Consider the following 115343-nt stretch of genomic DNA (forward strand, 5'->3'; position numbering starts at 1 on the left):
ACTCCAAGAAATCTGGGGCCACCTGTGCTGCCACTACGCTATTCGAACATTGATGGTCGACGCCGCGCGAGCAGGCGGACAGGACCCCGACCGCGCCTCATTCGTCGCGGCACTGCGGATAGCGCGAAGATCGCTCTCGCACAGCTCTTTTTCCCCCTCACAACCATAGAGCGCTCACCCGATTGTGGGACCACGCCGTCCAAAAACTGCGACGCCGATTCAACCCTGCGCGTCGTCTACGGGCCAACCCACGCGTCGTGAAACGCAAAATCTTCAAGTGGGCAGCCAAACGAGCCCACCACCAACACCATCCACAACCCACCACACCACCCGAATGCACAATCATTCAACACTAACTGAACGGTATTGGTCCTAAGCCAGAGCCACCACCCTGATCGCCTGACCAACCGACCGAATCCGGCACCCACCGGCGCCACTCGGTCATGCCCCAAACACATGATCGTTCAATTCGCATGCGGGGATTGTCTTAATTGTCGTAAGTGGCGGCGCACGATCTCCTTGGCCGTGCTGGCTGGAATGCCCGACGGGTGGAGCGTTCCTCGCAAAGCCAGACCGTCGATCAGCGCCGCTAACCTTTCGGCCTCGAGCGCCGCAACGTCCGGCGGACGCACTTGCAAAGAAGCAATAACGAGCTCGGCCAACGCCCGCGAACCCGAGAAAAGCCGGTCCGCTGACTCACGAAGCACGGGATTGGTCCTACCCGCGGTTACGATCTCCAACCACACAGCAACCTCTCGAAAGGTGTTCGCATGCAGAGGAAGTAGTTCGCACAGCATTTCCGTGGCGATCTCGAGTCGGTCTCCTGCGTCGTCTAGACGGTCTCGATGAGCCTGAAGCCGCTTGGTGATCCGCGCAATCACTTCGTCGGCCGCGCCGCGCATCAGATCATCATGAGTCGAGAAGTAATGTCGCACCGATCCGATAGCCAAATCGGCGGCGTCGGCCACGGCACGCAGTGTCGCCTGTTCTATTCCAAATTCGAGAACGACGTCAAAGACGGCCTCGAATATCCGTTGTCGTCTCGCGGCGGGATCTACAACTCTGGGCATACGCCTTTATAGCAGAGCCGTGCTACATTGCGTTGTAGCATAACTCTGCTACTAAAGGAGCTTCACTATGGCAACCGTCTTCATGTTGCTGCTCGTCCGGTTCGCGATTATCGCAGCGGTCGTTGCAGTCATCGCTATTTCGCTGTTTGCAGTTGCGCTGCACCTCAAACGAAGAGGGAAATGGGAAAGTGCGCGCAATCAAATCGGACCGACAGTCACGCGTGTGGCCGATCTGTACGCCCGACGATCGCCACCCAACGGACGAGGCTCGTGGAAAACCCGCGCCCTCACTTCGGCCGCGCGGCGCCTGAACGACGAGGGGGAGCAGAAATGAATCTCGTCGAGTCCGACGGTAACGAAGTGGTACATCATCTCTTGATGGATCTGATGTGGAAAGTCGGTATCGTTGCCATCCTGGTTACGATCAGTGTGTTGGTAGCGATAGTCATATGGAAGCGCGCGCATTAGTTTTGGTTATCAACGCCGCGGCCAGTAATCGACCGTGCTCAGCGCAGCGCGGCCAGACTCGCGACAGGCTTCTTGGCGTCGCTACCGAGGGCTTGGGCCACCGCTGGTCCGACGCCCAGAAGGTCACGCCTCTGCACTCACGCCGCCGCCCAAAATGCGCGTCGCGAGTCAGTTCCGAGCCGTCGCCTTCTTGGTCGACGCAGATGCCCAGCGAGCTCTTGGTTCCGCCCTCGCCGCTGCCGGACATCTCGATCGGCTTGGGTTCGTCGAACTTGAGCAACGTCCATTTGATGGTGTTCTCGAAGCCCTCTATTTTGACCAGGGGCTCAACATTTGTGCCTTTGGAGAGCTGCTTCGGAGGCAGTTCGCACCAGCCACCGTGGATGGTCATCCACTAGTCGAACCGATTGAGCGCGGAAACCTTGTCTTACGCGCTCTGCGGACTCTCGGGTATCTGTACCGAGACCCTGTCGGTGGTGTGTGGCGTACACGCTATTTTCGATCTATCGGTGCACTGCAACATATTTCACTTGACGCGTCAGAACTTGTGACGTACTCTCGAACAAACGTTCTAGAGATGCCTTGGGGGCGACAATCTATGGCGACGAGTCGAAGAAGCGCATTCGCGGTGTATGCAGGTCCGCAGAAGAAGCCTGTGATCGATCGGTCGCTGCTGTGCGAACTATCCGACGTCTCGGTTCTCGAAAATCAAGCCAGCGCACGTAAAGTTACAGTGGCAGCGGCTATCTGGGATTCGTGCATTCATCAGAACGTTCAGGTTGGTGATCACATCATGGATGCAGGCAACTATGCGGCGTCGGAAATAGCGAAAATTCTGGGGTGTTCGAAGACGGTCGCCGATACGTTCGCCGAAGTCGGTATGGACCTGCGTCTCCGGTTACCCGCTGTGCGAGCGGCATTCGACGCGGGCGAGCTGGATCTGGCTCGCGTCCGGGCTATCTGCCGAACGACGGGTTCGTACTCGTTGGGCGCTGCGGAACGCGTGGAGTCAGAGGTACTCGAAGCGGCTCGGCGCCTCTCGCCTGGTCCGCTAGCTACCGAAATTGCTGGAATCTTGCAGCGTGAAGCACCGGACGAGTCGGCCGAGATTCGTAAGGATTTAGAGTCACTGACCCGAGTTCGATACCGCGACAAAGACATGATCGCGACGATCGAGGCAGATCTGGAAGCGGGCGATGCCGCAGCATGCTGGCAGCTGATCAATGAGATGGCAGCGACGCTGTGTTCGAGGGATCCGAGGACTCGCGGACAACGGCTCGCTGCGGCGTACACGGCGATCATGCACCGCGAATCGTATGTTCGATGCACCTGCGAAGTCGACGATGACCACCCATGCACGGCGAACAGGGAGCTACCTGATCGCCGTGCACCCTTGACCAACGTGACGATCGACTTGGCATCCTTGGCAGGGCTCGCGGATCTGCCGGCATTTCTGGCCGGGCATGGTCTGATCGATGCCGACTATGCGCGTGAACTTGTCGCGAACGGTGATTGGCAGCTTGTCCTGACCGAAGCAGTGAACCTCGCGGAGAAGCTCGGTGTGGTTGGCGGTGAAGAGAATGCGGAGTCGGCAGGTTCGGGAACTGATTCTCCGGACAACACGGCAACATCGGCTGCGGCTGCGGCTGCGCCGGGTAGTCGAAATGGTGGGCACCTGACGTTCAATCCGCTTGGACGAGGCAGGCGTCGGCGGGGTTCTACGTTGCCGACACCACCCGTAGCGAAGCTGGCCGTGCGTCCAGGCGGTAGACCGACCTCTGAATATCATGGGTCGTACACATTGATCGCTGCGCTCGAAGCTGCGATCACCGCTAATCCCGCGCTGGCGGCAGCCCTGTACGCCGACGGTCATGGCGGATTCGTCGAACCACCCGACGGCGCTCTTGGGTACAGGCCGAGCGCGAAACTCGCAGACTGTGTGCGGCTCCGAGATCGAACGTGCCGCCACCCAGGATGCGATGTACCGGCGGCGAACTGCGAACTCGATCACGTCGTGCCGTACCTCCACAACGATCCGATGCGCGGAGGCTGGACGATCTCCAGCAACCTTCACTGCCTGTGCCGCTACCACCACATGTTGAAAACTATGGGCGTGTGGATACCGACCATGCTGGCTGGCGCGGTCGACTACTGGGTGTCCAGTTCGGGGACAACGGCGATCACCCTGCCGGGCAGCACCGTCGGGACCACCGACTTTTCCGGTGACGGGTTGCTTCCGCATATTCCACGAAGGCGTCGGGCAACGTGCGCCGACGAGCCGGGAGGACAGGGCGAACCCACAAAGCGAGCCGATGCAGTTACGGCTGATTTGTCGGCTTGTGTTGCGCCCACCGATGTTGCGCCCACCGATGTTGCTGCGCAGGTTGCACCGAGTTCGGCGAAGACGGTAGCCGATAGCAGCGGGCCGGAGAAGCCGCTGTCAGAAGCTTCGAGCGAGGGAGCGCCGTTCTGATGGCGCCCTGCTACTCAGCGCTTGCCGAGCAGTGCCTCGTGCTGCTCGGTGGTCGAGGTTCGGATGGCATCGACCACTCGGGCAACCTCGGGTCGGCGAAGGGTCTCGGCCCGCGAGACCAACCAATAGTCCAAGCGGATGGAGACAGCGCTGGGCAGAAGGCGAACCAAATCGGCGTGACGATCGGCCATGAAGCAGGGGAGCAACCCGATTCCGGCGGCAGCCCTGGTGGCCTCGACGTGTACGAATACGTTGGTCGACGTCACGGATTCACGCATCGACGGGGCAAATCCGGGTGCGATGTCGAGATCGTCCACCTGCAACATCGAGTCGATGAAATAGACAAGGGGATGGGCTTGAAGGTCCTCGATCGAGGCAGGCACTCCGTTGTCACGGAGGTAGTCTTTCGAGGCATACAGTCCCAGGTGATAGTCGCTGAGCTTGAATGCTTCCGCACGATGCACCTGCGGTTCGCCGACGACGATCTCGACGTCCATCCCCGATCGCTGCTGCGACGCGCGTCGCGTCGTCGCGACGATTTCCACCGAAATGCCGGGGTGGCGGCGTCTGACCTGCGCAACCGCGGGAGCGACGACGTACGCGCTGAAGCCGTCGGTTGCGGACACCCGCACAACGCCCTCGGCTTCGTCGTCGGTGCCCATCAGGGAGCGGACGGCAGTTTCGATGTTCTCAGCGGCAGCCAACGCATCCTTGCCGCGGGCAGTCAGTTCCCATCCATTTCCGGATTTGGCCAGCACTCGACCACCGAGGCTTGCCTCTAGTGCGGCGATACGCCTGGAAATGGTGGTGTGGTTGATGCCCAGGTCGTCGGCGGCGGTGTTGTACCTACCGGTCCGACCCACGGCGAGGAGAATCAACAGGTCGTCGGCGCTGGGAAGCCGACCATGATCGGGAGGACCGTGTGGCACATCTGCATTCTTGCAGATGGTGGCTGCGTACTTGGGTATTGCGGGCACCCGTATCTGCATCAATACTCAGCGATACGAGGTAGGTGTGGGAGCCGTCACAATGTGAATCCCGCACGTTCCGAATCACAGAGGAGTGCACATGAGTGTGGACGAACGCACACAGCCAGACCCGGACGCGACCCCGACCGGCCTCAAAAAGGTCGTCGCCGCGTCGATGGCGGGCACCATCGTCGAGTGGTACGAGTTCTTCCTCTACGGAACTGCCGCGACCCTGGTGTTCTCCAAGATCTTCTTCGCCGCAGGCACCAGTGAACTCGATGCCATTCTGGCCGCGTTCGTCACCTACGCAGTCGGCTTCGTCGCACGTCCGCTCGGCGGCATCGTCTTCGGTCACTACGGGGACAAGTACGGCCGTAAGAAATTGCTGCAGTTCAGCCTCGTACTCGTCGGTGGCGCGACCTTCCTCATGGGCTGCCTGCCGACCTTCAACCAAGTCGGCTACTGGGCCCCGGCCATGCTCGTCGCACTGAGGTTCATTCAGGGCTTCGCGGTCGGTGGCGAGTGGGGCGGCGCGGTTCTCCTTGTTGCAGAACACAGTCCGAACAAGAGCCGCGGCTTCTGGGCGAGCTGGCCGCAAGCCGGCGTGCCCGCCGGTAACCTACTCGCGACGGTCGTATTGCTGGTCCTGACCACCGTGCTCTCCGATGATGCATTCCTGAGTTGGGGCTGGCGCGTTGCCTTCTGGCTATCGGCGGTCATCGTCTTCGTCGGTTACTACATTCGCACCAAGGTCACCGATGCCCCGATCTTCGTCGAGGCGCAGAAGCAGGCCGAGGTCATCAAGGCAGCGTCGTACGGCGTCTTCGAGGTCATCAAGCGTTACCCGCGTGGCGTTTCACGGCCATGGGTCTTCGTTTCGGCGAAAACGTCATGTACTACCTCGTCGTCACCTTCACGATCACGTACCTCAAGGTCGAGGTCGGCACCGATACCAAAACTATCCTGTGGTGGATGCTCGCCGCACACGCAGTGCATTTCTGCACGATCCCGTTGGTGGGCAAGCTGGCCGACCGCATCGGCCGTCGTCCGGTCTACTTCATCGGAGCCGTCACCGCGGGCAGTTGGGGATTCTTCGCCTTCCCGATGTTCAACAGCGGCCACAATGCCGTGATCATGCTCGCGATCATCATCGGACTCGTGTTCCACGCCTTCATGTACGCAACGCAGCCCGCGATCATGGCAGAGATGTTCCCGACGCGTATGCGCTACTCCGGTGTGTCCCTCGGCTACCAGGTCACCTCGATTGTCGCAGGCTCGCTTGCTCCGATCATTGCGGTCGCGTTGCTCGACAAGTTCGGGTCCTCGGTACCGATTGCCTGGTATCTCGCGGGCTCGTGCCTCGTCACGTTGATCGCGGTCATCGCAGCACGTGAGACGAAGGGGCTTGCGCTGGAATCGATCGACATCGCCGACGCCAAGAATCTGGCCACCGAGGCAGAGCTCGCCAAGGTGGGCTTGAAGTGACCGACCTGTCCGGACGTTCCGCTCTCGTCACCGGTGGGGCGTCCGGGATCGGGGCTGCATGCGCCCGCGAATTGGCTTTGCGCGGAGCAAAGGTCACCATCGCTGACGTCGACGAGGTTGCAGCGAAGGAGCTGGCGTCGGACCTTCGCGGTGAAGTCTGGGCGGTGGACCTGCTCGACACTGCTGCGCTGGACGATCTGACACTGGACATCGATATTCTCGTCAACAATGCGGGTATCCAGACCGTCGCTCCGATAGTCGATTTCGACCCGGCCGCATTCAGGCGAATTCAGACTCTGATGGTCGAGGCGCCATTCTTGCTGATTCGGGCCGCGTTGCCAGGTATGTACACCCGCAAGTTCGGCCGGATCGTCAACGTCTCCTCGGTGCACGGTCTGCGGGCTTCGGAGTACAAGGTCGCATACGTCACCGCCAAGCACGCTTTGGAGGGGTTGTCGAAGGTGACGGCACTCGAAGGTGGGGCGCACGGTGTCACCAGCAACTGCGTGAACCCCGGATACGTGCGAACACCATTGGTGGAGAAACAGATAACCGATCAGGCGCTGGCGCACGGCATTCCTGAAGACGAAGTTCTGGAAAAAGTCATGCTGACCGAGAGCGCAATCAAACGACTCGTCGAACCGGCGGAAGTGGGTTCGCTGGTGGGATGGTTGACGTCGTCGGATGCGGGGATGGTGACCGGAGCTTCGTACACGATGGATGGCGGCTGGTCGGCCCGCTGACGGCCCTGGCATGAATGGACCATCGCAACCGTCCAGCCGTTGCGGTGGTCCATTCATGTTGTCAGCGAGGCGAATTCACATCCGACGGCCGAGCTGGGCCAAAACCTTCGTCTGGCGATCCGCGGACTCCGGCACCTCGACGGCCGGGCCGCAGACCCCGTCCATCCGAATGTTGTCACCCATCTGCTCGATAAAGCCGACGACGAAGTCCAAATCCTGGTCGGCGATGGTGTCGTCGACTCCCACCGGATGCGCAATGTCCCACGCATGGACGATCAGATCCAAGCTGTAGAACGAACCCATCGACGACGCCAGGTCCGTCCGTCCGAAGTGCCCGTCGTACTCGAGATTCGCACGGGCCGGATCGTCGAGAATGTCCTGCATGCCATCGCGGGTGTGTGCCCAGGCGGCGACGGGATCGTCGTCGACGGAAGGACCGTCGGCAATCGACAGTCCGACGGGGGAGAGCGAGCCCTTCTCGGTGTCGATCAGATGTCTCACGACATCGCGGACAGTCCACCCCTCGCACGTCGAAGGCTGATCCCATGTGTTCGACGGCACTGCCTCGATTCGCTTGGTCAGCACAGCAGCGAGTCGTCGATAGCGGTCTGCGGTCGATTCCGGAGTTGTCATGAGGTCGATTCTGCGGCATTCGGTGCACCCAACGATTGAATATTTCGGACATTCCGGCGAATTCTTGGACGAGTCGATGATGCGAAATCGGAACCTAACCCCCCTTGCCTGTCCTGAACGTCCAATGCAGGATGGCAGCAAGCTCGCCAGCCGACCCCGGAGGTCTTCGCAATGAAACTCGCTCGCCGACTGGCAGTGTGCGGGGCCATCGTGGTCGTTGCGGCGTTGGCTCCGGCCGCTGTTGCATCCGCGGAAGTGGTTGTTCCGTTCCAGATCAACCCGGCACCTTTCGGGAATCCGAACGGCAGCTTCGACTCCCCACGGGTCAGTTGCGTCGCCGTGGTCGGTGAGCAGCCAGGGGGGGCCAGGATAACGGGAGGCGACCCGACAAGGCCGGGCTGCTACGCGGTGTCCGACGTGCGCTGGCTGAATCTTTCGACCGGAGCGACGGGCTCAGCCCGGATGTCCGACGGTGTGGGCGGATCACCGGCCGAGGCGATCGTGCTGTCCGGCGCCGGACAGGTTGCGGTCGTCGCACTGCCTGTTTCCGGAACAACCGTTCCCGGCGTCGCTACCTTCTTCGTCCCGTAGCTGTGCAGCATGATCACTGTCTCGTGTACCTGAAAGCCCTGGTCTCGTATGGAAGTTCGACCGTCTCCTCTCCTCGGAGCCCGAGGTCGTCGAACAGCGCTTCCAGTCGGGAGTCGACCTCGGCCCGAGCCTCGGGCGTCGCGATGATGTAGTAACTGCGCGATCGGACCGATGCAGCAAGGCTGGCGCGTGTCACGCTTGAGCTCCACTGCCAAACCTTCCGCGCTGGATCTCCGAACGGCTTTGCAACCGGTGGCGGACCCGCCGTGAACATCTCGGTGGTTCCGCCGTCGGGAACAATCGAATTGAGCTGCCTCACCCAGGGGACGGAGTCGTCGCGCACATTCCAGATCAAGCCGAGAACGCCACCTGGGCGCAGCACACGCCCGATCTCTGTCGACCCTTCGCCCGGATCCACCCAATGCCATGCCTGACCGAGCACCACAGCGTCGACAGTGCCGTCGTCGAGAGGGAGCGACTCGGCTGTTCCCACGTAAGTCGGGATCCCGGGTACCGCTGTGCGCAGAGTGCCGAGCATTGCCGAATCTGGATCTAGGGCAACCACATCGCAACCGGCAGCAACCAAGCCTCGAGTGAGTTTGCCTGTGCCTGCACCGACATCGGCTACGCGGGGAGTCTTACTGAGAGACGACGCCACCAGCCATCGCACGGCTGCCTCGGGATACTCTGGACGGCCGGCCTCGTACACTTCGGCTGCAGTTCCGAACGACGTCGAACCGCTGTCTCTCGAATCGCTGTCTCTAGGGCTGTTGTCTCTGGAAGCACTAACCCTGGAAGCGGAACCCCTGCCGCGGCTGACCATTTCCGCAGGCTACTCCGGGCACCGTCTGTTGTCAGTGTCTCGATGCACGGCTACGGCGTTCGTCGTCCAGGCTGTCAAATTATTGTCCATCACGTCCGAGTTGGCCAACGCGGTCGGACTTGCGTTTCATGGGGTACGTGCGACTGCGCAACTGGTGAATCAGGGAGTGTCGAACGAGTTTCTGCCCGCTCTGCTTGCCTGCGCTCTGCTGATGACCGTTGCGACAGTCCCTCTTTCGATCACACGGCACCACGCGGTCCTGTCTCGATCTGATCCCGGCCGACGAACTGGCGCGGACCCGCTTGTGCGTCGCGGACAGCGTCGTCATCAGTAGAGACGCTGCATGGATGCGGCAAGCAGTCCCAGGCTTTCGCCTCGCGTGGCCTCTTAGCGGCGGTATTCGTCGGCAGCACCATGGTGGTTACGTTCACATTCGTGCAGAACTGGCACGACGGCGCACTATCGACCTGGAATTTGGACCTTGCGACCGAACTATTTCGCCGATGCCGATGCCGGTGGCGACCTGGAGGTGGAACCGAGAGTGGCCTGCACACGGTGTACGTCAGGTCCTCGGATCCGGCGGTGACGGTGATCGGGGAGGGTGTGAGTACCTGAACCTGTGCGCACGAAAAAGCCCTGTGCGCACGAAAAAGCCCCTGTGAACGAGTCACAGGGGCTTTCCCTTGGCGGAGGATAGGGGATTTGAACCCCTGAGGGCGTTAACCCAACCCGCGTTCCAGGCGAGCGCCATAGGCCACTAGGCGAATCCTCCGTGGGGAATCATACCGGGTAACCCCCTCCATCTCCCAAATCGGGCTACTCGAAGGGCCGTGATGCGTCGCGATGATGGGGACGGCTACACTCTTCAATGGATCCCGCGCGGCGCGCATCCTGTGAACTCCCCCAGGGCCGGAAGGCAGCAAGGGTCAACGGGCTCTGCCGGGTGCGCGGGGTCCCCTTTACTTTCAGGGACCTGACAGAAGCCCGACACCGAGAGGCCGCTCCACATGTCTACGCAAACCCAATTGGGGTTGATGAACCATGAGGAGCTCGCCTCCGAGCACGAGCGTCAGTCCGCAAATTACCTGCAGCTGAAGGCGGCAGACCTCGCGCTCGATCTCACCCGCGGAAAGCCGTCGCCCGAGCAGCTCGACCTCGCTGCCGGCCTGTTGACGCTCCCCGGGGAAGATTACCGCGATGGCAGCGGAACCGACTGCCGTAACTACGGTGGCCTTGCGGGCCTGCCCGAGTTGCGTGCGATCTTCGGTGAACTTCTGAACATCCCGGCCTCGAACCTGCTCGCTGGTAACAATGCGAGCCTCGAGATCATGCACGACCTCATCGTCTGGGCACTGTTCCACGGCCTGCCTGATTCTCCGCGGCCATGGTCGGCCGAGCCGACCATCCGATTTCTTTGCCCCGCTCCCGGCTACGACCGCCATTTTGCGATCACCGAGAGCTTCGGAATCGATATGATCCCGATCCCGATGCTGCCCGACGGCCCCGATATCAACGCGATCACCACACTCGTTGCGTCGGACCCGCAGATCAAGGGCATCTGGACAGTGCCGAACTACGCCAACCCAACTGGCGCGGTGTACTCGGAGGAGATTGTCCGCACGCTGGCGACCATGCCGACGGCCGCGCCCGATTTCCGAGTTTTCTGGGACAACGCGTACGCCGTTCACCCGATCGTCGAGGAATTCGCTCCGTCTCACGACATCCTGGGCTGGGCCGCCGAGGCGGGCAATGCCAACCGTCCGTTCGTGTTCGCGTCGACATCGAAGATCACCTTTGCAGGCGCAGGCGTGAGCTTCTTCGGAGCCTCGGATGCGAACATCGAGTGGTACCAACAGCACCTCGGCAAGAAAAGCATCGGACCCGACAAGCTCAACCAGCTACGTCACCTTCGCTTCTTCGGCGACGCCGACGGTGTCCGGGCCCACATGGCCAAGCATCGCGAGATCCTGGCACCGAAGTTCGCGCGAGTTCAGCAGATCCTCGACGACCGCCTCGGTGCGTCGAAAGTCGCGTCCTGGACCGAACCGAAGGGCGGATACTTCATCTCGCTCGATGTTCTCGAGGGAACTGCGGCTCGGTCGATCGCCCTGGCGAAGGACGCCGGAATCGCACTGACCGGCGCCGGCTCGTCGTTCCCGTACAAGAACGATCCGGACGACAAGAACATCCGCCTCGCTCCGAGCTTCCCGTCACTGAGCGAGCTCGAAAAGTCGATGGACGGCGTCGCGACCTGCGTGCTGCTGGCCGCGACAGAAAAGCTTCTAAGCTAACCAACACCAGACATACAGAAAGAGCGCGACTCCATACCGAAGTATGGAGTCGCGCTCTTCTGCATTCGAAGCCTAGTGCCCTACGACTATCGCGCCTTCCGGAGCGGCAGGCAGCAGGCCCGGCTTGACGATGACCGCCGAGACGACTGCGCCGAGCAGGAAGATGCCCGTCGCCCACCAGAAGGTCGTGGTGTAACTGGCGATCTCAGCGTTGGCCTGCAGTGCGAGCGCGCTCGATGCCGTAGCCATGTTGTCGGTGACGTAGGACGTCGCCGCGCTCGCTGCGACGGTGCTGAGCAGAGCAGTTCCGATCGAACCGCCGACCTGCTGCATCGTGTTGACGGTGGCCGAGGCAACACCCGAGTCGTCTGGGCTCACGCCCGAGATTGCACCCTGCATGGCCGGGGCCATGGTCGCGCCGAGTCCGAGGCCCATGATGACCAGGCCGGGGAGGATGTGAGTCGCGTAGGAGCTGTCGACGGCGATCTGCGTGAGCAAGCCCATTCCCAAGGCTGCCGCCAGAAGACCGACGGTCATCAGGACCCGCGGACCGAAGCGGGGCAGCACGACCGCTGTCGACAATGTTGCGGTGACGATCAACGCGCCGATCATCGGCATGAACGCGAAGCCGGTGCTGATCGGCGTGAATCCCAACGTGTTCTGCAGGTAGTACGTCAGGAACAGGAACACCGCGAACATGCCTGCGCCCGAAATGAAGACCGCGAGGAACGATCCGGCTCGCGTGCGATCGAGAATGATCCGCAACGGGAGCAGTGGGTGTTCGACCCGCTGCTGGATGCTGAAGAAGACTCCCAGAAGTACGACGCCTGCAGCCAGGAACGCGATGGTGACGGAGTCTCCCCAGCCGTCGGATTCTGCGTGGGCGAAGCCGTAGACGATGGAGAACAGTGCTGCCGAGACCGTCAACGTTCCGGGGATGTCCAAGCGCGGGCGAACGTCCGCCTTGTGCTTTGCCAGCAAGATGAACCCGGCGACGAATGCGAGGGCTGCAAAGAACAGGTTGACGTAGAGGCTCCAGCGCCAGTTGGCCCATTCGGTGAGCACTCCACCGAGTAGGAGGCCGAGAGCGCCGCCGCCGCCTGCAATGGCGCCGAAGATGCCGAATGCCTTGGCGCGTTCCTTGGGATCGGTGAACGTGGTCGCTAACAGCGACAGGGCAGCGGGAGCAAGCAGCGCCCCGAACACGCCTTGCCCTGCACGTGCAGCGACCAGCATGCCGAAGTTGATTGCAGCGCCGCCGACCGCGGACATCACGGCGAATCCGACGAGTCCGATGAGGAAGGTTTTGCGACGTCCGAAGAGGTCGCTCAATCGACCGCCGAGGAGCAGGAGGCTGCCGAATGCGAGTGCGTAGGCGGTGACGACCCACGAGCGGTTGCTGTTGTCGAAGCCCAGGTCGAGCTGAGCGGCGGGCAGGGCGATGTTCACGACGGTGGCATCGAGCACCACCATGAGCTGGGCGAGGCCCAGCGTGGCAAGAATCAGCCAACGATTCCGATGTGACTTGGCTTCGGTGGTCTCCTCCGTTGCCAGTGCTGACGACGAAACGTCGTCCGGTGACAATGCGGTCATGGTGTTCCCTCTGGTCGGATCTTCGGTGTGGTCGGCAAAAGCGGTGTGGTCGGATATGCGGTTGGTCGGCTATACGGAGGTGTATCCTCCGGTTATAGGACTAAGATAGCAGATAACCGGAGGTATTGCCTCCGCTTAGCGGGTGAAACGGACATCGAATGAGTGTGAGAGCCGACACAGAGCGCACAAAGCCTTTGCGTGCCGACGCTGAACGGAACCGCCGACGCATCATCGACGCGGCCCGCGAATTGTTTGCGTCGCGGGGGATCGACATCACGCTCGACGACGTGGCAGCACACGCGAAAGTCGGTGTCGGAACCGTCTACCGGCGGTTTTCCTGCAAGGAAGAGCTTATCGACGGTGTCTTCGAGCAACGTCTAGAGGACGTGCTGTTCAATGCCAAAGCCGCCCTGGAGTTCGACGACGCCTGGGACGGCCTCGTAACGTTCCTCGAGCAGATGTGTGCGGGTATCTCGGCCGACAGGGGCCTCGGCGAGGTGGTCCTCGGATCCGACGAGGGCTGCAACGGCATCGCAACGATGCGAGAGCGAATCGACCCCTACATCGAGAAGATCGTCGTGCGCGCCCGTGAATCGGGGCAGTTGCGACCGGACGTCGAAGTCAACGACTTCTTTCCTCTCATCGGAATGGTCGGGGCGGCCGCCGAATTCTCGTGCGCTGTGGACTCCTCCAATTGGAAGCGTTACTTCACGGTCGTAATCGACGGCCTGCGGGCTCGGCCCGGTACGCCGAGCGATTTGCCGGGCCGAGCCTTCACGACGGACGAGATCGTCGCGGCGAAGGCTGCAATGCATCGGCGCCGCCGCTGAATTGTTCCTCACCACGAATTTCGCGTAACTCGCCCTGGTGCAATTCCACTTCGCTTGTGACAGGTCACTGCTCTGCGCGCGGAGCTTTGGCGGGCTTCCGAATTGTGTCATCCATCACGTATGGTCCGTTGTGCGATTGCTACTGCTCGGTAGGTGAGCGGGGCTGCTGGGACTTACGGGGGGTTACTTTATGCGAGTGTCACGGGTGTTCGGTACGGCTGTCGGCGCCGCTCTGCTGGCTACAACGGTGGTGATGCCGCTGTCGTTCGCTCAGTTGGCGTCAGCGCAGCCGCAGTCCGGATCGTCGACCGGTTCGACGGGAGAATCAGACTTTTATCTGCCACCGAACCCGCTTCCTGCCGGAACGCCGGGCGACGTGATTCGCACCGAACCGTCGTCGCTGGCGCTGTCGGTTCCGGGAATCGGTGGAACACTGCCGGGCAACGCGACGCGAATCATGTACCGCAGCACCGATTCCAACGATCAGCCGAACGCCGTCACCGGGACCTACATCGACCCTGCGGCCGAGTGGACCGGACCTGGCCCGCGACCACTCGTCGTTGTGGCGCCGGGTACGCAGGGCCAGGGTGATCAGTGTGCGCCGTCGCGGATGCTCAACCGCCTGATCACGTACACGCCTCCGCTGGGCGTGATGGTCGAATACGAAGTGCTGGCTGCGTACTCGCTGCTCTCCCAGGGGTACGGCGTCGTCATCACCGACTTCGAAGGCCTCGGCACCCCCGGAGCGCACACCTACGTCAACCGCGCATCGGAAGCGCATGCGGTTCTCGACGCCGCGCGAGCTGCGCAGCGCCTGCAAGGCACGAAGATCACCGCTGACGGACCCGTCGGAACCTACGGATACTCGCAAGGGGGCGGCGCCGCCGCGGCTGCCGCGGAACTGGCGGGAGACTATGCACCCGACCTCGACCTCGTCGGCTCCTACGCCGGCGCTCCTCCAGCCGATCTGAAGCAGACACTCGAGCAGGTCGACGGCTCGATCCTCACCGGCGTCATCGGCTACACCCTCAACGGGCTGCTCAACTCCGACCCCGACCTACAGCAGATCATCGACGAGAACATCAACGACGCGGGCAAAGCGATGCTTAATCAGGTCGCCGATCAGTGTGTCGGAGAAACAATTCTGACTGTGGGGCTGCATCGCACCACCGAATACACCAAGACGGGCGAGCCGATGTCGGTGGTTCTCGACCGTCTACCCGTGGCCCAGCGAATCCTCGCCAAGAACAAGATTGGTGAACGAACTCCGGATGCACCGGTGCTGATTCAGTCCGGAACCTCCGACGACATCGTCCCGCATGGTCAGGCTGTGCAGCTGGCCGGTGAATGGTGCGCCAAGGGCGCGACCGTTCAACTGAGCACAGCCGAGGTCCCGGCCATCATCCCCGGATCCGGTGCGGGTCACGTAATTCCTGACCTCCTCGGTCTCGGTGAAGCTCAGAACTGGATGAAGGATCGGTTCTACGGAGTACCTGCCCCGTCCAACTGCTGACAGTGCACCCGTACGCGACACCCCGCACCAACATCACGTTGTGTGGGGTGTCGCTGTATGTGGGGTGTAGTAGGTGTCGCTGTGGTGGCGAGCACAATCGTGGTCGTAGTGTAGGAAGATCGACTTCGGGTACACCGCAAGCTGATGCAATGCACGAAATGAATGGCGGTCATGGGGAAATTGACGATGTATCACGAGGCGGCTCACCGCGGTGCGTGAAAATTACAACGAGCAGTTGGACGCGGCACGCTCCGATTTGGCCGAAATGTGCAAGCTCGCCGAAACCGCAATGGAATCGGCCACCCGAGCTCTGCTGACGGCCGACCTCGCTCTTGCGGAGGAGACGATCAGCAGCCGCGAGCGGATCGACACCCTTGCCGCGAACTGGGAACACAAAGCATTCTCGGTCCTGGCGCTGCAGTCGCCTGTTGCACTCGACCTGCGGATCATGGTCAGCGGAATTCACATCGTTGCGGACCTCCAACGTATGGGAAGCCTGGCCATCCACATCGCCGAACTCGTGCGAAGGCGCCACCCAGCGCATGTGCTCCCGACCGAAGTCGAGTCCACGTTCGCCGAGATGGGACGCGTCGCCGTCGGGCAGGCAGAAGCGACCAGGGACGTTCTTCTGACCAGAAACGCCGAGCGCGCAGCCGAGCTGAAGACGGCAGACGCCGCGATGGACGACCTGCATCGCAGCTTGTTCACTCTGACGGCATCGCCCGATTGGCCACACGGAGTGCCTGCCGCCGTGGACATCACTTTGCTGGGCCGCTTCTACGAGCGATACTCCGACCACACCGTCGAGGTCGCCAAGCGCGTTATCTTCCTCGTCACCGGCGAATTCAGGCCCGAAGAAGCTTGATCTGCACAACTCGCTCACTGGTGGCAGGATCACCACAATGAAACGCGACGTCTCGGCCTACCTCGACGTGGATGTCACCGAGGCCAGCACACTGGAGTTCCAGATCGCCGTCGCGCCCCATCCGGGCGCCGACGTCTGGGAGGCGCTGTCCTTCACTCTCAATGGACAGCCGGTCGAGGCTCGAGAGATCAGCGGCGCGCACGGAACACGTATTCACAAACTGCACTCGGGTGTCGGCAAGCTCGAGGTGTCCTACTCCGCAACGATCTACGGCAACACTGAACCGGCACCGATCTCCGATTACGACCTCTCGCTTTACCTCCGGCCCAGTCGGTACGCAGAAGCGGACAAGTTCTTCGGCTTCGCGGCAACGGAATTCGGTTCGTACGAAGCCTCGGAGAAGCTCCTCGCCGAAGTATCATCCTGGGTCGGAGCGCGGTTGAGTTACGTTCCCGGCAGCAGCGACCCGATCGATGGTGCCGTCGATACTCTGCTCGCGGGTGCGGGCGTGTGCCGCGACTACACCCACCTCGTCGTCGCTCTGCTGCGCGCAGTCAATGTGCCCGCGCGGCTCGTCGCGGTGTACGCACCCGGCTGCGATCCGATGGACTTCCACGCCGTGGCCGAAGCATTCGTCGACGGCCAATGGCGAGTTGTCGACGCCACATGCCTCGCGCCTCGGTCGACACTCGTTCGGATTGCAACCGGTAGGGACGCTGCCGACACAGCGTTCCTCGACAACCACGGCGGATCGATCACGTTGAACAACACGATCGTCGGAGCCGTCGTCGACGGGCCGTTGCCGTTCGACGACATCACGCAACTGGTGTCGATTACCTAGACGCTGCTGGTCGTGCCGCCAAGGATGGCATGATCGAGGTCATGTCTCCCACACTGCACTTGACCGGTGACGCCGACGCCGACGCGCTGCTGGCCGAAGATCCGTTCGCGTTGCTCATCGGGATGCTGCTCGATCAACAGGTCCCCATGGAATCCGCCTTCGCAGGCCCGAAGAAGCTTGTCGACCGGCTCGGTGATCTGAAGGTCGACACCATCGCACAGGCCGACCCGGACGAGTTCGCCGCAGTGTGCGCCACTACGCCTGCTGTGCACCGGTTTCCAGGGTCGATGGCGGGGCGTATTCAAGGTCTCGCGGAGTTCATCGTCGAGAATTACGACGGTAGGCCCGACGAGATCTGGCGTCGCGAAGACCCGAACGGGGCCGAGGTGCTGAAGCGGCTCAAAGCTCTTCCCGGTTACGGAGACCAGAAGGCGCGGATTTTCCTTGCTCTGCTCGGTAAGCAGATGGGTGTGACCCCAGACGGTTGGCGTAAGGCCGCGGGCGCGTATGGAGACGAGGGCTCGCGCCGATCGATCGCCGACGTGGTCGACGGTAAGTCTCTGTTGGAAGTCAGGGAGTTCAAGAAGGCCGCGAAGGCAGCCGCCAAGAACAAGTGACGCAAGCATCTGCCACGGGCCATCGGTGCCGGTGTCGGTGCACGCCGGTACCCTTCCAGGCGTGGCTCTCTACCGAAAATACCGTCCCGCGACGTTCGCTGAGGTTGTCGGGCAGGAGCATGTCACCGAACCGTTGAGTGTTGCGCTCAACTCCAATCGGATCAACCACGCATATCTCTTCTCCGGCCCACGTGGCTGCGGTAAAACGTCGTCGGCGCGCATCCTCGCGCGATCACTGAACTGCGCCAAGGGACCGACGTCCACGCCGTGCGGCGTCTGCAACTCCTGTGTGGCGCTCGCCCCCGGCGGCCCGGGCAACCTCGACGTCGTCGAGATGGATGCGGCAAGCCACGGTGGCGTCGACGACGCCCGCGATCTCCGTGACAAAGCCGTGTACGCACCGGCCGAGTCGCGCTACGTCATTTTCATCATCGACGAGGCTCACATGGTCACGACCGCAGGCTTCAATGCCCTGTTGAAGGTCGTCGAAGAGCCGCCGGAGCATCTGGTCTTCATCTTCGCGACGACCGAGCCCGAGAAGGTATTGCCGACCATCCGGTCCAGGACGCACCACTATCCTTTCCGCCTGTTGCCGCCGTCGACCATGCGCGGTCTGCTCGAGAAAATCACTGCGCAAGAGTCGGTTTCGGTCGAGGATCCGGTGTACCCGCTGGTGATTCGTGCCGGCGGTGGATCGCCTCGTGACTCGCTCAGTGTGCTCGATCAGCTTCTGTCCGGCGCAGGGCCGGAGGGTGTCACCTACCCGCGTGCGCTCTCGCTGCTCGGCGTCACCGATGTAGCGCTTATCGACGAAGCGGTTGATGCGTTGGCCGCAGGCGACGGTGGTTCGTTGTTCGGCACCGTAGACAAAGTGGTCGACGCAGGCCACGATCCCAGGCGCTTCGCCACCGACCTACTCGAGCGTCTCCGCGATCTGATCCTCATGAGGGCCGTGCCGGACGCAGGGGAGCGCGGGCTGGTAGACGTTCCTGGCGATGTCCTCGAACGATTGCGCGAAGAATCGGAACGAATCGGGTCGGCCACCCTGGCCCGCTACGCGGAGATAATCCATGCCGGACTCGGTGAGATGCGCGGCGCGACAGCGCCGCGCCTGCTCCTCGAGGTCATGTGTGCGCGCATGCTGCTTCCTTCTGCGTCAGATGCGGAATCTGCAGTGCTGCAACGCCTCGAACGTCTCGAACGTCGCCTGGACGTGACGCTTCCCGCGGGTGAACAAGCGTCCGTCGACCAGGCTCCGCCGCAGCGTCGCCCCGAGGCTTCACCGGCATCCCCGTCGGTTCCGGTCGATGACACCCCGCCGAAATTTGTCAGGCCCTCGCGGCGAAGTGCGGAGGTGGGGGCGCCTGCGCCTGCCGCAACCCCTGATGCCGCGCCCACTGTGGAGCAATCGGTGGCGGAACAGCCGGTCGCGACAGTGCCCACCCCGGAGCCCGCTCTTGTCCCGACGCCGGAACCAGAGCCGAGCCCGACGCCCGAGCCGCTGCCGGAACCCGAGCCGACGCCGGAGCCCGACCCAACGCCGGAACCTGACCCGACGCCGGAGCCCGAGCCGACCCCGGAGCCCGAGCCCGAGCCGACCCCGACGCCCGAGCCGACCCCGACGCCCGAGCCGGTATTGGACATGCAGCCGGAGCCCGAGGTTGCGGTCGACTCCGCGCCCGAGCCAATGGTATTTCCAGAGCCAGAGCCAGAGCCTGTACCCGTCGCAGCGTCCACTGAGCCCGATGTCGCTGCGGTACGCGCTGTCTGGTCCGAGGTCCGCACGAAGGTTCGTGAACGCAGCCGCACCGTCGAGGTCATGCTCTCCGGCGCATCGGTACGGACGGTCGAGCAAGGCACGATCACCCTGGGACACGACTCGGCCCCGCTCGCCAAGAGGCTGGGGGAGCCGCGGAACGCGGACGTCATCCGCGATGCGTTACGCGACGTCTTCGGTGTGGATTGGGCGGTCACCTGTGTTGTCGGCGCCGCTGCACCTGCCGGAGAAGCAGCAGTGTCGAAGGGCGCCCCCGAAGCCCCCAAAGTTCCGCAGGCCAAGTTCTCGCGGCCGAGTCAGAGCAACAAGCCTGCTCGCACCACCGATGACGCGTTCGGGTCGGCGGGTGACGGATCTAGTTACGACGACATCCCACCGCCGGAGGCCCCCGACTACCCGGACGACCCCGAACCGGCAGGTCCCCCACCACCGGAGACGGCAGAGGACGAGGAAGAGTTGTTGAAGGCTGCAACCGAGCCTGCTGATCCGTCGATCAGGCGCGACCCGGAAACCGTGGCAATGGAGTTGCTCACGACTCAGCTTGGTGCTACCCCGCTCAAGGAGTAACGGCGAAAAAGAACCGGGCACTCCATCTGCGGACCTTGTGCCACGGTTCAGGTCAGTAGGAGGGGAATCGAAGTCCGCTCAGAAAAGGGTCAGCTACGCCTGCTCGATGTCCTGAGGGTCGGCGAAGACCAGACGACCGTCATCCAGTGCTACGGCGTAGCGGCGCGACACGGCCCACGTCCGATCAACGGACCCGACCTGGTCTCCGAAGTCTTCTTTGATCACTCCGGACTCTTTGGGCCACTGCTCGCGCGCGAGCTCGGCGTTGGAGCTGAAACGCACTTTGACGTGCGACCCGACCGCGAACGGCTGCTGGGTATCCATGGACATCATCTCCTGCGTGCTCGATACCCCCCTTGACGATCCTAGTTCTACCCCAAGACGATCCGTACCAAACGAACAGACCGGTCACGGACGACGCTCGTTTGAGTCCTTCACTCTTTGATGCAACACGTTCTAGTGTGGACTCAGCCGAGGTGTATTCCTCGAGTCCTGCGGTGCCCGTGAGCGGTGCCGCCGCCGAAATGAAGTAGCTGGAAGGAACTGCACGCTGTGACTACAGAGGCGTTCATTTACGAAGCCATCAGGACCCCGCGCGGCAAGGGGAAGAATGGTTCACTGCACTCCGTCAAGCCGATCTCGCTGGTCACCGGACTGATCGACGAGCTTCGTCGCCGGTTCCCCGACCTCGACGAGGACCGTATATCCGATCTGATCCTCGGTGTCGTGTCGCCGGTGGGCGATCAAGGCGCCGACATCGCGCGCACCGCGGTCCTCGCCGCGAAGATGCCCGACACCGTCGGTGGATTCCAGTTGAACCGCTTCTGCGCCTCCGGCCTCGAAGCCGTCAACCTGGCTGCCCAGAAGGTTCGCTCCGGTTGGGACGAGCTCGTCATCGCTGGCGGCGTCGAGTCCATGTCTCGCGTCCCGATGGGCAGCGACGGCGGAGCCTGGGCGATGGACCCGGCCACCAACTACGACACCTACTTCGCTCCGCAGGGTATCGGTGCCGACCTGATCGCAACGATCGAGGGATTCACCCGCGAGGACGTCGATGCGTACGCAGTGCAGTCGCAGGAGCGCGCCGCTGCGGCGTGGTCCGGCGGATACTTCGCCAAGTCTGTCGTACCGGTCACCGATCAGAACGGCCTGTTGATCCTCGATCAGGACGAGCACATGCGTCCAGGCTCCACGGTCGAATCGCTCGGCAAGCTCAACCCGGCGTTCACCGGGATTGCCGCGATGGGCGGGTTCGACGACGTCGCGCTGCAGAAGTACCACTGGATCGAGAAGATCGATCACGTCCACACCGGCGGTAACAGCTCCGGCATCGTCGACGGCGCGGCACTCGTCCTCGTCGGCAGCGAGCAGGCGGGCAAGGACCTCAACCTGATTCCCCGTGCACGCGTCGTCGCGACCGCCACGTCCGGCGCCGACACCACGATCATGCTCACCGGACCGACGCCCGCGGCGAAGAAGGTGCTGGCGACAGCAGGATTGACCGTCGACGACATCGATCTGTTCGAGCTGAACGAAGCGTTCGCGTCCGTCGTACTGCGCTTCCAGAAGGATTTGCAGATCCCGAACGAGAAGCTCAACGTCAACGGCGGCGCCATCGCGATGGGCCACCCCCTCGGCGCCACCGGCGCCATGATCACCGGAACGGTGCTCGACGAGCTCGAGCGCCGCGGCGGCCGATACGCACTGATCACCCTGTGCATCGGCGGCGGTATGGGCGTTGCCACCATCATCGAGCGAGTCTGAGGCGAAGACATGACAAACACTGACAGCAAGAACATGATCGCCTGGGAAATCGACGGAGACGGCATCGTCGTCCTCACGATGGACGACCCCAACCAGGGCGCCAACACGATGAACCAGCTTTACAAGGACTCGATGGGCGCGACGGTCGACCGCCTCGAAGCGGAGCTCGACTCGATCACCGGCGTCGTCATCACGTCCGCGAAAAAGACCTTCTTCGCGGGCGGTGACCTCAACAGCCTCATTTCGGCTCAGCCCGAAGACGCGCAGCGCGTATTCGACGAGGTTCAGGCAGTGAAGGCGCAGCTGCGTCGTCTGGAGAAGCTCGGCAAGCCCGTCGTCTCCGCGATCAACGGTGCTGCCCTCGGCGGCGGACTCGAGATCACGCTGGCGACGCACCACCGCATCGCAGCGAACGTCTCCGGAGTGCAACTCGGCCTCCCCGAGGTCTCACTCGGCCTGCTGCCCGGCGGCGGTGGCGTCACCCGCATCACCCGTCTGCTCGGTATTCAGGTCGGCTTCATGACCGTCCTCGCTCAAGGCACGCGTTTCCGTCCGGAGAAGGCACTCGAGATCGGTCTCGTACACGAACTCGTCGACAGCATCGACGCACTCGTTCCCGCTGCGAAGGCTTGGATCAAGGCCAATCCTGACGGCGGCGTCGCTCCGTGGGACGTCAAGGGTTACAAGATCCCCGGCGGCACACCGTCGAACCCGAAGCTCGCAGCAATACTGCCCGCGTTCCCGTCGAACCTGCGCAAGCAGATCAAGGGCGCACCGATGCCTGCACCGCGCGCGATCCTCGCCGCGGCAGTCGAAGGTGCCCAGGTGGACTTCGACAACGCGTCGACGATCGAGTCGCGGTACTTCACCGAGCTCGTCACCGGCCAGGTCTCGAAGAACATGATCCAGGCGTTCTTCTTCGACCTGCAGGCGATCAATTCGGGCAAGTCGCGCCCGGACGGCATCGAGAAGACGACCTTTACGAAGGTCGCCGTTCTCGGAGCCGGAATGATGGGCGCAGGCATCGCGTATGTGTGTGCCAAGGCCGGCATCGAGGTTGTGCTCAAGGATGTCGCCATCGAGTCTGCCCAGAAGGGCAAGGCGTACTCCGAGGCCATCGAGGCCAAGGCACTCTCGCGCGGCAAGACCACGCAGGAGAAGTCCGATGCTCTGCTCGGTCGCATCCACCCGACTGCCGATCCGAAGGACGTCGAAGGTGCCGACCTCGTCATCGAGGCAGTCTTCGAGTCCGAGGAACTGAAGCAGAAGGTGTTCCAGGAGATCGAGGATCTCGTCGACCCGACCTCGCTCCTCGGCTCGAACACCTCGACCCTGCCGATCACGAGTCTCGCGAAGGGCGTGAAGCGTCAGGAAGACTTCATCGGAATCCACTTCTTCTCGCCCGTCGACAAGATGCCGCTCGTGGAGATCATTCGCGGCGACAACACCTCCGACGCTGCTCTGGCCAAGGCGTTCGACTTGGTGCAGATCATCAAGAAAACCCCGATCGTCGTCAACGACAGCCGCGGATTCTTCACCTCCCGCGTCATCGGCACCTTCATCAACGAGGCCATCGCGATGCTCGGTGAGGGCGTCGAGCCGTCGACCATCGAGCAGGCGGGCCTCCAGGCCGGCTACCCGGCAGCGCCGCTGCAGCTCTCGGACGAGCTGACGCTCAACCTGATGCAGAAGATCCGCAAGGAGACCTACGACGCTATCAAGGCGGCCGGCGGAACTCCTCCCGAAGATCCGGCCGGCGAGGTCATCGACAAGATGGTCGACGAGTTCGAGCGTCCGTCGAAGGCCAAGGGTGCGGGCTTCTACGAGTACGCCGACGGCAAGCGCGCCGGCCTGTGGCCGGGACTGCGTGACGCGTTCAAGTCGGGCTCGGCGGACATTCCGTTCGAGGATCTCATCGAGCGCATGCTGTTCATCGAGGCCATCGAGACGCAGAAGTGCTTCGACGAGGGTGTTCTGAACACCACCGCCGATGCGAACATCGGATCGATCTTCGGTATCGGTTACCCGGCCTGGACCGGCGGCGTGCACCAGTACGTTGTCGGCTACGAGGGCGGCCAGGCTGGCTTCGTCAAGCGTGCGGACGAGCTTGCGGCGAAGTACGGCGAGCGTTTCAAGGCGCCTTCGTCGCTACGCTCTTAGAGCGCTTGTGAGTGGAAATACGTCGCGGGGGACGTATTTCCACTCACATGTGGCGGTACGCCACCAACCTTTCGGCGCCATCGGTGAACTGTGCGCGCATCAACACGCAGGCCGCGTCCACGTCGCCGACCTTGAGCGCTTCGATCAGTTTTTCGTGATTGCGGACCGCGGCCCTGCCCCACTCGGGATCGGATGCGTACAACCGGGTCGGGGTGTATCGAGTGGCGTTGTTCAGGAACCAGGCGAGCTTGCTCGCCCCGGTCAGGCGATTGAGTACTCGATGGAACTCGAACTCGCTGACCTCGACTTCCTCCGCCTGGCCCTTCTCCACAGCCACGGACAGTGAGTTGTTGAACCCTTTCAACTCGGCGATCACGGATTCGGTGATCTTCGGCGCTGCACGCCGAACCAGCTCCACGGCGATCTGACCCTGCAGCCAGAATATGTCGACGATGTCCTCGGGCGTCAGCGGCGATACGACGTAGCCGCGATGCGGGACGAGCTCGACCATTCCTTCGCCGCGCAGAGTCAGCAATGCCTCGCGCACCGGCGTCACACTCACTCCGAGTTCGGCGGCCGTCTCGTCGAGCCGGATGAAGTCTCCCGGGCGCACCTCGCCGGACATCACTATGTGTCGGACGTGGTTGGCGACGTCCTCCGACAACTGTGGTCGCCGACGTAGCACCGGCGCAGCAGCAGGTGTCGATCGACGTCTCCCAGTCATCCGCTCATGCAATCACAACGGCTGCGACGCCGTGTCACATGGCGGGCTTCGTGCGAAGAATTGCCCGTGAGACCGGCTCGACGACCCGGGCCACTACAGGCCCCAACACGGCCATCAACAGAACGTACGCAGTTGCGAGCGCTACCAATTCCCCTTCGACGGCACCCGTAGCGACTGCGAGTCCGGCAATGACGATCGAGAATTCACCGCGCGCGACGAGAGCAGCACCTGCTCGCAGGCGTCCGGGTCTACCGATGCCCTGACGGCTCGCCGCCCAGGCACCGGTGGTGATCTTGGTCGCCGTCGTCGTGACGGCTAGCACCACGGCCCAGCCCAGAACAGGCGGAATCGTCGACGGATCGGTGTTGAGTCCGAACACTACGAAGAACATGGCAGCGAACAGATCGCGGAGAGGTTCGAGTACGCGTGTCGCGTTGTCGGCCGTGGAACCGGAGATCGCGATTCCGAGGAGGAACGCTCCGACGGCCGCGGACACCTGCAGTTCGGAGGCAATTCCTGCCACGAGCAAGGCGGAGCCGAGGACCTTCAGCAGCACCACTTCGCGATCGGGGCTGTCGACTATGGCGGAGACAAATCGGCCGTAGCGCAGAGCCACCACCAGCACGAACGTGATGACGAACAGTGAGATTCCGAGCGCTTCGAGCCCTCCGACGAAGCTGACTCCGCTGAGTACGGCGGTAAGGATTGGGAGATAGATCGCCATTGCCAGGTCCTCGAACACGAGGATCGACAGTACGACGGGTGTCTCCCGGTTTCCCAGCCTGCCGAGGTCGGTCAAGACCTTCGCGACGATGCCCGAGGACGAGATGTAGGTGACGCCGCCGAGTACGAGCGCGCCGACGCCGCCCCAGCCGAGCACTAATGCGAGCGCGGCTCCCGGCGTGAAGTTCAAGGCGATGTCGACGATGCCTGCCATCCAGGATCTGCGAAGGCCGGTGACGAGCTCGGTGGCGGTGTACTCGAGTCCGAGCAGAAGCAGCAGCAGGATGACGCCGATTTCGCTGGCCAGCTCGGTGAACTCGTCGATACCGCCGAGGATGAAAAAGCCGCCGTTACCGAAGGCGAGGCCACCGAGAAGATAGAACGGGATAGGAGAGACGCCGATGCGGCCTGCAAGTCTGGCCAGGAGACCGAGAACGAAGAACACCGCGCCGAGCTCGGTCAGCGCAAGTGCGCTCTCGGCCACAGCTCAGCTCCGTCTGTTCTCGGCCATGGTCGTTCTCACAAATGGCCGAGCAATTTGGCTGCCGCGTCGAGCCCGTCGTGTGTGCCGACGGCAACCAGAAGGTCTCCGGAGGTGAGAGTGAAATCCGGGTTGGGTGACGGCTGTACTTGGCCCGCTCGCATGACCGCGACGATAGATACACCGGTCTTGGTGCGCATCGTGGTGTCGCCGAGGGTTCGGCCGTCGAATCGCGAGCCCTCCCTGATGGGGAGCTGGCGGGTGTTGATGCCGGGGAGGTCGCGATGCTCCTCACCCAGCTGAGCAATGAGTTGCGGCGTGCCGAGCAAATTGCCCAACGCCGCCGCTTCCTCATTGCTCAGTGTGATGGACGCCTGTGTTGCGTCGGGATCATCGATGCGCGAGACGATGAGCTCGTTCGCGCCGTCTTTACGGGTGATGACTCCGATGCGGCGCCCGGAGGCGAGGGCGAAATCTTTCCGCACCCCGATCCCGGGCAGCAGGGTCACTTCGACGTTCATGGAGAAATGCTAACCCCGTCGGCAGTAACCCGTGCCACAGAAGCGCCTGTACGTCAGAAACCCAGTATCAGGATGCGACAGCAGCCAGCAGAGCTTCGCGCTGGTTTGCGCCGAGGCCGCCGATGCGACGTGTATCTGCGATGGACAGCTGCTCGAGCAGCTGTGCGGCGCGCACCGAACCGACACCCGGAAGTGCCTTGATCAGGGCGGACACCTTGGTCTTCTTGACGATTTCGTCGTTCTCGGCCTTCGCGAGAACGTCAGCGACGCTGAGCTCGCCGGACTTGACGGCGGCCAGCAGCTTCGAACGAGCAGTGCGTGCCTCGGCCGCCTTGGCCAACGCCGCGGTGCGCTGTTCCGGAGTCAATACTGGTAAAGCCATGGCCTTATCTCCTCGATAGTGGTGACCCGTCGCTTTGGTGACATGGTCGGGACCCTCTTGCATCGTGCCTGGTGGCTCCGACAATCTTTTCGAACGACACGCGTGTTATTCGAATGGAGCCACCGTTCCTTCCCAGCCAGGCTACGTCCTGCGTGATTCGGGGTGTGCCCCGACCAGCAGTTAGGCCGTCCGCGGGGGCCTGCCATCATGTCGCGGCAGATCGAAGCGGCATGGTTACCGGGGCTCCGCCGATGCAAGTAACCATCGATTGCCGTCGTACTCGAGACCGATCACCATGCGTGAAGAATCGGTCCTTCCCTCGGGCACCGAGAGGTTCCGCACCTCCTGATCCAGGAACAGTGCGACGACCGCATGCTCGTCATCGATCTCGACAATCGCTGCGGTGGTGACGTGGCCCGTAGCGGTGCCATGTCCGCTCGTCAGCAGGCCCTGCAGTTTCGTCGACACATCTCGGTACGTTCCGGCGAATTCCTCGGTCGAGCCGGCGGTCACGCGGTCGAGGTTCGCGGCCGGATCCTCGAAGTCGTACGTCGCGAGTTCCTCGGTGTACTGCGTCGCCGACGCCAATGCCGTCGACCGGTGATCCTCCAGCCTGCGGTCGGCGTGGTGGAGATATCCGAGGATCGCCACTCCGGTTGTGAGAGCGAGGATCACGAGCGCGGTCACGGCGGTTCGCAGTGTCACTTCGGCACTCCTTCCAAGAGCTTCTTCCAGTAGTCGAGCGCGTGCACTCCGGTGGGAATCAGCACGGGATCGTCGGCGATCGGCGGCCCGGTGACATTGCCAGGGGTGGTGGCGCCGGACAGACCGAGATCGTTGGGCCTCGGCGCGTTCGCAGATCCCCGCTGCGCGAGGTCGTCACCGGGCGGGCAATACAGATTCAGGTTCGGATCACGAGGCGATTTGTCACCGACGGTTCGTCGTGGTGTGTCGTACCAACAGGCCGGTCCTTGAGTGCCGACGAGTGTGAAGTCGCCGCGGTCGCCGTGCACGATCGAGGTCAGTTTCGTGAGCGTCTCGGGCAACGCGACGAGGAGCGAGGACAGCGCAGGCGTGCGGTCACCGAGGATCGGCGTCACCGTCACGAGATTGGTCATCAACGCGCCGACGGAGCCGCGCGTGTCGTCGAGCAATCGGGACGTTCGTGCAAGCGCATCAGGGGACCGGTCGACGAGATAGATCAACGACGGTTCCTGCGCGAGAAGCCGCTGTGTGACGTCTCGTGCCGCTCCCGCCGCACCGGGGATCCCGCCCGATCGGGCTGCGAGACCGTCGAGCATCGGTAGAGAAGAGTCGACGATGTTCGCCAACATCGGGGCGTGGGCGTCGAGCACGCGGCTCAGGGTGTCCGCGTCGTCGAGCAGCTGCTGCAATTCGGCGCTGGTGCCGCCAAGAGCAGTCCCGAACGTCTGGCTCAGCGCGGTGACGGAGTCGGGGTCGATCGTGTCGGTGAGCGCCGCCATGTGCACGAGTAGCTCGTCGAGCTGTCGAGGCTGCTCTTCCGAGGGGACCTCCAGGATGTCCCCGTCGACGAGAAACGGGCCGTTGGAGGTGCTGGGCATGATGTCGATGGTCTGGATGCCGAGCGCGTTGTTGTTGGTCACTTTCGCGACGGAGCCGACGGGCACGCGCGTGCCGGGATCGAGAGCTATTCGGACGTCGGCGCCGTGTCCTGTGACGGAGACGTCGGCGACATCGCCCACCGCGACGCCTCGGTAGGTGACGCCTGCGCCGACCCCGACGTTCATGGCATCGGCCATGGGGGCAGTTATGTCGATCGATCCGCGGAGTGTCTGCGAGCCGAGTGCGTAGTTGCTTCCGACCACCAGCGCGAGCACGGCAGTGACGGCGAACAGCGCCAGCTGGATCCTCACCGATCGATTCACCGAGGCCTCCCTGGCACGAGCAACTGCTCCAGTGTCGCTGGAACGTGGGCGAGTCGACCGCCTGTCATGAGCTCACCCACAGTCTCCGGAAGGTCGAGTGCACCGTCGAAGACGAGGTAGTCGCCGTGGACCGCGCCGTCGAACCCGGCGATGAATTCGTTCATGTTGGCGAGCGCAGGCGTCACGGAATCGTTGAAACTCTGTATCGAGTCCACGATGTGCGCGAGCTCGTCGACCCCGGTAGCGATCTGAGATTGATTGCCCCCGAACAGTTCCTGCGCCGAGGAGGCCAGCGACGAGGTGGATTCGACAAGTGAAGCGACGTGGTCGCGCTGGCGTACGAGCAGTTCCATCGTCGGGGATGCCACAGTGAGTCCGGCGTCGAGGGAAGCTTTGTTCTCCGCAAGCGTGGCCGAGACCGTGCCTGCAGCGGCGAGTACACGATCGAAGTCGGCCTGGTGCTGCGCCGCATTGGCCATGATCCTGTCGGCGCTGTGCACAAGCTCCCGGACCTGGGGGCCGCGGCCACCGAAGGCCGCGTTCATCTCGGTCATGATCGTCTCCAGCTGATCTAGGCCGCTGCCGTTCAACACGAGACCCATTGTGGCCAGCGATGATTCGAGCTCAGGACCGAGCTCGGTGTTCTCCAGCGTGTCCCCGTCGGAGAGAGATTCAGTCGACGGCTCTTGCGGAAGAGTCAGTTGAACGAAAGGTTCCCCCAGCGCCGACGGCAATTCCAGCGACGCCGTGATGTCGGCCGGCAGTGGGACCGACTGGGACAGGCTAAGGTCGACGAGTGCGCGACGGCCGTCCGTCGAAAGGTGGTGTACCCGCCCGACGAGCTGCTGACCGGCTCTCACTTCGGTCCCGAGCCGGATGCGGTCGGCCCGAGGAAAGATCGCGGTCACTAGATAGTCGTCGCCGTCGGCGCTGTGGCCGATGGGGAGCTGAGCGAGGCCGCAGCCGGAGAGGGAGAGGCAGCCGCCGAGGAGGAGGCAGGCGGAGAGAATCGACAGCACTATCCTCATTGTCCGCCCCCTGACAACTGCGCCAGCCCGAATGGGTTCGAGGTGCTGATCGGAACGGGAATCGGATTGGTAAGCCCCGCGCCGGTGCAGATGGGCAGGGCGAGTTCCCGGCACAGCGGCACTGCGACTGCGAACTGGTCGAGGTCGGTCGACACGTTCAACCGGATGCGGGCGCGTTGATCCTCGCCGATGGTGTTGCCGATGTTCTGCATCATCAGGGGCAGCACGTCCATCAACTCGGCGAACTGGGCTTCGTGCGCGGCGAACTGCCCGGTAAGCGCGCTTGCGTTCTGCAGCACAGCACGTAGGTCGTCGCCGCGAGCAGCAAGGAGGCGGTCGAGGTTGTCGAACATCGAACGCAGCTGCGCGATGGGCTCGCCGATCTCGAGGTCCTGCTGCTGTATCTCGTCACCCAACTGCGCGAGCGAATCGGTGACGGACTGGACAGCGCCCTGGCGTGCGGCAATCGCAGTGACCAGCCGATCGAGATTCTCGATGAGGGCCCCGAGTTGCTCGCTGTTTCCGCCGAGAACAGCGGTTGCGCGGGAGATGTTGCCGATGGCGTCGCGTATCTCCGGACCGAGTCCCGCTGTGGCGTCGGCGACGACGTCGACCGCTTCCCCGATGTCGCCTTGACTTGGACCGAGTGCTGACGCGATGGTGTCGACGCTGTCGAGGAGCTGATCCCAGTTGATCTGGGAGTGGCTGCGCTCGACAGGAATGATGGCGTCACCGAGAGTGGGCCCGCCGCGGTAAGCCGGTCCGAGTTCGACGAAGCGGTCACTGATGACCGACGGATTCATGACGAAGGCTTGCGCATCGACGGGTATCTCTACGTCGGAGGACACCGTCATTGTCACCCGCACCGATGTTCCCTGCGGAGTCACGTCGTCGACCGTGCCGACAGGAACGCCGAGTACGTGCACCGGGCTGCCGGGGTAGACCCCGTTGATGTACGCGAAATCCGCTGTGACCGTCGCGCTGTCGTCGGTTGCAAAGAAGACGAACCAGGCACCCACTACAGTCGCAACCGTTACCGATGCGATCAAGGCCTTCATCCGCTGCACCCCTGCATCACGCCGACAGCGCACAGAAGGTTGTCCGGGAGGGGGCCGGCGGGAGCGCTGACGTCGACCCAGTTCCCATTGCCTGTGGCGTCGGTGACAGCGCGAAGAGCGGGAGGCAGTGTTGTCATCAACGTGTCGATGTGTTGTCCGTTTCGGTCGAGGGTGTCGGTGACAGAGCGCATGTTGACCAGTAGATGGTCGAGTTCACCTGCGTTGTCGTCCAGGAATACCGACGCCGACGAGATCAAGGTGCGCAAATCGATCACCAAGCGGCTCAGGCTTTCTCGTCTCTCGGCCAACGTCTCGAGAACCAGTCGTGCGTTACCCAGCAGTGTTCCGATCGATTCGCTTTCTGCGGAAACCGACGTGGTCAGCGATTTCGCGGCATCGAGGAGGCTTGCGATCTTCTCGTCGTTCCGCGACAGCAATTGCGAGGCCGCGCTGACCCCGGTGAGGGCTTCGGACACGGCAGGTCGATCCGAAGGCACGGTCTCTCGCAACGTCTTCACCATCGATTCGAGTGCGGGTACGTCGAGTTCGGTTGCTACAGAATGTGCTTCGGCGCCGATGTCGTCGAGCGAATAGGGAACCGACGTTCGTTCGGTCGGAATGGTCCGGTCGACGCCGACGGGCCCGGTGCCGTCGGGAATGATCTCCAGGTACCGCTTGCCGAGGATGGTTCGGAGCTTCACGGCAGCTCGCGTTCGATCGCCCAGCGCTTGATCTCGGTCGAGTCGGAAGTGCACGTCGACGTGGTCTTCCGCGAGTTCGATGCTGTCGACTCGCCCGGCAGGGATGCCGGCGAGGAACACTGGATCGGAGTCGGTGAGCCCCCCGGCATGCGCGAATTGGGCTGTGTAGGAGGAAGTTCTGACGAGATACCAGCCCTGCGGGATCAGTAGAGCCGATACGAGTATCGCCGCGACGGCCGCGATTGCGATCATGCCGAGCCGAGCGGTGTTCATTTGCAGATCTCCGTGTGTGTTCCGCCGAAGATGTTCGTCTCGGCGTCCCCGGCTTTCAGGGTGAAATTGCACGTGTAGAGATTGAGCCAGCTGCCGTAGTCGCCCAGATGATTGATCGATTGCGCCAGTTCTGGAAGCAGCGACATCGTCCGGTCGAACTTCTCGGTATTCGGTATCCACGAATCGGTCGTCGCGGTCAGGTTCGCGACGGTCGAACCAAGGGGTTCCGAAGCGTTGGTCATCAACTCGGCCAGTGCATCGACCGCGCCTGAGCCGTCGTCGAGAACTGTGATGACCTCGGCGTTTCTGTCGGCGACGACCTGGCTCATCTCCGTCAGCCCGGTGATCAGCCGCGTGATGTCGACTCCGCGTGCGTTCATGGTGTGCAGAACCGAATCGAGGTCGGCGATCAGATCGGCCAGAACCTGCTCGTTGTCGGAGAGTCCTTTCGTCACGGTGGCCACATGGCGAAGCAGCGAGTCCAGTGTCCCTGCCTCACCTTGGAACGCATCGGTGATGGACCGAGCCAATGCATTGACCTGGGCAGGCTCGATGGCATCGAACAGTGGTTCGAAACCGTTGACGAGGGCGGTCAGATCGACCGGTGGCTGTGTGCGGTCGACCGGTATCTCCTCGCCCTGTTCCAGTAAGCCGTCCGGTTCGTCCGGCGCGACGAGAGCAAGATAACGCGCACCGAGCATGTCGCCGTACCGAATTGCGGCAGTGACATTTCCGGGAACCGGGACCGAGGACTGCACCTCGAATGCGACGACGGCAGTGGTTCGGGCACTGTCGGTGGTGTAGCGCACGTCGTCGACCTTTCCGATCCTGACGCCCGCGAGGGTGACGTCGTTGCCACGGCGAAGCCCCTCGACACCGGTGAATTCGGCTGTGTGACTGGTGGTATCACCGGTCACCGGCACGCTCAGGGTGTTGGTGACGACTACGGCGGACACAACGCCTGCAGCGGCGAATCCAGCGAGCGCGACCAACGGTCGTTGCAGTGAACTCATCGGATACTCACCTCGGTTCCGCGCAGAAGCGGCGCGAGGAGCATCGTGCTGGCGGGATTCAACGGCTGAGAAGTTCCCGTTGCGCTGTCCTGAACCTCGGCGAGTCCGCAATTCGGACCATCGAGTTCCGGATATCGAGGGCAGTCGGCAGCGGTATAAGGGAGTGGTGAGGAGAAATCGGGGACGGCGGTGATGTCGAATCTGCCGCTCGCGAAGATCCGCGCGCCTGCGGCGCCGAACGGTGCAAACTGCTCCAACGTCGAAGACAGTCCCGACGAGTTCATCGCAACTGTCGTCGATACCGCCGCGCCACTGTGGATGACGGTGATTGCCGACGGTGTTGTTTCCTCGGCGACGGTCCCGGCTGTGACGCCGAGCGACGCAGCGTTGGTCAGTAGCGCCTCGACTCCCGCAGACCTGTCGAGCATGGAGTGCGACAGCGTCGTCGTCGCCTCGATCGTCGCCAGAACGTCGGGAGTCGCCGCCGCGAGGGCGTCGGCGACGTCTCTTGCTTGCGCAGTGTGGTCGAGGACAGCGTGGGCCTGCGGTTCGAGGGTTGCCGACAGCGATGCGAGGCGATCGATCGTGGCGCCGAGACTCTCGCCTCTGCCCTGCAGCGCTGTACTGACGGCGGTGAGAGCGGCTTGCGCGCGTGCGGGTTCCAGGCGATCCAACAGGTCGGTCACCTGGCGATACACCTGGCTGAGCTGGACGGCTTCGGCCGAGGTGTCGACGGTCAGTACGTCGCCGGGTTCGACAGTGGGAGTGGTGTCTGCGGAATAACCCTTCTGGTCGGTGCTGTCGTGGACCAGTTTCAGGTAGACATCGCCGAACAGCGTGCGAGGCACGACGCGCACCTCTGCCGAGGCGGGGACGCCCGTTGGATCGATGCGCATCGTCACGCGTGATTGTTCGACACCGCTGTCGATGTCGACGACTTCCCCGATCTGGACGCCGTTGAACTGAACGCCGACGGCGCCGATCAGCAGCCCAGCCGACGCAGGAATGTCGGTGTACACCAGAGGATCTTGGTTGAGGGTGCCTCCTCCGTACGCGACCGCGCCCACAGCGGATGCGACGAGCACCAGGACCGACGTCAACCCGCGGGCGACGAGTGAGCCCCGGCTGGGCCCGAGGGGGCGTGGGAGTGGAGCCTGCGGAATGACCAGATTGGTTGGGAGTGGAGCCTGCGGAATGACCAGATGGGTCGGGAGTGGAGCCTGCGGAATGCCGCCCTTTCGGGGAGGTCTTGTCATGACGCACCGAGCCCGGGGACTGTGGGGACGATTCCCCACAGTACGAAGGTCAGGAACACGTCGGTGATGCCGATGGCCAGGATGGAGGTGCGTAGTGCACGACCTGCTGCACGGCCGACTCCTTCGGGCCCGCCGGAGGCATGGAAACCGTAGGAGCAGTGGACGAGCGCAACGATCACGGCGAAAACCACGGCCTTGGCGATTGAGTAGATCAGGTCCGACGGGGCCAACGCCAGGTGGAAGTAGTAGTCGTAGGTACCGGCCGAACTACCACCGAAGGTCACGACAACCAGGCGCGTAGCGACGAACGTCGAGATGAGTCCGACCATGTAGATCGGAACGATGCAGACGACTGCGGCGATGACACGCGTGGTTGCCAGAAACGGAATGGGACGTACCGCCATCGAGTCGAGCGCGTCGATCTCGTCGGAGATACGCATCGCGCCGAGTTGCGCGGTGAAGCCGGTTCCGACTTTGGCTGCGAGTGCGATGCTCGCGATGACGGGGGCGAGTTCGCGGGTGTTTGCGATGGCGGAGAGCAGGCCCGACAGCGATGTCAGGCCGATCAGATCGAGGCCGCGGTACGTCTCGACGCCCACCATCATCGCGGCGACGGCCGACATTGCGAATACGATCCCGATGGTGCCGCCGCCGGCGAGCAGCGATGCGTACCCGAAGCTGACTTCGCCGATGTGCTGCGCGACGTGTTTCGAGTAGCGGCGCATCGTGAACGGAATCGAGGCGACGGTCTCCGCGTAGAACGTCATGTGACGGCCGAGTTCGGCGAATACCATCGTCGATTCGCGGCCTCGACGCTGCAGACGATGAAGGTTGTCGGAGCCTCTGAAGACATATGCCATCAATACCGCCCGACCGCGGGAACAACGACTGCATACAGTTGCGACAGAACGGTATTGACCACGAACACCATGACGAATGCGAGAACCACTGCTTCGTTGACCGAGTCCGCGACACCGCTGGGTCCGCCCTTGGTGTGGAGGCCCTTGAACGACGCGATGAGCGTCGATGTCACCGCGAAGCACACCGATTTCACCATGGCCATCGCGAAATCGGACACCCGGCCGTATTCGCTGAACGTCGCGAGGAAAGCGCCTGCGGACTGGTCGGCGACGAATACCTGGTAAAAGAAACAGGCGCCGACACCGACGACCGTGACCATGCCGCACACGACCAGTGCGACGAACATCGACGCGATCAGTCTCGGAACGACGAGCCGCTCGATGACGTCGAGGCCCATCACCTCCATTGCAGCGATCTCCTCGCGAATCGTTCGTGAACCGAGATCAGCGCAGATGGCCGAGCCTGCCACTCCGGCCAACATCAGAGCGCAGACGAGAGCGGCGGCCTGCCCGACGACCACGAACGCCACCACGGCGCCGGAATACGCTCCAGCGCCGAGCTTTCCGGCAAGGGAGCCGACGGATACTGCGATCAGTACGCCGATCGGAAGCATCAGCAGCAATGCCGGGACAGTACAGACTCTCGCAATGAACAGCGCTTGCGTGACGGTTTCTTCGAGGGACAGTGTCCGTCGTGCCGTAGTCGTGACGGTCCGCGACAGCGCAGTGACGGAGAACGCGAGCAGGCCGCCGACCTGAGCAGCGAGGTCTCGAAGAGGAGACTTCGAGGCTGGCAGCGTAGCTCGCGGAGCAGCCTTGGATCGGCCCCGCAATTCGAAGCTCATGGGTTAGGCGGGTGTTGACGAATACGATGTTCGCAGTGAAACTTTGACGACCTTGCCGCTCGCATTGCGAGGAAGCGCATCGACGATGACGAGTTCCTTCGGGTGCTTGAACCGGGCCAGGTGATCTCCGAGCCACGTTGTGAGCTCGGTCAGTGTCAGGTCGTCCGCGTCCTTCAGTGCGACGACAGCAACGGGAACCTCGCCCCACTTGTTGTCGGGGCGACCGATCACTGCTGCCTCGAGGATGCGCGGGTGCCCGTACAGTACGTTCTCCACCTCCGCGCAGTAGATGTTCTCACCGCCCGAGATGATCATGTCCTTCTTGCGGTCGACGACGAACACGAAACCGTCGTCGTCCTGGCGGACGAGGTCACCGGAGTGGAACCAGCCGCCGTTGAAGGCGTCGGCGGTGGCGTCGGTATTCTGCCAGTACCCCTGCATGAGAGTCGGACCACGGTAAACGATTTCGCCGATCTCGCCTCGGACGACGTCGTTCATGTCGTCGTCGACGATACGTGCCGAAATCGTGGGGATGACCCGTCCCACCGATCCGAGTTTGCGCAGAGCATCCTCGCCGTCGAGAACGCAGGTGATGGGCGACATCTCGGTTTGGCCGAACACTGCGACATTGAGTGCCGTGGGGAAAGTGCTCGACATCGCTTTCAAGATCGTGTCCGACGCCGGGGCCGCTCCCCACGAGATCACCCGCAGATTCAGGCGTCTCGGGCTCCGTGACTGCTCGGCGCACATGGCCTGCCATTGGACCGGAACGAGGAAGAGCGTGGTGACACCTTCGGCGGCCAGCACGTCCAGAAGGGCTGCCGGGTCGAATGCACCGACCGGATAGACAACCGTCGGGATACCCAACTGCAGACTTGGGGCAAGGCTTCCGAGGGCGGCGATGTGAAACATCGGCGAGGCGCAGAATCCGACTTCGTCGACACCGTGCATCTGTAGCGCTCGAATGCAGGTCAACGCTTGGGCCTGCATATTCGCGTGGGTCAGCACAGCGCCCTTGGGTCTACCCGTGGTGCCCGAGGTGTACATGATGAGTGCAGGTGCGTCGTCGGGAACATCAACGGCTTCCGCAGGCTCGGTTTCGGCAAGGAGGGCTTCGTACTCGTCGCCGACAACGATCTTGTCTCCCAACGAATCCACCTGTGCAACCACGGCATCAGCGAGTGGTTGGAGTGTCTCGTCGGTGACGACCACCTGTGAGCCGCTGTTCTGAGCGAGAAACGCGACCTCGGGCGGAGTCATACGGAAGTTCACCGGAACTGCCAACGCGCCCAACGCATTGATGGCCAATACGGCTTCGAGATACTCAGGTCGATTGAGCATCAGAATCAGGACGCGGTCGCCGAAGCCGACCCCTCGTCGGCTCAGTGCGCTCGCGAACCGATCGACGCGACCGGACAACTCCGCCCACGAGATGGACGCACCTTGGAAGCGGAGCGCTACGGCATCGGGTTGCATGAGCGCATGGCGCCTCACCTGGTTGTTCCAGTTGTTGCGGCGCGAGCGCTGTGGTTCGTTCAGCATGGTCATGTCCCTTTCGGTGGCGAGGCGATCGCCATTACTCGCTCGTTGAATGCGGGTGAGGTCAGCAACTCGATCTGCCCCTCGGACTCGCGTTCGAGTGCATCGTCGAGCAAGGACAATGTGGAGGCGGTCAATGCGCGTTTGGTGAGTTCGAGTGCTCGTTTCGGGGCACGTGAGAGGCGTCGTACCGCGGTGTCGACGCGGGCGCTGAGTTCTGCTGCGGGAAAGACGCCGTTGATCAGGCCGGTCGCGAACGCGTCCTGCGCTGACATTCGCTCGGCGAGCATCATCATCGCATTTGCCCTCGCGCGCCCGACCGCGGCAGGGACCAGCAGGCTACTGGCCCCGTCGGGCATCAGACCGATCTTGGTGAAGGCGAGCAGGAAGTAGGCCTCCTCGCTGGCGTAGATCAAATCCGACGCCAGAGCCATCGACGCGCCGATCCCCACCGCAGGACCGTTGACCTGGGCGATCACCGGGACAGGGCACGAGATGATCGCTCGTATGAGCGCGTTTGCCCGACGCATCGTGTGTTCGGCGGCCTGCTGTGCCTCGGTGCCGTCGGATAGGCTGTTCGTTGCCATATCGATGACGTCGGCGCCTGCGCTGAACGACCCGCCACTGCCGGTGAGCACGACGACGTGAATGTCTTCCGCAGATTCGAATGCATCGGTGAGTGCCGCGCATGTCACCTCGTCCAGTGCGTTCAGCCGCGCCGGCCGATCGATGGTGACGCGCAGGACGCCGTCGGAAGTTTCGGTTCGAAGCCCAGAAGCTGTCATGGTGCGGCCGTTTCGGTCGAAGTTCTTCGGTGGGAGCAAACAAGCTCGGCATGCGAATTGCCGCTAACTTAGCACTCGAATCATCCAGCATGTCAAGGAATCCACGAGAGAACTCGAATGGTTCGGTGTAGATTCGCCCAGACGCACCATCGGCCGAGTCCGTCGCCCATGCCTGCGAGTAATCTGGCGCGGAGGCAAACGCAGGGTGAGGCAGGTGAACATGAACGCGAACATCGACACAGGTACCGGCCGGTCCGCAGGCTCCACGCCTGTCGCGTCTGGTCGTTCCGCAGGCTCCACGCCTGTCCAAAGGCGACGACCGAAGGACCGCAAGGCTCAGATCCTGACGGCCGCTGCCGAGGCGTTCAGTGAGCGGGGCTACCACGCCGTCGGTATCGACGACATCGCGGCGACGCTCGATATCTCGGGGCCTGCTCTGTATCGGCACTTTCCGACCAAGTATGCCCTGTTCGTGCACACCGTCATGCGCCTGGCCGGGACCTTGCTCGCTGCAACGGATCTCGGGAACGGCAGCGCGGATCCTCGTGAGCAAGTCGACGCCGTCATGCTCGCCATCATCGACACCACCATCGACAACCGCCGCACCGGAGGGCTCTACCGATGGGAAGGGCGCTACTTGCTCGACGAGGACCGAATTGCGCTGCGCGAGTCGGTTACGATACTGAACGAGCGCGTACGCACGCCGTTGTTGCGACTACGCCCCGAACTGTCGGAAGCAGATGCGTCGACGATCGCGGCAGCAGCGATCAGTGTGGTCGCGAGCATCACCGCGCACCGATCGATGCTCTCTGCCAAACAGATCGAGTCGTTGATGCTGTCCACGGCGCGCAACGTGCTGGCGGCAGATCTGCCCGAAAGTATCGATGCTCCTGCGCCGGACATCGCTGAAGTGGTGCACGGATCGAAACGCGAAGCGCTGCTGCACGAGGCAATTCTGCTGTTCTATCGCCACGGCTATCACAGCGTGAGTATCGAGGACATCGGAGCTGCCGCGGGGATCAATGCGTCGAGCGTCTACCGGCACTTCGCCAGCAAGGCCGATCTGCTGGCCGCAGCCTTCCATCGTGCGAGCGATGGGTTGACGGTGGCGCTCGACGAAGCGCTCGCACGATCTCGAACACCAGAGGAAGCGGTTGAGACGCTGGTGTACTTGTACGTCGAGTTGTCCTTCGAGCGAAGTGAACTCATGGCGGTGTACTTCGCGGAGATCGGCAATCTCCCCAAAGATCAGCGTTCGACGCTGCGCAATCTGCAGCGACTCAATATCGAGAAGTGGGCGCAACTCGTGAGTGACGCCCGGCCGGAAATCGGGGCGATGCAGGCTAGATTCCTGGTCCACGCGGCATTGGGTCTGGTGTTCGACATGGGCCGGCTGGTGCACTTCGATCTTGCACCGGGGCCGGCCGGTCGAGTCCGTCAGCTGATGCTCACAACGCTCTTCGGCTAATGAACCGAGGCCTTGCGCTTTCCTCGGAGCTTCGTGATCCCCAGCTGAGCGGCGACGATCAAGGTTCCGACGATCAGGCCCAACAGCGCTGATGCGAGGGTGTTGACGATCCACGCGAGAATGCCGCCGACACCGGCGATGCCGCGTACAGCTTCTTCGCCGTGGTGCACGAGATCGTACATCGCGTGGAAGCCGAGTTCATCGATGCCGACGAGCAGGATGTGGCCACCGACCCACAGCATCGCTGCTGTGCCGACAACTCCGAGAACCGACATGACCTTCGGCATTGCCGTGACGAGACCGCGTCCGAACTTCTCCATGAAGCCAGAGGATGTCTCAGCGAGGCGAAGGCCGATGTCGTCCATCTTCACGATCAGGCCGACGACGCCGTAGACCACGATCGTGATCACAACCCCGACGACAGCGAGAATGATCAGCCGGTTCCAGAACCCTTCGGAGGCGATCGTGTCGAGGGCGATGACCATGATCTCCGCGGAGAGAATGAGGTCGGTGCGCACAGCTCCGGAAACGACGCTGTCCTCGTCCTTGGGTTCGTCCTCGGCGGCGGCGTCATGGGCTCCGTGCCCGAACACGGCTCCCCAAATTTTGTGCATAGCTTCGTAGGCGAGGTAACAACCGCCGAGCATCAGGATCGGCGTCAGTAGCCAGGGGAGGAACTGGCTGAGCAGCAAGGCGATCGGAAGAATGATCAGCAACTTGTTGCGTAGCGATCCGATCGCGATGCGCTTGATGATCGGAAGCTCACGCTCGGCGGCGAGGCCGCGCACGTACTGCGGCGTCACAGCGGCGTCATCGATCACCACACCCGCCGCCTTGGCGGTGGCCTTGGCGGTTGCGGCGCCGACGTCGTCGATCGATGCGGCCGCCATTCGCGCGAGCGCGGCAACGTCGTCCAACAGGGCAACGAGTCCACCTGCCATTACTGGCCTCCCGAGTTCTTGTGTAGAGCGTTCCGAAGAACGATACCGCCCGCGTAGGGAACGCCTCGGGCACGATGAGTGGTCGACACTTCTCGCATGGTGCCGACGCAAGGATCGGAAGGGAACCAGTCGATCCCCGCTGGAGCTGTCTTCAGGGTTTCACGAAGTGCTCCCCGCGTGGCCCGACCGCGCCTCCGGCTGATTTCTTGGGTGATTTGGGACATGCGAGAGCGCCGAGATCGGTGGGCCGGTAGGTGCCCGGATAGCCGGGGTAGGTCTTGTTTCGGGCGTCGTCGGTGGTGCGGGAGCGTCGGCGTATCGGCATGTAGCGCTCGCCGCGGGCTTTGAGACGCAAGCTCGCCACCGCCACGCGCCGGAGTGTCGGTGAGCCGGCCGGGAAGCCGAATGCCCCGGCCATTCGGCTGTCCATCAGTGCGTACACGCTTTGACGGACAGCCGGATGCAGAGGCGTGGGAAACCATGAGCAGAACAGATCGAGGGTGTAGGTACCGACCTTGTGATTGTCTTCGGTGTACCGGAACGTTCGCTCTTCGTAGTCGAGTTTGAACTTCGCGAACTCCGTGTACGACTCCGGAATATTTCTGATGCCCATCCGCATTCCGACCTCGCGGTAGAAATGGAACGTCGCAAGGCGTTCCTTCGGATGAAGCCTTCGCCACCCGTACGTGTCGATCCATTCGATCGGCTCGTAGATGAAGGTGGTCAGGACGTACAGCATGTCGTCGTTGTCGATGGAGTACTGCGAGTGCATCCGATTGACTACCCGCAGCGATTCACGTCCGCGTTCCGAGTCATACCCGTGCTCGAGCATCTCGGCCATGAGCAGCGAGGTGTCGTCGTACCGCTTCTGCGGGCGGTTCTCGAACTCGCCGGTCTTTTCCAGCAATGTGGAAATGCTCGGAACACAGTAGGTTCGGAACAGCGCGAATTCGAGTGCCCGCTGGTAGTCCCAGGGGAACTCGTAGCCGGCGGTGATGCGGTGGATCGTGTGGCAGTCGGCCACCGGGTCGAGTTCTTCGATGCGTCGGACCCAGCCGTAACGCCCGCTCTTCGGTGCAATCTCCATCGTGTTCAGCCCCGCCCGTGGCGTAGCTTGAGCATGTACGCCGAGATCTTCAGGTCGCGGGCCTTGCGGGTCATCGTCAGTAGATTCAACGGGGCAGCGAACCTCTGCACCGCAAGCGATTTCACGGTGCTGAACTCACGGAGGCCGTCGGCGCCGTGGATGCGCCCGAAGCCCGAGTCCCCGGTACCGCCGAACGGGAGCGCCGGTATCCCGGCGAATCCGAGAACCGAGTTGACCGTTACAACGCCGCAGTCGAGCTTCTCTGCAGCCCGGCGTCCGGCTGCGTTGTCCTTGGTGAACACCGACGCACCGAGACCGTAGGCCGATGCATTCGCCCGCTCGATTCCTTCGTCGAGGTCACGGACCTTGTTGACCACCACAGTCGGTCCGAAGGTCTCTTCTGTTATGGCAGTGGAGTTTTCCGGAACATCGGTAAGAATGACGGGATCGATGTAGGGGCCGTGCAGTGATTCGACTCCGCCGAGTACTGCGCGGCCACCCTTGGCGAGAGCATCCTCGATCTGGGCTTTGACGATGCCGCTCTGCTTTTCGAGGGTCATCGGGCCGTACGACGAGGTAGCGTCCCCTCCGGGCTTCAATGCTTTCACCGACGTCGTGAGCTTGCTGATGAAAGCGTCGTACACCGGCGCTGCGACGTAGATACGCTCGACGCCTGCGCATGTCTGACCCGCGTTACCCATGGCGCCGAACGTCGCGAATTCCACTGCCGCATCGAGATTCGCGTCGGAGTCGACGAGCATCGCGTCCTTGCCCCCGCATTCGGCGACGAGGGGAGTGAGGGACTGTGCGCACGTCGCCATGACCTTCTTGGCTGTTGCGGTCGATCCGGTGAACGCAATTTTGTCGACGCCCGACGTACACAGGGCAGTGCCGGTCGATCCGTCGCCGGTAATGGTCTGAAAGACTGGGTGTGCCGCGGCAAGCGAGTTCCATTTGTCTGCCAGCCATACACCGACGCCGGGTGTGAGCTCACTCGGCTTGAACACCACCGTATTTCCCGCTGCGAGCGAGTATGCGATAGACCCCATCGGGGTGTACAACGGGTAGTTCCATGGCCCGATGACGCCCACGACGCCGAACGGCCGGTAGCCGACGTAGGCCTGCTGGTTAGCGCTGATCAGACCGGACGACACCTTCCGCTGTTTCAGGATTTTCTCGGCATTGCGTGCTGCCCAGTCGATGTGTTCGACACCCATCATGACCTCGAGCAGGGCATCCTCGTCGGGCTTGCCGCTTTCGGCTGCAATGACGTCGGCGAGGCTTTTGGCATCCTTCGCGATGGCGCTCTTGAATTCGAGCAGCCACCGTTTGCGTCCGGTGAAGCCCTGAACGTCCCACCATCTGGCGGCCGAGCGGGCGCGATCGACGGCCGCGAGGACCTCGTCCTTCCCGGTGACGGGGTAGCTGGCAAGTACGGCGCCAGTCCGGGGATCGAGGCTGTCGAAGGTGCGGGCTCTCGTCTGTGCGACCTGGTCCGTCATGGGCATATCCTCCGGCTCGTCAGAGTTACATCACATATATGTGATGTGATCTACTGTTGTGGAGCTCACACTATGCGTCGCATCCGGTAGAAGACAACCATTCGAACGTCGACCGCATCCCTCTATCGTCTGGAGCAGTTCATGAGTATGGATCTCAACGAGGAACAAGCGTCGTTTGCCCGGGCTGTTGCCGCATTCTGTGCACGAGAGGCCGGCACACGCGAGCAGCGTGACGGCCTCACCGACCACGGCAAGCACACACACAGCCAGGCCCTGTACGACAAGATGGCCAAACTCGGCTGGCTCGGCGCGACCATCCCCGAGGAGTTCGGCGGCGCCGACGGCAGCACAGTGGACATGTGCATCCTTCTCGAACAGGCAGCCAAAGGTATGGCACCGATCGGCGGAATCGGCCCGACACTGATCACCGGCGCCGCCTACGAGAAGTTCGGTACTGCGTCACAGAAGGAGACGGTGCTCGGTGGAATCGTCGCCGGCAGGAGTTACTCCATCTCGATGTCGGAACCCGAGGCCGGGTCGGACGTCGGGAACCTGAGTTGTCGTGCGGAGAAGACCGACGGTGGTTGGCTGATCAACGGCCAGAAGACGTGGTGTTCCAACGCCCACTTTGCAGACCGCATCCTGCTCGTCGCACGCACGGGCCGTGGTGAGGGGAAGCATGAGGGACTGACCATGTTCGACGTGCCCGCCGACATCGAGGGCCTGAACATTGTCGGAATCGACACGATGGGGGGCAAGGAGGTCAACGACCTGTACTTCACCGATTGCTCACTGCCCGAGGATTCAGTGATCGGAGTCGAAGGGCAAGGGTGGGCTCAACTCATGACGGGCCTGAACACCGAACGCCTGATCCTGGCCGCAATGATGCTCGGAACTGCGCAGAGAGCGTTCGACGACACCCTCGAATTCATCACTCAGCGAAAGCAGTTCGGACGGCCCGTCGGAACATTTCAGGCGCTGAGGCATCGCGTTGCCGATTTGGCGACAGAGATCGAATGCGGACGGCTACTGGTCTATCACGTCGCACGGCTCGTCGACGAGAACCCGAAGAAGCTGTTCCCGCGGGAGGCATCGATGGCCAAGCTCAAGTTGACGGAGACCGCGAAGAAGGTAGCGCTGGAGGGCATGCAGATGATGGGTGGCTACGGCTACGCCACCGAGTTCGACATGGAAAAGCATGTGCGGACCACGCTCGTATCATCGATCTACGGCGGTACCAACGAGATTCAACGCGACATCATCGGCAAGACATATGGACTATGACGTCCTCAGGTCTGAAGCGACGACCTCAGCTGTCCGAGGACGTCGCCGCACACATTCGAGACCAGATCATGTCAGGTGTGCTGTGCTCGGGTGTGTTCGTGCGGATCGACGAGACGGCAGCCGAACTGGGAGTCAGCGCCACCCCGGTCCGTGAGGCGCTCGTGACTCTGCGCGGGGAGGGACTCGTCGAGCAGGTACCCCATCGCGGATATCGCGTCGGGGAACTGGACCGCGGCGACATCGAGGACATCTTCTGGCTGCAAGGAACCATCGCGAGCAAACTGGCGCGGAGGGCAGCACGGATCATCACCCCGGTGCAGATCGAGCAGTTGGTGGACTTGAACGCGCGGCTACGCGACGCGGTAATGCGTGCCGACGCGGAAGCCATCGAGACCTGCGAGTTCGAATTTCACCGGTGCATCAACAAGGTCGCGGGCGGAAAGAAGTTGGCATGGTTCCTCTTCGGCGCCATTCGCTACACGCCTGTTCGGCTCTACGCCTCGGACCCGGCGTGGGGCGAAGAGTCGGTACGAAGTCACGACGCCCTGATCGCCGCCTTCACCTGGGGTGACCTCGATGCCGTCGGTGAATTGATGCGTCGACAGTTCGTGGATGGGGCGCAGCGGTTGGTCGCGCATTTGGGGCTGGGTGGCTCCGCCGCCATGTAGCGGAAATCCACAGCAGCCGGGAGCGCAGCCCTGCGGAGTGACCAGCGAGCGCTATCGATCTCCACTCATATAGGGAGCCGCGGACAACAACAAATCGGTGCACTGGGTCACCACGGCATCCTCGTCCAGATCGAGTTCACCGCCCAGCCACGTTGTCAGCACCTGGGCGAACCCGCCGACTGCGAAGTGGGTTGCGAGGCCAAGGTGCCGGCTGCCCTCCGTGCCGTAGAACTCGCTCGCCTGCGCGGCGAGCAGGCCTGCGAACATCTTCGTCGACTCGGTTCGTTTCGCCGCGAGAACGTCGTTGCTCAAGGTCGCCGAGAACAACAGGCGTCCGCGACGGGGATCCTCGGCGATCAACCGGACGATCGCGTGCACCGCTGCATGGACGCGTTCGCGTTCGCTGTTGGGCGAGGCCGTGACTGCGGCGAGGGTGGTGGTGGTGATGTCGCCGATCACGTGGTCGTACACGGCTTCCATCAACGCGTTCTTGTCGGCGAAACTCTCGTAGAAATATCGCGACACGATCCCGGCCTGGCGGCACACGCCGCGCACGCTCAACTCGGGCTCGGTTGTGCCGAGCAGGTCGAGGCCGGCCTCGACGAGGATGCGTCGGCGCTCGGCGACCCTGGCCGATCCGTCGACTCCGCCGTAGGTGCGCGGTGAATCGGGCATGGACACATCTTGACACGTGCCCTCGGGCCCGCCTAGCGTCATCTGAACACGCTTGTATTCAGATATCCGAGCAGAGGGATTCGCTATGACAGCCGACAACGAACTGCTGCGCAAATCGATGACTGGAGTCGGCCTGCTCGCGGGCGGCGCGAACGTCATCATGCAGCTGGCGCACCCGGCCGTCGGGTACGGGGTTTTCGAAAGCCGTGTCGAGAGCGGCCAGATCAACCGCCATCCTGTGAAGCGGACAAGGACGACCCTGTCTTATCTGGCCGTTGCCGGTATGGGCGACGACGAGGCGAAAGCTGCATATCGCAGGGCTACCAATCGATCACACGCCGTCGTGAAGTCCACAGCGGATAGTCCGGTGAAGTACAACGCCTTCGATCCGAACCTCCAACTGTGGGTCGCGGCATGCCTTTATCGGGGATTCGAGGACGTCTACCACGCGCTCTACGACAAGCCCGCTCCTGCATTCTTGAACGAGATGTACCAGCGCAGCCATGTGCTCGGATCGACGCTGCAGATGCCGCGAGAGATGTGGCCCCCGGATCGAGTGACGTTCGAGAAGTACTGGAACACAGCGTTGAACGACGTTCACATCGATCCGACCATCAGGAAGTATCTGTACGGAATCGCGTCGGCGACATTTGCGAAGCCCAAGATCCTGCACCCGTTGATCGGGCCGTTCATGCGGTTCGTGACGACAGGTTTCCTACCCGAGCGGTTCCGCGACGAAATGGAATTGCCGTGGGATCCGGTCAAACAGAAAAGATTCGAACGGCTGATGCGGACCCTAGCCCGGGTGAATCAGGTTACGCCCCAGGTGGTCCGCGAGATGCCGTTCAATATTCTGCTGTGGGATGTGCGAGCCAGAATGCGGTTGGGTCGGGCGTTGGTGTAGGCGCTACGCGCATGTGAGTGCGAATACCCAGCCCGTCAGGTATTCGCACTCACATGGTCCTAGCTCAGGTGATGCGGCTGCGGGTGCGACTTGTGCGACCAGTCCGACCCCACCTCGTCCTGAGTTCCGTTGCTGTCGGTAGAGACGGCGCTACCAGCGGGAACTAGCTGTACGACGACGGATTTCGACGTCGGACAATTACTGTCGGTTGCCGTGGAATCGAGTGGCACCAGAGGATTGGTCTCGGGGTAGTAGGCGGCAGCGCACCCGCGAGGTGTGTCGTACTCGACGATGCGGAAGCTCGGTGCACAGCGATCGACGTCGTCGTCGTCCCATCTCGTCACCAGATCGACGAAGTCCCCGTTCTCGAACCCCAGTGCCGCGATGTCCTCGCGATGGACAAATACCACTCGTCGACCACCCTCGATGCCGCGATACCGGTCACTGAGACCGTAGATCGTGGTGTTGAACTGGTCGTGACTTCGCAGAGTCTGCAAGAGCAGGTGGCCGTCGGGCACGTGCAGGACGTCGATGGGCGAAGTCGTGAAATTACCCCTCCCCGAATCGGTTTCGAATGTCCGCGAATCGCGCGGAGGGTGCGGTAGAACGAAACCGCCGGGCCTGCGCACGTTGACCTCGTAGCCCTCACACCCCGGTACGACCCGGGAGATATGCGCCCGGATGTTTCGATAGTTCTCGCGCATCGACTTCCACGCGATGCCGTGCCGACCGCCGAGTGTTGCCTCGGCGATGCCGGTGAGGATGGCGACCTCGGAACGTAGGTGCTCGCTCGCCGGCTTCAACGGACCGCGCGACGAGTGCACCGAGCACGTAGAATCCTCGACGGAAATCCACTGCGGGCCCGTTTTCTGGACGTCCTTCTCGGTTCTGCCCAGTGTGGGAAGGATCAGCGCGACGTCGCCGGTCACCAGGTGGGAACGATTGATCTTCGTCGAAATGTGTACTGTCATCCGCATCCCGCGCATGGCGTCGAACGTCACCGAGGAGTCGGGCGTCGCCTGAACGAAGTTGCCGCCGAGTCCGAGAAAGAAGTGGGCTTTGCCGTCGCGCATCGCGCGGATGGAGTCGACGGTGTCGAGGCCATGCTCCCGCGGAGGATCGAAACCGAACTCCTTTTCGATGGCGTCGAGGAAATGCTCCGGCACGCGTTCCCAGATGCCCATCGTTCGATCGCCCTGCACGTTGGAGTGTCCGCGTACCGGCAGCAGACCTGCGCCGGGTCGGCCAATGTTTCCCTGTGCAAGAGCGAGATTGGTGACTTCCTTGATGGTCGCGACCGCGTTGCGGTGCTGCGTGAGGCCCATCGCCCAGCAGAACACGGTCGCCTTGGAGTCTCGCAGCATCTTCGCGGCATCGGTGATCTGCTCGCGGGTCAGGCCGGTCGCTGCCACGACGACGTTCCAGTCGACTGCCCGAACGTGCTCTCGCCACTGGTCGAAGCCTGCGGTGTACTGCCGAGCGAACTCGTGGTCGAGCGCATCCCACTCGACCAGCAGCGAGCCGATGGCCTGGAATAATGCGAGGTCACCGTTGAGCTTGATCGGCAAGTGCATATCGGAGAGATCGGTACCGGGCCCGACCATCCCGCGCGGAGTCTGTGGGTTCTTGAAGTTCACCAGCCCCGCTTCGCGGAGTGGGTTGATCGAGAGGATCTTCGCACCGTTCTGCTTCGCCTTCTCCAGCGCCGACAGCATTCGTGGGTGGTTCGTGCCGGGGTTCTGGCCCGCCAGAACTATCAGCTCGGCGTCGTAGACGTCGTCGAGTGTCACGCTCGCCTTACCGATGCCGATCGTTTCCTGCAGTGCGATCGAGGTCGACTCGTGGCACATGTTGGAGCAGTCGGGCAGATTGTTGGTGCCGAACGCACGCGCGAAGAGCTGGTAGACGAAGGCGGACTCGTTCGATGCACGTCCTGATGTGTAGAAGATGGCTTCGTGGGGACTGGTCAGTGACTTCAGTTCGTCGCCGATCAGGCGGAAGGCGTCGTCCCATTCGATGGGCTCGTAGTGACTTCCGCCCGCCACCTTGACCATGGGATGCGTGATCCGGCCCTGCTGGCCGAGCCAGTGCTCGCTGTGGGAGTCGAGTTCTTCGACGCTGTGCCGGGCGAAGAACTCCGGTGTCGCGCGCGTCGTGGTGGCTTCTTCGGCGACGGCTTTTGCGCCGTTCTCGCAGAACTCGGCCGCGTGACGGTGGCCCGGATCCGGGTCCGGCCACGCGCAACTCATACAGTCGAAGCCCTCGGCCTGATTGAGGTCCAGGAGCGTCTTCGCTGTCCTGACGGGCCCCATGTGGCCGAGGGCTCGCTTCAGCGACACCGCGACCGCGACGGGGCCTGCGGCGTGGGTTTTCGGCTTTTCGATGTGGAGGTCGGATTCGTCGTAATCGCGCACGCGCGGTGTCCCTTTCTCGAGCGGGAACCGCGCCGTCGCCACCTACTTGCCGAGCAGTCGAGCTACCAGATCGACGTACGACTGCTTGGCCGAATCCTGGCTCTGTCCTTCGAGTTTCGCCCAGGCGTCGAACTTGGCGCGGTTCACCATATCCAATCTTCCGGGACGCTTACCCTCGGCGTCACCTTTGGAACCTTGCTTGAACAGCGAGTATAGGCTCAGCAGATCATCGTTGCTCGGCTTGGACGTGAGGGTCTTGACATCGGTCTGGGCCTGCTGGAACGACTGATCGAGATCGGACATCTACTGCTCCTTCATGTCGGTGGGTACCGAGTTGATCATGGCACGCGCGCCGTCGAGTTTCTTCCGGCTTCGGCGACCAGTCGCACGCAGTGCGCCAGAAACTTCTCGCGCGGCGTCGTGATCGAACCGTCGAGGTATCCCACGAACAACGCGGTCAGAGCGCCGACCACACCGACGGCGAGCAGGTGCTGCTCGTCGCGGTCCAGTCCTGTCAGTTGCGCTCGCACGAGTTCGACGAAGCTCGGCACGAGCGCGGCCCCGCTCCCCCCGATGGCGGGTTCCGACAACGGAGCCAGCAGCAGGACCCGTCCCGCACTGGGGTTGTCGAGGACGAGTTCGACGAACGCACGGACGGGTGCCGCGGCTCTTTCTCGGCCGCCAGCCGAGTGAACCGCTGAGGCTATGACCGTGCGCGCCTGCTCGCCCACGTGGGCATAGACGGCACGGACGTACTCGCTGCGGTCGGTGAAGCTCTCATAGAAATATCGCTCGGTCAGGCCCGCGGCGCGGCACGCTGCCCTGACGCTGATCGATGGCCCTTCGGGCGCGCCGAGCAGCGCGATTCCTACGGCGAGCAATTTCTCGTACCTGAGACGCCGTCTCTCTTCGATGTTCACGATCCTCCTATTGACTACGCATGATGTCAGATTCTAGGGTGACAACATGCGTAGTCAATCGAGTGGGCACCCCGTGCCGCTAGGTCCCGATTCACTGACCTGGAAGTATTTCGGAGACTGGCGTGGGATGCTTCAAGGCGTCTGGGCAGGGTCGATGCAAAACATGCATCCTGGTCTCGGAGCAGGCGTCGAAGAACATTCGATATTTTTCGACGAGCGTTGGCAGCGCCTCTACCGATCGCTGTATCCGATCGGCGGAGTCGTGTTCGACGGCGACCGCGCCGAAAAGACAGCCCTGCAGGTCCGGGGTTATCACTCGCAGATCAAAGGTGTCGACGCCAAGGGTCGGCGGTACAACGCCCTTGATCCCGGGACCTTCTACTGGGCCCACGCCACGTTCTTCATGGGCACGATTCTCACTGCCGACCATTTCATGGGCGGCGTTACCGAATCTCAGAAACGGCAACTGTTCACCGAGCACGTTCAGTGGTATCGGTTGTACGGCATGAGCATGCGGCCCGTACCTGCCACCTGGGAAGACTTCCAGCTCTATTGGAAGCGGATGTGCTGCGAGGTGCTCGAAGACAACAAAGCAACCCGTGACGTCCTGGATCTGTCGAAACTCGGACCGCCGCCGTATGCGTCGTGGATTCCAGGCCCCGTGTGGGCGTTGATGCGTGTGCCGATAGCGCGCGGGTTCGTGTGGCTCACCGTTGGGATGTACGACAACGCGGTGCGAGAGTTGTTGGGCTACACGTGGTCCGCACGAGACGAGCGACTGCACCGGCTGGTAGGCAAAGCCGTGAACGCGACGTTCGGTCTTGTCCCGCGTCGGTACCGAATGCACCCTCGTGGACGCGCCGGGTGGGATCGAGCAACTGGAAGGGTGCCGTCGGATTCGTCGTTGCCGCAGACGCCTGCTCGCAATCTACCGCCGCTCGCGGAGCGTGGGAATTCGAAGCATTACAGCCCCCCTATGTGAGCGGAAATACGTTCCAGGGGACGTATTTCCGCTCACATGCGCGAAGCGTCTACCCAATCCACCACGGACGCAGCGGGACATTCGCCTCACCCTTGGACCCGAGCTTGACACCCAGAACCTGGTGCAGCTGAACGACGTTGCGTTCGAACCCGAGTCGTGAGCCAGCCATGTAGAGACCCCACACACGTGCGGTGCCTTCGCCCGCCTCGGCGACGCAGTCGTCCCAGTTGTCGACGAGATTCTGGCACCACGCCTTCAGTGTGAGCGCGTAGTGCTCGCGGAGGTTCTCCTCGTGACGCACTTCGAGGCCGGCGTCTTGCATCTCGGTGATGATCCGGCCGGAACCGGTCAACTCCCCGTCGGGGAAGACGTAGCGGTCGATGAACGATCCTGCGCGCGCATGGCTCCGGTTGTCCGGACGGGTGATGCTGTGGTTGAGCACCCGTCCGCCGACGCGAAGCTTGGACTTGATCGCCCCGAAGTACGACGGGTAGTTGTTCACGCCGATGTGTTCCGTGAGGCCGATCGACGAGACGGCGTCGAATTCGGATTCGACGATGTCGCGGTAGTCGGAGAAGCGAACCTCGGCGAGATCGGTCAGCCCTTCGTCGGCGATCGCCTTCGGCGCCCACGCTGCCTGCTCCTTGGACAGCGTCGCGCCGATAGTCTTGACGCCTCGCCGTGCTGCATAGCGAACCATTCCGCCCCAGCCGCAACCGATGTCGAGAAGTCGATCGCCTTCTTGAAGGCCGAGCTTGTCGAACACGAGGCGGTACTTGTTCTCCTGAGCGGCTTCGAGGTTGTCCTCCTCGGAGGTGTACGCGGCGCACGTGTACGTCATCGATGTTCCGAGTACATACTCGTAGAACGTGTTCGAGACGTCGTAGTGGTGAGAGATCGAATCGGCGTCGCGGGTCTTCGAGTGGCGCAGTCCTTCGGCGATTCGACGCCAGCGCGGGACGACCTCCTGAGGGGGAGGTGCGATGGGCCTGAGCAGGTCCCAGCCGAGCGAGCGAGTGATCGATGCCAGTGTCAAGGCGTTGGGACGCCTGAAGTGCAGTTCATCGCTCATTACGCGAAGGATGTCGTACGGGTCACCCGGGTGGACGCCCACGGGCTCCAAATCGCCTGACACATATGCGCGAGCCATGCCGAGGTCGCCCGGAGCTGTTGCGAGATAGGTAGTTCCGCGCGGGCTCTTCAGATCGAGGCCGAGCTTCGCGTTCTCGGGACCGGCGGCACTGCCGTCGTACGCGGTGAAGCGAAGCGGAACGTTGCCGTCGGAGAGGATCTCGAGGATCTCCGAGATCGTAAGTTTGTGAGTACGGTTCGAGTCTCTCGTGGAAGATTCCTTGAACGTGGTCATTTTCTTTGCACCGCCTTCGAATACATGTCAAGCAAACGGGATTCGGGGTCATAGCGTTTCTTGAGATCCTTGAACTTCTCGCCGCCGTACAGCGTCGAAAACTCTTGCTCGGTGTAATAAGCGTCCGAGTAGAGAGATTTATGCCCGTCGAAGTCGCTGACCTTGTTTTCGATGGCACGGTTGGCGGCACCGTCGACCGTGCCCGCGACGATCGGGACCGATGACCAGAAACCGATGTTGACGTAGGTCCTCTTGGGCTCGAGCGGGTACAGCGGCCACGGCCGCGCCGAATCGGCCCCGGGGGGAGCAGGCTCGCGAAGGCGAAGGGGACACAGCCAGAGTGGCTCGATGGGGACCTCGCCCAGGAACCATCGAAGAAACGGTGCGGTGTTCTCGATGGGCACCTCGACGTCCTGGACGACGCGTTCGCGAGCAGGATTTCCCTTACGGGCTTCCAGTCGGTCCGCGATGTCGTATTTCTGGTCGAGACCGATGAGCTTCCAGTAGACACTGGAGCGTCGATACTTCGTCGGCCAGAAGCGCCGGATCTTCGGATTCTGGGTGCCGAATGCCCTGGAGCACCAGAACCAGTCGGTATCCCAGCGCCACAGGTAGTCACCGATGGTGAGTCGATCGGTCTTGGGCGCCGCACCGTCGTGCTGCAGGGAGCGGTAGAAGATCCTCGAACCGGAGATGTAATTGCTGACGGGTCCCGGCTCGGCCGTCTGGACGCCGAGTGTCAGGTAACTCTCGGTGGCCGAGAAGACCACGCCGTCGAGATACTGGACGGCGACGCCGTCGTACTCGCGAGAATTGACGATGTCGTCCATGGCGTTCTGCATCACATCGAGATCGTCGAACCTGACGTGGCGGAGAGCAACGAAAGGCAGCACCGGCTCCAGTTCGATTTTCAGGCGCGTCGCGTAGCCCAGAGTTCCGTACGAGTTGGGGAAGCCCCAAAAGAGTTCGGCATTCTCGCCATTGGGAGTCGCGGTCACGATGTCGCCACCGCCGGTCAGAATGTCCATCTCGAGAACCGACTCGTGAGGCAGCCCGTTTCGGAAGGATGTGCTCTCGATGCCGAGGCCGGTGACCGCGCCGCCGAGGGTGATGGTTTTCAGCTGGGGAACGACCATCGGGGCAAGACCGTAGGGGAGCGTGGCGGCGACGAGGTCTTCGTAGGTGCACATGCCTGCGACATCTGCGGTGCGGTCCTGCGGGTTGACCGAGATGACGCTCACCAGACCGGATACGTCGAGGCCCGGTGCTGTGGACCGAGCGCGGGCACGGAACAGGTTGGAGGTCTTCTTGGCAAGCCTGACTGTTGCGTCTTCCGGAATCGCACGATAGCTCGCGAGCAGGAGATCTACGCCTGCGCGATGGGCGGCGTACCCACTCTCGCGCGGTAATGGCCGTCGTCTCGGAAGTGCAATCGCAGATGCCACATGAAGACGCTATATCCATGGCGCAATCAGAGCCACCGAGAAAGCCCTCTCGATGATCAAACTTCACGAGAATGTTGCGTTCGGAGCCCCCGTGAACTGGTCATTTCGGACAAATGCATGATGCACGCATGTCATTTGTCCAGCTAATGAAGTTCTTGGTGAGGCGTGTCACACCGTCTTACCTGCTCGTGGTCGGTGCCCTCAGGAGAAGGCAGGATGGACGACACCGACCTTCCATCCCCGCCATTTCGACACAAGGAGACACCCACGTGGCACAGGTAAGCGCCAGCAGTTCGATCGTCATCGCTCAGGTGCCCGAGCAGGTGCTGGCTGCACTCACAGACTACGGGACCGTGCGTCCGAGAATCCTGCCCGAGCAATACCTCGACTACACGGTCGTCGAAGGCGGTCAGGGCAGCGGAACCGTCGCTCGGTGGACTCTTCAGGCGACGTCGAAGCGTTCGCGGGACGTGCTGGCATCGGTGACCGTCGAGGGATCGACCATCACCGAGAAAGACGAGAATTCCTCGATGGTCACCACGTGGTCCGTCGCACCGTCCGGCGCAGGCAGTCAGGTGAGCACCACCACCGAATGGAAGGGCGCAGGCGGCATCGGCGGATTCTTCGAGAAGACGTTCGCTCCACTCGGACTGAAGAAGATCCAGGCGCAGACGCTCGCCAATCTGGAGAAGGAAGTTCTCTAGGGATTCAAGTTCGTCAGAGGTCGTCGAACTGCGGGTCGTTGATCAGGGTGTCGACACCTACGATGACCGCCCGCATCGACCAGTTCCAATAGTCGTCCTCGGTGTGCGTCCGATCGAAATTCTCGGCGAGGAAATCCAGCCGATCGTCCTGTGGTGGTTGGGTGCTGGCGATACGCACACTTGCGCCGGCACGGTCTCGCAGATCGGCCAACGCCATAGCGTGCTCGGTGACGGTGAGGAACGCCCACAAAGTCTGCTTCGGCGTCAGTCCATAGATCCTTGCGTATTCCTTCTGGCAATCGTTGACCCTGATCAATGCCGGAGACGTTTCGTCTAGATTCGCCAGGTACGTCGCGATGCCCTGGTTGCTCTGCACCACGTCTTTCAGTGCGTTCGACAGCAAAGTCAGCGACTGTTCGAAGCTGTCGCCTTCGAGTGGTGTCGGCAGATCCCAACGGTCCATGATCGCTTCGGCGACCGACTTCTTCAAGGAGTCGAGATCGTCGATGTTGTTGTACACGGCAACGATGCTGACGCCCAACTTGTCGGCGATCGATTTGACGGTCAATTTCGCGAGAGTGAGGCCGATACCCGCCTCGATCAAATTCTCTGGTGTGACTCGGCGGCGCCGCGCCGCAGCGGGTCGCTGCTGCTCATGCATACCAACAGCGTAGGAGTCAGCAGCTGTCGATTCCACTGAGCCATCCACTTCCCGCTGAGGGGCGAATCATGGCAAACTTCTGGCAAAGTTTAGCCTTACTCAAGTAGTGGGGGTGATTCGGAGGTTGTGTCGATGGAGGTACCGGATCCGCTCGTCGGTTCGACGGCGCCGTCCATGCTCGCATTGGCGATTACTCGGCCGAGGCCGGGTGTACTCCGAGTGACGTCGATGCTCGACGTCAGCGGTGACCGATCGGAGTGGGACGCCGCGACCATTGCGGACTGGTTGCAGTTCCCCGGGGTCTCACCGTTCGATTTTCGGGTCCGCAGGTTCGATGCCGAGCGAGGGATCGTCGACATCGACTTTGTGCTGGCGACCCGCAATGTCATGCTGCAGGCTTGGCTCGAGACCATCGAAGTCGGATCTCGCACTCGCATCGCCGAACCCGGGACCGGTCATCTCCCCAATTTCGCCAGCGGGCGGCGGGTGCTGATGTTCGCCGACGAGTCCGCAGTCGTCGCGGTACATGCGATCCTCGAAAAGTGGCCGGCATCAGCGCACGGAATGGTGTGGATCGACACCCCCTCGGCGGCTGCGGTCGCTGAATTGCCCGTAGTGGACGGAGTCGGAGTCTTCAGCTTCCACGTCGACATGGGTTTCGATCCTCTCGTTACGGTGGCGCGCCGAATCGACTTGAATCAGACGACCACCGTCTGGGCGGCGGGGGAACGCACCCGGATGGATTCGATTAGGGCGACGTGCCACGCGGCAGGGCTGGGTGAGGACGACACAAGAGTGTTCGGATACTGGTCTGACGAAGTGGTTCGACAACGCGGCTAGTCTGGGTTGCAGTGCCTGACCCGACGTGGCCAGTGCCCGACCCCGAGAGGACACCACAGTGCAACCCGGTGAGCAGCCAGACATCGCCTCGATCATGCAGCAGGCGCAACAGATGCAGCAACAGTTGATGGCAGCGCAGGCAGAGATCGCGGCCGCCGAAGTCACCGGCCAAGCAGGCGGCGGACTCGTCACCGCAACGGTGACGGGAACCGGCGAGGTCACCGGGCTCGTCATCGATCCCAAGGTCGTGGACCCCGAAGACGTCGAGACTTTGCAGGATTTGATCATCGGCGCCATCGCCGACGCTTCCAAGGCGGCACAAGCGATAGCGTCGGAAAAGCTCGGACCGCTCGCTGGCGGACTCGGCGGCGGCTCGCTCGGCCTCCCCGGCTTCTGAGGACCGGCACGTGTACGAAGGTCCTGTCCAGGATCTGATCGACGAGCTCGGCAAGATGCCTGGCGTTGGCCCGAAAAGCGCGCAACGCATCGCCTTTCACCTCCTTGGCGTCGAACCGCCCGAGGTCGAGAGATTGATCAAGGCGCTCCAGCGGGTGCGTGACGGCGTTCAGTTCTGCACGATGTGCGGAACGGTGTCGGACAAGGAAATGTGCAGAATCTGCTCCGACCCGCGACGGGATCGAAGCATCATCTGCGTAGTCGAAGAGCCCAAAGACGTTCAAGCAGTGGAGCGTACGAGGGAATTCAAGGGGCGCTACCACGTTCTGGGCGGTGCGCTCGATCCGCTGAACGGCGTAGGACCCGACCAGTTGCGCATCCGAGAGTTGTTGATCCGCGTCGGAAACCAAGAAGACGGAGTAGACGTCGCCGAAATCATTATCGCTACCGACCCCAACACCGAAGGGGAAGCAACAGCGACCTACCTGGTCCGCATGATGCGAGATTTCCCCGGGTTGGCCCTCACGCGTCTGGCGTCGGGACTGCCGATGGGCGGGGACCTCGAGTTCGCCGATGAGTTGACGCTCGGGCGGGCGCTGACGGGTCGTAGGTCGCTCCGCGACACGTGAGCGGAAATACGTCCCAGGCGACGTATTTTCACTCACAAAGTTAATCCACAGGCTGTGGATAACCGCCGATTTTTCGGCGATTCCCGACTGGCGACGGTTCATGATCTGGACTGTGAAGACCAAGGCGCAGCCTGACTGGAAGCAACTGCTGGATGCGCAACACGGGATCGTGACCACCGCGCAGATCTACAAGTGCGGGATGACGCGCCAGGAAATTTCTCACCGCGTCGAGACTGGACAGTGGCTCAGAGTGTTCCGGGGCATTGTCTCGGTCACCAATGGGCCGCTCACCCGCGAGATGATGCTGTCGGCGGCTCTACTCTACGGCGGCGGAGGTGCCCTGCTGAGCCACCGAACTGCGGCCGAAGAGTGGGGCGTGATGCGGCAGACGGACGGTCCGATACACGTCACGGTGGCCTACGGATGTTCGGCGATATCGCAACCATCGGTGTTCAGGCACGCGCTGCAGAACATCACTTCGGAGAGCAACGCACGGATTCATCCGGGAGTGATCGTCCACAGATCGCGTGCGATGAGCCACATCGGAGTCGAAACCGAACCCCTGCGGACAGGATTGGCCGATACGGTTCTCGACTGTGCGGTGGCCGAACCGTCCGTCAGGACAGCGATGATCGTTCTGGTCTCGGCGATGTCCTCTGGCGGAGTGCAGGTCGGCGTCGTCCACCAAAAGATCGAGCTCCGGCGGCCTCGGAGGTACAAGAAGGCACTCCTCGACACGCTCGCCCTGCTGCGCGACGGGGTTCATTCGGTACTCGAGTACCGATATGTACGCGATGTCGAGCAGGCGCACGGACTACCCACCGGCCGCAGGCAAGCGCCCGTGCATGTGGATGGACGCCAACTCTTCGAGGACGTCCTGTACGACGTGTGCGGTCTCATCGTTCGTCTCGACGGACAGGCGTTTCACTCAGCCAAGCAGCGGCGATTCCGTGATCGGCGACGCGACAATGCGGCTGAGCTTCGGGATGTGCCGAGGCTCGTCTACGGATGGGACGAGGTAACAGCCGACCCCTGCGGGGTGTATCGCGAGGTTCGGGATGTCTTGGTCCGAGAAGGATGGGATGACGCGTCGTTTCCGTGTGATCGATGCTCCCTGTGAGTGAAAGTACTTCCCCTAGGACGTATTTCCGCTCACGTGCGGCGGAGCCGCTCCTTCCGCAGCTGCGAGACTTCGGCGAGCTCGAGCGGCGGCAGAGACGTTCCCAGCGCGCGCTCCAACAAGTAGTCGGCCAACTCCGGATTCCTCGCAAGCACCGGACCGTGCATGTACGTTCCGATCACCGATCCCTGCACGACGCCTTCGCTGTTGTCGCCGACACCGTTGCCGACGCCCGCGGTGACTGTGGCCAGTGCCTTCGCATCGGATCCGAGTGTCGTTCCGCCGCGGTGATTCTCGAACCCGCTGAGCTTCTGAGTGAGCCCGTCGAGAGTGGGTCGTGTGACGACCTCGCCGATCGACCGGGTCGCCTGCGGCGAGGTGGTGACGTCGAACAGCGAAATGCCGTCGACGCGCTCGCCCGCCGAAGTCTCGTACCAGTGCCCGAGCACCTGAATGGCAGCGCAGATCGCCAGGACCGGAGCGCCACGCTCCGACGCACGTTGCAGCCCGGGGTATTTTGTCAGATGGCGGGTTGCGAGTCGCTGAGCGAAATCCTCGGCGCCGCCGAGTGTGTAGACGTCCAACGATTCGGGCACCGGGTCGTTCAAGGTGATCTGGACGATCTCGGCGTCGATGTCGCGCATACGAAGTCGCTGCCGAAGTATCAGCGCGTTGCCGTTGTCCCCGTAGGTGCCCATGACGTCGGGCAGGACGAGGCCGATGCGGACGGTGGACTCAGGCATCGTTGACCTCACGTGCGAGTGCGCGTCCCAGGTCGCGGAACGCGGTGTAGTTGGCGAGCACTTCCACTCGGCCGGGTGGGCAGGATGCGATGGCCTTCAACGGATCCGCGACGGTGGTGTGCGGCGAGCCTGCATACAACAGTCGTACTCCGAGGTCGGTGGCTCTTTCTCCTGCCGCGACGACGGTGACGTTTTCGAAGTGTTCGAAACGTACGTCCCACAGCCATGAGAGATCCTCACCGTCGGGCACCTGCCCGTTGACAGCGATGACGAGGCCGTCGACGGTCGGGTCGATCATCGACAGTGCTTCCTGCCAGCCCGCTGGGTTTTTGGCGAGAAGCATTCTTACGGAGTGGGATCCGTACTGAACGGTCGAGTACCGGCCGGCAACCTCGTCGACTGCCGATGCTGCGGCGACGGCATCTTCTGGCGTCACGCCGAGTGTCACGGCGGCCGCGACCGCTTGAGCTGCGTTGCCGCGGTTGGCTTTGCCGGGCAGGGCGAGCGACATCGGGATCTTCACGCCGTCGGGGCCGTAGAGGTGTGTGTCGTCGAGCCACCAGTCCGGCGTCGGGCGTTTGAATTCTTTGCCGCCGTCGAAATTGGCGGTGCTGTACCAGTGGTCGCCGTCGTGGACGATCGGTTCCCCGGTCCTCGGGCAGCTGACGGAATCGCCTGCCCAGCCGCCTCCTGCTGCCACCCACACGACGTTGGGCGCGTCGAATGCTGCGGAGGTGACGAGGACGTCGTCGCAATTGGCGATCACGACGGTTTCGGAGTGCCTGGCGAGGCCTTCCCGAAGCCTGCGTTCGATCATGTTGATCTCACCGACGCGATCGAGTTGGTCGCGGCTGAGGTTGAGTAGTACGACGGCGGCGGGCGACACGGCGTCGCAGACGTGCGGGACGTGAAGCTCGTCGACCTCGAGCGCGGCAAGGGGAGCGTCGAAATTCGCGTGCAATGCCGCGACGATGCCTGCGTCCATGTTGGCGCCGTCCGCCTGGGTCGCGACCTCCCCGAGGGTGGCAAGGGCGGCCGCGGTCATACGCGTCGTCGTCGATTTCCCGTTGGTGCCGGTGACGACGACTGTTCGACGCCCTGACCCGAGGCCGGTCAGGATGTCGGGATCGATCTTGAGGGCGACGAGCCCCCCGATCATCGATCCTTTGCCTCTGCCTGCCGTGCGTGACGCCCACGTGGCAGCCTCGGCTGCTCGTAGCGCCAGCCGGCCGCGCGCGCCTATTGCCGCTCTGCGCTCACCCGCTCGAACCATGCGCCGAGTCTGGCACAACCGCGTTGCCGAACTCTCCTTGGAATCGTTCGAAGCGCGCTATCGTCAACTGAAACATGTTCTAGTAAAGGGAGCACAATGGCGCCGACGGCCGATGTCATCCGCAAGACGGTAGATGCCTACGTTCAGGCGGTGGCGCACGGCACCGTCGACGACGTCCTGTCGCTGTACGCCGAAGGCGCGACGGTCGAGGATCCGGTCGGAACCCCGGTCAGGGCTACCGAAGCGTCGATACGCGAGTTCTACGCCGTCGTCGAACCGTTGAAGCAGACCGCTGAACTGTCCACGATCAAGATCGCGTCGAACTCCGCCGCATTCCACTTCGGTCTGACCACGAACTTCGGCGAGAACACGTTCGAGCTTTCGGTGATCGATGTGATGGAATTCGACGACGAGGGCAAGATCACGTCGATGCGTGCGTACTGGAGTGAAGCGGATCTGGTGCAGGTACCGGTGCCCTGACCGGTTGCGCTCGAAGGCGAGCCGCTGTGTCACTGGGCTCGGTCACCCGGCGCGTCTTCGTCATTCCGCCCAGGCATCCAGCGATGACGACGCCCGCGCCGATCAGGGACAGCGCACTCGGTGTCTCGCGCAGAAAGATCCACGCGCCCGCGATGCCGACCACCGGCACCAGCAGGGAGAACGGTGCGACGACGCCTGCGGGGTGACGGCTGATCAGTACGGTCCACAGGCCCGACCCGGCGATCGTCCCCAGCAGTACGATGTAGGCGAGTCCTACCAGTGCGGGCCACCCGTCGGTGCTGAACGAACCCGCAAGTGCGTGCCATCCCGTCGTCGGGCCCTCGACTGCGGCGGACAACGCCAGCATCGGAATCGGCGGTACGACGCACATCCACAGCATCAGTCGCATGGGTTCGGTGGACTTGGCCAATTTGTTGCCCAGATTGCCCAAGGCCCAACCCAATCCGGCGAGCAACGTCAGCACGACGGGGATCAGGGACGCTGCCTGGGCGCGGTCGTAGCCGATGAGTGCCATGCCTGTCACTGCGACCGTGATCCCGATGATCTGGCGCCTGTTCACGCGTTCGCGGAGCAGTAGTGCGCCCAGGACGATGGTGAACGGCGCCGAGGACTGCAACACGAGTGACGCGAGGCCGGTGGGCATACCGGCGTTCATGGCAGCGAACAGGAACGCGAACTGGAGGAAGCCGAACCCGAAGCCGTACAGCAGCAACCATTTCAGAGGGACGTTCGGTCGTCGAACGAAGAGCACGACGGGCACGGCGATGATCAGGAAGCGGAATCCAGCGAAGAAGAACGGTGGAAAATGGTCGAGGCCCACGCGGATGGCGAGGAAGTTCAGTCCCCACAGCACCGCGACGGTTACGCCGAGTAGTCGATCTCTTGTGCTCACGTCGACAATCCTGACCTCCGTGAACCATCAGCACAATCGAATATATCCGCACAAACGATGTAGATTTTCTACATGAATGTGGAGCGTCTGCGAATTCTCCGGGAGTTGGCCGACCGCGGGACCGTCGGAGCCGTTGCCGGCGCGCTGTCGTTGACGCCCTCAGCGGTGTCACAGCAGCTCAAGCTGCTCGCGAGGGAAGCGGGAGTGCCACTGCTCGAACCGGACGGTCGCAGGCTTCGGCTCACGGATGCGGGATCCGCGCTCGTGCTGCGCGCCGACGAGGTCCTCGGAGCCCTCGACAGGGCGACCGCTGAAATGGCGTCGTACGGTGAGTCTCCGCGGGGTCGTGTGCGCGTTGCGCTGTTCCCCTCCGGTGCCGCTCTGCTGTTGCCAGGAGTGCTCGACCGTCTGCGAGAGAGTGGGACAAGCGTCGATGCGCGCGACGAGGACGTGCCCGCCTCGTCGGTGACGGCGTTGCTGGCGGACTACGACGTTGTACTGACCCATCGCGACGACATGGCTGTGTCCACCTCTGGACCCCGCATCGAGGTACTGGCGTTGATGCGGGAACCGATCGACCTGGTGCTGCCGCCGGAACACGCTCTCGCGAAGCAGGATTCTGTGGAGTTACACCAACTGGCGGACGAGCATTGGATCAGCGTGCGCAGCGGCTTCCCAGTCGATGACGTGCTGGTATCCGTTGCCGCGGTCACGGGAGTACAACCGCGGGTGGTGCAGCGCATCAACGACTTCCGCGTCACCGAAGAACTCGTTGCTCGTGGACACGGCGTCGCTTTGATGCCGCGTTACGCCGTCGTGCACCCCGGGCTCGTGCGGTTGCCGCTTGCCGGTGTGAAGGCCGGCCGGATCTACGAACTTGCGACGAGGCCGGGAGCCCGCGGGCTCCCGGCCGTCGCCGCGGTGGTCGATGCATTCGTCGCCGAAGCAGCAAAGGACTAGACCAGCGAAATTTATCGGAGTGCCTTTGCCTTCAGCTGGCCGAACTCTTCGTTGCTGATGGTTCCGTTGTCCAGCAGCTCCTTCGCATGCCCGATTTCTTCGGCGGACGTGCGCCCCGCAACCTGCTTGATGTACTGATCCTGCTGGTCTTTCGCATGCTGGACGGCAGCTACCTGACGCTTGGTCATGTCGCCGCCCTTCGCGATCAGGTAGACCAGCGCAGTGAGGAAGGGCGCGACGATCAAGAAGAACACCCAGATCGCCTTGACCCAGCCCGAACTCTTGTGATCGCGGAAGAGGTCACCGATGATTGAGAACAGCACCATCAGATACGCGACGAATGCAAAACTCACGATTATCAGCCACAGAAAATCCCAGAAGGAATCCACGATTCGATGCTCCATTTCAGCTGGTGAAAGAACTTCCGGCCAATGGTCGCACCACGGTGAAAGCAAGATCATCATCCGAAAGAGGTGAATTCACCCTCGCCGGATGATGGTGTGCGCCGTGCGCAAGGAGAAATATCAACCGTGCTGGGCAACTCGCACGCCGTGAAGCGGCTGCGAGATCTGGGCGAACTGACCCCCCCGGGGGCGGTGGAGCCGCGCCACCCCTTTTCGATGGAGAAAAGGGGTAGCGCGGACCGCGCTGCATACCTGAGCCCCTTTCAGGGCGCGGATTACTTCAATGCGCGGTTGACAGCCGATACGACAGCTCGCAGCGACGCCGTGGTGATCGACGTCGCGATTCCTGCACCCCAGACGGTGACCGCAGTGCCGTTAGGGCCGGTGACGGATGCTTCGACGTAGGCAGCGGCTTGGGCGTCGTCGCCTGCCGACATCGCGTGCTCGGAGTAGTCGAGCACGCTGACGTCGTAGCCGACGGTGGACAGCGCGTCGACGAACGCCGCGAGCGGACCGTTGCCGGAGCCGGTGATGTTCTGCTCGACGCCGTCGACCTTGACCGTCGCCACGATGCTGTCCGTGCCGCCGTCGGTCTCGGCTGCAGTCACGCGCTGCTTGATGCGCTCGAGTGGACGGATCGGACCCAGGTACTCCTCGGCAAAGACGTCCCACATGGCCTTCGGTGACACCTCGCCGCCTTCACCGTCGGTGATGCGCTGAACGGCCTTGGAGAACTCGATCTGCAGCCGACGCGGAAGTGCCAGGCCGTGATCGGACTTCATGATGTACGCGACGCCGCCCTTGCCGGACTGCGAGTTGACGCGGATGACCGCTTCGTAAGTCCGGCCGACATCCTTCGGGTCGATCGGCAGGTAGGGAACCTGCCAGGTGATCTCGCCTATATCCGAACCCTGATCGTCGGCAGCGACTTTCATCGCGTCGAGACCCTTGTTGATGGCGTCCTGGTGGCTTCCGGAGAACGCGGTGTAGACCAGATCTCCGCCGTACGGGTGACGCTCGGGGACCGGCAGCTGGTTGCAGTACTCGACGGTGCGGCGTATCTCGTCGATATTGGAAAAATCGATCTGTGGGTCGACGCCTCGGGTGAACATGTTGAGCCCCAAGGTCACCAGGCACACGTTGCCGGTGCGCTCGCCGTTGCCGAACAAGCACCCCTCGATGCGGTCGGCGCCGGCCAGATAGCCGAGTTCTGCTGCGGCAACGCCGGTTCCGCGGTCGTTGTGTGGGTGCAGCGACAGGATGATGCTGTCGCGACGATCCAGATTACGGCTCATCCACTCGATTGAATCGGCGTAAACGTTGGGCGTTGCCATCTCGACCGTCGCAGGCAGGTTCAGGATGATGGGCTTCTGCGGCGTCGGATCGATGATGTCGACGACCGCGTCGCACACCTCTTTTGCGTAGGCGAGTTCGGTACCGGTATACGACTCGGGAGAGTACTCGTAGCGCCAGTCCGTGTCTGGGTAGTTCGCTGCGACCTCGAGGCATTTGCGTGCACCGTCGGTTGCGATCTTCTTGATGGTGTCGCGATCGGCGCGGAACACGACGCGACGCTGAAGGATCGAGGTGGAGTTGTAGAAGTGCACGATGACGTTGCGTGCACCTTCACACGCCAGGTAGGTGCGCTCGATCAGTTCGGGGCGGCACTGTGTCAGAACCTGAATGGTGACGTCGTCGGGAATGGCGCCGTCTTCGATGATCTCGCGAACAAAATCGAAGTCGGTCTGGCTCGCAGAAGGGAATCCGACCTCTATCTGCTTGTAGCCCATACGAACGAGCAGATCGAACATGCGACGCTTGCGCGCCGGGCTCATCGGATCGATCAGTGCCTGGTTTCCGTCACGGAGGTCGACGGCACACCATTGCGGCGTCCGGTCGATCGTCTTGTCCGGCCAGGTTCGATCGGGGAGCGTGACCGGCTCGACCTCTTCGGCGAACGGGCGGTACCGGTAGGTCGGCATCGACGAGTTCTTCTGTGTGTTCCACACGGGCTGATCGCTCGGTGCAGGCCGTGACGGCGGGGTGAGGGTATGCGAACCGGATGTGAATGCGTCGGCTGGTGACATGTCTGAATCTCCGAGGTTGCTGGCTCTATCGTTGATACGACCGGCGCGATGAAACCCCGCGACGGGAAGCCAGTCTGAATCAGACCCCGCCGCGGCGATCGAGGAGAAGCGCGCGCTGCATGAAGGCCAGTGTACTACCGCGCATGGCGTCTTTACCGGTGGGTTGGGAACTTCGTTGCAGGTGGGTTCCGGTGACGGTTCGCGTCTTGTGCGTGATCAACCAGCGTCGACGTCGACAATCGCCTCGGCATCACACGAAGGTGATCGATGCAGGGACTAGAGCAGCCCCAGCTCGTGCGCGACTTCGATTGCGTGGCGTCGCGAGCGAACTTCCAACTTACGGTAGATCCCGCGAAGATGGGTCTTGACGGTGTTGACCGACACGAAGTGATCGGCGGCAATCTGTTCGGCGGTCCGCCAGGACGGCAGCTCCTTGAGCAGTTCGAGTTCTCGGCGGGTCAGCGTGTTGCTCGCACGTGGGTCGACTTCTCGTCCCTCGGGCGGAACGGCGGCGCGGGCTCGGTCGGCGAACGCTTCCAAGGTGCCGAATCGGCCATGGTTGTGCGCCAGAATCTCACGGACACTGCCACTGGCCTCACCGAACGGCAGCAGAATTGATTCCGGCGCGGCGCGCGCGAGTGCCTGTGTGACCATCTCGAATGCTCGGACGGAGTGCATGCGGTTCGCCGCGACGCTTGCCGATGCGAGTAGAGCTCTGATCAGTGTCACCGGGCTGACACACCGTCTGGTGCCGTCGAGGATCCCGCTGAGTTCGGCGTCGGCGGCGTCGAACCGCCGGTGATGTCGGTGGATCTCGGCGGCGAGCAAACAGACCTCGCCGACCCGGCCGAGCCTGCGGGCCGTGACGTCGACGAGCTCGCTCGCGCGGTGGATCTCACCGGATGTCAGGTAACCCCGCTGCACCATCGGCGCGAGGAGGCCCTCCAATGCCGGAAGCGCAGGCCGATCCATCTCGAACCATTCCCTGTCCTGCTGACCGGTTCTCTCGGCGGATGCGCGCAATGCCCAGCTGACGCGACGGCCGTAATCGGCGACGACGGGATCGTGCGAGCCGATCATGGCATTCCACACATCGCCCGGTCCGCTGATCGAGGTGGAGGTCATCCTGACAACGCCGACGAGGAGTTCCACCGATTGCACGATCGAGTAGGAGGCGTCAGCGGCCATCTCGTGACGCTGCGCGTAGTCGGCGCATTCGCGGACGGAATCGAGAGCATCGTCCAATTGCGCTGCCAAAAAATGACTTACGGCCTGAAGTGACATGCAGATCAGTGCGGTCCGGTGAAGGTTGCCTGCGCGGGCATTCGCGATTGCGTCGCCGAGAGCGTGCGCGGCGGGACCGCGGCGGCCGAGATGAAGTTCGGCCAATCCGGCCACCATGAGCGAATACGAATCCAGTTCGGGAGACCCCGAGCGGCCCAGGTCCATCTGTTGGGCCCGTGTGAGGGCAGCGGAGATGTCGCCGACGTGGATCGACGCGTGTACCTCGAGGGAACGACGCAGGATCTCGGTGTCCAGGGCTGCGGCCGACGTCTGTGCAGTGGCGGGGTTCGTGGCCGAGCGCCTCAACGAGGACAGAATCGACACTGCGGGGGCGACGTGTCCATCGGTGAGAAAAGCAGCGGCGCTGACCAATTGAGCTGTGATATGCCGCCGGACATCGGCAGGGCTGTGCTCGATCGCAACCAGTACCTGTGCAGAATGCCCGCGAAGGACCAGGCCCAGCCCTGATTCGCTCAGTATGTCGATGATCGTGGGGCCGTCGCCGGCGTGGACGCTGTGCTGCAGGGCCTGGAGCGGCTGTCGATAGCTGTTGAACCACGAAGACGCGACTCGTTCGAGATTGCGAATCTGGCCTGCTCCGAGGCGTGCGATCTCGGCACGGAGATAGCCGCGCATGAGCGGGTGGTACCGGTAGGTGGGCTCGGGGCCGGGAATTCGATCGAGGAGAAAGTTCTGCGCCAGCAGGCCTTCGATGATCTCCTGTGCGCGAACGTTGCCGGTGAGCTGTTCTGCGAGATCGGTTGTGAACCAGTCAGGCACGGATGTTTCGATCAAGAACGCCCGAACGTCGGTCGGGAGGTAGGCAAGTACTTCGTCGACGAGATAATCGGCGACGCTGTGTTGGGTGCCGGTGAAGGCGTCGATGACGGCCTTCGGTCGAGGAGCCCCGGCCAGCGCCATGGCGGCCAGTCGCAGGCCTGCAGCCCATCCTTCGGTCCGGATCATCACCTTCGTCAGATCGTCTTGTCCCAGAAGGGTTCCGGATCTGGCGAACATCTCGTTCGCCTCGTCCGCGGTGAACGAGATCGTCGATGCCGAGATGTCGTGAACACGACCCTCCAGGCGCAATTTCTGGAGTGCCAGTTGAGGTTCGAATCGTCCGGAGATGATGGTGCGAACGTTTCGAGGTGGCCAGCGCAGGAAGGTACCGAGAAGGGCGAGTGCGTCGGGATCGTGCAGCAGATGGATGTCGTCGAGTATCAGCGTGATGGTGTGGTCGACCGATTCGAGTGTCTCGAGGAGCAAGGTGCTGAAGTCGACGTACGACGGATCCTCTGCGGTGGGCAACATCGATATCGCATCGGCGAGGGCGCTGGATCCTGCGTATGCGAACGTGGCGACAATGCACGCGCGGAGTGTGGCCAAGTCGTTGTGGGCTTCGTCGACGGTGAGCCAGGCGATCGGTCCGCGGTCGGGGCCGGAGTGGGTTTCCGCCCAGTCGGCGAGCAACATCGTTTTCCCCGACCCTGCCGGGGCTGTGAGAAGGGTGACCGCCGCCGGATTGCCGCTGCCGTCGATGAGGTTGCCGTCGATGAGGTCGCCGTCGATGAGGTCGAGGAGTCGAGGTCTGGTGATGGTTGCACCGCTGCGAGCGGGGATGCGACTTCGGAGAGCAGGCACAGACAAGGGCAACGTGGTCATATATGACCCTCTCCCGACGAAAGGCACACCCAATGGGATGGACGGGCCAATAATATGTCTTCCTTGCGATTTCGCGCAGAGAAAGAACATCTACGTACCTTCGGGTCGCTTTCGTTTCAACCAGCTGAAGTTATTTGACCCGGTTCTACCCCCGCAGCGGGGAAGCTGCCTGCCGAGGAGTCGGAAAACCGGGAACTGGTTTGGGTTTCACGGGAGGACTGGTCCGGAGCGTGCAGTATCGGCAACCTCGCCGCAGCAACCCGAACAGCGCCCGTGAGTCGTGGATGGGGCGGGAATGAGCTCACCCGAAGAAGGCTGGATCGCAGCAGGTGAGAGCTGGTCCAGACGTACCCGCAGCACCTGAGCGGCCCATACCTCGGTAAGGTAGCCAGGCAAGTTACACCACAAACGCACCCCAAGCAGCGGAGGTACACACGCGTGGCTCTCATCGTCCAGAAGTACGGTGGATCGTCGGTGGCTACCGCCGAGCGCATCCGACGCGTCGCTGAACGAATCGTCGAGACCAAGAAGGCGGGCAACGACGTCGTCGTCGTCGTCTCCGCAATGGGTGACACCACCGACGAGCTCCTCGACTTGGCTCAGCAGGTGTGCCCAGCTCCTCCCGCCCGCGAGATGGACATGCTGCTCACCTCGGGTGAACGGATCTCCAACGCACTCGTCGCGATGGCTGTGCACTCCCTCGGTGCCGAGGCTCGCTCGTTCACCGGTTCGCAGGCAGGCGTCGTCACCACCAGCGTCCACGGCAACGCCAAGATCATCGACGTCACCCCTGGCCGCGTCCGCGAAGCTCTCGACGAGGGATCGATCGTCCTCGTCGCAGGCTTCCAGGGCGTCAGCCAGGACAGTAAGGACGTCACCACGCTCGGTCGTGGTGGCTCGGACACGACGGCCGTCGCGCTCGCTGCCGCCCTGAACGCCGACGTCTGCGAGATCTACACCGATGTCGACGGAATCTTCACTGCCGACCCTCGGATCGTGCCCAACGCGCGGCACCTCGCCACCGTTTCGTTCGAAGAGATGTTGGAGATGGCTGCCTGCGGCGCGAAGGTACTCATGCTGCGCTGCGTCGAATATGCACGCCGCTACAACGTTCCCGTACACGTTCGATCCTCGTACACCACGAAACCCGGAACCATCGTCTCCGGATCTATGGAGGACATTCCAGTGGAAGAAGCCATTCTCACCGGCGTCGCACACGATCGCAGCGAAGCCAAGGTCACCGTCGTCGGCATTCCCGATTCGCCGGGATACGCGGGCAAGATCTTCCGCGCCGTCGCCGACGCGGAGATCAACATCGACATGGTGCTGCAGAACGTCTCCAAGATCGACACCGGCAAGACGGACATCACGTTCACCTGCCCCAAATCCGACGGTCCGACGGCAGTGGAGAAGCTCACCAAGCTGCAGTCCGACATCGGATTCGCTCAGGTGCTCTACGACGATCACATCGGCAAGGTCTCCCTCGTCGGCGCAGGCATGAAAAGCCATCCCGGCGTCACGGCGACCTTCTGTGAGGCGCTGGCCGAGGCAGGCGTCAACATCGACCTGATCAGCACCTCCGAGATCCGTATTTCGGTGCTGGTCAACGACACTCAGCTCGACGAGGCCGTGCGCGTGCTGCACGCTGCCTTCGATCTCGGCGGCGACGAAGAAGCCGTCGTCCATGCAGGGACAGGACGATAACCATGACAACAGTCGCAGTAGTAGGAGCCACCGGCCAGGTCGGTGCCGTCATGCGAGCCTTGCTGGAAGAGCGCAACTTTCCGGCCGACACCGTGCGATTTTTCGCATCCGCTCGGTCCGCGGGCAAGAAGCTGCCGTTCCGCGGCCAGGAGATCATCGTCGAGGATGCGTCCACCGCCGACCTCGACGGTATCGACATCGCGCTGTTCTCCGCAGGCGCAACGCTCTCCCGTGAGCAGGCGCCCCGCTTCGCTGCGGCCGGAGCCGTCGTCATCGACAACTCGTCGGCGTTCCGCAAGGACTCCGACGTTCCGCTCGTGGTCAGCGAGGTCAACCCCGAGGAAGCGAAGAACCCGCCCAAGGGCATCATCGCGAACCCGAACTGCACCACGATGGCCGCAATGCCGGTCCTGAAGGTGCTGCACGACGAAGCCGGCCTCGAGCGCCTGATCATCTCCAGCTACCAGGCTGTCTCCGGTAGCGGACTCGCCGGTGTCGAAGAACTCGCCACCCAGGCGCGCGCCGTCATCGACGACGTCGAGAAGTTGGTGCACGACGGCTCGTCGGTGGATTTCCCGGCGCCGAACAAGTACGTCGCTCCCATCGCGTTCAACGTGTTGCCGCTCGCCGGAGCCATTGTCGACGACGGCTCGTTCGAGACCGACGAGGACCAGAAGCTGCGCAACGAGTCGCGCAAGATCCTGGGACTCCCGGATCTTTTGGTGAGCGGAACCTGCGTGCGTGTTCCGGTCTTCACTGGGCACTCGCTGTCGATCAACGCGGAGTTCGCTCGTGAGCTGTCCGTCGAGCGTGCACGCGAGATCCTGGCCTCGGCGCCGGGCGTCGAGCTCGTCGACGTCCCGACCCCGTTGCAGGCGGCAGGCAAGAATGTCTCGCTCGTCGGGCGTATCCGTCGGGATCCGGGTGTGCCGGAAGGCCGCGGTCTCGCCCTGTTCGTCTCGGGCGACAACCTCCGTAAGGGTGCTGCGCTCAACACGATTCAGATTGCTGAACTGCTGGTGTAGCGGCTCCGCATGTGAGCCGAAATACGTCCCCTGCAACGTATTTCCGCTCACATGCGCGTTGCGCTCAACCTTTTTCCTTCGCCCGATCCGTCGAAGAGGTGCGCATGCGCTTCGTCGAACCGGATGCTGACGATGTCGCCCTTCTGCGGCGGGTCACGCCAGTCCGCGCGCGCGACGATTGTCTGCACCTGACCGTTGATGTCGGCGCGCCCGAATACGAACGCTTCCGAGCCGAGCTCCTCGACCACGTCGATCTCGAGCTTCACCCCGTCCGACGCGATCTCGACGTGCTCAGGACGGATCCCGAACGTCACCTCCGAGCCTGACGAGCCCGCGAGGGTATCGCGGGAGATCGGGATGATCTGATCGCCGATCCGCACTCCGCCGTCGGCGACGGGCACCCGGAACAGATTCATCGACGGCGATCCCATGAACCCGGCGACGAACACGTTCTTCGGTGTCCGATACAGCTCCCTCGGGGTCGCGCACTGCTGCAGAATGCCGCCCTTGAGCACGGCCACACGATCGCCCATGGTCATGGCCTCGACCTGGTCGTGCGTCACATACATCGTCGTTGTTGCCAATCGACGCTGGAGCTGGGCAATCTGGGTTCGCGTCTGCACGCGAAGTTTGGCATCGAGGTTGGACAGCGGCTCATCCATGAGGAACACCTGAGGCTGCCGAACGATAGCTCGTCCCATGGCAACTCGCTGACGCTGCCCGCCGGACAGAGCCTTGGGTTTACGGTCGAGGTAATCCTCTAGGTCCAGCAGCTTTGCCGCTTCGAGGACGCGGGTGCGGATCTCTTCCTTGTTCGCCTTGGCGAGCTTGAGTGCGAAGCCCATGTTCTCGGCGACGCTCATGTGCGGATACAGCGCGTAGTTCTGGAACACCATCGCGATGTCCCGGTCCTTGGGTTCGGAATGGGTGACATCGTTGCCACCGATGAGGATGCGACCCTGGTCGACCTCCTCTAGTCCCGCGAGCATGCGGAGCGAGGTGGACTTGCCGCAGCCCGACGGGCCAACGAGAACGAGAAATTCGCCGTCGGCGATCTCGAGGTCGAGGGAGTCGACCGCAGGGGTGTCGGAGCCCGGGAAAAGCCTGGTTGCGCGGTCGAACATGATCGAAGCCATGAGAATTGATCCCTCCACCGGCAGGAACGTGCCGGACGATCCGAGTGATGGGTATCGACGGGTGCCGACGAGGGCCCATAGTATGGGCGCGATCACACTTGCGAACAGGAGGGTCGGCTTGGACGGGTTGTCTCGCAGGGCTGCCATTCGCCTCGCGGCATTGGGCGCCGTAGCGGCGTCGGTGTCCGCATCCTCGGTCGTCAGACGTGCCGCAGCCGACGACATCTTCGGCGGTCGAAGCCCGCTCCTGTTCCACTCGCCACCATTGCCACCTTTTCGCGACGAGTTGCCGCGTCTACCCGTCGTATCGGGCACCGAAATTTCGCTGGATGCCCGCAGCTCCATGCATGCTTTCCACGCCGATCTCGCGCCAGGGCCCACGTTCGGCTACGGCGAACTCGACTACCTCGGTCCGACCATCGAGAGTGTGCAGGGTCAGACATGGAAGCTCCGATACACCAACCGGACCGAAGGTAATCCGCTGGCGGCTGACATCGATATGTCGCTGCATGGGATGAGCGAACACGATCGGCACATGACGCCCACGTCGTTGCATCTGCACGGCAGCATCACTCCGCCGGAGAGCGACGGGCACTCCGAGATGCTCGTGCGCCCGGGGGAGTCGTTGACGCACAGCTTTCCAGGACTGAACGAGGCCGCCGGGCTGTGGTATCACGACCACGCGATGTCGATGACGCGTATCAACGTCTACGCGGGCCTTGTCGGTTTGAACATTGTTCGCGATCAGCATGATTCGGGCCTTGCGGACAATTCCCTCGGACTGCCGTTCGGCGAATTCGAAGTGCCGCTCGTGCTGCAGGAAAAGATTATGAATCCCGACGGTTCCATGAGTATCCGTTCGAATATTACCGTCCCGCAAGGTAAGTGGGAAGGCGGCGGCACCGGAGACGTGGGCGTCGTCAACGGGAAGATCTGGCCGACGATGGAAGTCGCACGCGGTCTCTATCGGTTCCGGATCGTCAATGCAGGCTCGTACAGCGTGTGGAACCTTTTCCTGAGCAACCGAATGAAGTTCTGGGTCATCGGAAACGACGGAGGATTGCTCGATGCCCCGGTGCAGACGGACAGCATCAGACTGGCGCCCGCCGAACGTGTCGATGTATTGGTCGATTTCGGTTCCTTGCAGCCGGGTGAGCTCGTCGAACTCCGCAACGACGAACCCCCGCCCGCTCAGGCCGCATCGCTGGGTGCAGTGCCGATGCCGCTGTTCTGTCAGTTCAGGGTGGCACCCGGAAGCGGTTTCGTCGGCGACGTCATGACGATGTACCGCGGCGGAAAGGGTCAGCCCGCGTTACTGCCCGCAGTCCCGCCGGCCCAGGTCCAGCGAACCGTCACGGTGAATCAACCGTCGGCCGGGCTGTCGCTGGATGCACCGATGATGACTCTGAACAATCTGCGCTACACCGATGCCGATATCGAGATGCCTGCGCAGGGGACCGTCGAGCAGTGGAATATCGTCAACACCACCCTGGAACCGCATCCCATTCACCTTCATCTCGTTCACTTCAGGACCCTCGGGCGAGCGCCGGTCGATCTCGCTGCCTACATGCGTGACAATCCGCGACCCGATGTCGGAGTCAAGTGGGCACCGGAGGTCGAGCGATACGTCTCCGGTCCGTTCGACGCGCCTGCTGCGTGGGAGTCGGGTGCCAAGGACACCGTCAATACCTATCCCGGCACCGTAACGCGGATTCTCGTGCGGTTCCCGACTGCCGACGAGCTGGGCTTCGACCCGGACGCCACCTTCTCCGCGGGTTCAGGCGGCCACCACGGTGATCCCGCCGAGCTCCAGGGCTACATGTGGCACTGTCACATGCTCGACCACGAGGACCACGAGATGATGCTGCGGTACCGAATCGTGCGCTGACACGCCCGTGCGGTGAGCAATTTAAAGACAGTCTGGACTGTTTGTTGATTTCGGTCTACTGTCGGCTTTGTGACCCAGAGCACTGAGATACCGGAGCGGCGAACCCAGGCCGAGCGCACGGCAGGCACGCAGGCGAAATTGCTTGACGCCGCGATCGACTGCCTCGTCGAGCTCGGCTTCGCGAAGACGAGCACCCAAGAGATCGCCCGACGAGCCGGGGTGTCGCGCGGCGCGCAGCTGCACCACTTCCCGACGAAGGAGTCCCTGGTGACCGCCGCTGTCGGCCACCTCGTGGACAGGCGGCTCGCCGAAATCCTCGAAACGAAGCCGGATCCAGAACGCGGCGTCGAGGTACTGAGCGAGGCATTCTCGGGACCCATGTTCTACGCAGCCCTCGAGCTGTGGGTCGCCGCACGAACCGATCCCGCACTCCACGAGGCCATGCTTCCGCTCGAGCGAAAAGTGACGGAGGCGATCATGGGCGGCGCCACCGCGATCATGGGCAGTCGGATGTCGACCGAGTCCATCGAGTTGAGCGTAGAACTTGCACGCGGTCTGGCGGTGTCCGCACTGCTACGGACTCCCGACGCCGATACGGCACTTCGAACCCGACTCCTGCCGGCCTGGGAGCAGAAAGTGATGGAATGGTGACGCTGCCCGAGTCCGTGCACGTGCTGGTGGTGGGGGCAGGCTTCGCCGGTATCGCCGCTGCAACAAAGATTCTCGCCGACGACCCGTCATCGGATGTCCTCGTCATCGAGCGCGCCGGAGATGTCGGCGGTACATGGCGCGACAATACGTATCCGGGCTGCGCCTGCGACGTGCCGACGTCGCTGTATTCGTTCTCGTTTGCGCCGAGCCCCGATTGGACGCATACCTTTGCGCGCCAACCCGAAATCCATCGTTACCTCCGTGGCGTCGTCGACACGACGGGACTGGGCGAGCGGATCGTCACCGAGTGTGCACTTGTGAATGCCACCTGGGATTCCGCGCAGAGTCGGTGGCAGGTCGAGACGTCCAAGGGATCGCTGACCGCCGACGTCATCGTCGCTGCCACGGGTGCGTTGTCCACCCCCAAATTGCCCGATGTGCCGGGGATCGAGACTTTTCGCGGCACGATGTTCCACTCGGCGACGTGGAACCACGAGCACGACCTGGCCGGGCGTCGGGTTGCGGTTATCGGCACCGGCGCATCCGCGGTGCAGTTCGTGCCTGAGATCGTGGAGCAGGCCGAGCGCGTCACGGTCTTCCAGCGCACCCCTGCCTGGGTGGTTCCACGGCTCGATCGCACGCTCGGCACGGTCGAAAAGGCTCTGTATCGCCGCTTCCCGGCTACGCAGAAGGCAGTGCGAGGATTTATCTACGGCTACCGCGAGGCCTACGTGACTGCTCTCGCTCACCACCCGAAAGTCCTTCCTCTGGTTTCGGCTGTCGCGAAGATTCACCTTCGGCGGCAAGTGAAGAACAAGAAGAAGCGCGCTGCTCTGACGCCGGACTTCATCTTGGGGTGCAAGCGCATGCTGCTCTCCAACGACTGGTTGTCCTCCCTCGATCGTGACGACGTCGATCTGGTCGACGGTGGTCTTGCCGCGGTCACCGCCGATGGCGTCGTCGACTCGCGGGGAAAGTTGTACCCCGTCGACACCATCATCTTCGCGACGGGGTTCACCCCGACGAAACCGCCTGTCTCACATACTCTCGTGGGCACGGACGGTCGGACACTCGCCGAGGCATGGGGTGGCAGCCCGAACGCCTACCGCGGGACCACGGTGCATGGCTTCCCGAACTTGTTCCTCATGTACGGCCCCAACACGAACCTCGGGCACAGTTCGATCGTCTACATGCTCGAGTCGCAGGCAAACTATGTGGTCTCGGCGCTGCGGCAGATGAACGAGCGGGATCTGGCCTCGGTCGATGTAGCGGAAGATGCACAGCACCAGTACAACTCGTGGATCCATGACTCGCTCTCCGGGACCGTGTGGAACTCGGGCGGCTGCTCGAGCTGGTATCTCGACTCGGAGGGGAAGAACCCGGTGATGTGGCCGACGTACACCTTCACATTCCGCAATTCAACGAGGACGTTCGACATCGAACACTATCGCAGCGTTCCGGCAACGAAAGGCCTTCAGGTATGAGCGACTTCGACGTTCTGGTCATCGGATCGGGATTCGGCGGCAGCGTCGCAGCATTGCGCGCAGTGGAGAAGGGATACCGCGTCGGCATTCTCGAGTCGGGTCGCAGGTTCGCCGACGACGAATTGCCGAAAACGAGCTGGCGACTTCGAAAGTACCTGTGGGCACCGGCGATCGGATGCTACGGAGTGCAGAGGATCCACCTCCTGCCCGACGTGTTGGTGATGGCGGGAGCCGGTGTCGGCGGGGGATCGCTCAACTACGCGAACACGTTGTATCAGCCGCCGAAACGGTTCTTCGAGGATCCGCAATGGGGCCACATCACCGATTGGCATCGCGAGCTCGCTCCGTACTACGACCAGGCGAAGCGCATGCTCGGCGTCGAGACGAATCCGACGATCACACCGTCCGACAAGGTCATGAAGGAGGTGGCCGAGGACATGGGTGTCGGTGAGACCTTCACCAGCACCCCGGTAGGGGTCTTCTTCGGGACGCCGGGCCGAGAGTCGGCTGATCCGTTCTTCGGTGGAGTGGGACCGGCGCGGACCGGCTGCACCGAATGTGGGTCTTGCATGACCGGATGCCGTGTCGGAGCGAAGAACACCCTCGTGAAGAACTACCTCTATCTTGCGGAACAGGCAGGCGCAGAAATCTTTCCGCTCACCACGGTCGTAGAGGTGCGACCGAGCGGCGAGCACTACGAGGTGGTCACTCGCCGAACCGGTGGAAAACTTCGTCGGAGCGAAAAGGTGATCACCGCCAATCAGGTCGTGTTCGCCGCGGGAACGTACGGCACCCAGAAGTTGCTGCTTGCGATGAAGGAAACGGGAGCACTGCCCAGGTTGTCCGAGCGGATCGGAAGCCTCGTTCGCACCAACTCCGAAGCCGTTCTCGCTGCAACGGCCCGCGGCCGCGATGTCGACTACACCGAGGGCGTCGCCATCACGTCGTCGTTCCATCCCGACGATCACACCCATATCGAGCCTGTTCGATACGGCAAGGGCAGCAACGCAATCGGTCTACTCCAGACCGTGCTCAGCGACGGTGGCGGCCGAACACCCCGAGTCCTCAAAACGCTGGGGGTCGCACTGCGGCATCCGGGCGCAGCCGCGCGCAGCCTATCGGTGCGCCATTGGTCGGAGCGAACCGTCATCGCGCTGGTCATGCAGACCGACGACAATTCACTCGAACTCGGTTCCAAGAAGGGCTTCTTCGGTAGGCGCCTGACCAGCAGGCCGGGTGCTGGTGATCCACCACCGCAGTGGATCCCGCAGGGGCACGACGCAATTCGATTGTTGGCGGACAAAATCGGCGGCGATCCGGGCGGTTCCATTGCCGAGATCGTCAACATCCCGATGACCGCTCACTTCCTGGGCGGCTGTGCGATCGGTGAATCGGCCGAGAAAGGCGTCGTCGACGCCTACCATCGCGTTTTCGGGTATGAGGGCCTTCACGTTCTCGACGGTTCGGCGGTCAGCGCCAACCTCGGGGTCAATCCGTCTCTCACCATCACTGCTCAGGCGGAACGAGCGATGGCGCTGTGGCCGAACAAGGGTGAGCAGGACCACCGCCCTGCCGTCGGCGAGCCCTACCGGGAGATCGTGCCCACCCAGCCCGCGAGACCGGTGGTTCCGATATCGGCGCCCGGTGCGTTGCGGTTGCCGTTGACGGTGATAGGGCAGTGACAATGTGGAGTGTCATCGAATCGACGACCGACAGGGAAGACTGGCCGCAGAGCCCGCCCCCGCCGTGGCCCGCAGATGTCAGGGCCACTATCTGGTGGCATCGTGCCACCGACGCGGGGCGTGAGTTGCTGCCCGACCGATCGGTGCCGGTGACACTGGTGATGATGGTCGACTACCTCTCTTCCCCGGTCGGGCCTTATCGCGAGATCCTTGCCAGTCCCACGCTGCGTCGTCCCGGTCATGGGCTCGGTGTGATGCCGAGGATCTCGGTGCCGTTCATTGCCGTCGATTCCGAGGTGTCGGCGCACGGTGGGCGAACCCACTGGCAGCTCCCGAAGGTCCTCGCCGAGTTCGACGGCGATGTGCTCATCGAATCCTCCGCTTCGGACACCGACTGGTCGGTGAAGGCCCACGCGAAGGGGGTAGGCCCGTCGTTCCCGATGAGGGGCGGGCTGGGATTCGCGCAGCCGGTCGACGACGAGTTCCTTCTTGCGGGCGCGCGGTTGTCCGGCAAAGCCCGGTTGTGCCGGGTGAAGGTGGACGCGACCGGACCGACCTTGGGGTCCTGGCTGAAGTCAGGCACCCACAGTGGTTTGCAGATTGTGAGCGGATCGATGGTCACAGGGCCATCGCGACTGTTCAGCGCGTTGGAGGTGTAGTTAGCCTTCCTTTTCTTGACTTACTCCAGAAAAGGGGCATACTCGAAAACATGCCATTGGACGACGCGAGAACAGACCCGGTTGTGCAACTGCGCTCCGTTGGCCTTCGCGTCACCGGTCCTCGAGTGGCGGTTCTGAACGCGGTCGCATCTCGGCCGCACTCGGATGCCGACGACGTGGCCGCGATGGTTCGTGCCGACGTTGGGTCGGTGTCCACGCAGGCGATCTACGACGTACTTCGTGCCTGCGTGAACGCCGGGCTGCTTCGGCGCATCGAGCCGGCGAATTCGGCGGCTCTGTACGAAACTCGCATCGGCGACAATCACCACCACCTGGTGTGCCGTCGGTGTCGCAATGTTGTCGACGTCGATTGCGTCATCGGTGCAGCGCCGTGTTTCGTACCGTCCGATACGCAGGGCTTCGTCGTCGACGAGGCAGAGGTCGTGTTCTGGGGCCTGTGCGCCGAGTGCGCAGCACTCGATGATTCAGCTGCACCTTTACCGGCTATATCCACCGCCTAGCGCGGTACGTCCAGCCCGCGTGCTGAGCCAGCCCCTCGGCGCGCACCCCAGCCAGCGAAACACAGGAGGCTTTCACCAATGACCGAGCCCACCACAAACAAGCCCACCACCAGCAACTCCGGCATTCCGGTACCCAGCGATGATCAGTCTCTGACCGCGGGTACGCAGGGCCCGATCCTGCTTCAGGATCATTACCTCATCGAAAAGATGGCGCAGTTCAACCGCGAGCGTGTGCCGGAGCGTGTCGTGCACGCCAAGGGATCGGGTGCGTTCGGCGTTCTCGAAATCACCGAGGATATCTCGAAGTACACCAAGGCCGCGGCCCTGCAGAAGGGTGTGAAAACAGAGGCTTTGGCGCGTTTCTCCACCGTCGCCGGTGAGCAGGGAAGCCCTGACACCTGGCGCGATCCTCGCGGATTCTCGCTGAAGTTCTACACCACCGAGGGCAACTGGGATCTCGTCGGCAACAACACGCCGGTCTTCTTCGTCAAGGACCCGATCAAGTTCCAGGACTTCATCCGCAGTCAGAAGCGTATGCCGGATTCAGGACTGCGCGATCACAACATGCAGTGGGATTTCTGGACGCTCTCCCCGGAGACCGCTCACCAGGTCACCTGGCTGATGGGAGATCGCGGAATTCCTCGCAGCTACCGTCACATGGACGGATTCGGTTCACACACTTACCAGTTCATCAACGACGCCGGCGAGCGCTCCTGGGTCAAGTTCCACTTCAAGACCAACCAGGGTATCGACTTCCTGACGCAGGAGAAGGCAGACGAGCTTGCCGGAACCTCCCCGGACGATCACCGTCAGGACCTGTTCGGCGCCATCAAGAAGGGCGAGTTCCCGAGCTGGGACTTCTACGTGCAGATCATGCCCTACGACGAGGCCGAGAACTACAAGTACAACCCCTTCGACCTCACCAAAGTCTGGTCGCAGAAGGATTACCCGAAGATCAAGGTCGGCACGCTGACCCTGAATCGCAACCCGGAGAATTTCTTCGCGCAGATCGAGCAGAGTTCGTTCGAGCCCTCGAATCTGGTTCCCGGAATCGGAGCGAGCCCGGACAAGATGCTGCTCGGTCGGATCTTCTCCTACGCCGACGCACACCGTTACCGGATCGGCACCAACTACGCACAGCTTCCGGTCAACGCACCCAAGGCCGAGGTGAACACGTACTCCAAGGAAGGGTCGATGCGGTACTCGTTCAACTCCGCTGACACCCCGGTGTACGCACCGAACTCCTACGGCGGACCACATGCGGACACCGAGAAGTACGGTAACGACGGGTCCTGGGACTTCGAGCCACGATTCGTGCGTACCGGTTACATCGAGCACCCCGAAGACGGTGACTTCGTCCAGGCCGGACAACTCGTCCGTGAGGTCATGGACGATGATCAGCGCGAACGCCTGGTAGGCAACATCGTCGGACACGCGCTCAATGGTGTCACCGAGCCGGTGCTGCAGCGCGTCTTCCAATACTGGACCAACGTGGATCCCGATCTCGGCAAGAAGGTGGAGGAAGGTGTCAGGGCGGGTCAGGATGACGCCGCGCCGACCACCAGTCAGTCGCCCACAACTCCAGGCGACGAAGCGGCAAAGGTCTAAACGACCTGACCTGCGTTGCGGCCCGGAGCTATTCGGGCCGCAACCATAGGTTGTGTTCATCACGAAACCCTGAAGGAGGCACATCTCATGACCAACCCCATCACCAGCACTCTCGATGCAGGCCAGCAGAAGATCGCCGGAGATGCCCTGCAGGGTACCGTCGTCGATCTCATCGACCTGTCGCTGATTGCGAAGCAGGCGCATTGGAACGTTATCGGAAAGAACTTTCGATCCGTCCACCTCGCACTCGACGAATTGGTTACTGCGGCACGCGACTTCACCGATGACGCAGCCGAGCGCGCCACCGCGATCGGCGTCAGCCCCGACGGGCGCGCGGCAACAGTGTCCACCACCGCAGGCACCAAGGGATTCGGCGAAGGCTGGACCAAGGACGAGCAGGTCACGGCCGCGATCGTCGACAACCTCGCCGCCGTGGTCGATCGACTGCGCGGACGTATCGCCGACACCGAAGCCGCCGACCCGGTGACCCAGGATCTGCTGATCACCATCACAGCTCGTCTCGAGCAGTTGCACTGGATGTGGCAGGCTCAGATCGATTAGAACAAAAGCGCGCACAGGCTCCCTCCCACGTGGAGGGAGCCTGTGCGTGTTTTGTCACCTGTGTCGACGGGTAACGAACACTCATGACTTCGAACTCAGGCGCTGTTCTGTTCGACATCGACGGCACGCTGGTGGACTCCAACTACGTGCACGTCGATACGTGGTCCAGGGCCTTCGCCGACGCCGGTGTCACGGTCCCATCGTGGAGGATCCATCGGTGTATCGGGATGGACGGCGACAAACTACTCGAGACGCTGGTCGGTGCTGCGGACAGTGCGTTGGCGCTGGAGGCGAAGGATCTCCACACCGCGTACTACGAGGATGCGAGTGCGCGTCTGCAAATTCTGCCGGGGGCGCGAGAGTTGTTGGCGCGCATCGAGGATCTGGGTCTCACTGTCGTTCTGGCGACGTCGGCGCCTGAGGACGAGCTTGCCAAGTTGCGCGACCTGCTCGACGTCGAGGACTTGGTTTCGGTAGTGACGTCCGCCGAGGACGCCGACATGGCGAAGCCGAGCCCGGAGATCGTCGAAGTCGCTCTGCGGCGCGCAGGCGTCGACCCGAAGGACGCAGTGATGATCGGCGACAGTGAGTGGGACATGAAGGCCGCCGGAAAGGTTGGCGTGACCGGCATCGGCGTCCGATCCGGCGGAGTCTCCGAAGCCGAGCTGCGCGAGGCCGGAGCAGTCGCTGTCTACGACGATCCTGCCGACATCATCGAGCATCTGAGCGAGAGCCCGATCGCCGCGCTTCACCACTCATGAGCCGCCGCGAAGGCTACTGCGCAATCGAGGACTACGCTGCGATCGGCGACGGCCGGACGGTTGCGCTCGTGGCCGACGACGGCCGGATCGACTGGCTGCCGATCCCCAATCTCGATTCACCACCGCCCTTCGCTGCACTGCTCGATGCAGTCGACGGCGGGCGGATCGAACTATCTCCGGTGGGCGACTACGAGGTCTCACGGAGCTATGTGGACGGCACGAACGTTCTGCAGAGCACCTATTCGACGCAGACCGGTTCCGTACGCGTGACCGACTCGCTCAACACAGGCGTGGCCGGACGGCTGCCGTGGGCCGAACTGGCGCGCCGAATCGACGGGTTGGACGGCGCCGTCACGATGGCATGGCGCGTCGTGCCGGGAACATGCCTCGGCATCGCGTCTCCGTGGGCGCACAACTCTATTCACGGCACGGTCCTCCGCCTCGACGGACTGACGCTCGCGGTACGCACCCTGGGAATCGACGGCGCCGAACTGACCGCCAAGGACATCGGTGGAACGTTCGCGACGGCCTTGGGCTCCAGGCATCTGGTAGCTGTCGTCGGCACCGAGGACGAGCCGCTCCCGCTGCCCGATCCCGAATCAGTCGACGCAGGCGTCGATCGGACCGTCGCGAACTGGCGATGCTGGTCCGAGATAGTCACTTACGACGGTCCGTGGCGCGACGACGTGACGCGGAGTGCGCTGGCGTTGAAACTGCTGTTGCACAGTCCTTCCGGGGCGATAGCGGCAGCGGCCACGACGTCGCTCCCCGAGAACCTCGAAGGCGGTAAGAACTGGGACTACCGCTACGCGTGGGTGCGCGATACCGCGTACACGTTGCGCGCAATGATCCGATTCGGAATGCGCGAAGAGGTCCACGCCGCTGTTGCGTGGCTACTGAAGGTCATCCGGTTCAACGATCCATTGGTCAATGTCTTCTACACACTCGATGGCGAAATGCCTCGCGGAACAGAACAATCCGATGTACCCGGATGGCGCGGTATCGGGCCGGTCGTCAACGGTAACCGCGCGTCGGGTCAGTTGCAGCTCGGCATCTTCGGGGACCTCTTTTCGATCGTGCGCCTCTACGTCGACGCCGGGAACCTTCTCGATGCCAAGACCGGGCGACTGCTCGCCGAGATCGCCGACCGTGCATGCGACTGGTGGCAACGCAAAGACGCGGGGATGTGGGAACTGGAAGACGAGGAGCATTACACCGCATCGAAACTCGGATGCTGGCAGGCACTCGACTGCGCGGTCCACCTCAACGAGCTGGGCGAGATTCCGGGTACGCCCGACCGGTGGAAAGCCGAGCGCACCCTCATCAGGAACTGGGTCGACGAACATTGCTGGTCCCCCGAACGCGGCACCTACCTCGCCTACCCGGGGAGCGACGGTCTCGATGCCGCGGTTCTCCTCGGCGCTGAGATGGGCTTCGATACCGGCGAGCGCATGTCGTCGACCATAGATGCGTTGCGGGGTGAACTCGGTGACGGACCGCTCCTCTACCGCTACAGCGGAATGCAGAAGGAAGAGGGAGCGTTCGTGGCCTGCGGATTCTGGAATGTTTCCGCCCTGGCCTTGGTGGGAAGACAGGACGAAGCGGAACACCTGATGAATCAGCTCGTCGGACTGTCCAACGACGTCGGTCTCTACTCCGAGATGATCGACCCTTCCGACGGTAGCTTCCTCGGTAATTTCCCTCAGGGCTTGAGCCACCTGGCCCTCGTGAATGCCGCTGCGACGCTTGCGGGATGAACGTGTCACGGTCGTCATCACCGACTTGATCGACAAGGCCCGTGGACTCCGGGCCCGTCTTCCACTATTTGAGGAGAACTTATGACCAATTTCGGCTACACACTGATGACCGAGCAGAGCGGCCCGAAGGAACTCGTGAAGTATGCGGTCGGCGCCGAGAAGGTTGGCTTCGACTTCGAGGTCGCGAGCGATCACTACTCCCCGTGGCTGTCCTCGATGGGACACTCCCCGTACGCCTGGACCACGCTGGGCGCCGTCGCGCAGGCCACCGAGCGCGTCGAGCTGATGACGTACGTGACGTGCCCGATCATTCGGTACCACCCGGCTGTCGTCGCGCAGAAAGCAGCAACGATGCAGATTCTCGCCGACGGTCGATTCACGCTCGGACTGGGTAGCGGCGAGAACCTGAACGAACACGTCGTCGGCGAGGGCTGGCCGTCGATCGACAAGCGTCAGGACATGTTCGTCGAGGCGCTCGAGATCATCAGGAAGCTTCACGCCGGCGGACTGGTCACCTACGACGGCAAGTACTTCCGGGTCGACTCGGCCCGAATCTGGGATCTGCCGGAGGCCGGCGTTCCGATCGGCATAGCGGTAGGTGGAGAGAAGGCTGTAGCGCGGTTCGCGGACTATGGCGACCATCTCATCGCCACCGAGCCGGACGCCGACCTCGTCAAGGCATGGGCCGAAAACCACGATGGACCAGCCCGCGCCATCGGTCAGATCCCGATCTCGTGGGATCCCGACAAGGACGCGGCCATCGACCGGGCCCACGACCGGTTCCGCTGGTTCGCCGGAGGCTGGGCAGTCAACGCCGACCTCCCGACAACCGCCGGGTTCGCAGGCGCGACCCAGTTCGTTCGCAAAGAGGACGTCGCGGAAACGATCCCGTGTGGACCCGATCTCGATGCCATCGTCGAAGCCGTGAAGCCGTACTGGGAAGCTGGCTTCACCGATGTCGCACTCGTCCAAGTAGGCGACGAAACCCAGGAACGATTCCTCGCCGAGGCCGCTGGGCCGCTACTGGAGAAGCTGCGCGCGGCGTCCGCCTGAGCCCTCGAAAACACGAAAAAACCCACCTGCGCGAGCAAGTGGGTTTTTTGTGTGTCGGGGTGGCGGGATTCGAACCCACGACCTCTTCGTCCCGAACGAAGCGCGCTACCAAGCTGCGCCACACCCCGTGCACCGCGTACGAAAGTCTAGCTTACGACTGCCTCGGAACGCGAAACGCCCTCGTCGGAACCCTCTCTCGGTCCCTTTCGCGGTGCAGGAGTGAGTGTCAACAACGTGGCTTCGGGCCTGCAGCAGAACCGGGCAGGCGCATACGGCGATGTCCCGATTCCAGCCGATACGTGCAGCTGGGTGTGCGCACCCCACTTCGACGGACCCTTCACGCGTGAGCGATCGATCTCGCAGTTCGTGACGACCGCGCCGTAGAACGGCAGGCACAGCTGGCCGCCGTGAGTGTGGCCGGCGAGGACGAGGTCATACCCGTCGTCGGCGAACTTGTCGAGGACACGCGGCTCGGGGGAGTGGGTGATGCCGAGGCGAAGGTCTGCCAAGGGGTTGGGTTGGCCCGCGATGGTGTCGTAGCGGTCGCGCTTCAGGTGGGGATCGTCGACGCCTGCTGAGGCGATGCGAACGCCTGCGACTTCGAGCTCGCGGCGAACATGGGTCACGTCGTGCCAGCCGCGCTCGGAGAACGCGGCCCGCAGATCACGCCACGGCAGCGACTCACCGAGTACGCGCTTGTGGTCCTTCTTGAAGTACTTCAGCGGGTTCTTCGGTTTCGGTGCGAAGTAGTCGTTGCTGCCGAAGACGAACAGACCGGGCCGGGAGAGCAGTGGTCCGAGCGCCTGAACCACAGAGGGCACCGCTCGCGGATGCGAGAGATTGTCCCCGGTGTTGACGACGAGGTCCGGCTCGAGGCGATCGAGCTCACGAAGCCAGTTCTGCTTGAGTCGCTGGTTGGGCATCATGTGCAGGTCGCTGATGTGAAGCACGCGCAGCGACGCCGAGCCGGGCTCCAGCACTGCCATGGACCTCTCGCGCAGTGTGAATGCATTGCGTTCGATGAGTGTGGCGTATCCGAGACCCAGCGCTGCTGCACCGGCGGTGGCGAGCGCTGCTGTCTGGACGGGAGCCTGCGCGGCGTGCTCACGGGCGCGAGTTGCTGCCGCGAGAAGACTTGCTGAGGCACTGTATTTCACGTACACCAGGTCCACGATACGGCAGCAAAGGTAATCGACGTGCGGGGTCGAGCTACGTCCGCGTACCGTTCTGTGACATGTCCGAAATGAAGACCAGGCTCAGAGCCGACCTCACCACGTCCATGAAAGCCAAGGACAAGCTGCGTACGGCGACCATACGCATGCTCCTCGCTGCGATACAGACCGAAGAGGTCTCCGGCAAGGAAGCGCACGAGGTGACCGACGACCAGGTGCTGAAGATCCTCGCGAAGGAATCGAAGAAGCGCGGCGAATCAGCGGAAATCTACACCGAGAACGGTCGAGGTGAACTCGCCGCAACCGAGCGCGCGGAAGCTCAGATCATCGACGAGTACCTGCCGACCCCGCTCACCGACGCTGAACTCGCGGATGCCGCGGACACGGCAATCGCCCAGGTGGCAGAAGAACTCGGAGAGCGTCCGGGAATGAAGCAGATGGGCCTGGTGATGAAGGCAGCATCGGCGCTGACCGCGGGCAAGGCCGATGGCGCGAGGGTGTCGAAGGCCGTAAGAGACCGTCTGTAGGCGCTACGCGCTCGTGAGTGGAAATACGTCGCAGGGGACGTATTTCCACTCACGAGCGGCGGAGCCGCTCACCGCGGAACGGTCAGCCCCGGAATTGCCGGAATCTGCAGGTTCGGCGGTAACGCCGGGAGCGGAATGTTCGGCAACGCGGGCAGCGACGGCGCAGGAGGCGCCACACGCACGGAACCGTCGCTCACGTAGATCGTGATCATCGACCCCGGAATCGCCGATCCCGACGGCGACACGCTGACCACTGTGCCGCGCGATGCGGAGTTCGCTGTCGTTGCTGATGTCACCTGGAATCCCGCTGCCTGCAGGGTCGAGGTTGCGGAGCTCTGGGTCTGACCTGTGACGTCGGGAACCTGGCCGTTGGCCGAACCGCGCACGTACTTTTGATCCAGCGGCGGCAATACGACGGGGCCGAAGTTGTTCGCGATCGGTTGCATCGCGTCGTACCAGGTACGGGCGGGTTCGTTACCTCCGTACAGGTTGCCTGATCCACACGGACGCAGCGGGAACGAGCAGATCTCGCCCGGTGTCGGCGAGTCGCCGTAGGTGTACACCGCAGCGGCGTAGTGGTTGGTGAAGCCGAAGAAGCCGGACGACATGTGCGATTCCGTCGTACCGGTCTTACCCGACATCGGCAGCGACCAGCCGACAGATCCAGCGGCAGACGCGGAGGTGCCGCCTGGTTGATCGTCTTTGCTCATCGCGTTTGCCAGAGTGTTGGCCAGCCCGGGCTCGACGACCTGCTCGCAGGCTTGCTGAGTAAAGGAGACCTGCTTGCCTTCACGGTCGAAGACGCCGTCGATCGGAGTCGGGGGGCACCACTTGCCGCTGGAAGCGAGCGTCGCGGCGACGTTCGACAGCTCGAGCGGATTCACCCATGTCGGTCCGAGGGTGAACGAGCCCAAGTTCTGCGACTTCTGGAAGTCGGCCATGCTCCGCTCGTCGAAACCGGACGAGTTGGGGTCCGCGTACGAGCGCAGCCCCAGCCGGACCGCCATGTCGACGGTGGGCGTCACGCCGACCGATTCGATGAGCTTGACGAACGCCGTGTTAGGGGACTGAGCGAGGGCATCGGTAATGGGCAACGACGCCGGATAGTTGCCTGCGTTCTCCACACAGTAAGTATTGGCCGGACAACCCTCGGCGCCACCGTCGCCGAGTCCCTTGACCTCGGCGCGACGCGGTACCTGCAGCACCGCGGCTGTCCCGAGACCGCGTTCCATGGCGGCGGCGGTGGTGAATATCTTGAAGATGGACCCGGCACCGTGCCCGACGAGCGAGTACGGCTGGGCCTGGACCGTCTCGTCGGCATCGGCGTCGAGACCGTAGGTTCGGCTGCTGCCCATCGCCAGAATGCGATGGTTGTCCTGGCCGGGAGCGATGACGTTCATGGCGGTCGCGACTCCGTTGAGGCCTGGGCTGGTGTTGGACACCAGCGCTGCCTTCGTGGAGTTCTGAACCGCAGGATCGAGCGTCGTGCGGATCAGGTAGCCGCCCTTGTCGATCTGGTCGCGGCTGATTCCCGCATTCGCCAGATACTGCAGTGCGTAGTCGCAGAAGAAGCCACGATCGCCTGCGGCAATACAGCCGCGTGGGAGGGACTGCGGAACCGGCAGGACGCCGAGCGGTTCCGTCTTCGCCTGGCGGAACTCGTCGGCGCGCTCGGGGATGTTCTGGATCATCGTGTCGAGCACGGTGTTGCGCCGTTCGACGACGCCTTCCTCGTTGGTATACGGGTTCAGCGCGGAGCTGGACTGCACCATGCCCGCAAGCATTGCGGACTGCTTCGCATCGAGCTGGCTCGCGTCGATACCGAAGTAGGTCTGAGCGGCGTCCTGGATGCCGAACGAGGAGTTTCCGAACGGTACGAGGTTCAGGTACCGAGTGAGGATCTCGTCCTTCGTCAGTTCTTTGTCGAGCGTCAACGCCATTCGGATCTCACGGATCTTACGAGCGGGCGTGGTCTCGATGGCCGCGCGTCGTTCTGCATCGGTCTTGGCGACGACGAGGAGCTGGTAGTTCTTCACATACTGCTGATCGAGTGTCGATGCGCCTTGCTGCACCTGGCCGCTCGTGGTGTTGGTCAGGAACGCCCGCAGTGTGCCCTGCCAGTCGACGCCTTGATGCTCGGCGAAGCGCTTGTCCTCGATGGAGACGATCGCGAGCTTCATCTCGTTGGAGATCTTGTCGCTCGGCACCTCGAATCGGCGCTGCTCGTACAACCACGCAATGGGGTTGCCTGCGGAATCGACCATCGTGGAGACGGCGGGAACAGCGCCTTCGACGAGTTCGGCCGACACATTGTCGACGGTGTCGGCGGCACGGTTGGACGCGTAGCCGAACCCACCTGCCAACGGAAACATCACGCCGGCCAACAGTGCACCCGCGAGTGCTGAACATCCGGCGAGCTTCGCCACGGTTTTTCCAACTGACACTCGCACAGCGTACGTGGGCTAACGCATTACTCCCAGAATCTAGGTCGTCATGGAAGCTGCGCACCCTCTCGATCGGGTCGTTCAGCAGGCTGCACGCTCACGAACCGGAGAGCTGCCGAGATTTCTACGCCGTGCGGAAGCTCTCAACCTTCGGTCGAACCGCAGGTCGAGACGGCCGTACCAGAAATTTGCGCGTTCCGTCTTGCGTTCGGCGTCAGATTTACCTAAATTATTGAGCACGGTGTGATTCACATAACACTTGTATATGAATGTGGGGCAGCTCCCAAGTCCGTGTGCTTCGAGCAGTGGAACACAGGGTCGAAGAGCGTCTGGAACGTTCAGCAAGGACGTTCGAACTGCAAAGGGGTATCCGCAATGCACATGACAGCAGCGCCGACGCGGCTAGATGTGGAAGAAGCAGAAGCACGCATTGCGTGGGTGGCACAGGCCAGGTGTAAAGGCAGTGACCCCGACCAACTTTTCGTCCGGGGGGCAGCACAGCGCAAGGCGGCAACCATCTGTAGGCACTGCCCTGTGCTCATGCAGTGCGGTGCAGATGCGCTCGACAATCGCGTCGAGTTCGGGGTGTGGGGCGGTATGACGGAGCGGCAACGGCGTGCGCTGCTGAAGCAGCACCCGGAGGTCGACTCCTGGTCCGAGTTCTTCGAGTCGCAGCGCCAGCAGCAAACCGCTATCTGACGCGGCCTGTTCGGGTGGGGTCAGGCGGACCGGGTCAGCTGGTCCGCCACCGCGCCCAATGCGTGCAGGTCCGACACCTCGAACGGCAGTGACGGGACACCCACGATCGGAACCCGGGGATGCGCTGCGGTGAAGCGCCGTAAAAGCCGAAGCTCGCGCGCCGCGGTGACAGCCCTGGCCGCGTGAATCCGTAGGACGGCAGCGGTGAGCACTGCGCCGTCGTCGTCGGATTCACTCAGCTGATCTGCTGCCGTCACAGCGTGGTCGGCGGGGAGCGTGGACAGCGTGGGGTGGGTCCGGTTCAAAATCAGGCCTGCGAGCGGCATGCCTTCACTGCTGAGTCGGTCGACGAAGAACGCAGCTTCGCGCAGTGCGTCGGGTTCGGCAGCGGCGACCACGATGAAACTGGTGCCGCTCTCCCGGAGAAGCTGATACGTACGCGTCGCACGCTCACGGAAGCCGCCGAACATCGAATCCAGCGATTGCACGAAAGCGGATGCATCCGTGAGCATCTGGCTGCCGATGACTGTCGAGACGCCGCGAAGAGCCAACCCCATTGCGCTCGTTACCATTCGCGTCAGGCCGCGGCCGGGTGCCATCAGCAACCTGATGAACCGACCGTCGAGAAATGACCCGAGCCGCTGCGGAGCATCGAGAAAGTCCAGAGCGTTGCGTGAGGGCGGGGTGTCGACGACGATCAGATCCCACGTCGAATCCGCGGCCAGCTGACCCAGTTTTTCCATCGCCATGTATTCCTGAGTACCGGAGAACGACGACGCGACGGTTTGATAGAACGGGTTGGCGAGGACCTGCTGGGCTTTCTCCGGCGTGGAATGTTCGATCACCATCTCGTCGAACGTCCGGCGCATGTTGAGCATCATCGCGTGCAGTTCACCTGTCGCACCGGCCGGAAGCTTCACCGGTTGAGGCGAGTTGTCGAGTTCGTCGACGCCGAGAGCCTGCGCGAGGCGCCTGGCCGGGTCGATGGTGAGCACTACGACCTTGCGGCCCTGCTCGGCGGCCCGCAGCGCCATCGACGCAGCGGTGGTCGTCTTGCCGACGCCTCCGGCACCGCACACGACAACGATGCGCGAGGACTCGTCGGACAGGATCTTCTGAATGTCGAGGACAGTCGCTGCCACCGGTCGCGTCATTTCACACCCTGTTCTCTGAGTTCGGCGGCGAGTTCGTAAAGGCCGCCCAGGTCGACGCCGTCGGCGAGCATCGGCAAATGCATCCGTGCGGTGTCGAGTTCGTCCAGCTGTGCACCGCTGTCCACCTGCGCGGCAAGGGTCGAGGCATGCTCGATGGTCTCCGTCAGCAGGCCGGCGAAGTCATTGTCCGACAATGCAATACCGCTCTTCTCCAGGCCGCTGCGCAATGCGTCGACATCCACTGTGCCGTGTGCGGCGTCCTGCAGTGCATCGGCGGGCAGGTACGTCGGTTCGGTGCGATTGACGATGACGGTTCCCAGCCTGAGGTCGGCCGCTTCGAGCTCGCGAACTGCGTCTGCGGTCTCCTGCACTGGCAGCGCTTCCAACAAAGTCACGAGATGCACGACGGTGTCTGCCGAATGCAACAACCGCACGACGCCCTCGCTCTGCGACCGGACAGGTCCGCCCTTGGCGAGATCCGCCATTGCCTTGGTGACGTCGAGGAAGTTGCCGATACGCCCGGTCGGAGGGGAGTCGACAACCACCTCGTCGTATGCCCGCTTGCCTGCTTTGTCGGTGCGGACGACGCACTCCTTGACCTTGCCGGTCAGCAGCACATCCCGCAGTCCGGGCGCGATGGTTGTCGCGAACTCGATGGCGCCGATCTTGCGCATCGCGCGGCCCGCGAACCCGAGGTTGTAGAACATGTCGAGGTACTCGAGGAAGGCCGTCTCGATATCGATGGCAAGGGCAAACACTTCGCCGCCGCCGTCCGCCGTCGCGACTCTCGTCTCCACCGGCGGCAGTGGTGGCACATCGAAGAGTTGGGCTATGCCCTGCCGCCCCTCGACTTCCACCAATAGAACTCGCCGGCCGTCGGCGGCCAGTGCAAGCGCCAGCGCAGCGGAGACCGTCGACTTTCCGGTCCCACCCTTGCCCGAGACGAAGTGCAGTCGCGCCGCGTCGGCCTTGTCCGGCCAGCCGTCAAAACTCGAAGTACCCACATCACGACCTTATAGACGAATCGCGCACAGGCTCGGAAGAACCGCTTCGGCGATGCGTCGGAGGTCGCATCGGTCACATCTTGGACGGCTGTCGTCGCTGTCGGCGCGTACCCGTTCATGGTCTGGGATCTGTCCAGGCGGCTCACCTCCTCGGCCTTGCCACGAGTAGGTGTCTCACGAGCGTTCGGCCGTGGCTTCCACGACGTCTACTACTGCTTGCTGCAGGATCTCGGCATAGCGCGCGTGGTCGGGAAACGTGTCAGGGCATGCAGTGACACACACGGTGACGGTGTGGCCGAGACCATAGAAGCCGTGCGATAGCGAGCGTCGTGGAGCGAGCATGGGGAACCCGCCGGAGAACAGAGCCCCAGCGCCGCACAACTCCACATCCGAGGTGCCACGATCGACACTGATGACGGTCACGTTGGACTGAACGGCCTTCGGCACGGTGTGGTCGGTGCAGGCCTTTCGAGTTCTGCGCTTACTCACCGCGAGAAAGATCGGTGCGGGGATGAGGTTTTCGGCACTGATCCATCGGATCAGGAGCGGTTCGCAGACTTTCCTGCGAGAGTCAGCGAGTGAGGCGCGAATGTCGGCTGCGCGTTGGGGCAGGCCCTCGACTTCAGGATGCAGATCGACGGTTCCGTTGACCACGCGGTTCACGGCAGACCACCGTGCAGTGTCCGGAAGTGCCATTGGCACAAGAGCATTGAGAGTTGTAGGGGTAGGTTCGCTCACGCTGTCGAGATACCGTGCGGTTGCCAGGCCTACTGCTGCGAGTGCTGCCGACGTGACCGACAACGGGGTTATGTCGAACAGCTTTGGCGCACAGGGGATAACGTGGACTGCTCGGGCCGGCGTCGGATCGGCGTTGCCTGTGATCCCGGCTCGCGAAATATCCAGGTCGAGCCGGGTGAATCCTTGTGCTCGGGCACAGGCGCGACGCGCCTTCCCCGCGGACAATCTCGCGCGTAGGAGCCGGAAGGGGAGCGCGAGCGCAGCACCGACCGCGACCGGCAGGCGCACACGAGGATCGAACAGTCGGTCCGGTGCTTCTTCGAGCGCGACGGGCACCGGTGAGAACAGAAGGCGCGCGAGGCGCGACGCGCCGCGGCCGTCTACCAACGCATGGCTGACCTGAAATACGACGACGATCGCCTTGCCTCTTGCATGGGGGACTCCGTGCACGTCGTGGGCGACATGCACCCGCCACGCAGCCCTCGTGGTATCCACCGGTTCCTGCACCGTGTGGTCGAGGGTTCGCAGAAGGTCCTCCCAGGTGTGAGCAAAGATCTCGACGATTTTCGAATGTTTGGATGCGTCGTCGGCGATCCATCGGGGGAAGTCCAAGTTTCCGGGAATTTCCAGCAGACGCTTGCCGAGTTCTGGGATGCATTCGGCACGTTCGACAATGAAATCCGAGATCTCATCGAATGTGGGCTCGACTCTGCCGTCGCAGTCGAAAGCGAGGAGCACATACTGATCACGCGACACTTGATTCGACGCGTAGTGGAATGCCGCGTCGATAACGTCCAGGCGGCTCACGGATTCGACTCTCTCACAGATGGCGATGTCCCCGCATCACCGTGCTGCTCGTGCCATCTCGTCGCGATGAGCTCGAAGCACGGACGAACGATCGTTCCTTCGGCAGTATCAGCCGTCCCTAGGTGAATGCGATCGTGCTTGCGCACAATTCGAGGACACTGGGTGCGCAACGATGTGGACCGCTCGCTTACCGGGTGAACCTCGAGGCGGACGCACTGCAAAGGGACAGCCGACTAGGCTTTGCGCCCATGAGCGAAAAAGTCATCTGGGAATACTTCACCGCACCGGTCCTGATTCACGCGACCAAGCAGATCCTCGACAACTACGGCTCCGAGGGCTGGGAACTGGTCACGATCATGGCCGGCCCCAACGGCGGAGACACGCTGGTTGCGTACTTCAAGCGTCCGAAAGCCTGATCGTAAGTGGCTGCATGGAGTGAGCGGCTTGCCGAACTCGGCATCGAGCTGCCCCCTGTCGTTCCGCCGTTGGCGGCTTATATCCCGGCTGTACAGACGGGATCACTCGTCTACACCTCGGGCCAGCTGCCTCTCGTGTCCGGTGAGCTCACGGCCACCGGAAAGGTCGGCGCCGAGGTGACTGCCGAGGATGCGGCAGACGCCGCCAGGATCTGCGCGCTCAACGCCCTCGCCGCGATCAACTCGCTCGTCGGCGTCGATTCGATCAAGCGTGTCGTCAAGGTCGTCGGGTTCGTGGCTTCGGCGCCTGGCTTCACCGGTCAACCCGGGGTGATCAACGGGGCGTCGAACGTCATCGGTGAGATCTTCGGCGATGCAGGTAGGCACGCTCGTTCCGCTGTCGGCGTTTCGGAATTGCCGCTCGGCGCGCCCGTCGAGGTCGAGCTGATCGTCGAGGTTTAGGCGCTACGCGCATGTGTGCGGAAATACGTCTCAGGGGACGCATTTTCGCTCACATGCGCTGAGCACCTCCTGCAGGTCAAGGCCCCTCTGGACCGAGCAGGCATGGTCGATCCCGGACTCCACCGATTCGAGGAACTCGTCGAGCAGCACACGGAAGCATTCGGTTGCCGGTGTGGATCGATCGTCCAATGACACGACCCCGTCGCTCCCGCTCAACTCGATCCTGAACAAAGACGGTTGCACCGGGGTTGCCAGCGACATCTGCGAGGTGCTGATTGCCCCGCCCTCGTGCTCCAACATGACCGTCCACGCGTCCGCGGCGTCGTCGCGGCGACAGAAAATGACGTCGGCGATCGAGCCGAGTGTCGCGTCGAGCAGGTCGAACACGTGCGGCCCCACATCGAACAGAGCGCCGTCACGGTGGCGCCACGGTGAATACGAGTAGGCGCCGCCCAAGATGGCCCCGGACAACCACGTCCCGACGCCTGCGCTCCACTTCTTTCCGTGTGCCTCGTCGAGGAATGCCCGTGTCTCGGGCGCGAACCTGCGCGTCAGCGCAACCATTGATTGCACTCCCGCATGCCCGACCGCATCTGCGAGTCGGGTGGCGTCGTCGAGCGTCGATGCGATCGGCTTGTCCAGCAGGACATGCTTGCCGGCCTCCGCCGCGGTGATCGCAAGTCCTGCCTGCACCTCGGGCGGGACGGCGAACGCGACGGCGTCGACCTCGGCGAGCAAGGCATCGACAGTCTCGAACACGGGCGCGCCCAGGCCTACTGCGGCTTCGGGGCGGCGCGCCCACACGCCGGCGAACTCCACGCCCGGGTGTGCGGCCAGCGAGGGTGCGTGCGTGGCACTTGCCCATGGGCCCGCACCTATCAGTCCGATTCTCATGCTCCTAAGGTACGACTATGACTCTCGCGCACCCGGCTCACGGTCAGCTTCGTCAGGTCACACCCACCGCTTCGGTTCTGCTCGCCGATAACCCGGGCAAGATGACCCTCGACGGCACCAACACGTGGATTCTTCGGGCGCCGGGGAGCGAGGACATCGTCGTCGTCGATCCCGGTCCCAGGGATTCCCAACACCTCGATGCGGTGGCCGCGGTGGGCAATGTGGTTCTCGTGCTCGTGACGCATCGGCACAAGGACCACACGGGTGGGTTGAAGCGGATCCACAGGAAGTCCGGGGCGCCGGTGCGTGCACTGTCGGGCAAGTACGTGCACGGCAGCACTCCGCTGGCCGACGGTGACGTGGTCGAGGTAGCTGGACTGTCGATCGCCGTGCTCGCGACGCCGGGACACACTGCCGATTCGCTGAGCTTCGTGCTGGACGACGCCGTGTTGACCGGAGACACGATTCTGGGCCGCGGAACCACGGTGCTCGACCCCAAGGACGGAACGCTCGCCGACTACATGTCTTCGCTCGACCGGCTCGAAGCCGTTGGGGAAGGAAAAATCACGCTACCGGGGCACGGCCCCGAAGTGGCCGACACCGCTGAGGTGGCGCGCTTCTACCGAAGGCACCGCCAGACACGTCTGGCCCAGGTAAGGGCCGCTCTGGACGAGCTCGGCCAAGGCGCAAAACCCATGCAGGTTGTCAGGCACGTCTACTCGGACGTGGACAAAAAGCTGTGGCCAGCTGCGCGCATGTCCGTCAAAGCGCAGCTGACCTACCTGCGGGAAAACTAGCGCGCGCGACGCGCCAGACGCTCGGAGTCCGAGATCAGGACGCTCTTGCCTTCGAGGCGCAGCCATCCGCGGTGTGCGAAGTCGGCCAGTGCCTTGTTGACGGTTTCGCGCGATGCACCGACGAGCTGTGCGATCTCTTCCTGCGTGAGGTCGTGCGTGACGCGGAGCGAGCCGGCTTCCTGAGTGCCGAAACGCTGAGCGAGCTGCAGCAGAGCCTTTGCGACACGGCCGGGAACATCCGTGAAGATGAGGTCGGCGAGGTTGTTGTTGGTGCGGCGCAAGCGGCGAGCCAACACACGCAGCAACTGCTCGGCGATCTCGGGGCGCTGATCGATCCAAGCCTTCAGTGCGTCGCGGTCCATGCTGACGGCGCGAACCTCGGTGACCGTCGTCGCGGTGGATGTGCGGGGGCCGGGGTCGAAGATCGACAGCTCACCGAACATGTCCGACGGACCCATGATGGTCAGCAGGTTTTCGCGGCCGTCGGGCGACCGTCGACCGAGCTTGATCTTGCCGGAGACGATGATGTAGAGCCGATCACCTGGCTCTCCCTCGTTGAAGACCACATGGCCTCGAGGGAAGTCCACCGGCTGCAACTGCTTCGTCAGCGCTGCTACCGCAGAGGGCTCGACTCCTTGGAAGATGCCGGCCCGTGCCAGGACGTCGTCCACTTGCGCTCCTTTTGGGATGTCGTCGCCGCAGTCTCCTGCGTCGGCGAAAGGCGTTTCTCGCGGTGCGAACGTTCGAGCCGCAAGGCCCACCCGATTCACACCAGTAATAAAACATGACAATTATCTCGGTGAAGTCTACTTCGCCGAGATGGAAACCGAGTGATCGACGCCACCGGGATGTCGTGAAGGTTTCGCACGTAAGTCTGTGTTCATCGAAAATTGACGTAAATAGGACAAATCTGGCGTCAGTGTCAGCTTGCGCGTTGGTCCGTCAACGCCGACTCGGCCGGAACGCGGCGCCTGCGGCTGTTGAATCGGGCGAGAGCATGGGGAAAACCTTCGTTGGCGAGTGTCGCGACCTCGGACGTGCTGGCCTGATCGAGGAATTCCTGCACCTCTTGTTCGCGGACCCCGAACTTGCTCAGGCGGAACTCCACGCGCTCCATGGCGAGCGCGAACAGCATCAGGAGCACAGGGAAGAGCACTACGGCGAGTCCTTGCATACCGAGCAGTAAACACCGGGAAGGTCTCGATAAGAACACAGGGCTGATTCGTTGCCGATTCTTGTCCGTACAGTTGTGGAGTGAAATCGACAGCCTCTCCCGCGCTCGACGTGCGCAAACGCGAAGAGACAAATTTGGGGCTCGTTCGACGAGCGAGGCGGATGAACCGCGAGCTCGCGACGGCATTTCCGCACGTCTACTGCGAACTCGACTTCACAAATCCTCTCGAGCTTGCCGTCGCGACCATCCTGTCGGCTCAGTGCACCGACAAACGGGTGAACATGGTGACGCCCGCTCTCTTCGTGAGATATCGCACTGCGAAGGACTACGCCGAAGCGGACAGGACCGAACTCGAGGAATACATTCGCACTACCGGCTTCTACCGAAACAAGACGAACTCGTTGATCGGTCTCGGCACGGCACTACTGGAGAAGTTCGACGGTGAAGTGCCCGCAAACCTGAAAGACCTGGTGACACTTCCCGGCATCGGCCGCAAGACCGCCAACGTCGTCCTCGGCAACGCGTTCGACGTCCCCGGCATCACCGTCGACACTCACTTCGGCAGGCTCGTCAGGCGCTGGCAGTGGACAGACGAAGAAGACCCGGTCAAAGTCGAGCACGCGGTCGGAGCGCTCATCGAACGCAAGGAATGGACCTTGCTCTCGCATCGCGTCATCTTCCACGGCAGACGCGTGTGCCACGCGCGCAAACCGGCCTGCGGAGTCTGCATACTCGCGAAGTCTTGCCCGTCGTACGGACTCGGGCCGACCGACAAGGGTGCGGCAGCGGCTTTGGTGAAGGGACCTGAAACCGAACACCTTCTTGCGCTCGCCGGAGTGGAGCCTGCGGAACGACCGGGTCAGGCCGGAGTGGAGCCTGCGGAACGATCGGCTCAGGCCGGAATCGAATCGTGAATTCTTCTGCGGCGCGCTGGTCGTTGGCTGCTCTACTGGTTGTCGCCGCGCTCATCTACGCAATCTGGCCACGAGGTGACGATCCACAAACTGAGGCCACCGGTCCGCGGCAAGGAACCGCCATTGTCGAGGATCGTCGGGCGGGCGATACCGCGGAAGCCCTCGCCCCGCTACGCGAGCGTGCTCGACTCGCCCCATGCCCGACGCCGACCGCCGAGGGCGGATCGACCGGACCGTTGGCAGGTATCGTGCTCGAGTGCATCGGCGACGGAAGCAGCGTCGATCTCGGGGCCGCGCTCATCGGTCGTCCCACGCTGATCAACCTGTGGGCCTACTGGTGCGGACCGTGCGCCGAGGAACTGCCCCATCTGCAGGACTACGCCAGGCAAATGGAAGGACGTCTGACGGTGCTCACCGTCCACCAGGACCGCAACGAAGCGAACGGGCTGGCGAAACTGGCCGATTACGGGGTCACGTTGCCGGGCGTGCAGGACGGAACCGGCGCCATAGCAGCGGCCGTCGGCGCGCCGAGCGTCCTACCGGTGTCGATATTGATCGATGCGGATGGCAATGTCGCCAAGGTGCTTCCGCAACCATTTCGCAGTGTCGAGGAAATCGACGATGCCGTCGCCGCCAACCTCGGGATCACCGCATGAGCACTCCGCAGTGGCTGAGCCGCGTCGTCGAGGCAGCAGGCTCCGGGCGCGGCCTAGAGGACACCAGCGGCATCAATCCTGTACTGCAGCGCGCCGCCGCGGCCGGAGAGCAGACGAGGTCCGCGTCGGTTCTCGTCTTGTTCGGAGGAGCCGAAGAGGCGAACCCATCCGCTCGCGGAGGCCTTCCCGCGGACGCCGACGTTCTGCTGACTCAGCGGGCCGCGACATTGCGTCAGCACAGCGGCCAGGTTGCGTTTCCTGGTGGCGCCACCGATCCCGGTGACGACTCGCCGATCGCGACAGCTCTGCGCGAAGCGCAAGAGGAAACAGGACTGGACCCCGTAGGTGTACAGCCGCTCGCCGCGATGCCCGGGATCTACGTTCCGCCCTCTCGCTTCGACGTCGTGCCCGTCCTCGCATACTGGCGCACGCCGAGCGTCGTCGGTGTTGTCGACACGGCCGAGGCGGAGCGAGTGGTACGTGTCCCAATCGAGACACTGTTGAATCCGGACAACCGATTCCAGGTCAGGCACCCTGCCGGCTATCAGGGACCGGCGTTTGCCGTCGACGGAATGCTGGTGTGGGGCTTCACCGGCGGTATTCTTGCAGGCCTGCTCGCCGTTTCCGGATGGGAAACCGAGTGGGACACCGACGACATTCGCGATCTGGAGGCGAGCTTGGCCGCAGTAGATGTGTTGTCTGGGGGCTTCGACCGGTGACGGGTTCTGCGTGGGTCGACATCGGCGTCGTTGCAGTTGCGTTGCTGGCGGCCACATCCGGATGGCGTCAGGGCGCGGTGGCGTCGGCGATGGCATTTCTCGGCGTAATTCTCGGTGCGGTTGCAGGCATCCTGATCGCTCCGCACGTGTTGCCGCACGTCGACGGTTCACGACTGCGTGTGTTCGTCGGGATTGCCCTCATCGTGGTGTTGGTGATCATCGGGGAAGTCTCGGGGATGGTGCTCGGCCGCGCACTGCGCAGTGGAATGCACTCGCGCGGAGCCAGATCCGTCGACAGTGTCGTCGGAGCCTGCCTGCAGGCCGTCGCGGTCCTTGCCGCCGCGTGGTTGCTCGCAATTCCGTTGACATCGTCCTCGCAACCTGAAGTTGCCAGCGCAGTCCGCGGTTCTCAGGTGCTGACCAAGGTTGACGACGTTGCGCCGCAATGGCTTCGCGAGGTCCCGAAAGAATTCTCTGCACTGCTCGACACGTCAGGGCTTCCCGACGTCATCGGGCCGTTCGGTCGCACTCCCGTCGCAAATGTCGAAGCACCCGATCCAGCATTGCAGGCAAGCCCCGTCGTCGACCAGCTGCACGAGAGTGTCCTCAAGATCAGCGGCGTCGCGCCGAGTTGCCAGAAAGCACTCGAAGGATCCGGTTTCGTTGTCGGTCCAGAAACGGTGATGACCAACGCTCACGTCGTCGCGGGAACCGAAGGCGTGACCGTCGATTCCCTCGGCACTGTGCTCGACGCCGAGGTTGTGCTGTTCGATCCAGAGGAAGACGTCGCCGTACTTCGCGTTCCTGGTCTGCAGGCACCGGTGCTCAACTTCGCGCAGCAGGCGGCAGTATCGGGGGAGAGCGCGATCGTCCTCGGCTATCCAGGCGGCGGGCCGTACACAGCGAGCCCGGCCCGCGTGCGTGAGACGCTGAACCTCAGCGGACCAGACATCTACCGAACGGGCACCGTCGAGCGGCAGGTCTACACCGTCCGCGGCACCGTTCGTCAGGGTAACTCCGGCGGACCGCTCGTCGCCGAGGACGGCCAAGTCCTCGGACTGGTGTTCGGTGCAGCCGTCGACGATCCCGACACAGGTTTCGTGCTTACGGCATCCGAGATTTCCGAAGAGCTGACCCAGAGTTACAACAGTCCCGTGGCCGTCGGTACGGGAGCCTGCATAGTGTGAGCGGCTCCGCCGCATGTGCGTGGTTATACGTCCCAGGGGACGTATAACCACTCACGGACGACAGAGGGCGAGCAACTGCTCCGTCACTTCGTCGGGCGCTTCCTGATGTGCGTAGTGGCCGACGCCGTGGACGGTGTGCAGTCGCCGCTCCGGTGCCCACGAGGTGTCCGCGTCGACAGTCCGTGCCAGCACGTACGGGTCGAGTTCACCGCGGATCTGCAGCACCGGAATGGTGAGTTCCTTGGACATCGCCCTCATGAAACGCCTGCCCTCCCCGCGGAACTGGCTGCGGAAGGCCCAGCGCTGGTATTCCAGGGCGCTGTGAGCCGCGCCCGCGATGCGAATGGCGGATCGCATTTGGCGCGCAGCATCGGCGAATTCCTCGGTGCCGTGCCAGGCAGGACTCGTGCGTAGTCGAAGTAGCTGCTCGACGGCATCGCCTGCGTTCTTCGTCAGGGCACGCTCGGGCACGAGCGGGACCTGATACCGCAGAAAGGACGGTAGAAGAGCGCGCCGCTGTGCCTTGTTCCTCAGTACAGCCTGCCGCAGCGCCTTCGGGTGCGGAGACCCGATCAATCCGATCGATCGCACCATTCTCGGATGAAGAGCTGCCGTGGCCCAGCACACCAAGCCGCCGTCTGCGTGACCGATCAACGTCGCTTGGCCGTACCCGAGAGCGCGGATGAGCCCAACCACGTCACCGGCGAGGGTCCACCCGTCGTAGCCGCGAGGCGGTTTGTCGGTGTCGCCGTAACCGCGGAGGTCGACGGCAACAGCTCGATGACCGGCTTCCGTCAACGCTGTGAGTTGGTGCCGCCACGACCACCAGAAGTCTGCGAAACCGTGGAGCAGAACGACGAGCGGAGCATCGGCAGGTGCGTCCGAAGATTCGACTACGTGGAACCGAATGCCGTTCGCGTGGATGTCACGGTGTGTCCAGGGCCCGGCGAACCGGACTGTGGATGGATCTGGCGAGATCATGCCGACCGGAAATGCGTTCTACTGCTTGTAGCCGGTAATGCTGGGCGTCGACTCGTGCTGGTTCGGGAGGACGCTCGACGCCTGCTTGAGCGAATCGATTGTCTTCTCCGGCTTGCGCAGTTTCTTCACTCGCAGGTAACCGAGCAACCCCAGGATCGCTGCGACCACCAGCATGAATACGAAGACGATCAGGAACGCGGCCCAGCGCGGTAACCAGATATCCAGAGTTTCAGCGAGGAAGAAGAAGAAGAAGAAGGCGCTGAAGATGACGACCGCGAGCGCGAGAATGAAGAAGAGGCTGCCCTGCAGGCCCTTCTTGATCTCACCGGTTACCTCGGCCTTGGCGAGTTCGACTTCGGCGCGGACCAGAGTCGATACCTGGGTCGTCGCGTCCTTGACGAGATGTCCAATGCTTCCGGTGCCCGGCGCGCGATAGTCCACGTCCGAGAGCGGGATGGACGAGATGGTGTTCGGTACCCCGTCCGGGTATGTGCCATTGCCGCGATTGGTCTCGCTCAACTTCTCGACCCCTCCACTTGCTGGTGCTGGTAGTTCTCGTCCGGTTCTTCGCAGTAACACTAGTGCCGAACCAACCGGCGGTGCTGTGCGCCTGACGATTGGATGCTCTATTTGGGCATCCGCTGAAATTCTCAGGCTCTCGTCAGGTAATTTTCCTCCTCGTACATACCCTTTTTCTTTGAGTGCAACCGCAGGAGCACAACCGTGAGTACTACCTCCGCCGTCCCGGGCGACGGCACACGTGTGGCGGCCCCGGAGGTACCACGGTCTCGTATCGTCGTTGCCTCCATGGTCGGAACGTCGATCGAGTTCTTCGACTTCTACATCTACGCGACCGCCGCCGTACTCGTCTTCCCCAAGCTGTTCTTCCCCGCAGGCAACGACACGACTGCGCTGCTTGCCTCGTTCGCCACGTTCGGTCTCGCATTCGTCGCACGGCCCATCGGCTCGATCCTGTTCGGTCACTTCGGCGATCGCATCGGCCGAAAGGCGACACTCGTCGGTTCGTTGTTGACGATGGGTATCGCGACGTTCGCCATCGGCTTGCTGCCGACGTACGCGGCGGCGGGCCTGTGGGCGCCCGCGCTGCTGGCGATAATGCGCTTCACCCAGGGCGTCGGCCTCGGCGGCGAGTGGAGCGGGGCAGCACTGCTGGCCACGGAAACCGCGAAGCCCGGCAAGCGCGCCTGGGCCGCCATGTACCCGCAGCTGGGTGCGCCGATCGGCTTCTTCTTCGCCAACGGCATCTTCTTGCTCATCGTTCAGATCACCGGCTACGATTCCGCGAACTCGGGCACCGACCACGCGTTCCTCACGTGGGGCTGGCGTGTTCCGTTCTTGCTCAGCGCGGTCATGGTGATCATCGGCCTGTATGTGCGCCTGAAGCTGGAAGAGACACCCGTGTTCAAGCTCGCAGTCGAGCGTGGCCAGAAGGTCAAGACACCGCTCGCCGAGGTCTTCAAGACAAGCTGGCGTCAGCTGATCATCGGAACGTTCGTCATGCTCGCCACGTACACACTCTTCTACATCATGACTACGTGGGTGGTCAGCTACGGAACCGGCAAGGTCTCCGACGTAAATGGCCCGAAGATCACCATCGCGTATACCGACTTCCTCGAACTTCAGCTGATCGCCGTGCTGTTCTTCGCCGCCCTGATTCCGGTCGCCGGACTCCTTGCCGACAAGTACGGACGGCGTCCCACGCTCATCGTCATCACGACGGCCATCGTCGTCTTCGGGCTCTCGTTCAACTGGCTCGCAGCTCCCGAGAGTGCAACAGCGGGGCGCATGCTGGTGTTCATGTGCATCGGTCTCGGCCTGATGGGTCTGACGTTCGGCCCGATGAGTGCCGTTCTGCCCGAGCTCTTCGCGACGAACGTGCGCTACACCGGATCGGGGATCTCGTACAACACGGCGTCGATTCTCGGCGCCGCCGTTGCCCCATTCATCGCGACCTGGCTCGTGAGTAGCTACGGCGTCGGCTGGGTCGGTGTGTACCTGGCAATCGCGGCAGCGCTGACGCTGATCGCGTTGATCGTCATGAAAGAGACGCGGGACGAGCAGCTCGAAAACCTCTGAGCGCCATCGAGATAGAAATACCCCCGAGTTGCACGCAACTCGGGGGTATTTCTCTGGCCGCTAGCGGCCCTTCTTGATCGACTCGAAGACCTTCGGGTCGACGAGGGTTGAGGTGTCGCCCAGGTCGCGGCCTTCGGCGACGTCGCGGAGCAGGCGTCGCATGATCTTGCCGGATCGGGTCTTGGGGAGTTCGGGGACGATCGAGATCTCACGCGGGCGTGCGATCGGTGAAATCTCGTTGGAGACTTGAGCTTTGAGCTCTTTGATGAGATCGTCGCCGGTGTTCTCCACCCCGGCACGCAGGATGACGAATGCGACGATGCCCTGCCCGGTGGTCTCGTCGGCAGCACCGACGACAGCGGCTTCGGCGACGCCGTGGTGGCTCACGAGTGCCGATTCCACCTCTGAGGTGGAGATGCGGTGACCGGAGACATTCATGACGTCGTCGACGCGTCCGAGTACCCACAGGGCACCGTCGTCGTCGTACTTGGCGCCATCGCCTGCGAAGTACCAGCCCTCTTCGGCGTAACGGGACCAGTAGGTGTCCTTGTAGCGTTCCATGTCGCCCCAGATGCCGCGGAGCATCGCAGGCCACGGCTGGTCGAGGACGAGATAACCGTTGCCGCCGTTGCCGAGTGGCTTGGCGTCGTCGTCGACGATCTTCGCTGAAATCCCGGGAAGCGGTGTCATTGCCGAACCTGGTTTGGTGGAGGTGACGCCGGGGAGCGGGGAGATCATGATCGCACCGGTCTCGGTCTGCCACCAGGTGTCGACGATCGGTGCGGTGCCACCGCCGACGACGTCGCGGAACCAACGCCACGCCTCGGGGTTGATGGGTTCGCCGACGGATCCGAGAAGACGAATGCTGGTGAGGTCGTGGGCCTCGGGAATTTCCTTGCCCCACTTCATGAACGTACGAACCAGAGTGGGGGAGGTGTAGTAGATCGACACCTTGTACTTCTCGATGACGTTCCAATGGCGGTGCTCGTCGGGGGAATTGGGGGTGCCCTCGTAGACGACCTGCGTGGCGCGGTTGGAGAGCGGTCCGTAGACGATGTAGGAATGTCCTGTGACCCAACCGATGTCGGCGGTGCACCAGTAGACGTCCTTGCCTGGCTTGTGGTCGAAGACGTTGTGGTGGGTGTACGAGGTTTGCGTCAGGTAGCCGCCGGAGGTGTGGATGATGCCCTTGGGCTTACCGGTGGTGCCGGAGGTGTAAAGGATGAAGAGGGGGTGCTCGGCCGGGAACGGCTGGGCCTCGTGTTCCTTGGATGCGTTCGCGACGCTCTCGTGCCACCAGAGGTCGCGGCCTTCGGTCCAGGAGACTTCGGAATCGGTGCGCTTGACCACAAGGACGTTCTGGATGGACTCCGCGCCGTCGACAGCCTGGTCGACGGTGTCCTTGATCGGGGCGGGCTTGCCACGTCGCCACTGGCCGTCGGTGGTGATGACGAGTTTGGCTTCGGCGTCGTCGATGCGTGAGCGCAGCGCGGTGGCGGAGAAGCCGGCGAAGACGACGGAGTGGGTCAGGCCCAGGCGTGCGCACGCGAGGATGGAGACGATGGCTTCGGGGATCATCGGCATGTAGATCGCGACGCGGTCGCCGGAGACGAGGCCCAGTTCGGTGAGGGTGTTCGCGGCTTGGCTGACCTCGGCTAGCAGGTCGGAGTAGGTGACGTCGCGGCTGTCGCCTGGCTCACCCTCCCAGTGGATGGCTACCTGGTCGCCGTGTCCGTCGAGGACGTGGCGGTCGACGCAGTTGTAGGCGACGTTGAGTTCTCCGTCGGCGAACCATTTGGCGACGGGAGCGTCGGACCAGTCCAGTACCTCGGTGAACGGGGTGTGCCAGTGCAGGCGGCGTGCTTGCTCGGCCCAGAACGCCAGAGGATCCTTCTCGGCTTCGGCGTAGAGGTCAGCCGTGGCGTTCGCCTGCGCGGCGAACTCCGCTGAGGGTGGGTAGGAGTCCGCCACACTGTCGGGGGCTCCAGAGGTACTGGTCGTCATCTCGAATAGCTCTCTCTCATCCGTGAATGTGGGGCCTTTCAATGCCACCACGGGCCACACGTATCGGCCCTCTTGCAGCCCTTGTGAGGGTAGTCACATGTGAGTGCGATCGCATCGTTGCATCGCGGTGCAACCCTCTGATCTGCGGTGATCGGTTGGTTTGACGCGGTGGGCGGTACCGAGGGCTCTCCGGTTGGACCGGTCCTGCCGGAGGGCCTCCCATCCCTCGGGAAATGACTTGCCGAAAAGTTTCGAACGTGTTTCGTACGACGCGATGGTCGACAGAAACATGGGGGAGTTCACATGTTCGTATCGGGATGTGTCTAAAGTCCTCGTTATTGAGATCGTTGCCACGGCAAACTACGCCGAGGCTTGCGGTCGCCCATGAATCCCTCGGGCGTCGCGCCTGAAGGGATCGGACACGGCCACAGCCGTGCCCGCACCTGAGATGGAGGGTTATTTTGCGTGTCAAACGCATAGCGACTGTCGCAGTAGCGTCAGTCCTCGGCTTGTCCCTGATTGCTGCGTGCAGCAGCGGCTCCGACAGCAGCGGAGGCGGATCCGGAGACGGCTCCGCAATCGTCAACGCATGGAGCGGCGAGCCCCAGAATCCGCTTGTTCCGACCAACACCAGCGAGAACACCGGTGGACGGGTCGTTGACTCGGTCTTCGCGGGTCTCGTTTCGTACACCCCGGAGGGTGGCGTCGAGAACGAGGTTGCCGAGTCCATCGACTCGACCGACGGTCAAAATTACACCATCACGCTGAAGGACGGTTGGACCTTCACCAACGGCACGCCTGTCACAGCGAAGTCGTTCGTCGACGCGTGGAACTACGGCGCACTGTCGACCAATGCACAGCTGCAGGGCTCGTTCTTCGATCCGATCCAGGGATACGACGAGGTTGCCGCCGAGAACCCTTCCGTCCAGACGATGTCCGGACTGAAGGTCGTCGACGACAAGACGTTCACCATCGCGCTCAAGCAACCAGAGGCAGCGTTCCCTGATCGTCTCGGCTTTGCCGCTTACTACCCGCTGCCCGAGGTCGCCTACACCGACATGGCAGCGTTCGGCGAGAACCCGATCGGTAACGGTCCGTACAAGTTCGCGTCGGACGGCGCGTGGCAGCACAACGTCCGCATCGATCTGATCACCAACCCGGACTACGACGGAAACCGCAAACCGGCCAACGGCGGCGTCAGCTTCATCCTCTACAGCAACCTGGACACTGCGTACACGGACCTGCTGTCGAACAACGTCGACGTTCTCGACAACGTCCCGCCCTCGGCTGTGACCACGTTCGAGACCGATCTGCCCGGACGCACGGTCAACCAGCCGTCGGCCAGCATCGAGACGTTCACCATCCCGTCCCGCCTCGCCCACTTCGGTGGAGAGGAAGGCGTGCTGCGTCGTCAGGCAATTTCGAAGTCGATCAACCGTGACCAGATCACCGAGCAGATCTTCAACAAGACCCGGACGCCTGCAAAGGATTACACCAGTCCCGCCATCGAAGGCTGGTCCGGTGACCTGAGCGACGTCACCAACGTCGAATACGATCCCGACGCGGCAAAGGCACTGTGGGCCAAGGCCGACGCCATCGCGCCGTGGACCGGCAGCTTCGCCATCGCGTACAACTCCGATGGTGGACACCAGGAATGGGTCGACGCTGTCACCAACAGCATCCGCAACACCCTCGGCATCGAGGCACAGGGCGCTCCATACCCGACGTTCGCGCAGCTCCGTACCGAGGCGACCAATCGCACCATCCAGACCGCGTTCCGCTCGGGCTGGCAGGGCGACTACCCGCAGCAGTACGGTTTCCTCGCACAGAACTACCAGACCGGTGGCAGCTCCAACGACGGCGACTACTCGAACCCCGAGTTCGACCGTCTGCTTCGCGAGTCTGCAGGCGAAACGGACAAGGGCAAAGCGCAGGACCTGGTCAACCAGGCCCAGGAAATCCTGCTGAACGATCTGCCCGCAGTGCCGAACTGGTACCGCAATGCAGCCAGCGGATGGTCCGAGAACGTGACCAACGTGAAGATCGGCTGGGACGGAATCCCGATCTACAACGAGATCGAGAAGAACTGATCCCCTTCTTCACACCTTCATGAGACCGAGCAGGGCGGTGGGTCTTTCACCTACCGTCCTGCTCGTTTGCTTGCCCCCACACTTCTTGACGTCCGACTGCGCTCGATAGTTGAACGCGGCGGTGATGTCCACCTTCCTCCTAAGGAGGTGATCCGGTGCTCTGGTACATCGGACGCCGAATACTTCAGATGATCCCCGTATTCATCGGGGCTACATTCTTGATCTACGCCATGGTCTTCCTGCTGCCGGGCGATCCCATCGCCGCGCTCGCCGGAGACAAAGCCATCAGCCCGGCCGTCGCCGATCAGCTTCGTGCCCGCTACAACCTCGACCAGCCGTTCATCGTGCAGTATCTGCTGTATCTGAAGGGCATCTTCACTCTCGACTTCGGTATGTCATTCTCCGGCAGACCAGTCAGCGAAGTTCTCGCACAGGCGTTTCCGATCACGATCAAGCTGGCATCGATGGCGCTGGTCATCGAAGCGGTATTCGGGATCGGATTCGGTCTGATCGCGGGTCTGCGTAAGGGAAAGCTTTTCGACAGCTCGGTCCTCGTCGTAAGCCTCGTGCTCATCGCGATTCCGATCTTCGTCATCGGCTTCCTCGCCCAGTACTTTGTCGGCATCAAGTGGGGCATCGTCCCCCCGACGGTCGGTGGCAACACGAGTTTCAAGAATCTGTTGCTGCCTGCGTTCGTTCTCGCGTCGGTGTCCTTCGCGTACATCGTCAGGCTCACGCGCACTTCGGTGGCCGAGAACCTCAGCGCAGACTTCGTCAGAACTGCTACGGCAAAGGGCCTTTCACGTAGGCGAGTAGTCAACGCGCACGTTCTGCGCAACTCCTTGATCCCGGTCGTCACGTTCCTCGGTGCCGACCTCGCGGGCCTCATGGCAGGCGCGATCATCACCGAGGGAATCTTCAACATCAACGGCGTCGGGGGCACGATCTACCAAGCCGTCATTCGAGGCGAGGCCCCGACCGTCGTCTCGTTCGTGACGGTCCTGATCGTGGTGTACCTCGTTGCCAACCTCGTCGTCGATCTTCTTTATGCAGCGCTCGACCCAAGGATTCGCTATGCCTGAGCCCACTTCGAAGTCCGGACGCGATGTCCGGCAAGCGCATTTCGTCGAGTCCGACGAGGTGATCGACGTCAGCCAGACCGACGCTGTGAACATCGACGAGGCCCCGGCCAGTATCTGGAAAGACGCTTGGCGCAGCCTGCGTACGCGTCCGATCTTCATCGTCTCGGCGGTCATAATTCTCACGGTGCTCGTCGTTGCGGCGTTCCCGAGTCTGTTCACGAGCACCGACCCGCGCTACTGCAACCTGGATTTCAGCATGCAGGGACCGGGTGGTGGACACATCTTCGGGTTCGATCGCCAGGGTTGCGACATATACGCCCGCACCATCTTCGGTGCACGGGCATCGGTGCTGACAGGTGTCGGCACGACATTCCTCGTCGTCGTGATCGGCGTTCTCTTCGGCGCCTTCGCGGGATTCTATGGTGGATGGGCAGATTCGCTTCTGTCGCGTCTGACGGACATCTTCTTCGGTGTCCCGCTGATCCTTGCGGCAATTGTCCTGATGCAGCTGTTCACCGACCGCACGATCTGGACAGTGGTGCTTGTTCTTTCGCTGTTCGGTTGGCCGCAGATGGCTCGCATCACGCGAGGTGCTGTGCTTTCGGCGAAGAACAACGACTACGTGATGGCATCCCGCGCCCTCGGTGTATCGCGGGTGCGCACATTGATTCGACACGTCCTGCCGAACTCGATGGCTCCGATCATCGTCGTCACGACGATCTCCCTCGGCACGTTCATCGTCGCCGAGGCGACTCTCTCGTTCCTCGGTATTGGCCTTCCGCCCACCGAGGTCTCGTGGGGAGGTGACATCAGTGCCGCTCAGGTGACCCTCCGTTCAGGGTCCACCATTCTGTTCTATCCCGCCGCGGCACTGGCAATCACCGTCCTCGGCTTCATCATGATGGGCGACGCCTTGCGCGACGCCCTCGACCCCAAAGCCCGGAAGCGGTGAGCGACCGCATGAATGAGGAAGCGATGAGTATCGATTCGAGCGCGGTGGAACAGCCACTGCTGGACATCAAGAACCTCGAAGTGGCTTTCACCTCGAACGCCGGTCCGGTACCGGCGGTTCGAGGTGTCAGCCTGACCGTCTACCCGGGCCAAACCGTTGCGATCGTCGGTGAGTCGGGTTCCGGCAAGTCGACGACGGCACACGCCATCATCAATCTCCTTCCGGGCACCGGAACGGTGACCGCCGGAGAAATCTGGTTCGACGGCAAGGACCTGGCGAAGGCGAAGGAGAAGGAATTCGTCGACGTCCGCGGAAACCAGATCGGCCTGGTTCCGCAGGACCCGATGTCCAACCTCAATCCGGTGTGGAAGATCGGGTACCAAATCGAGGAGGCGTTGACGGCCAACGGAATTGCGAAGGGCAAGGCCGCGAAGACTCGCGCCATCGAACTCCTCGAAGAGGCTGGTCTCTCAGACTCGGAGAAGCGCGTCAATCAGTATCCGCACGAGTTCTCCGGCGGTATGCGGCAACGTGCACTCATCGCGATCGGTCTGGCTGCCCGGCCGAAGTTGCTCATCGCCGACGAGCCGACATCAGCCCTCGACGTGACGGTGCAGCGTCAGATTCTCGATCACCTCGAAGGTCTGACCAAGGAACTCGGCACGGCGGTCCTGCTCATCACTCACGATCTCGGTCTCGCCGCTGAGCGGGCATCGCATCTGGTGGTCATGAGCAAGGGCCGAATTGTGGAATCTGGTCCGGCGCTGGAGATCCTGCAGAATCCGCAGCATCCGTACACCAAGAAATTGGTATCGGCTGCACCCTCGCTGGCATCTCAGCGCCTGACGTCCTCGGTCGCCCGCAAGGAGATCGTCGCCCAGGCCAGGGAGGTGGCCGAGGAGGTCGTCGCGGTAGAGGTCGACGCGGCATTCGAGCCGGCCATCGATACCGTACTCGTCGTCGACAAGCTGACCAAGCAGTTCAAACTGCGTGGCGGCGGCCCGTTCAAGTCGACGCTGTTCACTGCGGTCAAGGATGTCTCCTTCAAGGTGACACGTGGTACCACAACTGCAATCGTCGGTGAGTCTGGATCAGGCAAATCGACTGTAGCGCAGATGGTTCTGGGCTTGCTCGATCCCACCGAGGGTGCCGTGCAGTTCGACGGCCGCGACGTCGCCGGATTGAGCAACAGGGATGCGTTCGCGTTCCGTCGCCGAGTGCAGCCGATCTTCCAGAATCCCTATGGCTCACTGGACCCGATGTATTCGATCTATCGCACCATCGAAGAACCGCTTCGCACCCACAAGGTCGGTTCGAAGCAGGAGCGCGAAGCGCGGGTCCGCGATCTGCTCGATAAGGTGTCATTGCCTGCTTCGGTGATGCGCCGATTCCCGAACGAGCTGTCCGGAGGTCAGCGTCAGCGTGTCGCCATCGCGCGTGCACTGGCGTTGCAACCCGAGATGGTCATCTGCGACGAGGCCGTGTCCGCATTGGACGTTCTCGTTCAGGCTCAGATCCTCGAGCTGCTCAACGATCTGCAGGCAGAGCTGGGACTTACGTACCTGTTCATCACTCACGACCTTGCCGTCGTCCGGCAGATCGCCGACGATGTCCTGGTCATGCGGTCGGGTGAGATCGTCGAGGCAGCGAAGACCGACGAGGTCTTCCAGAACCCGCAGCAGGAATACACCCAGCGTTTGCTCTCGGCAATCCCCGGTGGGTCCATTCCGCTCGGAGCTTGACCGGTTCGAGGGGGTACCGTCGTTTTCCGTGACGGACCCCCTCGCACCCTTGCTCGAACTTCCCGGCGTCGTCGACGCGGCCGAACGGGCACGTGATGCTCTCGGCGCAGTCCACCGCCACAAAGCCAATCGTCGCGGATGGCCTGCGACGGCCGCCGAAGCCGCCGTCCGTGCCGCGCGTTCGTCGTCCGCTCTCGAAGGCGGTTCGATGGATTTCCCTCGCGAGGGGGAGGACGGCGATCCGATTCTCGCGGGGTCGCTCCGCGTGGCGTCTGCCCTGGACGGTGACGCACTGCAAAACATGTTGCCCATCTGGAAGCGGGCGCCGCTCCAGGCGCTCGCGCGTCTTCACCTTCTCGCTGCGGCCGATCTGGTGGCCGACGAAGCTTCCCTCGGGCGTCCTAGGTCCGATGCAGGCATAGGAGAGCGCCTCGACTTCCTGGCTCAACTGGTCACCGGCGGAACTGCGGCACCCGCTCCCGTTATCGCGGCGATCGTGCACGGAGAAATATTGACGTTGACACCGTTCGGTTCGGCCGACGGAATAGTCGCCCGTGCCGCATCCCGATTGGTGGCGACGTCGTCGGGACTCGATCCGCACAATCTGGGGGTCCCCGAAGTAAGTTGGATGCGTCGCGCACAGGCGTATCGCGATGGCGCCGCCGGCTTCGCTTCCGGTACCGCGTCTGGAGTCGGCAGCTGGGTCATCTACTGCTGCGGCGCGATCGAAGCGGGTGCGATGGAAGCGACGTCGATCGCCGAGGCTGCAGTAGCGGATAAGTAACTGCGGTCCGGCTGGGTGGCGGCACGTAAAAGGGCGGCGTCGTCGAGGTGAGTCGACTTCGCCGCCCGTTAGCACGGACTAACCGGTTACCAAGCGTGCAAAGGTGGGCTGTGGCGATCTGTGTGATCGCGAGGCCTCGGCGTAGTTTCGGTGAAGTAGGAGGTCATCCCTGCAACCGGTGCAGGGTTCTTGCTGCTGCTTACCGAAACTCGCAGGCCCACAGCGCTTCTGCCCTGTCAGCGGCGCGCTCCGCGTGGGTGCCTGATGTCCGTGCTGGGAATCCTGGTCGGGAGAAACGAACCTTCTCTTCCGGTTCGATCTTGGCCTTCCGTTCTTCCGTATGTCCTTTGTACCCCGTGACGGCGCTCACATCAAGGGTTTGGGGTCAGCGTTTTCCGCGAAGCAGTCCGTAGGTGATCGCGCCGGCGGCCAGAGCGCTCAAACCGACTGCGGCACTTGCCGCTACGGCTGTTCCAGAAGGTTTCTGTAGGCGTGACCGCAGCGACACGGGGTTGGAGAACGTCAAAATCGGCCAGCCGAGAGAAGCCGCTTCTTTACGTAGAGCGCGATCGGGGTTGACCGCTGTCGGATGGCCGACAGCATGCAGCATGGGGAGATCGGTCATGGAATCGGAGTAGGCGAACGACTGCGACAGGTCGTAGTTTCGTGACGTGGCAAGCGTGTTCATTGCCTCGACCTTTCCTTCGCCGTAGCAGTAGAACTCGACTGTTCCGTTGTAGCGTCCGTTCTCCACCTCCATGCGTGTCGCGGTGCTGATGTCCGCGCCGAGGGCTTCGGCGATAGGGCCGACGATTTCTTCGCCCGACGCCGATACGACAACGATGTCGTGGCCGCGAAGTTTGTGGTCGGCGATCAAGTCAGCGGCTTCCGCGAACACGAGCGGATCGACTATGTCGTGCAACGTTTCTGCAACGATCGATCGGACTTGTTCGACGTCCCAACCGGCGCACATGCTCGCGATGTGGGCCCGCATTCGCTCCATCTGATCGTGGTCTGCGCCGGAGAGTAGGAAAAGAAACTGGGCATAGCTGCTCTTCAATACCGCGCGGCGGTTTATCAGCCCTTGATCGAAGAATGGTTTGGAGAATGCGAGGGTGCTCGACTTGGCGATAATTGTCTTGTCCAGGTCGAAGAACGCTGCAATTGTTCCGGTGGGCTGTGCGGATTCGGCGGCGTCTGTGCTGGCGCTGGGGGTCACGGTTCTCACAATAGAGGCCGAACATGTCTCTTCGATGTCTCACCTGCGTTCGACCCCGCGATTTCCGAATGTTGAACTTGCAAACAGCGCGTGCGCCAGGTGTAGTATTGGCACAGTCCGATTCAGTTCGGATGTGTTCAGCCCGACCCCCCGGGGCTGAACCAGACGACCCTCGCCTCCTCCCCCCCTGGCGAGGGTCGTCCTCTTTCTGAAGCAAAATTCTGGTACTGCAGTCCAGGAATTCATCCACACCCCCTCGATTCATCCACATTTTCGTGAACGGTCTTTCGGCGTAGCGGGATTGAGCGCAGGCTCTCGCCATGGAATTCGACGGATTCGAGCGGTACGCGCCGCAGCCATGTCTACTGGTCGCGACCGATGCACGTGTGCGTGCCGATGCACTCAGGGTTGCTGCGGCTGCGGATTGCGTTGTCCTGGAACGCGACCTACCGGTCGGTAAGTTAGTTGACGACGTCTCTAGGTTCCGGCTGGAGTGGGAGCGCGCGGGGGTCGTATTGCTGGACGTCGATACTGCGGTAGAGATTCTCGCTCTCCGGCCGACCAGACGGCTTGGCGTCGTGATTCTCACGCGAGACGAGGCGACTGTGGATCATTGGCGAGCCGCCACTGCCGTCGGAGCCGCGGACGTGCTGCGCCTTCCCTCTGATGAGGAGGTCCTGATCCGTATCCTCGCGAGCGGCGCGAACGACGACCGCGGCGATGGCGGCGTCATCGCAATCGTCGGGGCGCGCGGCGGCGCAGGCGCGTCGACGCTAGCCACGGCTACAGCCCTCACGGCATCCTCCAATGCTCGAACACTTCTGATCGACGGCGATGCGTACGGCGGTGGGTTGGACCTACTGCTCGGATGGGAAGAAGAACCGGGGCTGCGGTGGCCGGGGATCGTCGTCGAAGCAGGCAGGATTTCGGGCGACGCACTGCACGGAGCGCTGCCCTCGCGCGGAATGCTCTCGGTGTTGTCGGCGGGCAGGGTGCGCGACCAGATGTCCGCCGGTGGCCTCGACGTCACTGCGGTGGCTGCCGTCGTCGACGCCGGCCGCCGTTCGGGCGACCTCGTGATCTGCGACGTGCCGCGGCTTCCGGGCGCTTTGTCCGACGCCTTTCACGACGCGGCCGACCTCGTGATTCTTCTCGCCCAGGCAGATCTCGGCTCGGTCGCGGCCGCCGAGAACATCGCCGGCTACCTGACCTCACGCAACTCGAATGTGGGACTCGTCGTCCGGGGGCCTGCGCCTGGTGGGCTTCGCAGTTCCGAGATCGCCGACGCGGTGCAGCTGCCGTTGTTGGCCACCATGAGACCTGAGCCGGGGTTGGCCAGACAGGTGGAACGCGGAGGGCTACGGCTCGGACGGCGTTCCCCGATCGGTTCGGTCGCACACGCGATCCTCTCCACGTTCGCCCGCAAACCACAGACGAGTCGTGCAGCGTGAGTGCGGTCGTCACGGGCGCACTCCTGGACCGGGTGCGCGACCGGCTGGCGCAATCGGCGGAAGAACCAACGCCGACGATGGTCGCAGCCGCTATTCGTATCGAGGCGGGCGGCGTGCTCAGCGACACCGACCTACTCGCTGCCCTGCGTGAGCTCGAGACCGAGCTGACAGGCGCGGGGCCGCTGGAGCCGCTGCTGGGCGACCCATCCGTCGCCGACGTACTCGTCACCGCGCCGGACGAGGTGTGGGTCGACCGCGGCGCCGGGCTGGAGCGGACGTCGATCAGATTCGTCGACGAGGCTTCGGTGCGACGGCTGTGCCAACGGTTGGCACTCTCGGCCGGCCGAAGACTGGACGACGCGCAGCCCTGGGTGGACGGTCAGCTTCCCGGAGTCGGCGACGGCACGTTCGGGGTCAGGTTGCACGCGGTGCTGGCCCCTGTGGCGCGTGGAGGAACGTGTCTGTCCCTGCGGGTGCTGCGTCCGACGACGCAGGGGCTCGACGCCTTGGCTGTGCGCGGGGCCATCGAACCCGTAGCGCTCGATTTGTTGCGAAGAATCGTCGCCGCACGGCTCGCTTTCCTCGTCGTAGGCGGTACGGGCGCAGGTAAAACCACGCTGCTCGCTGCACTGCTGGGGGAAGTGGATCGCAGGGAGCGCATCATCTGTGTGGAAGACGCGGCGGAGCTCGCTCCTGCGCATCCACAC

Annotated in this window: 106 protein-coding genes, 2 tRNA genes, 1 other RNA gene and 2 pseudogenes (1 of these 111 running past the window's edge); 58 read left to right on the top strand and 53 right to left on the bottom strand. The window is 62.8% G+C overall.

Annotated elements, in window-relative coordinates:
* Positions 1 to 169, top strand: a pseudogene (locus tag QMK17_RS18640) (IS4 family transposase); the annotation flags it as partial.
* A gap of 295 nt (positions 170 to 464) precedes the next feature.
* Here the strand turns inward: QMK17_RS18640 and QMK17_RS18645 are convergent.
* The gene (locus tag QMK17_RS18645) at positions 465 to 968 is read right to left on the bottom strand and encodes a TetR/AcrR family transcriptional regulator (protein ID WP_336620169.1); all 504 of its coding nucleotides are present in this window, start codon (positions 966 to 968) and stop codon (positions 465 to 467) included.
* Between the two features lie 169 nt (positions 969 to 1137).
* Here QMK17_RS18645 and QMK17_RS18650 point away from each other — a divergent pair, with 169 nt between their 5' ends.
* The gene (locus tag QMK17_RS18650) at positions 1138 to 1404 is read left to right on the top strand and encodes a hypothetical protein (protein WP_283510788.1); all 267 of its coding nucleotides are present in this window, start codon (positions 1138 to 1140) and stop codon (positions 1402 to 1404) included.
* Between the two features lie 111 nt (positions 1405 to 1515).
* On the opposite strand, the gene QMK17_RS18655 is transcribed toward QMK17_RS18650, so the two are convergent.
* Positions 1516 to 1929 (bottom strand): hypothetical protein, encoded by a 414-nt coding sequence (locus tag QMK17_RS18655; protein ID WP_283510789.1) that lies wholly within the window; start codon positions 1927 to 1929, stop codon positions 1516 to 1518.
* 207 nt (positions 1930 to 2136) lie between these two features.
* Here QMK17_RS18655 and QMK17_RS18660 point away from each other — a divergent pair, with 207 nt between their 5' ends.
* Complete coding sequence (locus QMK17_RS18660) at positions 2137 to 4011, top strand: HNH endonuclease signature motif containing protein (RefSeq protein ID WP_283510791.1); 1875 nt, start codon at positions 2137 to 2139, stop codon at positions 4009 to 4011.
* 14 nt (positions 4012 to 4025) lie between these two features.
* On the opposite strand, the gene QMK17_RS18665 is transcribed toward QMK17_RS18660, so the two are convergent.
* Positions 4026 to 5000 (bottom strand): LysR family transcriptional regulator, encoded by a 975-nt coding sequence (locus QMK17_RS18665; RefSeq protein ID WP_283510792.1) that lies wholly within the window; start codon positions 4998 to 5000, stop codon positions 4026 to 4028.
* Positions 5001 to 5079: 79 nt separating this feature from the next.
* On the opposite strand from QMK17_RS18665, the pseudogene QMK17_RS18670 reads away from it, so the two are divergent.
* Positions 5080 to 6464: pseudogene (locus tag QMK17_RS18670) on the top strand (MFS transporter).
* Positions 6461 to 7207 (top strand): 3-hydroxybutyrate dehydrogenase, encoded by a 747-nt coding sequence (locus QMK17_RS18675; RefSeq protein ID WP_283510793.1) that lies wholly within the window; start codon positions 6461 to 6463, stop codon positions 7205 to 7207. Before QMK17_RS18670 ends, QMK17_RS18675 begins: the two are co-directional and overlap by 4 nt.
* Before the next feature lie 75 nt (positions 7208 to 7282).
* Here the strand turns inward: QMK17_RS18675 and QMK17_RS18680 are convergent, their stop codons facing one another.
* Positions 7283 to 7840, bottom strand: a complete 558-nt coding sequence (locus QMK17_RS18680) for a TIGR03086 family metal-binding protein (RefSeq protein WP_283510794.1) — start codon at positions 7838 to 7840, stop codon at positions 7283 to 7285.
* Positions 7841 to 8011: 171 nt separating this feature from the next.
* On the opposite strand from QMK17_RS18680, the gene QMK17_RS18685 reads away from it, so the two are divergent.
* Entirely contained in the window at positions 8012 to 8431 is a 420-nt protein-coding gene (locus tag QMK17_RS18685) for a hypothetical protein (RefSeq protein ID WP_283510795.1), read from the top strand.
* Positions 8432 to 8444: 13 nt separating this feature from the next.
* On the opposite strand, the gene QMK17_RS18690 is transcribed toward QMK17_RS18685, so the two are convergent.
* On the bottom strand, positions 8445 to 9089 hold the full coding sequence (locus QMK17_RS18690; RefSeq protein ID WP_283510796.1) for a class I SAM-dependent methyltransferase: 645 nt from the start codon (positions 9087 to 9089) through the stop codon (positions 8445 to 8447).
* 849 nt (positions 9090 to 9938) lie between these two features.
* Positions 9939 to 10026, bottom strand: a tRNA-Ser gene (locus QMK17_RS18695).
* Positions 10027 to 10121: 95 nt separating this feature from the next.
* Between QMK17_RS18695 and ffs the strand changes: the two genes are divergently transcribed.
* An RNA gene (ffs, locus tag QMK17_RS18700) (signal recognition particle sRNA small type) lies at positions 10122 to 10216 on the top strand.
* Positions 10217 to 10261: 45 nt separating this feature from the next.
* On the top strand, positions 10262 to 11545 hold the full coding sequence (locus tag QMK17_RS18705; protein WP_283510797.1) for an aminotransferase class I/II-fold pyridoxal phosphate-dependent enzyme: 1284 nt from the start codon (positions 10262 to 10264) through the stop codon (positions 11543 to 11545).
* A gap of 72 nt (positions 11546 to 11617) precedes the next feature.
* Here QMK17_RS18705 and QMK17_RS18710 read toward each other — a convergent pair whose 3' ends face one another.
* Complete coding sequence (locus QMK17_RS18710) at positions 11618 to 13138, bottom strand: DHA2 family efflux MFS transporter permease subunit (protein ID WP_283510798.1); 1521 nt, start codon at positions 13136 to 13138, stop codon at positions 11618 to 11620.
* Between the two features lie 158 nt (positions 13139 to 13296).
* On the opposite strand from QMK17_RS18710, the gene QMK17_RS18715 reads away from it, so the two are divergent.
* The 6 genes from QMK17_RS18715 (at position 13297) to QMK17_RS18740 (ending at position 20148) form a co-directional block, all read left to right on the top strand.
* Positions 13297 to 13968, top strand: a complete 672-nt coding sequence (locus QMK17_RS18715) for a TetR/AcrR family transcriptional regulator (RefSeq protein WP_283510799.1) — start codon at positions 13297 to 13299, stop codon at positions 13966 to 13968.
* A 190-nt stretch (positions 13969 to 14158) separates the two neighbouring features.
* Positions 14159 to 15481, top strand: a complete 1323-nt coding sequence (locus QMK17_RS18720) for a lipase family protein (RefSeq protein ID WP_283510800.1) — start codon at positions 14159 to 14161, stop codon at positions 15479 to 15481.
* A 211-nt stretch (positions 15482 to 15692) separates the two neighbouring features.
* Complete coding sequence (phoU, locus tag QMK17_RS18725) at positions 15693 to 16346, top strand: phosphate signaling complex protein PhoU (RefSeq protein WP_283510801.1); 654 nt, start codon at positions 15693 to 15695, stop codon at positions 16344 to 16346.
* A gap of 37 nt (positions 16347 to 16383) precedes the next feature.
* Positions 16384 to 17187, top strand: a complete 804-nt coding sequence (locus tag QMK17_RS18730) for a transglutaminase-like domain-containing protein (protein ID WP_283510802.1) — start codon at positions 16384 to 16386, stop codon at positions 17185 to 17187.
* 41 nt (positions 17188 to 17228) lie between these two features.
* Positions 17229 to 17804: an HhH-GPD-type base excision DNA repair protein gene (locus QMK17_RS18735; RefSeq protein WP_283510803.1), complete on the top strand. Its 576-nt coding sequence runs from the start codon at positions 17229 to 17231 to the stop codon at positions 17802 to 17804.
* Between the two features lie 61 nt (positions 17805 to 17865).
* Complete coding sequence (locus tag QMK17_RS18740; protein ID WP_283510804.1) at positions 17866 to 20148, top strand: DNA polymerase III subunit gamma and tau; 2283 nt, start codon at positions 17866 to 17868, stop codon at positions 20146 to 20148.
* 93 nt (positions 20149 to 20241) lie between these two features.
* Here the strand turns inward: QMK17_RS18740 and QMK17_RS18745 are convergent, their stop codons facing one another.
* On the bottom strand, positions 20242 to 20472 hold the full coding sequence (locus QMK17_RS18745) for a hypothetical protein (RefSeq protein ID WP_283510805.1): 231 nt from the start codon (positions 20470 to 20472) through the stop codon (positions 20242 to 20244).
* A gap of 228 nt (positions 20473 to 20700) precedes the next feature.
* Here QMK17_RS18745 and QMK17_RS18750 point away from each other — a divergent pair, with 228 nt between their 5' ends.
* Positions 20701 to 21912, top strand: coding sequence for an acetyl-CoA C-acetyltransferase (locus QMK17_RS18750; RefSeq protein WP_283510806.1), 1212 nt, complete (start codon positions 20701 to 20703; stop codon positions 21910 to 21912).
* A 9-nt stretch (positions 21913 to 21921) separates the two neighbouring features.
* Positions 21922 to 24072: a 3-hydroxyacyl-CoA dehydrogenase NAD-binding domain-containing protein gene (locus tag QMK17_RS18755; RefSeq protein ID WP_283510807.1), complete on the top strand. Its 2151-nt coding sequence runs from the start codon at positions 21922 to 21924 to the stop codon at positions 24070 to 24072.
* A gap of 43 nt (positions 24073 to 24115) precedes the next feature.
* Here the strand turns inward: QMK17_RS18755 and QMK17_RS18760 are convergent, their stop codons facing one another.
* From QMK17_RS18760 to QMK17_RS18830, 15 genes are all read right to left on the bottom strand, one after another.
* Complete coding sequence (locus QMK17_RS18760; protein ID WP_283510808.1) at positions 24116 to 24796, bottom strand: GntR family transcriptional regulator; 681 nt, start codon at positions 24794 to 24796, stop codon at positions 24116 to 24118.
* A gap of 34 nt (positions 24797 to 24830) precedes the next feature.
* Positions 24831 to 26003 (bottom strand): cation:proton antiporter, encoded by a 1173-nt coding sequence (locus QMK17_RS18765; protein ID WP_283510809.1) that lies wholly within the window; start codon positions 26001 to 26003, stop codon positions 24831 to 24833.
* Between the two features lie 35 nt (positions 26004 to 26038).
* Positions 26039 to 26521: a cation:proton antiporter regulatory subunit gene (locus tag QMK17_RS18770; RefSeq protein ID WP_283510810.1), complete on the bottom strand. Its 483-nt coding sequence runs from the start codon at positions 26519 to 26521 to the stop codon at positions 26039 to 26041.
* A gap of 67 nt (positions 26522 to 26588) precedes the next feature.
* The gene (gene mihF, locus QMK17_RS18775; protein ID WP_026347388.1) at positions 26589 to 26903 is read right to left on the bottom strand and encodes an integration host factor, actinobacterial type; all 315 of its coding nucleotides are present in this window, start codon (positions 26901 to 26903) and stop codon (positions 26589 to 26591) included.
* A gap of 234 nt (positions 26904 to 27137) precedes the next feature.
* The gene (locus QMK17_RS18780) at positions 27138 to 27608 is read right to left on the bottom strand and encodes a hypothetical protein (protein ID WP_283510811.1); all 471 of its coding nucleotides are present in this window, start codon (positions 27606 to 27608) and stop codon (positions 27138 to 27140) included.
* Positions 27605 to 28810, bottom strand: coding sequence for an MlaD family protein (locus QMK17_RS18785; RefSeq protein WP_283510812.1), 1206 nt, complete (start codon positions 28808 to 28810; stop codon positions 27605 to 27607). The genes QMK17_RS18780 and QMK17_RS18785 overlap by 4 nt, the downstream gene beginning before the upstream one ends.
* Entirely contained in the window at positions 28807 to 29838 is a 1032-nt protein-coding gene (locus QMK17_RS18790) for an MCE family protein (RefSeq protein WP_283510813.1), read from the bottom strand. Before QMK17_RS18790 ends, QMK17_RS18785 begins: the two co-directional genes overlap by 4 nt.
* On the bottom strand, positions 29835 to 30896 hold the full coding sequence (locus QMK17_RS18795) for an MCE family protein (RefSeq protein ID WP_283510814.1): 1062 nt from the start codon (positions 30894 to 30896) through the stop codon (positions 29835 to 29837). Before QMK17_RS18795 ends, QMK17_RS18790 begins: the two co-directional genes overlap by 4 nt.
* The gene (locus tag QMK17_RS18800) at positions 30893 to 31870 is read right to left on the bottom strand and encodes an MCE family protein (RefSeq protein WP_283510815.1); all 978 of its coding nucleotides are present in this window, start codon (positions 31868 to 31870) and stop codon (positions 30893 to 30895) included. The genes QMK17_RS18795 and QMK17_RS18800 overlap by 4 nt, the downstream gene beginning before the upstream one ends.
* The gene (locus tag QMK17_RS18805) at positions 31867 to 32883 is read right to left on the bottom strand and encodes an MlaD family protein (RefSeq protein WP_283510816.1); all 1017 of its coding nucleotides are present in this window, start codon (positions 32881 to 32883) and stop codon (positions 31867 to 31869) included. The genes QMK17_RS18800 and QMK17_RS18805 overlap by 4 nt, the downstream gene beginning before the upstream one ends.
* A complete protein-coding gene (locus QMK17_RS18810) occupies positions 32880 to 34139 on the bottom strand; it encodes an MCE family protein (RefSeq protein WP_283510817.1) in 1260 nt (419 codons plus the stop codon). Before QMK17_RS18810 ends, QMK17_RS18805 begins: the two co-directional genes overlap by 4 nt.
* On the bottom strand, positions 34136 to 34933 hold the full coding sequence (locus QMK17_RS18815; RefSeq protein ID WP_283510888.1) for an MlaE family ABC transporter permease: 798 nt from the start codon (positions 34931 to 34933) through the stop codon (positions 34136 to 34138). The genes QMK17_RS18810 and QMK17_RS18815 overlap by 4 nt, the downstream gene beginning before the upstream one ends.
* Positions 34934 to 34998: 65 nt before the next feature.
* Positions 34999 to 35844, bottom strand: coding sequence for an ABC transporter permease (locus QMK17_RS18820; protein ID WP_283510818.1), 846 nt, complete (start codon positions 35842 to 35844; stop codon positions 34999 to 35001).
* A 3-nt stretch (positions 35845 to 35847) separates the two neighbouring features.
* Positions 35848 to 37392: a fatty-acid--CoA ligase FadD5 gene (fadD5, locus tag QMK17_RS18825; protein WP_283510819.1), complete on the bottom strand. Its 1545-nt coding sequence runs from the start codon at positions 37390 to 37392 to the stop codon at positions 35848 to 35850.
* Complete coding sequence (locus QMK17_RS18830; RefSeq protein ID WP_283510820.1) at positions 37389 to 38168, bottom strand: enoyl-CoA hydratase; 780 nt, start codon at positions 38166 to 38168, stop codon at positions 37389 to 37391. Before QMK17_RS18830 ends, fadD5 begins: the two co-directional genes overlap by 4 nt.
* 220 nt (positions 38169 to 38388) lie before the next feature.
* Between QMK17_RS18830 and QMK17_RS18835 the strand changes: the two genes are divergently transcribed.
* Positions 38389 to 39636, top strand: a complete 1248-nt coding sequence (locus QMK17_RS18835) for a TetR/AcrR family transcriptional regulator (RefSeq protein ID WP_283510821.1) — start codon at positions 38389 to 38391, stop codon at positions 39634 to 39636.
* Here QMK17_RS18835 and QMK17_RS18840 read toward each other — a convergent pair.
* The 3 genes from QMK17_RS18840 to QMK17_RS18850 all read right to left on the bottom strand — a co-directional run bounded on the left by QMK17_RS18840 (position 39633) and on the right by QMK17_RS18850 (position 43166).
* Entirely contained in the window at positions 39633 to 40577 is a 945-nt protein-coding gene (locus QMK17_RS18840) for a DUF808 domain-containing protein (protein ID WP_283510822.1), read from the bottom strand. The genes QMK17_RS18835 and QMK17_RS18840 overlap by 4 nt on opposite strands.
* A gap of 151 nt (positions 40578 to 40728) precedes the next feature.
* The gene (locus QMK17_RS18845) at positions 40729 to 41664 is read right to left on the bottom strand and encodes an oxygenase MpaB family protein (protein ID WP_283510823.1); all 936 of its coding nucleotides are present in this window, start codon (positions 41662 to 41664) and stop codon (positions 40729 to 40731) included.
* A 5-nt stretch (positions 41665 to 41669) separates the two neighbouring features.
* On the bottom strand, positions 41670 to 43166 hold the full coding sequence (locus QMK17_RS18850; protein ID WP_283510824.1) for an aldehyde dehydrogenase family protein: 1497 nt from the start codon (positions 43164 to 43166) through the stop codon (positions 41670 to 41672).
* Positions 43167 to 43307: 141 nt separating this feature from the next.
* Between QMK17_RS18850 and QMK17_RS18855 the strand changes: the two genes are divergently transcribed.
* On the top strand, positions 43308 to 44450 hold the full coding sequence (locus tag QMK17_RS18855) for an acyl-CoA dehydrogenase family protein (RefSeq protein ID WP_283510825.1): 1143 nt from the start codon (positions 43308 to 43310) through the stop codon (positions 44448 to 44450).
* Positions 44447 to 45118 (top strand): GntR family transcriptional regulator, encoded by a 672-nt coding sequence (locus tag QMK17_RS18860; protein WP_283510826.1) that lies wholly within the window; start codon positions 44447 to 44449, stop codon positions 45116 to 45118. The genes QMK17_RS18855 and QMK17_RS18860 overlap by 4 nt, the downstream gene beginning before the upstream one ends.
* Before the next feature lie 51 nt (positions 45119 to 45169).
* On the opposite strand, the gene QMK17_RS18865 is transcribed toward QMK17_RS18860, so the two are convergent.
* Positions 45170 to 45793, bottom strand: a complete 624-nt coding sequence (locus QMK17_RS18865; protein ID WP_283510827.1) for a TetR/AcrR family transcriptional regulator — start codon at positions 45791 to 45793, stop codon at positions 45170 to 45172.
* An 85-nt stretch (positions 45794 to 45878) separates the two neighbouring features.
* Between QMK17_RS18865 and QMK17_RS18870 the strand changes: the two genes are divergently transcribed.
* A complete protein-coding gene (locus tag QMK17_RS18870) occupies positions 45879 to 46697 on the top strand; it encodes an oxygenase MpaB family protein (RefSeq protein ID WP_283510828.1) in 819 nt (272 codons plus the stop codon).
* Between the two features lie 59 nt (positions 46698 to 46756).
* On the opposite strand, the gene QMK17_RS18875 is transcribed toward QMK17_RS18870, so the two are convergent.
* Genes QMK17_RS18875 through QMK17_RS18885 form a run of 3 tightly spaced genes read right to left on the bottom strand, consistent with a single transcriptional unit; the run spans position 46757 to position 50031 of the window.
* The gene (locus QMK17_RS18875; RefSeq protein WP_283510829.1) at positions 46757 to 49111 is read right to left on the bottom strand and encodes an FdhF/YdeP family oxidoreductase; all 2355 of its coding nucleotides are present in this window, start codon (positions 49109 to 49111) and stop codon (positions 46757 to 46759) included.
* Positions 49112 to 49153: 42 nt separating this feature from the next.
* Positions 49154 to 49414 carry an acyl-CoA-binding protein gene (locus QMK17_RS18880; RefSeq protein ID WP_283510830.1) on the bottom strand — a complete coding sequence of 87 codons (261 nt, stop codon included), beginning with the start codon at positions 49412 to 49414 and terminating at the stop codon, positions 49154 to 49156.
* A gap of 35 nt (positions 49415 to 49449) precedes the next feature.
* A complete protein-coding gene (locus QMK17_RS18885; protein WP_283510831.1) occupies positions 49450 to 50031 on the bottom strand; it encodes a TetR/AcrR family transcriptional regulator in 582 nt (193 codons plus the stop codon).
* Positions 50032 to 50077: 46 nt separating this feature from the next.
* Here QMK17_RS18885 and QMK17_RS18890 point away from each other — a divergent pair, with 46 nt between their 5' ends.
* The gene (locus QMK17_RS18890; protein WP_283510832.1) at positions 50078 to 51013 is read left to right on the top strand and encodes an oxygenase MpaB family protein; all 936 of its coding nucleotides are present in this window, start codon (positions 50078 to 50080) and stop codon (positions 51011 to 51013) included.
* Positions 51014 to 51062: 49 nt separating this feature from the next.
* On the opposite strand, the gene QMK17_RS18895 is transcribed toward QMK17_RS18890, so the two are convergent.
* Together QMK17_RS18895 and QMK17_RS18900 are read right to left on the bottom strand one after the other, a co-directional pair.
* A complete protein-coding gene (locus tag QMK17_RS18895; protein WP_283510833.1) occupies positions 51063 to 52379 on the bottom strand; it encodes a class I SAM-dependent methyltransferase in 1317 nt (438 codons plus the stop codon).
* Entirely contained in the window at positions 52376 to 53824 is a 1449-nt protein-coding gene (locus QMK17_RS18900; protein WP_442972795.1) for an FAD-binding oxidoreductase, read from the bottom strand. Before QMK17_RS18900 ends, QMK17_RS18895 begins: the two co-directional genes overlap by 4 nt.
* 269 nt (positions 53825 to 54093) lie before the next feature.
* Here QMK17_RS18900 and QMK17_RS18905 point away from each other — a divergent pair, with 269 nt between their 5' ends.
* The gene (locus QMK17_RS18905; RefSeq protein ID WP_283510834.1) at positions 54094 to 54528 is read left to right on the top strand and encodes an SRPBCC family protein; all 435 of its coding nucleotides are present in this window, start codon (positions 54094 to 54096) and stop codon (positions 54526 to 54528) included.
* 13 nt (positions 54529 to 54541) lie between these two features.
* On the opposite strand, the gene QMK17_RS18910 is transcribed toward QMK17_RS18905, so the two are convergent.
* Complete coding sequence (locus tag QMK17_RS18910) at positions 54542 to 55189, bottom strand: TetR/AcrR family transcriptional regulator (RefSeq protein ID WP_283510835.1); 648 nt, start codon at positions 55187 to 55189, stop codon at positions 54542 to 54544.
* A 132-nt stretch (positions 55190 to 55321) separates the two neighbouring features.
* Between QMK17_RS18910 and QMK17_RS18915 the strand changes: the two genes are divergently transcribed.
* The 4 genes from QMK17_RS18915 (at position 55322) to QMK17_RS18930 (ending at position 58174) form a co-directional block, all read left to right on the top strand.
* A complete protein-coding gene (locus tag QMK17_RS18915; RefSeq protein ID WP_283510836.1) occupies positions 55322 to 56029 on the top strand; it encodes a siderophore-interacting protein in 708 nt (235 codons plus the stop codon).
* A 58-nt stretch (positions 56030 to 56087) separates the two neighbouring features.
* Positions 56088 to 56426: a YbaB/EbfC family nucleoid-associated protein gene (locus QMK17_RS18920; RefSeq protein ID WP_283510837.1), complete on the top strand. Its 339-nt coding sequence runs from the start codon at positions 56088 to 56090 to the stop codon at positions 56424 to 56426.
* A gap of 10 nt (positions 56427 to 56436) precedes the next feature.
* The gene (gene recR / locus QMK17_RS18925) at positions 56437 to 57054 is read left to right on the top strand and encodes a recombination mediator RecR (protein ID WP_283510838.1); all 618 of its coding nucleotides are present in this window, start codon (positions 56437 to 56439) and stop codon (positions 57052 to 57054) included.
* 100 nt (positions 57055 to 57154) lie between these two features.
* Positions 57155 to 58174, top strand: coding sequence for a type IV toxin-antitoxin system AbiEi family antitoxin domain-containing protein (locus QMK17_RS18930; RefSeq protein ID WP_283510839.1), 1020 nt, complete (start codon positions 57155 to 57157; stop codon positions 58172 to 58174).
* Positions 58175 to 58206: 32 nt separating this feature from the next.
* Here QMK17_RS18930 and QMK17_RS18935 read toward each other — a convergent pair whose 3' ends face one another.
* Positions 58207 to 58917, bottom strand: a complete 711-nt coding sequence (locus QMK17_RS18935; protein WP_283510840.1) for a type 1 glutamine amidotransferase — start codon at positions 58915 to 58917, stop codon at positions 58207 to 58209.
* Complete coding sequence (locus QMK17_RS18940; RefSeq protein WP_283510841.1) at positions 58910 to 60190, bottom strand: Mur ligase family protein; 1281 nt, start codon at positions 60188 to 60190, stop codon at positions 58910 to 58912. Before QMK17_RS18940 ends, QMK17_RS18935 begins: the two co-directional genes overlap by 8 nt.
* Positions 60191 to 60286: 96 nt before the next feature.
* Between QMK17_RS18940 and QMK17_RS18945 the strand changes: the two genes are divergently transcribed.
* A complete protein-coding gene (locus QMK17_RS18945; protein ID WP_283510842.1) occupies positions 60287 to 60670 on the top strand; it encodes a nuclear transport factor 2 family protein in 384 nt (127 codons plus the stop codon).
* Here the strand turns inward: QMK17_RS18945 and QMK17_RS18950 are convergent.
* A complete protein-coding gene (locus QMK17_RS18950) occupies positions 60612 to 61583 on the bottom strand; it encodes an EamA family transporter (protein WP_283510843.1) in 972 nt (323 codons plus the stop codon). The genes QMK17_RS18945 and QMK17_RS18950 overlap by 59 nt on opposite strands.
* Positions 61584 to 61655: 72 nt before the next feature.
* Here QMK17_RS18950 and QMK17_RS18955 point away from each other — a divergent pair, with 72 nt between their 5' ends.
* Positions 61656 to 62543: a LysR family transcriptional regulator gene (locus QMK17_RS18955; RefSeq protein ID WP_283510844.1), complete on the top strand. Its 888-nt coding sequence runs from the start codon at positions 61656 to 61658 to the stop codon at positions 62541 to 62543.
* Positions 62544 to 62554: 11 nt separating this feature from the next.
* Here the strand turns inward: QMK17_RS18955 and QMK17_RS18960 are convergent, their stop codons facing one another.
* The 3 genes from QMK17_RS18960 to QMK17_RS18970 all read right to left on the bottom strand — a co-directional run bounded on the left by QMK17_RS18960 (position 62555) and on the right by QMK17_RS18970 (position 67980).
* On the bottom strand, positions 62555 to 62947 hold the full coding sequence (locus QMK17_RS18960; protein ID WP_442972796.1) for an SHOCT domain-containing protein: 393 nt from the start codon (positions 62945 to 62947) through the stop codon (positions 62555 to 62557).
* 275 nt (positions 62948 to 63222) lie between these two features.
* Complete coding sequence (leuA, locus tag QMK17_RS18965) at positions 63223 to 65034, bottom strand: 2-isopropylmalate synthase (protein WP_283510846.1); 1812 nt, start codon at positions 65032 to 65034, stop codon at positions 63223 to 63225.
* Positions 65035 to 65310: 276 nt separating this feature from the next.
* Positions 65311 to 67980: a helix-turn-helix transcriptional regulator gene (locus QMK17_RS18970; RefSeq protein ID WP_283510847.1), complete on the bottom strand. Its 2670-nt coding sequence runs from the start codon at positions 67978 to 67980 to the stop codon at positions 65311 to 65313.
* A 438-nt stretch (positions 67981 to 68418) separates the two neighbouring features.
* Here QMK17_RS18970 and QMK17_RS18975 point away from each other — a divergent pair, with 438 nt between their 5' ends.
* Positions 68419 to 69684 carry an aspartate kinase gene (locus QMK17_RS18975; RefSeq protein WP_283510848.1) on the top strand — a complete coding sequence of 422 codons (1266 nt, stop codon included), beginning with the start codon at positions 68419 to 68421 and terminating at the stop codon, positions 69682 to 69684.
* A gap of 2 nt (positions 69685 to 69686) precedes the next feature.
* Positions 69687 to 70709 carry an aspartate-semialdehyde dehydrogenase gene (locus QMK17_RS18980; RefSeq protein WP_283510849.1) on the top strand — a complete coding sequence of 341 codons (1023 nt, stop codon included), beginning with the start codon at positions 69687 to 69689 and terminating at the stop codon, positions 70707 to 70709.
* Positions 70710 to 70756: 47 nt separating this feature from the next.
* Here QMK17_RS18980 and QMK17_RS18985 read toward each other — a convergent pair whose 3' ends face one another.
* The gene (locus QMK17_RS18985; RefSeq protein WP_283510890.1) at positions 70757 to 71845 is read right to left on the bottom strand and encodes an ABC transporter ATP-binding protein; all 1089 of its coding nucleotides are present in this window, start codon (positions 71843 to 71845) and stop codon (positions 70757 to 70759) included.
* A gap of 118 nt (positions 71846 to 71963) precedes the next feature.
* Here QMK17_RS18985 and QMK17_RS18990 point away from each other — a divergent pair, with 118 nt between their 5' ends.
* From QMK17_RS18990 to QMK17_RS19040, 11 genes are all read left to right on the top strand, one after another.
* Entirely contained in the window at positions 71964 to 73733 is a 1770-nt protein-coding gene (locus tag QMK17_RS18990) for a multicopper oxidase family protein (protein ID WP_283510850.1), read from the top strand.
* Positions 73734 to 73802: 69 nt separating this feature from the next.
* Positions 73803 to 74384 (top strand): TetR/AcrR family transcriptional regulator, encoded by a 582-nt coding sequence (locus QMK17_RS18995; protein ID WP_283510851.1) that lies wholly within the window; start codon positions 73803 to 73805, stop codon positions 74382 to 74384.
* On the top strand, positions 74381 to 75868 hold the full coding sequence (locus tag QMK17_RS19000) for a flavin-containing monooxygenase (RefSeq protein ID WP_283510891.1): 1488 nt from the start codon (positions 74381 to 74383) through the stop codon (positions 75866 to 75868). The genes QMK17_RS18995 and QMK17_RS19000 overlap by 4 nt, the downstream gene beginning before the upstream one ends.
* A complete protein-coding gene (locus QMK17_RS19005) occupies positions 75865 to 77550 on the top strand; it encodes a GMC family oxidoreductase (protein WP_283510852.1) in 1686 nt (561 codons plus the stop codon). The genes QMK17_RS19000 and QMK17_RS19005 overlap by 4 nt, the downstream gene beginning before the upstream one ends.
* Before the next feature lie 2 nt (positions 77551 to 77552).
* A complete protein-coding gene (locus QMK17_RS19010; RefSeq protein WP_283510892.1) occupies positions 77553 to 78209 on the top strand; it encodes a hypothetical protein in 657 nt (218 codons plus the stop codon).
* A 50-nt stretch (positions 78210 to 78259) separates the two neighbouring features.
* Positions 78260 to 78730 carry a Fur family transcriptional regulator gene (locus tag QMK17_RS19015; protein WP_283510853.1) on the top strand — a complete coding sequence of 157 codons (471 nt, stop codon included), beginning with the start codon at positions 78260 to 78262 and terminating at the stop codon, positions 78728 to 78730.
* Between the two features lie 78 nt (positions 78731 to 78808).
* Positions 78809 to 80338: a catalase gene (locus tag QMK17_RS19020; RefSeq protein WP_283510854.1), complete on the top strand. Its 1530-nt coding sequence runs from the start codon at positions 78809 to 78811 to the stop codon at positions 80336 to 80338.
* Positions 80339 to 80425: 87 nt separating this feature from the next.
* Positions 80426 to 80899, top strand: a complete 474-nt coding sequence (locus QMK17_RS19025) for a Dps family protein (RefSeq protein ID WP_283510855.1) — start codon at positions 80426 to 80428, stop codon at positions 80897 to 80899.
* Between the two features lie 83 nt (positions 80900 to 80982).
* On the top strand, positions 80983 to 81660 hold the full coding sequence (locus QMK17_RS19030) for an HAD family hydrolase (RefSeq protein WP_283510856.1): 678 nt from the start codon (positions 80983 to 80985) through the stop codon (positions 81658 to 81660).
* Positions 81657 to 83417, top strand: a complete 1761-nt coding sequence (locus QMK17_RS19035; RefSeq protein WP_283510857.1) for a glycoside hydrolase family 15 protein — start codon at positions 81657 to 81659, stop codon at positions 83415 to 83417. Before QMK17_RS19030 ends, QMK17_RS19035 begins: the two co-directional genes overlap by 4 nt.
* An 81-nt stretch (positions 83418 to 83498) precedes the next feature.
* Entirely contained in the window at positions 83499 to 84470 is a 972-nt protein-coding gene (locus QMK17_RS19040; protein WP_283510858.1) for an LLM class F420-dependent oxidoreductase, read from the top strand.
* 54 nt (positions 84471 to 84524) lie between these two features.
* On the opposite strand, the gene QMK17_RS19045 is transcribed toward QMK17_RS19040, so the two are convergent.
* Both QMK17_RS19045 and QMK17_RS19050 read right to left on the bottom strand, forming a co-directional pair.
* Positions 84525 to 84598, bottom strand: a tRNA-Pro gene (locus QMK17_RS19045).
* A gap of 18 nt (positions 84599 to 84616) precedes the next feature.
* Entirely contained in the window at positions 84617 to 85627 is a 1011-nt protein-coding gene (locus tag QMK17_RS19050; RefSeq protein ID WP_283510859.1) for a metallophosphoesterase, read from the bottom strand.
* A 77-nt stretch (positions 85628 to 85704) separates the two neighbouring features.
* Here QMK17_RS19050 and QMK17_RS19055 point away from each other — a divergent pair, with 77 nt between their 5' ends.
* Positions 85705 to 86169: a GatB/YqeY domain-containing protein gene (locus tag QMK17_RS19055; RefSeq protein WP_283510860.1), complete on the top strand. Its 465-nt coding sequence runs from the start codon at positions 85705 to 85707 to the stop codon at positions 86167 to 86169.
* Positions 86170 to 86237: 68 nt separating this feature from the next.
* On the opposite strand, the gene QMK17_RS19060 is transcribed toward QMK17_RS19055, so the two are convergent.
* Entirely contained in the window at positions 86238 to 88595 is a 2358-nt protein-coding gene (locus QMK17_RS19060; RefSeq protein WP_283510893.1) for a penicillin-binding protein, read from the bottom strand.
* Between the two features lie 393 nt (positions 88596 to 88988).
* Here QMK17_RS19060 and QMK17_RS19065 point away from each other — a divergent pair, with 393 nt between their 5' ends.
* Positions 88989 to 89312 carry a WhiB family transcriptional regulator gene (locus tag QMK17_RS19065; protein WP_283510861.1) on the top strand — a complete coding sequence of 108 codons (324 nt, stop codon included), beginning with the start codon at positions 88989 to 88991 and terminating at the stop codon, positions 89310 to 89312.
* Positions 89313 to 89332: 20 nt separating this feature from the next.
* Here QMK17_RS19065 and QMK17_RS19070 read toward each other — a convergent pair whose 3' ends face one another.
* The 3 genes from QMK17_RS19070 to QMK17_RS19080 form a co-directional block, all read right to left on the bottom strand.
* Positions 89333 to 90466, bottom strand: a complete 1134-nt coding sequence (locus tag QMK17_RS19070) for an ArsA family ATPase (protein ID WP_283510862.1) — start codon at positions 90464 to 90466, stop codon at positions 89333 to 89335.
* Positions 90463 to 91470 (bottom strand): ArsA family ATPase, encoded by a 1008-nt coding sequence (locus QMK17_RS19075; RefSeq protein ID WP_283510863.1) that lies wholly within the window; start codon positions 91468 to 91470, stop codon positions 90463 to 90465. The genes QMK17_RS19070 and QMK17_RS19075 overlap by 4 nt, the downstream gene beginning before the upstream one ends.
* Before the next feature lie 174 nt (positions 91471 to 91644).
* Complete coding sequence (locus tag QMK17_RS19080; RefSeq protein WP_283510864.1) at positions 91645 to 93015, bottom strand: wax ester/triacylglycerol synthase domain-containing protein; 1371 nt, start codon at positions 93013 to 93015, stop codon at positions 91645 to 91647.
* A gap of 248 nt (positions 93016 to 93263) precedes the next feature.
* On the opposite strand from QMK17_RS19080, the gene QMK17_RS19085 reads away from it, so the two are divergent.
* On the top strand, positions 93264 to 93431 hold the full coding sequence (locus QMK17_RS19085) for a DUF4177 domain-containing protein (protein ID WP_283510865.1): 168 nt from the start codon (positions 93264 to 93266) through the stop codon (positions 93429 to 93431).
* A 6-nt stretch (positions 93432 to 93437) separates the two neighbouring features.
* Positions 93438 to 93893: a RidA family protein gene (locus QMK17_RS19090; protein WP_283510866.1), complete on the top strand. Its 456-nt coding sequence runs from the start codon at positions 93438 to 93440 to the stop codon at positions 93891 to 93893.
* Between the two features lie 30 nt (positions 93894 to 93923).
* Here the strand turns inward: QMK17_RS19090 and QMK17_RS19095 are convergent, their stop codons facing one another.
* Positions 93924 to 94787 (bottom strand): Gfo/Idh/MocA family protein, encoded by an 864-nt coding sequence (locus QMK17_RS19095; RefSeq protein WP_283510867.1) that lies wholly within the window; start codon positions 94785 to 94787, stop codon positions 93924 to 93926.
* Positions 94788 to 94804: 17 nt separating this feature from the next.
* Here QMK17_RS19095 and QMK17_RS19100 point away from each other — a divergent pair, with 17 nt between their 5' ends.
* Positions 94805 to 95584: an MBL fold metallo-hydrolase gene (locus QMK17_RS19100; RefSeq protein WP_283510868.1), complete on the top strand. Its 780-nt coding sequence runs from the start codon at positions 94805 to 94807 to the stop codon at positions 95582 to 95584.
* Here QMK17_RS19100 and QMK17_RS19105 read toward each other — a convergent pair.
* Together QMK17_RS19105 and QMK17_RS19110 are read right to left on the bottom strand one after the other, a co-directional pair.
* On the bottom strand, positions 95581 to 96255 hold the full coding sequence (locus QMK17_RS19105) for a Crp/Fnr family transcriptional regulator (protein ID WP_019662947.1): 675 nt from the start codon (positions 96253 to 96255) through the stop codon (positions 95581 to 95583). The two genes, QMK17_RS19100 and QMK17_RS19105, sit on opposite strands and share 4 nt — an antisense overlap.
* A gap of 251 nt (positions 96256 to 96506) precedes the next feature.
* Entirely contained in the window at positions 96507 to 96758 is a 252-nt protein-coding gene (locus QMK17_RS19110; RefSeq protein WP_283510869.1) for a hypothetical protein, read from the bottom strand.
* Between the two features lie 161 nt (positions 96759 to 96919).
* Here QMK17_RS19110 and nth point away from each other — a divergent pair, with 161 nt between their 5' ends.
* The 4 genes from nth to marP are packed head-to-tail and all read left to right on the top strand — an operon-like array spanning position 96920 to position 100234.
* A complete protein-coding gene (gene nth / locus QMK17_RS19115; protein ID WP_283510894.1) occupies positions 96920 to 97672 on the top strand; it encodes an endonuclease III in 753 nt (250 codons plus the stop codon).
* On the top strand, positions 97669 to 98328 hold the full coding sequence (locus QMK17_RS19120; RefSeq protein WP_442972797.1) for a TlpA family protein disulfide reductase: 660 nt from the start codon (positions 97669 to 97671) through the stop codon (positions 98326 to 98328). Before nth ends, QMK17_RS19120 begins: the two co-directional genes overlap by 4 nt.
* Entirely contained in the window at positions 98325 to 99047 is a 723-nt protein-coding gene (locus QMK17_RS19125; protein WP_283510870.1) for an NUDIX hydrolase, read from the top strand. The genes QMK17_RS19120 and QMK17_RS19125 overlap by 4 nt, the downstream gene beginning before the upstream one ends.
* Positions 99044 to 100234 (top strand): acid resistance serine protease MarP, encoded by a 1191-nt coding sequence (marP, locus tag QMK17_RS19130; RefSeq protein WP_283510871.1) that lies wholly within the window; start codon positions 99044 to 99046, stop codon positions 100232 to 100234. The genes QMK17_RS19125 and marP overlap by 4 nt, the downstream gene beginning before the upstream one ends.
* Before the next feature lie 51 nt (positions 100235 to 100285).
* Here the strand turns inward: marP and QMK17_RS19135 are convergent, their stop codons facing one another.
* Positions 100286 to 101215: an alpha/beta fold hydrolase gene (locus tag QMK17_RS19135; protein ID WP_283510872.1), complete on the bottom strand. Its 930-nt coding sequence runs from the start codon at positions 101213 to 101215 to the stop codon at positions 100286 to 100288.
* Between the two features lie 18 nt (positions 101216 to 101233).
* A complete protein-coding gene (locus QMK17_RS19140) occupies positions 101234 to 101734 on the bottom strand; it encodes a phage holin family protein (protein ID WP_283510873.1) in 501 nt (166 codons plus the stop codon).
* A gap of 204 nt (positions 101735 to 101938) precedes the next feature.
* Between QMK17_RS19140 and QMK17_RS19145 the strand changes: the two genes are divergently transcribed.
* Positions 101939 to 103312, top strand: coding sequence for an MFS transporter (locus QMK17_RS19145; protein WP_283510874.1), 1374 nt, complete (start codon positions 101939 to 101941; stop codon positions 103310 to 103312).
* A 60-nt stretch (positions 103313 to 103372) separates the two neighbouring features.
* On the opposite strand, the gene acs is transcribed toward QMK17_RS19145, so the two are convergent.
* Positions 103373 to 105316, bottom strand: a complete 1944-nt coding sequence (gene acs / locus QMK17_RS19150; RefSeq protein ID WP_283510875.1) for an acetate--CoA ligase — start codon at positions 105314 to 105316, stop codon at positions 103373 to 103375.
* Between the two features lie 461 nt (positions 105317 to 105777).
* On the opposite strand from acs, the gene QMK17_RS19155 reads away from it, so the two are divergent.
* The 5 genes from QMK17_RS19155 (at position 105778) to QMK17_RS19175 (ending at position 111966) form a co-directional block, all read left to right on the top strand.
* Positions 105778 to 107406, top strand: coding sequence for a peptide ABC transporter substrate-binding protein (locus QMK17_RS19155; protein ID WP_283510876.1), 1629 nt, complete (start codon positions 105778 to 105780; stop codon positions 107404 to 107406).
* Positions 107407 to 107561: 155 nt separating this feature from the next.
* The gene (locus QMK17_RS19160; protein WP_283510877.1) at positions 107562 to 108488 is read left to right on the top strand and encodes an ABC transporter permease; all 927 of its coding nucleotides are present in this window, start codon (positions 107562 to 107564) and stop codon (positions 108486 to 108488) included.
* Entirely contained in the window at positions 108481 to 109440 is a 960-nt protein-coding gene (locus tag QMK17_RS19165) for an ABC transporter permease (protein WP_283510878.1), read from the top strand. The genes QMK17_RS19160 and QMK17_RS19165 overlap by 8 nt, the downstream gene beginning before the upstream one ends.
* Positions 109441 to 109463: 23 nt before the next feature.
* Complete coding sequence (locus QMK17_RS19170; protein ID WP_283510879.1) at positions 109464 to 111182, top strand: ABC transporter ATP-binding protein; 1719 nt, start codon at positions 109464 to 109466, stop codon at positions 111180 to 111182.
* Positions 111183 to 111210: 28 nt separating this feature from the next.
* On the top strand, positions 111211 to 111966 hold the full coding sequence (locus QMK17_RS19175) for an oxidoreductase (protein ID WP_283510880.1): 756 nt from the start codon (positions 111211 to 111213) through the stop codon (positions 111964 to 111966).
* 385 nt (positions 111967 to 112351) lie between these two features.
* On the opposite strand, the gene QMK17_RS19180 is transcribed toward QMK17_RS19175, so the two are convergent.
* Positions 112352 to 113185: an HAD-IB family hydrolase gene (locus QMK17_RS19180; protein WP_283510881.1), complete on the bottom strand. Its 834-nt coding sequence runs from the start codon at positions 113183 to 113185 to the stop codon at positions 112352 to 112354.
* A 320-nt stretch (positions 113186 to 113505) separates the two neighbouring features.
* Between QMK17_RS19180 and ssd the strand changes: the two genes are divergently transcribed.
* Both ssd and QMK17_RS19190 read left to right on the top strand, forming a co-directional pair.
* Positions 113506 to 114636, top strand: coding sequence for a septum site-determining protein Ssd (gene ssd / locus QMK17_RS19185; RefSeq protein WP_283510882.1), 1131 nt, complete (start codon positions 113506 to 113508; stop codon positions 114634 to 114636).
* A protein-coding gene (locus tag QMK17_RS19190) for a TadA family conjugal transfer-associated ATPase (protein ID WP_283510883.1) crosses the window boundary here: on the top strand, positions 114633 to 115343 show its 5' portion. Its footprint extends 294 nt past the window's final position; 711 of the gene's 1005 nt are visible here — the first part of the coding sequence; its start codon is at positions 114633 to 114635; the stop codon falls past the right edge of the window. The genes ssd and QMK17_RS19190 overlap by 4 nt, the downstream gene beginning before the upstream one ends.

The sequence above is a fragment of the Rhodococcus sp. G-MC3 genome, from assembly GCF_030063335.1.
GTDB lineage: Bacteria > Actinomycetota > Actinomycetes > Mycobacteriales > Mycobacteriaceae > Rhodococcoides.

Coding starts and splice junctions, on each gene's coding strand:
- QMK17_RS18650 (WP_283510788.1), top strand. CDS start 1,138: ATGGCAACCGTCTTCATGTTGCTGCTCGTCCGGTTCGCGATTATCGCA.
- QMK17_RS18655 (WP_283510789.1), bottom strand. CDS start 1,929: ATGACCATCCACGGTGGCTGGTGCGAACTGCCTCCGAAGCAGCTCTCC.
- QMK17_RS18660 (WP_283510791.1), top strand. CDS start 2,137: ATGGCGACGAGTCGAAGAAGCGCATTCGCGGTGTATGCAGGTCCGCAG.
- QMK17_RS18665 (WP_283510792.1), bottom strand. CDS start 5,000: ATGCAGATACGGGTGCCCGCAATACCCAAGTACGCAGCCACCATCTGC.
- QMK17_RS18680 (WP_283510794.1), bottom strand. CDS start 7,840: ATGACAACTCCGGAATCGACCGCAGACCGCTATCGACGACTCGCTGCT.
- QMK17_RS18685 (WP_283510795.1), top strand. CDS start 8,012: ATGAAACTCGCTCGCCGACTGGCAGTGTGCGGGGCCATCGTGGTCGTT.
- QMK17_RS18705 (WP_283510797.1), top strand. CDS start 10,262: ATGTCTACGCAAACCCAATTGGGGTTGATGAACCATGAGGAGCTCGCC.
- QMK17_RS18710 (WP_283510798.1), bottom strand. CDS start 13,138: ATGACCGCATTGTCACCGGACGACGTTTCGTCGTCAGCACTGGCAACG.
- QMK17_RS18715 (WP_283510799.1), top strand. CDS start 13,297: ATGAGTGTGAGAGCCGACACAGAGCGCACAAAGCCTTTGCGTGCCGAC.
- QMK17_RS18720 (WP_283510800.1), top strand. CDS start 14,159: ATGCGAGTGTCACGGGTGTTCGGTACGGCTGTCGGCGCCGCTCTGCTG.
- QMK17_RS18730 (WP_283510802.1), top strand. CDS start 16,384: ATGAAACGCGACGTCTCGGCCTACCTCGACGTGGATGTCACCGAGGCC.
- QMK17_RS18735 (WP_283510803.1), top strand. CDS start 17,229: ATGTCTCCCACACTGCACTTGACCGGTGACGCCGACGCCGACGCGCTG.
- QMK17_RS18745 (WP_283510805.1), bottom strand. CDS start 20,472: ATGGATACCCAGCAGCCGTTCGCGGTCGGGTCGCACGTCAAAGTGCGT.
- QMK17_RS18755 (WP_283510807.1), top strand. CDS start 21,922: ATGACAAACACTGACAGCAAGAACATGATCGCCTGGGAAATCGACGGA.
- QMK17_RS18760 (WP_283510808.1), bottom strand. CDS start 24,796: ATGACTGGGAGACGTCGATCGACACCTGCTGCTGCGCCGGTGCTACGT.
- QMK17_RS18770 (WP_283510810.1), bottom strand. CDS start 26,521: ATGAACGTCGAAGTGACCCTGCTGCCCGGGATCGGGGTGCGGAAAGAT.
- mihF (WP_026347388.1), bottom strand. CDS start 26,903: ATGGCTTTACCAGTATTGACTCCGGAACAGCGCACCGCGGCGTTGGCC.
- QMK17_RS18790 (WP_283510813.1), bottom strand. CDS start 29,838: ATGAGGATAGTGCTGTCGATTCTCTCCGCCTGCCTCCTCCTCGGCGGC.
- QMK17_RS18795 (WP_283510814.1), bottom strand. CDS start 30,896: ATGAAGGCCTTGATCGCATCGGTAACGGTTGCGACTGTAGTGGGTGCC.
- QMK17_RS18800 (WP_283510815.1), bottom strand. CDS start 31,870: ATGAACACCGCTCGGCTCGGCATGATCGCAATCGCGGCCGTCGCGGCG.
- QMK17_RS18805 (WP_283510816.1), bottom strand. CDS start 32,883: ATGAGTTCACTGCAACGACCGTTGGTCGCGCTCGCTGGATTCGCCGCT.
- QMK17_RS18810 (WP_283510817.1), bottom strand. CDS start 34,139: ATGACAAGACCTCCCCGAAAGGGCGGCATTCCGCAGGCTCCACTCCCG.
- QMK17_RS18815 (WP_283510888.1), bottom strand. CDS start 34,933: ATGGTATTCGCCGAACTCGGCCGTCACATGACGTTCTACGCGGAGACC.
- QMK17_RS18820 (WP_283510818.1), bottom strand. CDS start 35,844: ATGAGCTTCGAATTGCGGGGCCGATCCAAGGCTGCTCCGCGAGCTACG.
- fadD5 (WP_283510819.1), bottom strand. CDS start 37,392: ATGACCATGCTGAACGAACCACAGCGCTCGCGCCGCAACAACTGGAAC.
- QMK17_RS18830 (WP_283510820.1), bottom strand. CDS start 38,168: ATGACAGCTTCTGGGCTTCGAACCGAAACTTCCGACGGCGTCCTGCGC.
- QMK17_RS18835 (WP_283510821.1), top strand. CDS start 38,389: ATGAACGCGAACATCGACACAGGTACCGGCCGGTCCGCAGGCTCCACG.
- QMK17_RS18840 (WP_283510822.1), bottom strand. CDS start 40,577: ATGGCAGGTGGACTCGTTGCCCTGTTGGACGACGTTGCCGCGCTCGCG.
- QMK17_RS18845 (WP_283510823.1), bottom strand. CDS start 41,664: ATGGAGATTGCACCGAAGAGCGGGCGTTACGGCTGGGTCCGACGCATC.
- QMK17_RS18850 (WP_283510824.1), bottom strand. CDS start 43,166: ATGACGGACCAGGTCGCACAGACGAGAGCCCGCACCTTCGACAGCCTC.
- QMK17_RS18855 (WP_283510825.1), top strand. CDS start 43,308: ATGAGTATGGATCTCAACGAGGAACAAGCGTCGTTTGCCCGGGCTGTT.
- QMK17_RS18860 (WP_283510826.1), top strand. CDS start 44,447: ATGACGTCCTCAGGTCTGAAGCGACGACCTCAGCTGTCCGAGGACGTC.
- QMK17_RS18865 (WP_283510827.1), bottom strand. CDS start 45,793: ATGCCCGATTCACCGCGCACCTACGGCGGAGTCGACGGATCGGCCAGG.
- QMK17_RS18870 (WP_283510828.1), top strand. CDS start 45,879: ATGACAGCCGACAACGAACTGCTGCGCAAATCGATGACTGGAGTCGGC.
- QMK17_RS18880 (WP_283510830.1), bottom strand. CDS start 49,414: ATGTCCGATCTCGATCAGTCGTTCCAGCAGGCCCAGACCGATGTCAAG.
- QMK17_RS18890 (WP_283510832.1), top strand. CDS start 50,078: ATGCGTAGTCAATCGAGTGGGCACCCCGTGCCGCTAGGTCCCGATTCA.
- QMK17_RS18895 (WP_283510833.1), bottom strand. CDS start 52,379: ATGACCACGTTCAAGGAATCTTCCACGAGAGACTCGAACCGTACTCAC.
- QMK17_RS18910 (WP_283510835.1), bottom strand. CDS start 55,189: ATGCATGAGCAGCAGCGACCCGCTGCGGCGCGGCGCCGCCGAGTCACA.
- QMK17_RS18915 (WP_283510836.1), top strand. CDS start 55,322: ATGGAGGTACCGGATCCGCTCGTCGGTTCGACGGCGCCGTCCATGCTC.
- QMK17_RS18930 (WP_283510839.1), top strand. CDS start 57,155: ATGATCTGGACTGTGAAGACCAAGGCGCAGCCTGACTGGAAGCAACTG.
- QMK17_RS18935 (WP_283510840.1), bottom strand. CDS start 58,917: ATGCCTGAGTCCACCGTCCGCATCGGCCTCGTCCTGCCCGACGTCATG.
- QMK17_RS18940 (WP_283510841.1), bottom strand. CDS start 60,190: ATGGTTCGAGCGGGTGAGCGCAGAGCGGCAATAGGCGCGCGCGGCCGG.
- QMK17_RS18945 (WP_283510842.1), top strand. CDS start 60,287: ATGGCGCCGACGGCCGATGTCATCCGCAAGACGGTAGATGCCTACGTT.
- QMK17_RS18955 (WP_283510844.1), top strand. CDS start 61,656: ATGAATGTGGAGCGTCTGCGAATTCTCCGGGAGTTGGCCGACCGCGGG.
- QMK17_RS18960 (WP_442972796.1), bottom strand. CDS start 62,947: ATGGAGCATCGAATCGTGGATTCCTTCTGGGATTTTCTGTGGCTGATA.
- leuA (WP_283510846.1), bottom strand. CDS start 65,034: ATGTCACCAGCCGACGCATTCACATCCGGTTCGCATACCCTCACCCCG.
- QMK17_RS18970 (WP_283510847.1), bottom strand. CDS start 67,980: ATGACCACGTTGCCCTTGTCTGTGCCTGCTCTCCGAAGTCGCATCCCC.
- QMK17_RS18980 (WP_283510849.1), top strand. CDS start 69,687: ATGACAACAGTCGCAGTAGTAGGAGCCACCGGCCAGGTCGGTGCCGTC.
- QMK17_RS18985 (WP_283510890.1), bottom strand. CDS start 71,845: ATGGCTTCGATCATGTTCGACCGCGCAACCAGGCTTTTCCCGGGCTCC.
- QMK17_RS19005 (WP_283510852.1), top strand. CDS start 75,865: ATGAGCGACTTCGACGTTCTGGTCATCGGATCGGGATTCGGCGGCAGC.
- QMK17_RS19010 (WP_283510892.1), top strand. CDS start 77,553: ATGTGGAGTGTCATCGAATCGACGACCGACAGGGAAGACTGGCCGCAG.
- QMK17_RS19015 (WP_283510853.1), top strand. CDS start 78,260: ATGCCATTGGACGACGCGAGAACAGACCCGGTTGTGCAACTGCGCTCC.
- QMK17_RS19020 (WP_283510854.1), top strand. CDS start 78,809: ATGACCGAGCCCACCACAAACAAGCCCACCACCAGCAACTCCGGCATT.
- QMK17_RS19025 (WP_283510855.1), top strand. CDS start 80,426: ATGACCAACCCCATCACCAGCACTCTCGATGCAGGCCAGCAGAAGATC.
- QMK17_RS19030 (WP_283510856.1), top strand. CDS start 80,983: ATGACTTCGAACTCAGGCGCTGTTCTGTTCGACATCGACGGCACGCTG.
- QMK17_RS19035 (WP_283510857.1), top strand. CDS start 81,657: ATGAGCCGCCGCGAAGGCTACTGCGCAATCGAGGACTACGCTGCGATC.
- QMK17_RS19040 (WP_283510858.1), top strand. CDS start 83,499: ATGACCAATTTCGGCTACACACTGATGACCGAGCAGAGCGGCCCGAAG.
- QMK17_RS19055 (WP_283510860.1), top strand. CDS start 85,705: ATGTCCGAAATGAAGACCAGGCTCAGAGCCGACCTCACCACGTCCATG.
- QMK17_RS19065 (WP_283510861.1), top strand. CDS start 88,989: ATGCACATGACAGCAGCGCCGACGCGGCTAGATGTGGAAGAAGCAGAA.
- QMK17_RS19070 (WP_283510862.1), bottom strand. CDS start 90,466: ATGACGCGACCGGTGGCAGCGACTGTCCTCGACATTCAGAAGATCCTG.
- QMK17_RS19085 (WP_283510865.1), top strand. CDS start 93,264: ATGAGCGAAAAAGTCATCTGGGAATACTTCACCGCACCGGTCCTGATT.
- QMK17_RS19095 (WP_283510867.1), bottom strand. CDS start 94,787: ATGAGAATCGGACTGATAGGTGCGGGCCCATGGGCAAGTGCCACGCAC.
- QMK17_RS19100 (WP_283510868.1), top strand. CDS start 94,805: ATGACTCTCGCGCACCCGGCTCACGGTCAGCTTCGTCAGGTCACACCC.
- QMK17_RS19110 (WP_283510869.1), bottom strand. CDS start 96,758: ATGCAAGGACTCGCCGTAGTGCTCTTCCCTGTGCTCCTGATGCTGTTC.
- nth (WP_283510894.1), top strand. CDS start 96,920: ATGAACCGCGAGCTCGCGACGGCATTTCCGCACGTCTACTGCGAACTC.
- QMK17_RS19125 (WP_283510870.1), top strand. CDS start 98,325: ATGAGCACTCCGCAGTGGCTGAGCCGCGTCGTCGAGGCAGCAGGCTCC.
- QMK17_RS19135 (WP_283510872.1), bottom strand. CDS start 101,215: ATGATCTCGCCAGATCCATCCACAGTCCGGTTCGCCGGGCCCTGGACA.
- acs (WP_283510875.1), bottom strand. CDS start 105,316: ATGACGACCAGTACCTCTGGAGCCCCCGACAGTGTGGCGGACTCCTAC.
- QMK17_RS19165 (WP_283510878.1), top strand. CDS start 108,481: ATGCCTGAGCCCACTTCGAAGTCCGGACGCGATGTCCGGCAAGCGCAT.
- QMK17_RS19170 (WP_283510879.1), top strand. CDS start 109,464: ATGAGTATCGATTCGAGCGCGGTGGAACAGCCACTGCTGGACATCAAG.
- ssd (WP_283510882.1), top strand. CDS start 113,506: ATGGAATTCGACGGATTCGAGCGGTACGCGCCGCAGCCATGTCTACTG.